The following is a 115343-nucleotide window of genomic DNA, read 5'->3' as shown; positions in this document are numbered from 1 at the left end:
AGCTCTAATTAGGAAACCTTGCCGCTCTCGAACAACTGCTTGATCGCTGGCATGATCGCGTCATAGACTTCTTTAACACTTTTCTTACCTGCCAACGCCTGATCAATAGATTTCTCATATTCAGTATTCATCTTGAGGTAGGCAGGAACGTAATATGCAGGCCATTGTGCGATAGAGTCTTTCGTTGTGGAATAACTAAGGATAGTTTCTTTTGCGCTTTCAGGAAGATCGGAGGTCCACTTTTCAACCAAGGTAGGATCGGTATACCAATCTGCCTGGTTCGGCAACCACGCACCACTCTTCAGCAGCTCCAGACTGTTCTCAGGGTTGACCATGTAAGCATAGAATTTCTTGGCTTCCTCAATGTGCTTCGATGTATTGTACACAACAAGCGGAGCACCACAGTTCATCGTTACTGCCTTTTCCATCTTAGGCAGAACGCCAACGCCGATATCTTCATTACCTTTGATATTAGCTAGATCCCAAGAGCCGCTGATTGCCATGGCATAACCACCACTCAAAGCGTCTACCGCAGAACCAATTCCAGAATTCCAAGTGTAATTGAAAGCGGATGCAACCTTGTCTTTGTTAACGAGATCAGCTAGCTTCTGGATGGCATCAACCGTTTTGGGAGAATCCCATTGAAACTCCTTTCCATCCGGGGAAACAATCCCACTACCGTTGGCATAAGCTGCCCAGAAGTGGTGGAACTCCCGTCCCGCTGTCATACCAAGCCCGTAGTTCTCGGTCAGAGCAGCATCAAAGCCTTCATCTGCCGCTGTTTTTCCTTTAGTATCTGTCGTTAGCTTTTTCGCGTTTGTCACGAATGTATCCCAATCCCACGCATTTTCAACTTTGGAGGGTGGATATTCAAGACCTGCTGCATCAAATTTGGACTTGCTATAGTAAAGCAGCTCCAACTGGTTGGATAGGCCGACTCCAATCACTTTTTGCTCAGGTGAATGGATTGTAATCGCTGATAGTTTTTCAGGAATGCTTCCGTCCGCTAATAAATCGCTGATATCTTCGATAATTCCCATTTCATTGTACTTTTGGATATCGCCTTCACCCATATAACTGATATCTGGAAGTTCACCGGATTCGAGCCGGGTCTGAATAAATGTATCAAAGGAGCCATCTGCTGGAAGTACTTGTGCATTGATTTTCACTCCGGTGTCGGCTGTATATTTTTCTGCTGCCGCTTCTACCAGCTTTTTCTGTACATCATCACCCCAATACAATAATTCCAAGGTTACATCTTTATCAGGCGTAGTTTCTTTGTTGGCTGCTCCAGACCCTTCAGATGCCTTTGGAGCCGCGTTGTTGGAATTGCCCGAACAGCCAGCCAGTGCGGAAAAAACCATCATTGATGCTAAAGATAGAACTAGAGTACGTTTTCCAAACTTCATGTTTGTTGCCTCCCTTTTTTTCATATCTATTTATTTCAAGCCAAGCATTTAAAGCTTTAGCCTAAAATCATCATGGTTTGTCATTCTTAGCGATTACAGACAAGGGCTGAATACTCCTCCGCCTGCCAGTCTTACGCGAGGCTCTAGTATCCCCTCAGTTGTGCGATATTCGAGCTTATCCTCAAGCAGCACATATTTTGACGGATATGCAGCGTAACTTGTTACGATCCAGCCCTCCGAGTCTTCTTCAATATAACCGTTAATACAGCGCATCTTTCCGCGTGGATCCCTGTACAAATATGTGGTTGTCCCGAAGCCCATTAGATAGGCCACTAGCTCCTCCCCCATATCCCAATCATCTCCTGTCACACCCGAGAACAGCGAAGCAAACAAGGAATCACTTGCCCCCACAAATACGGATTGCCCAAAACGGTTTCGCGACAATTCTGGCATGTTCAGGTTAGGAGCTGCCACACTATATGTAGAGGCTGCCTCTCCAGGCAACAAACGGCGTGGAGTAGAGCGTACATTCCAATCGTAACAATTGAATACTGCCATCGTAGAACGGTAAGCGGCTTCCAAATATTCAGGGTCTCCAAGGAATTCATAGGCAACCCGGGATGCTCCTGCTACCAATCCACCCCAAAGGGAATGAATCATATACGACAAAGCTTCCCACCAGCGATCCGGATTCTGCACTCTGTAATCATTGCTGAATCCGATATTTGCCAAAATTAGTTGCCCATAACGCTGAGCCTCCTCTTTATTTCCAAGGTGACACAATGTTTCACAGGTAGGACCAAATCCTGCATTATCGTAAAAATGCTCCGTTATAGCTCCCTCATACTGCTGTATCCCTGTCTCCAGATTTCTGCCAAATTGCTCCCATAAGGTAAGTAGACGTTTATACTCTTCTGAAAGACCGCTCTGCTTCAGTGCCTCTAATAAATCAAGAATATAGAGCACAAATATACCATTTAGACGGCTCTCATCCTGCTCGCGCTGCCCACTATGCCGATCAGGGTCTAGGCGAAGGCACATGATTTCGGCAGCCCATTGTAGATATTCTCTAGGAGAATGAATTTTAAGTAATGAACCATCCATTCGTGACAATAGATAAAAGACATGCCCAATATAATCCAGATCATAAATGCGGTAGAATTCTCCATACAAGGGACGCGGATGATTGAAATCTCCGCCTTCAAACCAATGCTCCTTCACATCCAATACTGCGGCAATCTCGGCCTTAGCTACTTGTTCGGGGACAGCCTTGGCCATGCTATTCTTCATCAGAAGAAAAGCAACCTTACCCAGCGATTCTCCCTGATTCGATAGCGGACGGAAGGCATATGGCCTCTCAGCCTCACCTGTCCCTCCAAAGTTGTTATTTACCAACCACTCGGCTCTCTTTTCCAGAATCCGGTCAATCGACTCCAGTACATTCCAGACCAGGATATCGGTCCGTCCATCTTCTAGCCCCAGCTCCAGCTTATGTTCTCCCGGCTCCAAACGCTGTAAAGATATGTTATAGCTGCTGCCTGACTCCAACCGTACAGCTTCGTTCGTAATATTCTCCTGGCGGATCAGCTCCGTTGCCGGTGAAGTGCTATACAAACGCAGCTCACGTAGAGCCTGGCCCTGCGGCAGATCAACAACAGCTTCGAACCTTCCTCCCCGGGTTAATACAGGCGTATAGCTCCAGCGCGGATGTCCATAGGCCATACCCTGCCTATAGAAATCATCTCGATTCTGACAGGGATGGAATATGTATTCCCAGCTGGAGGTTTCTCCAGCGTCAAGATCCAGCGGACTGTAAGCGCCACCATATATCCAGTCGGCAGCTGCAGATTCGGTCATAGATGATCCGTCCTCCACCAACGATAGCCGATGATACAGCAGACCATCCAAAGAAGGGGAAACCTGCTCAAGAAAACGATTCTTATAACTACAATAAGTACCTAGGGTTACTGTTCTGCCCTGAACACCATAAACACCCAGATGTGGTGCTTCGTTGCTCCGTCGAATGGCAGCAATTTTAGCGAAATCTCCACCAAGATGGGGGAATACTGCACAGGACTGACTCATATTGCGCTGCACATTTTCATCTCTGTACATGATATAAGCGAACGAAAACCACACATGAAGTCCATTAATTCTTACAGACTGTGTTGAGCGGTTCGTAGCTTCAATAGTCCATCTTAGTCGCTCATCTTCCAAAGAATATGTAAGTCTGATTGCAATCGGCGCGCCTTCAAAATCCACAAATACACGGTTTTTTCCTTCTGGCGTGATTTTGGGCAACAGATCAGTGCTTTTTATGATATTGCCGTCTAGCTCTATTGTCCATTCTCCGAATAGCTTATCTGTATCCGCATAACCTGCCTCTTCCAAATAAGACGGATCAACTACCCAGTTCATTTCACTAGGGTCGCCCTGTAATATCAGAGACTGAAGTGCTCCGCGGTCGCTTAGCTCCATCCTGAAATTTTCGTTGCCTAGAATCGTCATTGCCTAGCACCTCTTCAATATTTTAAGTTAAACGTTTAGATTTATGAGGAAAAAGGAGCTGTGAAACTTATTTTTGTCTCACAGCATTTTTTAACGTAGCCACAGAATCACGTTCGATCAACCGGCACTCCGGCATGGTCAGTGAATCCATCTTCGTCCCCTTGATTAAATTGAACAAAACCTCAATAGCTTGATAGCCCATCTCATGTAGCGGAAGTCCCATTGTTGTTATACGCGGGCGTAAGTAATCACTGAATTCACGATTATCAAAACCGACAACCGACAGATCATCCGGTATTTTAAACCCTTTTTCCTCTGCCGCCTGCAAAATACCTACAACCATTACATCATTCATGGAAAGAATCGCGGTTGGAGGCTCCGGCAAAGCGAGCAACTCGGAGGTAAGACGATACCCTGATTCCCTCTCCCAGTCTCCCATCTTAATTAACAGTGGATCGAACGGTAATTGATATTCAGTAACGGCCTTGTAATAACCGTTCAGTCTTAATCTGGAAGGGATTGAATCCATCAAACCACTGATTACAGCAATTCTGCTATGTCCTTGGTTAACCAAGTAGGACATGGCTTGGTAAGCAGCTTGCTCATCATTATACTGGATAGAGATATCGTCCTGTGTGTAAGAGTAGGTATACACAATAGGCTTACCTTCCGTATCGATTAAACCCGTTAAATCACGGGGATGAACACCGATATAAATAATCCCATCCACTTGATTACTGAGCAGTTCGGCAACCGCATTAGCGGCATACTTTCGATAGTCTTCCGTATTCGAGAAGTTACGGCCGATACGCTTGTCCAAACGAAGATTCACCAGTAAAATATGCAAATCATTACGATCTCCAAAATCATTAATTCCATCGATAATATCGGGGGTGTTAAATACCGTCACATCTTCTGCAATAACACCTATTGTATTCGTACGGTTGAGTTTGAGACTCTTCGCAATAGCATTCGGCTTATAATTCAACTCCTCAATGGCTGCAACAACTCGTTCCCTTGTATCGGAACGTACATTGCGGGTACCATTAAGCACATAGGAGACTGTAGCAATCGAAACATTAGCCTTTGCGGCTATGTCTTTAATGCTGGTTTTCCTCATTACACCTTCTCCTATCTTATTATGGGAACTCTTTTAATCACGTTGTTAAACGTTTAGATTATTTTTACAGTTAAAATATACCACGCGTATTTATTGCTTTGCAACCCCTTTTTTGCTATTCTCAAAAAATCCTCCTGTTCGTCCCCCGTTTCGTTTAGAATTGATTTATCTGTTGTTCATTGGATAAAAATAAGATATAGGAGCTTGAGCTTGCTATGACACCATTTACTGAGAGAGTTATTCATATCATACAGTCTATACCAGAAGGTAAAGTGATGACTTACGGAGGAGTTGCCCGCGCGGCAGGCAGCCCAAGAGGAGCGAGGCAGGTCGTTCGCATCCTTCATTCCATGAGCAAAAAATATAAGCTGCCCTGGCATCGGGTCATTAATGCTAAGGGAATGATCGCACTAACTGAGGATGAGTCTAACTCCCTCCAGAGGCTCTATCTACAGGGAGAGGGAGTTAGTTTTAATGAAAAAGGTGTGGTAGATCTGAAGCAATTCCAGTTTGAGCCGGAGTGTGCCGATTAGTACCCTCTGGTAACTCTTCGTCTTTCTCCTGTGCCAAGGGCATTGAGTAGACAATACATCGTCGCGTAAATGACCAGCAGGACAAAGGCAATGAACAAGCTGAAAAATACGGACTGGAGATTCAGGCTATCCAGAACAAGTTGATACAACTGATGCCTGTCCGTCAGGACGTCCCAGCTATTGAGTCTGTAGACTCGGCCAAGCAGTACACCATATCCCCCGAGCATACATGCCGCAAGCACGAATACCCATGACCACAGCAGGTTGCTTTTACGATAAATGACCGTCTGGAACTGATACAATGAGAAAAAACCGGTCAACCATCCACTCCAGGTGAACAATAAAAGAGTGACCAAGTCATACCAGTAGCGATTCTGAATGGCTCCCTCCACGATATATCTACTTTTTCTTACCGTTAAATGCACCAGGTCAGTCATGAGATAAGGCGCGTTGGGAAAGAACAGCAGCCACGCGACACCCAAAGGAAGAAGTAATAGACCGCCTATCTTCCTTTTGTCTAGCTCATAAGCAGCCATGGAGAATAAAAATGGAATCCAAGCTAAGAACAAATTCCAAATTAAAAAACCGTAAAACGAATCCGTCTGAAGTGACACTACACGATATACCGCCAATGTAGCGACAGACAATCCCGCCAAGAGCATAAACACCTTCGGATAATTCAATTCCTTCATGAGCTTATATTCTCCTTATCGATATTGATTACATTAAACTTATACCTAATTGTACAAATTCAGAATTCCGAAGTCCAATTTTAATACAAAAGCCCAGACGCAAGAATAGCGCCCAGGCCGACCTTATTTATTAAGCTCAAGTACCGCTGATTAGTTCAGAGGCAATGCTGGCTTCTTGCGTCCTGTCAGACCTCGTAGTCCACCTGCATCCTCCTGACAGGATAATGCCGTACACTCCCTAAACGCCGCATGACTGCATCCGATACATTTATTGTGATTAATACTGCTAAGAGCTTCATTGATCGCTTCACCGGTATGATGATAGAACTGTGCCTCTCCTATTTTGTCATATAGCCCGGTTCTCTTAAGTAGCTCAAGCGGCTGCGGCTGAACACCTGAGATCATCAGTTTCCCTCCAACAGCATGGAGATGCCGCACCAGCTCCGCCAGATTGGATTCGCCCGTAGTATCCATGAATGGCACTTTTCCCATCCGCATTAATATAATTTTCGGCTGATCGGAGCCATAACCCGGCATGGTGTCATCAAATCTATACGCAGCGCCAAAAAACAGCGGCCCTTCCACGGTATAAATCCCGATCTGCGGACAATCATGACTCTCCGTTACCATATGTGCTCCTACCTTGACGGAATTAGGATCAGGCAATACTTTGGATACCAGATGAACCTCTCCCATCCGTTTCACAAACAAAATCACCGCAAGAATCAATCCCACCTCTACGGCCAGCGTTAAATCTGCAAATATCGTCAACAAGAAGGTGATGAATAACACCAAAGAATCACCTGTTTTGATTTTAAGCAAATGAAAAAATTGTTTACGCTCACTCATATTCCAAGCTACTACCATCAAGATAGGAGCCATCGCTGCCAACGGAATACTAGAAGCATAGGGTGCAAACAACAGAAGAATTAGGAATACCACTACCCCATGAACGATCCCTGAGATCGGAGAAACTGCGCCGCTTTTGATATTTGTGGCGGTTCTGGCAATGGCACCCGTGGCTGGAATTCCTCCAAACAATGGAGCTGCAATATTGGCGATTCCCTGACCAATCAGTTCACGGTTGCTGTTATGGCGGCTGCCCGTCATCCCATCAGCTACGACAGCTGACAATAAGGATTCAATAGCACCCAACATCGCGATGATAAAGGCCGGACGAATCAGCAGTATAATCCGCTCCCAGGTAATGGTCGGAAAACGGAAGCTTGGCAGTGTATTAGGGATATTCCCATAGGCCAAACCAATCGTAGTCACCTTACCGCTAAAAAATAACGCTGCTATGACAGTCGCACAAAGAAGACCGACCAATGAACCCGGCACCTTCGGAGCGAAGCGAATCGCTAGGATAACAACGGCCAGGCAAATCGCGGCGGTCAGGATACTATATCCATTGATCGTCGATAGATGAAGTCCAATTTCTTTCATGTTATCTACAAAGCTCTCGTGCCGTTCAATATCCCTTAACCCAAGGAAGTTAGCAATCTGTCCGGTGAAGATAATAACCGCTATTCCTGCTGTGAAACCAATCGTGACCGGCTTCGGAATAAATTTAATCAGTACACCCAGCCTTAACAATCCCATGAGGACTAAAATAACCCCCGCCATCATCCCCGCTAACAGCAGGTTCTCATAACCATACTGCATCCCAATGGCGAACAAGATAGGAATAAATGCACCTGTCGGTCCACCAATCTGAAATTTCGATCCCCCGAACAATGAAATACATATGCCGGCAACGATTGTCGTATAAATGCCATATTCCGGCTTTACACCAGAAGCAATAGCAAATGCCATCCCTAAAGGAATGGCAATAACCCCGACGATTGTCCCTGATATCAAATCCTTGCGAAAAGCGTTCATGTTGTAGCCTTTATAACGACCCCGCCCTGTCATGTTCAAACCTTCTTTTCTTTAAATATCTGATTATTTGAATATAAGAAGAACATTACTCTAGGACGCGACTGTTGTCAACGCCAAAATAACGTTAATCTATTCCATTTTCACTCGCCGCGCATGCCTTCCAGCAATGAAATGGTATTCACGAGATGGTTATCAAATATTTGTTTGGCCACGACCAGAAGGTCCTTGATCAGAGGATCACGTAAGGCATAAATGACTGTGGTGCCTTCTTTCACACTGGTTACTACATTTTTGGCGCGTAAAACAGCTAGCTGCTGGGATACAGCAGAACCTTCCGAGCCGAGAATAGCCTGCAGTTCATTCACATTCTTCTCACCTTCGCTAAGCAGCTCCAGAATACGAATACGCATCGGATGAGCCAGCGCCTTGAAGAATTCGGTCTTAAATTGCTGAATTTCGGTGTTCATAGCTTTCTACTCCTCATGCTTAACTTTCTGAATCTAATGTTATCTTAGTCCCTAAGAAGCGTCAAATACTGAAGGGATAGATTCGCACATCACGGACCTGCAATTCTACGAACACACCCAGTGCCATAGGTTCACCGAGACACTCGAACATCACTAACCCTTCACCTATTCGTAAAAATCCTGTGCCATCTTCTTCAATATTCTCCAACACGCCCGTAAAAATAACCCTATCCTGTTCGAGCCTGATGTTGAACTCACCTGCAGGCACAGGATGGATATCCACCCACCTCATAAGCAGCTCCGAAAGCTCCAATTCCACATCCATTTCTGCCCCTGGATTCACAGGAGCACCACACCAGATTCCCCGGCCCTCCCCAAATTCTGTGAGAAAAAATACCTCGTCCTTTTTCAAACCACTTTTTGTAATTTTGATTTGCATAGCCCATACTCCACCCTAATGATTTATAACGATCATTATATCATGAGAATTAGCCCAATTTATCAAGTATAATTCTGGGTTGCCTTATTCAGATAAGTACTAGGGTGTAACCAAGGATGCTTAAAGAACTCACTTTTACTGGTAATCTTCCGCGAGACACTCAGGTCATAATCGATCATAGACTTTATCTGCTCTGCAAAGGCCTCCCCTTTTACCAGCATTCCCAGCTCAAAATCGTGGCAGGCACTTCTTTCGTTGATATTATATGAACCATGAAAAACGGCTTGTGATCTATGATCATAGGTAATTTTCCAATGGGAAAATCGACCGGTGGCACTGTAGTCATAGAAGGAAACACCGTTAATAAACGGCATATACATATTGCCTCTTACCGCCGCGCGATTTGTAGGATGATCATTAACCTCCAGCGGGTTACAAATGTTCAAATTACACGAGCATTCCGGACCAAGCAGCCCGAGCCGATCCCAAAAATCCTGATCAATCAAATAAGGATTCACGATGATAGTCTCTTCAGCCGCGTAAGTAATTAAATCCAGATAATATTGTTGAATCAGGTTAACCGGGTTACCTGGAAAGCTTGCTAACAGCGTACATTCTTCCTCACCAAAATGATAATCCACATCCGGATAATAAAAGACATCATTCACATCAAAATGATCTCCGCCTAGAAGCAGCCAGCGAGAATAGAACATCGCATTCAAAGGCTGCGCTGCAGCGCCACGAATCCGGAAGCAGCCATCATGCCACTCAGCCTCTTTACTAGGAATCCCCTGTGGATGTCCATCTATACTCATTGCAGAGGATGCCTGCACTGGGGTCTCATACGTATATTGGTCACCAATATTTACACTGCCTATAATCGAGGTTACCCCATCTATGACCATAAACTTCCGATGATCGATGACATTCAGTCCTGTGACCTCAACATCCTCTTGCACTTTATCCTGCAGAAACAGGATACTTTCCGGCACTCCCTCTTGCTCCAGCGCCTTTCGTTTCACCCGCCATTCCATAGCTGAATAATACGAATTGAAGGTATTCAACAGCTTGGCGCCTGCATTCTCGAGCTGATCAGCAATCTTGGAGAACTGGCCGTACTCCAGATTATTTCCGTACCCCAATGCCGTCAATGTGTAATTGACCATAACCCTTACCTTAACGCCACGCTTAAGAGCATAAAACAGTTCATCTGCAACCAGATTGCCCGAGCGATCATTAAAAAAAAGCATGACAGACAGGTGGATATAATGCTGCGCTTTTCTGATCTCCTCTAATATCATTCCTAGACACTCCGGACCATTCACGTAAGGTGTTACTTGATTATTCCACGTAGTCTGCGGAGCCAGAACCTTTAGCTTGCCTGAGTCTAGTCTGCCCAATACTTCAGTAAGTTGTTCCAGTAAGCTTGGGCTAAATCCAGGAAGCTGGAATAGCTGCTGACTTGTCGTAATGACCCCGCCAAGCGTCTGACGATAGGCTCTGGCAGCCTCTAGGTCTATCCCCTCAAGCTTACGCTCCACCTCTTCTCCTGCTACACCCATAATACGGGCAAGCGATCCGCCGGATAGATAATAATTCAAGAAATCAATCATATTTCTCTGTGTCTTCATATGTAAAGTCCCCCATCGTTTATATTGCATGCCTTTGAATCAAGGTAAGGATAGATACCCTAGATCTCCTTTTTATAAACGGGGTGAAATGCAAAATAGGGATGCCCCACAGCCTTTATGGCTATGGATCATCCCTGTTTAGGTTTAAATAGAATTCGCTAAGAATGGAGACAGCTTATTTTACCTGTTCTGCGCTAAATACTTTAACATCTAGAGGAGCAGCCAAGAATTCGCCAGCTTTAGCTGAGAAAGCAGTGAAATGAGCGCTCGTATTGTGGCTGGATACTGCTTCAGCATCACGCCATTGCTCAATCATAATAAATGAGTTGGCTTCTCCAGCATTCTCATATAGCTCATAAGAAAGGTTACCCTCTTCAGCATGAGTAGCAGCCAGTAATGCTTTAGACTCCGTCAAAAACTGTTCACGACGCTCTGGATTAACTTTAAGTACAGCATGAATAATGATCATTGTATATTCCTCCTAAGATTAGTGTTTATGGTAGCGCGTTTTACTAACTTTAATAATTATTTCCACTCAGCAACTTTATCGATAGGCAGACGAACAGAGGGGTAACCTGCATCAACAGCTTTACCAATGGAGAGCAGCATTACAGGAACATAACGATCTTTTTCCATACCAAACGCTTCAGCGATTTGGTCTTTTTCAAATCCACCAATTGGGTTTGTATCGTAACCATGTGCACGAGCAACCAGCATCAGCTGCATAGCAACAAGTGCGCCATCGATAAGCACGGTGTCTCTGTTAATTTCCCGTGGCAGGTTAGCGAAATGAGCGGATAATCTGGTTAATTGATTTTCTTTTACTTCAGCAGGCATAAGTCCACGTTCAACAGCCGTACCGTAAATTTCTTCAGCGTAATCGAAGTTGTTCAAATCACCAAAGATGGCAATCATAGCCGCAGAAGTCTCTACTTGTACGTTATTAAAACGAGCGAGAGGCGCTAAGGTAGCTTTAGCTTCGTCACTTTCAATGACCAGAAAACGCCAAGGCTGCATGTTCACTGAAGATGGAGCAAGTGTAGCTTCGGCAAGGATCTGTGTCATTTCTTCTTTGCTGATTTTAACGGATGGATCATATTTGCGGATAGAGCGGCGTCCTGTAATAATTTCTTGAAAATCATTTGTTTGTGTAGCGTTCATATGATTAATTCTCCTTTGAGTGTGTTTTGTAAGTTACAACAGAATGATATTAGATTGCAGACGATTGAGCATATCAATGAGCACTGCTCGCTCCTGATCGTTAAAACCTGTTAGCAGAGTAGCGATAAACCGCCTTTTCTCTTCGCTATATTTAACCATTCTTTCCCGACCTTGATCGGTTAATGAGACCAATGTGACCCTGTTATCGGCTGGGTTATTGCGGCGAGCGATCATGCCACTCTCTTCCAATCCCTTCAGATGACGTGTGACGGCTGCCGCATCAATATCCATTTCCTTTTGCAGACTGATTTGGCTGACTTCATCTACCCGAAACAGTTCATGCAGGAGGCGAAGCCGTGTGGGACTGATCCCTGCACAACGTTCGAATTTTGGAGAGATTCCTTTGTTTAAGGCCTGCAGCAGTTCAAATATATGTTCTTCCTCAGGACAGTACTCCGTCAAAATATACCTCCTTTCTATATTCAATTGCATGCAATTGTTTTGTATGAAATTATACTAACGCATAATCATTGACCCGTCAACTAATATATCAAATCATTTTTAAAAAATCAACATTGCTTATCCTCATCCGGTGCTATACGCTTGAACAAAAGAGGAGGATACCTATGAGAATATCCCTGATTCAGCTGGATATAGCATTTGGCAATCCCGCTATGAATTATGCTGCTGTTGTCCAGAAAATAAAAGAAGCCGCTGTCGCTGCCCCCGATTGTCTGATTCTCCCTGAGCTATGGACCACTGGTTATGATCTAACTCGCTTAGAAGATATTGGCGATCCGGAAGGAGAAATTACCAAGGCATTTATCTCCAGCTTGGCTAAACAATACAGCATCAATATCATCGCTGGTTCTGTCGCTAGCCGAAATGATACTGGTGTAACCAATCGTATGTATGTATTTAATCGATCAGGTGAGCTCGTCGGACAATACAGCAAGCTGCATTTGTTCCAGCTGATGGATGAACATTTGTATCTGCAGCCGGGAGAAGCCAAAGGACTATTTACATTAGACAATACGTTATGTGCAGGCCTAATCTGTTATGATATCCGTTTTCCGGAGTGGGTTCGCGCCCATACCGCACAAGGGGCGGAAATCCTGTTCGTCTGCGCTGAATGGCCACTGCCCAGATTGTCCCACTGGCGGGCGCTGTTGATCAGCCGGGCCATCGAGAACCAATGTTTTGTTGTAGCCTGCAACCGTGCAGGCAGCGATCATGCCAATATCTTTGCTGGGCATTCAATGATTATTGATCCTTGGGGAGATATTGTGTGTGAGGCTTCTGAAGAGGAAGAAATTCTAACCGGAGAGATCGATTTACATCAGGTGCGTGAGATTAGGAAACAAATTCCGATTTTTTCGGACAGACGTCCTGAGTTGTATAATTAAAAGAGCGTCATTGTTGAATATTAAAAAAGACGTTACGTAGGCTGGCTCTATCCAGCTTTCCATTACGTCCTTTTTTAACAGACTCCAACCCATGCTCAGCCCTCAGGAATACCGCTCGCGCAGCACCCGCGTAGCATCGAGCACACGTGGATCATCATAGTCCAAGCTGTATCCTGTCTCTTGCTGCAAAATGCGGGATGCTCTAAGAGAGACTCCACGACGAATTAAAGCCTGAATAATCCCCTCCACAAACACTTTCGCCACTTCAGGTCCACCAAGTTCACCCAGTCCAGCAATCGTCTCTGGACGAACCCGTGGATATGATAGTGAGGAGTCTCCTCCGGAGGCTTGCGCATAGAAATTCCGAATTTGTTCACCGCGTTCTTGTCCCGAGCCAGAAACTACAACAAATGCATGTACAAAATAGGCATTGTTCTGCCTACGCTGAGCAATACCACAAAACTTCCGGCCACCAATGGCCAGATCGAAATCACCAGGGCAGTAAGAACCAACAATCTCACCAGCCTCAATTTGCGCCGCAGCCTGTGGATGACTTATAGCAACCGCTTCCGTGATCAAAGCAGCCAAGAGCTTAAAGTCATCATGAAAGTCCAGCTTTCCACGTCCTTTGGGCAGAACTAGAGAAACATTAATGATCCCTGCATCCAGAGGCACCGCAGCCCCGCCGGAATGCCTAACCGCCGTTCTAATCCCTTGCGCCTCAAGCGTAAGCATCGCCTGAGCTGCACACGGTAGCTTACTGTCCCGAAGTCCAAGTGCCACACCACCAGAATGACTCCACAGATGCAAGCTAGGAGGTATAATGCCCGCTCCAACATCCCGGCATAAGGTTTCCTCAAAAGCGAACGGGACCAGCATATCCTCTAAGCTATCTACTTCTATACCTTTGCTCTCATCCCTTGCACTCAGATGTTGAAAGAGCCCCATTTCTGAAGGAAGTTTATTAAATATTGAATCATACTCACGAGTATCCACCAAAGCCCCTCTTTCCCGAATATGAGCCACGAGACCTGCTATTCTCTACCAGCTAAGGATCCAAGCCTATCCGTATAAATAATGATAGTAATATTGTAACCGATCTGTCTCCATGCTGTGAGCAGAGAATTGAAATGAGGTTATGATAACGCTATTCTTATAGTAAATGGACTTACCCCAGAGCATAATAGGGGAAGCCCTAAATTCATGCTATCCCAAACGTTAAGGAGTGATGCTGCATGACAGGAGACAAGCTGACCAAAGAACGACAGCTAACCAAAACAAAGCAATGGGAACAAGCCCTTAACCACCTTTATATCAACTTTTGGGATTACAGCCATGACGCATTAAATAAATTCGCTGATGAAGATATCCACCAGGCAAGAGTGAACTGCCGTAAGCTGCTAAGTCTATTATCCATTCTTGATCCGCGGCACACTTCAGGCCTGTACCCTATTTTCAAAAAAGCGCAAAAGAGATTAGGTAAAGTGAGAGATGCAGATGTTCTAATAGAATCTTTCAAGAACAAGCGCAAGCAAGCGAAGGAGAACGGAGATTCCAAAACTGCAGACCTGTTAAAGGCAGTGATTGCTTACCAAAAGGATAAGCGCAAAACTTACCGCAAGAAGCTTGCTAAGGAGCTGCCTGAACTAATCAATGAAGACCTCGAGGAAAAGTGGAAGACCTTCCTAAGCGAGCAGCTTGAAGCCCTAGCCGCCAAAAAGAATGTTAACGTTGTTATGCGTGAGCTTGAGATCGCTTATGAGCAGAAGAAAAAAACCTGTAAAGCTATTTTCCATGAAGACAATGCCGAATCTAAAGAAGCCTTCGACGCTTTGCATCAGCTAAGAATTGCTGCTAAGGAACTGCGTTATACCGCGAGTGCAGCCGATTTTGCATTAAATCAGAAATTCCATGCGCATGAGGAGATCTATAAGGAGATTCAAGATCAACTTGGGCTGATTAACGACAAACGTCTATGGCTGGAAACACTGAATGCTATTGGACGTGAAGAGCTGGACATCGGTAAAAAAGCATGGAATTCCTTCACGTCGCAATTAAAGGATGAAGTGCTCGATGCACTGCATCATAATGATGTCATTCCTATCCAGACACAAACGAAGTAGCTCCATACAACATTGCAAATGGTCCCTTCTATTCAGCCGTTGTATCTGATGCACCATACTCTTCAATATTCAGTTTCACTTCATAGGTAATCGGAATCTCACTAAAGGTTTCATCCCAGTTATCCTCTACGCTCCGCCATACGGCTGGATGTTGAATACGCAAAGCGTTGCCGAAACCTGCAACCTCTGTATGCAGCTCCTTCTGCATTTTTTTCACAGTGACCTGAAGCATGTCTAAGACATGCTTCTCCAGCACTGCTTTATCCTCCTTTACAATGCCGTCATGTAACTTCTTTGCACTCTTGGCAAAAGCCTCACCATATCTCCCCGTAGATTCTATTTTCACATGAAAAGAGATCTTCCCATCCTTCACATTAGCTTTATACTTACTACCCAGAGATTTGATTTCATAGGTAATGAGCTTATTGTTAGACGGGTCGTATGCTTTGAGAGCACCCCCCTCTCCCTTTCCAGTCAGCCAGACCATACCTTCCAGCTCCGATGCATCTAAAAAACCAACGAGCTTTCCCGTTTTCCCTTTAATTACGCCTGCTCCATCCAGCTTTGTCTCCTTCTCTTTTTCTAAAGAAATCACATTCTGCAACATGAAACTTCTTTTACCATGCAAAGGACCCGCCACTTTAGCTATTGAAACCGGCTCCCATATCCTCGTGCTCCGACTTCTATTCACAAAAATCCCCTCTAATACAAATGACGGGGTTTGGCCCGGCAGCGCATTTTCCAATACATCTCTGGCTTTTCCCTTGCTGACATATAGTAGAACACTGGGACGGATATCGTTATCCCTGCTAAAGAAATCAATTAACTCAGAAAACTTGGTAGAGCGTGCAAGCTTCTCACCGATCACAATGACCTTAAGGTGATGTCCGATTGGAGTACGTCTAGTACGCAGTGAAAGTGCCCGTAATGCTTCAAACATAGAATCACTTACTTCACTCATGTTATAGTAATTTCTGGTTGAGGATGGGGAAGCCCCAGACTTCATACCTGACCCTCCTGAGCCTTGAGGAATCGTAAACTGATAGGTACTCATTATTTGGGCAGGCATGGGATTTCCCCCACCTCCTTGCTGTGTTGCCTCCTCATCCCCTGTCTCCTCCGCACTGTCCAGGGCAACGCCAATCTCCATACTTAACTCCTCAACTGGTGTACTGCTCCAGCAACCGGTCAACAGAATACATACTATAAGAAATGTAATCGACACTCTCCATTTTTTCATGAAGCCGCCCTCCGGAAATGTGCGATGATCAACAGCGGCAATGGAATTAATCCAAATAAAACGATCATCCAATTACCTACGACTGTTCCTAATGCAAATAGAGCATTCACATTTGGTGGCATTCTGGAAACTACATAGGCTACTGGAAGTATAGCCAATAAGCAGCTATTAAATCGTTTATGAAATATTTGAGAAACTCCCAAAGCAGCAGCATAAATAGTGATGCAGAAGGTGCAGAAAATTTGCATAATCCAAATTACCAGTAGCAGCGATTCAAACCTCTCAAAAATAAGATAATTCACCTCAAAGCTTCTCACTAGATCAAGAAATGGCCAAGTTCTTGTGACCACTCCATCTATAGAAAACGCACCAATAGTCATTACAACAGCTAAAAGATAAAAGAACGTTGATATACATGATCCAGCAATAATTACCTTTACTGCTTTTTGTGGCTTATCCATAAAAGCAACAACGAACAGCATCGCTTCACCAGCAGTAAAAGTCAGAATGGTTGGCCTGATGCCCTTCCATACCGGTCCTAAACCATCTCCAAGGAAAGGCCGCAAATTATCGATATCGAAAACTTCAATACTAAGCAAGCATACTCCCACAAAAACTGTCCAAGTAATCGGAACAATCAACCTACACATGCTAGTGATAGCATTAAGTCCTCCTCTGCATAAATAGAAGGCTATCCAAATAAACACAGCAACAATAGCCCAAGGAGGGGTTCCCTCCAGCAGAAAAAAAGAGGTCACTTCCTGTACGGAACGTGCTTCAAAACTGGCTATACACAGAAAATAAACAATCACTAATATAGAGAGCATCACTCCAAGTGGCTTGCCAATGATTTTCCCGCTAAATTGAAAAATAGTTTGACCTGGAAACCGTTGGCTAAGTTTCACTATAATTAAACCTGTTAAAAAGGTAATTACTCCCCCTAAAAAAACGGAGATCCACACGTCTGGAGTTTCACTAGCCTCTACAATCGTCCGAGGAAGTGTAAGTATCCCTGCCGCAATAGTATAATTGGCTAGTATGATCGTCGCTTGAACAGCAGTAATTCGGTCCTTCACCTCGGTACTCATATTCGCTTCCTCCTTTACTTCGATCTCTCACCCTTTGCGTCGGGGGTCCTTCGGCTTCAACAGCGTAGGGCGGCCTGTTAGAAATTGCAGTGGCATACGGAATATAAAATCTTTCCAATCCTTAATCTTATACGGTATAAACATGCCAAGATAAGGCATGCCGAAGCTTTTTAGCTTGATTAAATGGGCACTCAGGAAAAGGAAAAATAACACAACTCCATATAATCCAAAGACTGCTGCAGAAAACATCGCTATAAAACGGAGCATACGCAGCGTCATTCCCGCACTATACATAGGGATGGTGAAGGAGGAGATTGCTGTAACTGAAACAACGATGACTAGAATTGGACTCACAATTCCCGCTTCTACTGCGGCTTGGCCGATGATTAGACCGCCAACAATCCCCATCGCGGGACCGATAGGTTTAGGCAGCCGGAGTCCGGCCTCCCGTAATATTTCGATTGAGGTCTCCATGATCAAAGCTTCGATTAATACCGAAAAAGGTACACCTTGGCGGGAGCTGATGATTGAAATGGCCAACTTTGTCGGAATCAATCCCGGCTGAAAGGAGAGGAAGGAAATATATAGTGCCGGTGCAAACATTGATATCAATGCGGCGAGAAAACGCAGTAAGCGCACCAACGACCCCACCATCCACCGATCGTAATAATCCTCTGGGGATTGCAACAGCATCCCGAAGGACACGGGCATGATCAAGGCAAAAGGTGTGCCATCCAGCAGGATAGCTACTCTCCCTTCCAATAACGCTGCCATTACGCGGTCAGGTCTTTCCGTATTCTGAATCTGCTGGAATGGCGTGAAGCTATTATCTTCGATTAATTGCTCCACATAACCAGATTCTTGCACATCATCTATATCAATCGTCCTAATTCTTCGTTTAACTTCTTCGACAAGTTCATCATTCGCGATATCTTTGATATAAGTTAGAACCAGATCCTTCTTCATCCTCTTTCCTACAGTAAAAGAAATCATGGCTAGCTCTGTGCTCTGCCCATGTCGGCGCAGTAATGCCGTGTTATCACTTAACGTCTCATTAAATCCGCTTCGAGATCCCCGCAAGACAGCTTCTGATTCAGGCTCTTCTATCCCTCTTGTGTTCCCCTTCGGGGTGCTGAGCACAATAGCCTCCGGTATCCCTTCTACTAACAGCACTACAGAGCCGAACAATACCTTTTGAAGGGAGAGCTTCACATTATCCGTAAACTCAACTTCCGAAATAAGCACGATCTCATGAATGAGAATATCTTTTAGATCCTTGGCTTCCGGTATCGTATGGGGATCCTTAAAAACCTTATAGGCATCCATTAAAGGCTTCAGAATATTGCGATCCATTTTATCTTTATCTGTCAGTCCATCTACAAATATAAGGGCCGCTTGCAGCTTTATACCTCCGATACGCAACTCCCGAAAACTCACATCATGCATATCTGTGCTCATCTCTTTAAATCTTTGCAAATCCTCCCGAAATTGACCGCTATAGCTTGCTCCTGTAGGAGATTCTTCACTGATTCCAACGGAATCGTCCGCCTTAGTAACCTTTTTCGTATTGCTAGAACCTAGAGATGCTTCTCCGTAAGGAACCCCACCACCTATGCTGCCGGCAGCTTTTTTTGCTCTAGTACTTATCGTATCTTCCTTTACATTAGCCCAACTCATCATCCGGATTAGAATAAACGGAACGAAAAAGATCATAATAGCTTGGAAAATCACACTCCATTTAGGAATTATCTCTAGAATAATATTCCACACCTTCATCACCTCCTTTATAACTGTGTTCGTATTTTTTACCGAAGATGGGTAAATCATGCACGCAAAAAAGACCCCACAATATGGAGTCTCCCTAATTTCATCTTTTAAATTATCGCCTTATGCTTGAAGAACCTTGTTCAGTATGCCTTGGTAGGCTGCTTTCGGACGCAGACCGACCAGCTTTTCCACGGGCTGCCCCTCTTTATATACAATGACTGTAGGCATCCCCATAACACCCGCTTCTCCAGCCAAATCCGGCAGTTCATCACAATTCACCTTAACAATAGAAACATCGTCTCCATATTCCTGGTGAAGATCTTCCAGAACAGGCAGCAGCACCTTACAAGGGGGGCACCATGGCGCACCATAATCCACCAGTACCGTTCCTCCACCACGTATTTCTGACCGCACCCAATCCGCACTATCGGCATTTATAATAGACATTTGCCATTCCTCCTCATATTTTTCAACACCAGCAGTACTATTCCAAGTTCTCCAGTGGACACGTTCCCAACTTGCTCTCATCCTGCTCCTGCAGAATAGATGCCATTCGTTCTTCCAAATTTCTCTTGATCTGATTCAGCTCTACAAGCTGACGTTCAATATCTTCCAATTTACTGCGGTATAGTGGCATCACTTCTGCGCAGAAAGCTTCTTTGTTCTTCAAGACACAATGTAGAAAGCCCGCGATCTGCTCTGTCGACAGACCCAGGTTCAAATATAGTTTAATCGTTTCTACCGTCTCTACAGCAAGTGAAGAATACTCCCGATATCCGTTGGCCTGACGGATCGGCGAGATTAATCCTTGACTCTCATAGTAACGAAGTGAACGGACGCTTACGCCCGTCAGTTTAGCAAGCTCACCTATTTTCATAGCATTCTCCCCGGGGTTCATGAGAATTGTTCTACACCAGTATAAACCCTGACACCAATGTTAGAGTCAACAAAAAAAATCCAACCGCGGCTAACCCGCAGTTGGACTCGTGTTTTATTTTACAACAGGTATATCCGCTTATATCCTATAATAATCCTGCCGCCCAAAGTCCACCTCTAAGAATCATCTGGCGAAAGGGCTCTACGGAAAATGACGGCAAATGATGACCAGGCATTAAATAAACAACCCGGCCTAGACCAAATTCATGGCACCAAGCCGCCTGCCTCATTGCCCCATCATGAGGATATTCCATAAGCACAGTTGTTTCGAAATAGGGATGCTGCTCAAAATAATAAGGCTCATCATCGATCACAAATTCTTCGATCCCCTGCATAATGGGATGCTCCCGTGCCGGTATGGACATCTGGAGCGAAGTGAATTCTGGATGATGAGTGAAATGCGCTCCCAGCATAGCGCCTAGCTCCTGATTACGCTGTAAGGAGATTCCGTTATGTACCACTAGTAATCCGCCACCGTTAGCCACATAGGAGAGCAATGCGCTGCTTTGTTCCGCCGGTATTTTATAATCGGAGAATTCGGTATAAGAGATCACCAGCTTGTAGTCAGATAATGTTTCTTTATTAAGCAGCCCATAATCCTCCGAGGAGAATACCTGCAGATCATTGGCAAGGATCTGCTCAATCTCCCGGTCTACTCCCGCAAATGGGTGATATTTAACCTCCGAATAACTTCCGAGTGCCAGTGCTTTTAGTGTAGACATCCTATCATCGCCTTTCTTCGTGTAGTTTTTTTGATTACGGGAAGCCCATCTACCAAGGCCATGTATTTCCATCCACGTCAAGATAGGCCGGCTCATCCCCTAGATGCTTTTTATACTCCATAACCTGACTTATAATCTGGTCTGCAGACACATCGGGTGAAATATCCGCTTGCTCATTTTTTTCGCCATGCATATAAGTCTTCATCCAGCCGGGGTGAAACACCATCACTTGACCCCCAAGCGTCTTTAGATGATTGTGCATCAGGGAGGATTGCATATTGAGAGCCGCCTTAGACATGCAGTAGCCGTACATATTAATACGTTTATTTCTGCCAATGCTGCCCGCTTCCGAAGAAATATTAACAATCAATTTATCCTTACTTTGCAATAAAAGTCCCATAAGTGCATTGCTGACTCTCAACGCGCCTAGTGTATTCACATTATAAATCTCCGCCATGCCCTCATCATCCATATCCACCAGCATCGTAGCATCATCTGCGGAATGAATAATTCCGGCATTATTAATAAGAATATCAACATGCCCAGTTCTGCTGGCGATAGCCCTTGCTGCCTGCTTTACACTGTCCTTACTACCAATATCGAGTGGAATAAGTTCCAGCTGTTCCGGATACTCATCTTTAAGCGCTTTCAATTCATCTGTATCTCTCATGTATTGTCCAGCAAATACTGAGAACTGTTTCTCTAAAAGAGAGTGCACAAGAGACAATCCGAGACCCCGATCAGCTCCAGTCACACATGCAACTCTGTTCATTCTTATCAACACTCCTACCTAGTAAGGATTATTGAAGCAAGTTGTCTTCCTTTCACCTTAGCATGCCGTCCTCTTTTTTTCAACGCACTAAAATGAGGGTTTAGTCATCCTTGGATTAGCTGCTCCAGAATCCTTTTTGTTTTAAATTTAATATATGTTACAATCATGATTACAGGTTGTTAACAACACAATGGTTAGTAAAATAACGATCCCAGGAGGGTGATATCTATGTCTATTCAACAACTTCATACATTGGAAGATCTTGAGCAGTATGTGGCTAAACCTGGCAAGAAGCTGCTGTTCAAACACAGCACTACCTGCCCGATTAGCGCCAAAGCTAATGAAGAATTCCAGGCTTATCTAAAGGATGCGGATACTGCAGCAGCAGTAGTTCTAGTCATCGAGGATCGTCCAGTTTCCAATCAAATTGCCGAGGATTTCGGGATTAAGCATGAATCTCCACAGCTCTTCCTGCTTGAGGATAATGAGGTCCGCTGGAACACTTCCCACTGGAAGATCACAAGAGATGCTATCAAAGAGGCTGTGAACCAATGAGCCAGCAAGTGATTGTTTATTCAACAGCAGGCTGCAGCGACTGTAATCTGGTCAAACAATATCTTACGGAGCAAGGTATCCCTTTTGAAGTAAGAGATGTTATGACTAGCACCGTCTATCAAGAGGAAGTCGAAAAGCTTGGTTTCATGGGTGTTCCTGTTACTGTAGCAGGGGATCACGCCACCAAAGGATTTAATCTTCCCGAGCTGAAAGCACTTCTCGAAGCTGCTCAGTAATTCATCCGTTTAATTATTTAGCACTTGATATATGCTTACAAAAAAGGGGATTCCAGCAGCCACTCGGCAAGGAATCCCTTTTTTTCATTGTTCTAAAGCTTAGGGTTCCTCACGCATAAGATTTGCCACGACCAGTACATCTACATTTCTGGCCGAACGCAAAATCTGTTTAGTGACATCCCCGCGTAGCCATTTGCGCACCCATGAGCGTTGGGACTGGCCGATAATAATCTGTGTGCTCTGTAAGGCTTGAGACCTTTCAAGCAGCAAGGAAGACACTCGTGCCGGGAGCACGTTAGGAATCATCTTAAACGTTCCACCCAGTCGTTCCGTCAATTCTTTCAAATCATTAATTCGTTTATCGTAAGAAGGCCCGCTCTGCTTATATTCCTGTACGTACGTAACATACCAGCAAGCTTTTAGACGATAGGCAATCCTAAAACCGCGCCGAATCAGACGTTCCGCATGATCTCCTAAGGTGATGCACACATAGATCACTTCCTGCCGCCGCCAAGGTCCCCGCAGCGACCCGACACGTTCCCAGGCCTCCAGACGTTCATCCACATCATCAGCAATTTCCCGCAGCGCCAGTTCACGGAGGGCGATTAGATTGCCGATTTTGAAAAAAGCCCCCAGCGCCTGATCCACTTTGGTCATCGCATATATTTTTCCATCCTTCATCCGCTCTTGCAGTGTTTTGGGGGATACATCGATAAGTTCAACTTCGTCGGCCCGTTGCAGAATGCTGTCCGGGAAAGTCTCTCTAACTCTAACTCCGGTAATTTGTTCTACTGCATCATTCAAGCTTTCTAAATGCTGAACATTCACAGTGGAGATTACAGAGATCCCCGCATCCAATAACTCCATAACATCCATATACCGCTTCTTATGCTTGCTGCCCGGCATATTGGTATGTGCCAGTTCATCTACCAGTACGACCTCCGGATTACGCTTAATAATAGCTGCCGTATCCATTTCCTCAAGGACAGCCCCCCGATAGTCAATGCTCAGTCGCGGAAGGATCTCCAGCTCACCGATCTGTTCAAGCGTTTCTTTACGTCCATGCGTTTCTAGTAGTCCAATAACAACATCGATCCCTCTCTTTAAGAGATCATTTCCTTCTCGCAGCATCTTATAAGTCTTGCCCACCCCGGGAGCAGCACCAATGTACACTTTAAATGTGCCCCCACGAATCGCATCGATTTTATCCTTTACTTCCTGAGTGCTTAATCTGTGATAAGCATCAGCTTTCCGCTCATTTCGGCTCTGCCGGGTAGGAAGAACACGTTCTCCCTCACGCTCAGCACGATCAGCCACGAAAAACACATCTACTCCGCGGATTTGCTTTAACAATGAGTTAGCAATCGAACCCTTCCACAGCTCCTGCCACGCCGTTTGCTTAGAGTGACCCATAACGATACGGGTAATATTATGCTGGATAGCGTATTTCACTAGAAGTCCCGGAATCTCCCTCTTCGAGCGAAAAGAAATCTCCTCCATCGAGGCCCCAATCTTCTCAGTCAGCTTCCATAGGGATCGCTTGAAGGTTGCTGCTTCCTTAGAGGGCGTCAGGCCCTGCTTCCAGAAGGATACCACCGCCAGATCTCCGTTTAACCGTTTAGCGATTTGCTGCCCACGGCGGATATGAATCGAGCCATTCCAATAATACTGTGCGGACACCAACACTTTTTCGGCAATCCCCGAAGCCCCCAGCAATCCTTGCTCCTCCCGATGCTTCTCCAGCGAACCATTAACATCCTCCGCAACCATTCTCAGCGCCAGCTCCCGCAGCTTGCTTAGATTCCCTTTGTTAAAAAGCGAAGTCCGCTGCTTCTTGCCCAAATGTCCTTCGGACAAACGTTGAAGTATCTTTTCCGGAGTCACATCAATTAGAACGATATCATCTGCAAGGGTGAGCACTTCCGCAGGCAAGGAATATTCCACCTCAATCCCCGTCCACTTCCGCGCAAGATCTGCTGCGCCCTCCAGCTCGTATACGTTTACAGTTGTGATGACACTAATTCCACAGCCCAATAAATATTTGATATCCTCCAGCCTAGTTGATCTCTCCGCACCCTCGCGATTATGATGAGCCAATCCATCGGTCAGTACAACCTCTGGATTACGTGCCACAATGGCCTCCACGTCCAGATCCTTCTTCTCGATCTCCTTCTGAAACCAATGAATACTTGGAATCCGTTCCAAGTCACCCAGCTGATCCCTTGTTTCTGGACTCTGGTTGGTTGAAACCGCACAGATTACAACATCGATGCCCTGTGCTTTCAGCGCCTGACCCTCACGCAGCATCTGATAGGTCTTGCCTGATCCACTGACCGGACCTATATAGATCTTCAGGCGTCCACGATGCAGCTCATAAATAGAGAGCAGCAGTTCCTCCGGCGTCTTCCTCCGATATGTTCCCATCAAGACCACTCCTTAATAACCCGTTCATCCATTCACTCTTCTATGCCAGAAAGCAAGATATCCCTGACCCAGTTTGAACAATCGGGCAGGGATATTAGCTATATTTATTTGTTCGTTAATTTCTGCAGCTCCATGTTCAGCTTCAGAACATTTATCCGCTTTTCACCAAACAGTCCTAGATCGCGACCTTCGGTCTGCTTATTCACTAGCTCTTCCAGCTGCGTAGCTGGAATCCCGGTCAAATTACTGATCCGGGGAATCTGCACGATTGCTGACGCAGGAGTGATATGCGGATCAAGACCTGAACCTGAGTTGGTTACTAAATCAACCGGCAGCTTGTTTACAGGCACATCCGGATTATCCAGCTGCCACTGTGTAATGGAATCCTTCGTCCGCTGCAGCATATCCAGGTTGGATGGGCCGTAGTTATTGGAGCCTGAAGCTTCCGCTTTATAATCAATGCTGGATACACGGCCATGGAATAATGCCGGGTCCGTAAAGCTTTGCCCGATGAGTTCTGAGCCCACAACTACTCCAGCGTCATTCTTCAGCTGACTGCCGTTTGCTTGCGATGGCATCAGAACTTGAGCAATCGCTGTAGTAGTCAGAGGATAAATCACTCCGCAAAGAACAACAAACACTAGACATAGCCGTAATATAATAAAGAAATTAGCACCCTTCGATGATGACAACTGTTCTTCAGCGTCCGCAATCGATTTTCTGTTATTCACGATGCTTTCACCCTTTCAATGATTAGTCAATCCGTTGTTATATCCATACACTTACGAGCAAATCAATAAGTTTGATGCCCGCAAAAGGAACGACTACTCCACCTAAACCATAGATAAAAATATTACGTCCCAGCAGCTTCGTAGAACTCATCGCTTTATACGAGACACCTTTCATAGCCAATGGGATCAGCAGCGGAATAATAATCGCATTAAATATTAATGCAGATATAATTGCCGAGCTAGGTGAACCCAATCCCATGACATTCAGGGCTTCCATTTCAGGAATAGCGAGCATGAACATTGCCGGAATAATTGCGAAGTATTTAGCGATATCATTCGCAATACTGAACGTTGTCAACGCGCCCCGCGTCATCAGTAGCTGTTTACCAATAGCTACAACCTCAATGATCTTCGAGGGATCGGAGTCCAGATCAACCATGTTTGCTGCTTCCTTAGCGGCTGTAGTCCCACTGTTCATCGCTAAGCCCACATCAGCTTGGGCAAGGGCAGGTGCGTCATTCGTACCATCACCAGTCATTGCCACCAGCTTGCCTTCGTTCTGCTCACGGCGGATAACCGCTATTTTATCCTCAGGTGTACTCTCTGCAATAAAATCATCTACCCCTGCTTCACGGGCAATAGTAGCTGCGGTCAGCGGATTGTCCCCTGTACACATGATAGTCTTGATTCCCATTTTTCGCAGCTCATCAAACCGCTCTTTCATCCCTGGCTTAACCGTATCCTTTAAGTAAATAAGTCCATAAATCCGGTTGTCTACCGCAACAGCAAGCGGGGTCCCCCCCATCCGAGCGATAGCATCGGAATTACTGTCGAGGTTCGCGGGAATGACTCCGCCCTTCGACTGTACCCATTTCTTCACGGAATCGACTGCCCCTTTACGAACAGATCGTCCATCAAGTAGATCTATACCACTCATCCGGGTCTCAGCCTTAAACTCTACGAACTCTCCGCCTTCAGCAAGTTTGCTGTCATAGCTGCGCTCCAGCTTCTTAGCCAGCTCAATAACCGAACGTCCTTCCGGAGTCTCATCCTTTAGCGAACTAATAGCTGCCCAAGCCGTAAGCTCAGCTTCCGTTTCATCTCCAACAGGCACAAAATCACTCGCCATCCGGTTTCCGAAAGTAATCGTACCTGTCTTATCTAGAATCATTGTATTAATGTCGCCGGCAGCTTCAACGGCCTTCCCTGACATAGCAAGGACATTAAACTGTGTGACGCGGTCCATCCCTGCTATCCCGATAGCGGAGAGCAGTCCCCCGATTGTGGTCGGGATCAGACAGACCAGCAAGGCGATCATAACAGGAATATCTAGATCAACGCCCAGATAAGTCGCAATTGGCCGCAAGGTCACTACTACAATCAGGAAAATCAACGTCAGACTGATCAAGAGTGTATTTAGTGCAATTTCATTGGGTGTCTTTTGACGTTTCGCCCCTTCAACGAGGGAGATCATCCGATCCAGGAATGACTCACCGGGATCACTGGTAATTTTGACTTTAATCTCATCACTGACTACCCGGGTGCCGCCTGTGACTGAGCCAAAATCTCCGCCGGCTTCCTTAATAACAGGTGCAGATTCACCTGTAATTGCAGATTCATCTACGGAGGCCAGCCCTTCAATTACTTCACCATCGCCAGGGATAAGTTCTCCCTGACTGACGATGACAATATCTCCTTTACGAAGCTCGGAAGAAGAAACGGTCTTCACAGACCCTCCAACGAGTTTGTTAGCTGTGATATCCTGTTTCGTTTTCTTGAGTGAATCCGCCTGGGCTTTCCCGCGGCCTTCAGCCAGCGCTTCAGCGAAGTTGGCAAACAGCACTGTGAATAGCAGAATGAACAACACTGTGATATTGAAGCCTACCGATTTCTCTGCATTAAAATATCCGGGGGCCAGTACCATAAGCAATACAATAATCGTACCGATTTCGACTACGAACATGACCGGATTTTTAATTAACGTCACCGGGTTAAGCTTAATAAAGCTATCCTTTACAGCGCTTAGGAGTATGGGTCCCGTCAGCAGCTTTTTTCTTTTTACAGTACTCATCTTGTTCTCCCTCTTCCTACCGTAAGGTCAAATATTCTGCAATCGGGCCGAGCACAATGACTGGCAGAAACGTCAGAGCCCCGATAATTACAACGGTACCAATCAGAATTCCGGTGAACAGACCATTGTCTGTGCGGAATGTGCCAATCGTCTCAGGAACTGGCTTCTTCTGGATCAGTGAGCCTGCAACTGCCAGCATCGCGATTATAGAGACATAACGGCCAAGCAGCATTACGATCCCGGTTGTAACATTCCAAAAGGTGGTGTTGTCCGCAAGCCCTTCAAATCCTGAACCATTGTTCGCGGCAGAAGAGACATATTCATATAACACTTGGCTAAGTCCATGGAATCCGGGATTCGTGATGGCACCGTTGCCCAAGTCCGTTAAGAACGCACCTGCTGTTGGTACAAGGATAATGAACGGATGCACAAGGATAGCAATCGCAATTAGCTTCATCTCCTTGGCTTCTATCTTTCGCCCGAGAAACTCTGGTGTTCTGCCAACCATTAGTCCACATAAGAAGACACCCATGATGGCATACATCAGCATATTGATTAGTCCGACACCTTTTCCCCCGAAGACGTTGTTGAGCATCATTAGGGCCAGAGGGGTAATGCCACCCAGCGGTGTCAGCGTATCATGCATATTGTTAACACTACCTGTCGTAGCTGCCGTTGTTACCGAAGTGAACAGCGAAGATTGCGGGATACCAAAACGTACCTCTTTACCTTCCATGCTGCCTTGCGAAGACTCGATCCCCAGCGCATTGATAGCTGGATTGCCTTTGGTTTCCGCATAATAATTCAATCCCAGCAGTAGTACGAACAAGGTCATCATTGCTGTGAAAATCACCCAGCCCTGACGTTTGTTCTTAGCGAACAATCCGTACATATATGGCAGAGAGGCTGGCAGCATCCACATAGAGAGAATCTCCAGAACGTTCGTAAGTGGATTAGGGTTCTCAAAAGGATGCGCTGAATTGGCTCCGAAGAAGCCGCCACCATTCGTACCTAAGTGTTTAATTGATTCCAAAGAAGCGACTGGACCGATAGCGATTTGTTGCGTCTGCCCTTCGAGTGTAGTGACCTCAAGCGATGGCTTGAGCGTTTGTGGCACATGCAATCCTACCAGCACCAATGAAACTAGCAGAGCTAATGGAATGAATACACGAATATGTGCTTTTACGAAGTCCTCGAAAAAGTTCCCGACTGATTTCTGTCCTGTAATCCCTCTGACAAAAGCAACCGCAACAGAAAATCCGCTCGCTGCAGACGTGAACATCATCATCGTGATGACTGCCATTTGTGAAAAATACGATAGTCCCGTCTCCCCGCTATAATGCTGCAGGTTCGTATTGGTCATAAAGCTGATCACCGTATTGAATGAAAGCGTCTGTTCCATATCGGCAATTCCATTCGGGTTCAGCGGCAATCCCCGCTGTAATCTTAGAAAAATATAACTGAAAGCAACCAGTACGATATTAGTTAAAACAAAGCTGAGTGCATACTTCTTCCAGGACATTCCGTCCCGTTTTTTCAGGCCGATCAGCTTATAAATACCTTTCTCTGTGCCTGCAAACCAGCGATCCGTACGATTCGGTTCGTTAGAAAATACATGATATAAATACGTTCCCATCGGCTTGACCAGCAAGATGAGAATTACAATTACGACGACTATTTGCAAAATGCCCATGAATGCCCCTCCTTAAAATTTCTCAGGATGAATCAACGCGTAAACCAGATATATAAACAACAGTAGGGTAACAGCGATTACTAGAATCACAGCTTATCCCTCCCCGTATCCTCAACTACACCTGCGCACCAGCGCATAAAGCCATAAAATAACCCGTAAATTACAGCTAACGAAGCCACCATATACAGATCCATCATATCTTCCGCACTCCTTCCATTATCCTTGATGAGGTGATCTATCGATTAGAAAATCAGCATCACCACTATGGGAATAGATTACATAGCTCGCACCAAGTCTTTTATAGACCAATCTAGGATTTATTGAACTTGTAATCACAAAAATCGGCTGTGTCGTCCAGGTACGGCACATCTGAATATAGCGGCAGCAAAGCGGAAAGCTGCTCTCAAACAGATATACCCTGCCTACCGGGAACGATGGGCGAAACCAAGTGCTCTGATGGCGGGTATCCACTAGAATAACCTGCTCAATCCCGAGCTCCTCAAGTAAAGCTTTCTCAGCCACATTGTTGGTTAATCCCGCCATCTTAATACCCCTGAACTTCAGAAGTTTAATGAAATGTTCTCCCGCCTTTGTAGGCGCACATACAAGCACATATTCATTCTGATCCGTCATCTTTTTTTCTCCTCCTGCTCATTTACAACAAGGAGGCAACGAAAATCTCCGAAAGGATGTTGACCTATCGTCATTTTCGGGCACAACCTAAAGCTCGGTTGTGTCACGTCATTAGACGCTGCCTTACAAATACCGCTAATGATGAATTTAGCGACCTCTTAGGGGAGGCCTCCATAAATGCTTTGCTTCTAAGAGCACAGCAAAAAGCCACAAAGGATCTCCTCTGTGGCTCGCTAGCGGTCACATTGCACTCATCCTCTCTCCATACGCTTACGAGGTTAGCTGTCGGATTCGGGCGGTGAGAGTCGCCCTACCTGTATAGATGCGAGCTCACTCACACCCTCTACAGGATTCACCCCATAATCGGCTTCCGACTCTCACATCGGCTGCCGATTGTTGGTTCCCCCGCTTTCCTTACCGGAAATTAAGCGGATCAAATATTCGATTGTCGTTGAAACAGGAGTAATCATACTCTTATGCACGAAGACTTGTAAAACCTGAATGATGCCAAAATAATGCAAATTAAAAACTATTTTCCCATTAGATAGCGCTTACTTGATATCTAATCTCTCTATATCTCTTGTTTACTCGAGTTTGGAGCGTTTAATCGCTATCTATAACCCATGTGATTTTATTCACCTTTTTAGAGCGAAAATACTGCAAATTCCCATTATAGGTAGAAACGCAAGAAGCTGAGGCTGAGCGAGAAAGAGGCGCGATAACACGCCATAAATACCTATTTACCTCGTTTTTCAGTCGTAGTCGGCAGGATATGGTTAAAATTGCTCTAAAAGAACATTTTCCGTTTTTTACAGAAAATCTTGAAAAGAGTATGATTCGGGTTGAATCTAATTCATGAAAAACAATCAACGCTGAGTTCCTGCATTCGCAGGGAACGGGGGAACCATCAGGCCACCTGGCCTACTTGGGGTGAATCCAAAGGAGACTGCATAAGTCTCAATAGGTAGGGCGACTCTCACCGTCCGAATCCGACAGCTAACCTCGTAAGCGTAAAGAGAGAGACCCTTGATCCGCCACGCTTTGGCCCAGGTATATCTGCCTGTAATCCAAAACCGCAGCAGAGGTCCTCCTCTTGCTGCGGTTTTTGCGTTACCTGAGCTTATTAGGTGATAGCACGCTGGATGGGGTGAATGTTTTGAAGCACTATTATTTAGGGATACATCAAGGGCTGCTTGAGCCGATAAGTCTAAATTACGTTTGTTTCGGGGCCTTGTGGTTCGAAGAACATAATCACAGGTACATTGTAGGCTATGCATTTGGCCAGAACCAGATCCAAGCCCTTCGCCAGTTCAGCACACCTTCTTCTTGTAAAGACTGTTTAGACTCTAAGATTGTATATGAGATATATAAAAAAATTCGAGAACAACAGCAGCAGCAGGATTGGTCATCACACCAAAAACTCCCGTGGTTTACAGCCTTCAAGGAGCCTTGGAAAGATGTAAGCGCCGGTTGGTATGTCTTGAGATCCCGCAGCACCTTTCCCTTACATCTATCTGTTATACGGAAAGAGAAGTTCCGACTATGGCTAGAGCATACCGCAGTCTGTGAGAATAAAATGGAAATGCTCGCTTGTGTAGAAAAGGCTAGTGTCACTCATCATGTAGACTTAAAGCTTTTGGAAATCTAAGGAGGAACCCTACTATGGACCAGCGCAGACTATCCCGCATTGAAGTATTTGTATTGGATGAACCCGAGCCTATCCACTATGGAATGGAAGGGGCTGAAGGCTGCCGTTATGGTATTCTAAAACTCACCTGTAAGGGAGGTTGCAGCTGGGGGGCTTGTCTGATCTCTGCCAACACCAAAAATTTCGATCTCATTAAATGGAGTTCTTTTTTACGGGCTATCTGTCATTGCCGTCTTGAGGAAGCGCTGGATAAGGTCCGCCGCGAAGGTTCAGATTGGGAGCAGGTTAAGCTTGAGCTAGTTCAGGGTGCTTTGCAGGATTTAAAGGCCAAGCTCCAGGGTAAATCCTTGGCAGGGCATATTCAGCAAGGGCGTCTGTACAGTGTTGCAGCAGGGGGGAGCAATTCCAGAAGTGAACGGCTCTACTACAAACCTTCCAAAGCTTTATCCAGTACCTCCCAGCAGAAACACAGTTGCCCGGAACCAGACACCGCTGATCTCATCAATAAATCAATCTCTTACTTTTCTATATTATAGATTCAAGCAAATCTCTCATTCTGAAAGGATCGTGTTTCACCATGCCTGACCCCTTACCTCCCGAGTCCACCTACAGTACTAAATTTGCAGAGTGTGTCCAAAAGTATACTAATGAAGTCTACGTACTTAGTTCCATGTTGTTAGAACAATCTAATGAGGCGGACAAGGTTACTATACGCACCTTCACAGAGCTTCATAAAATATATCGTCAGGATGAATTCGATCCTCAGTTATTCTCTATCCACGCTTACCGCACTTGTATTCGCCAGTGTGCTGATTCTTTTGCCCGGCGCTCGCTTCTATCGGCTAAGGCATTACCTTGGGAGGAACAGCTTGTGAAGGTATTGTGGTACGGCTTAAAGCTGCCTCTTTCTCAAATAAGCATTATTCTGCAAAAAAGTGTTCCTGCATTGAAAGCACAGCTTAGAGCTGTACGGGAGCAGATGACCGCCCAAGCGGATGTACTAACGAGCGCAAATCTTTCTATAATTTAGTCTCTGACTAGAATTCAAACGATCTTTGAGCGCATGAAGCATCTAACGGACTCAGGAGCCTTTAATTGAAGCTTTTCCACAAATATGGCCGGCGTTCGGACTCCAGTAAAAATCTCGAGCGATGAGCGTCTTGGATCGTCTTAAAGCAAGCCCTAATCATCTTCCACCAAGACAAGGCTTACGGACCCAGATGACGTTACTTGCACGTTTATCGCCTTTTGAGCATAGTATCGGACTCCAGTGCAACTATTTGGTTAAAAGAGCTACTAATTCACCATTTTTCATGCCAATAGCGACTATAGTGTCCGATATCTTGCTAAATCTCGATGATTGTTGCATTTAAGTGCTGCTGGGTCCGTTAGCTATATCAGCTCGTATACAAAGAGATTGCCAACTCAAAAACGGGGATATCCCAACAACCATAAATGGCTGTTAGGATACCCCCGAAAATTCAGTTCCTACTATTACACTTTACTCTTACGCGCCTTACCGTACATCCACAATCCTGCCAACATCCCCACTATAGCAACACCAGTCAATACGCCTTGAACGAAATCCATAAAAGTGGAGCCATCCGGAAGCATTCTACTAACCGTAGCCAGCGATACAGAACTCATTAAAAGCATAATGTTATATTGTTCGCTTGTAGACATCATTAGCACTCCTTAAAAGTTATATGAGGTCTTCTTAGATCTTGTAAGCTTTCATTGCTTTTCTGATTTCTTTAATACTTGGGCGTTTGCCGTACATCAGTACGCCGGTACGATAGATCTTGGCTGCCAGCCATCCGAAGATGAAGGTAGTCACAAGCAGGATCAGCAGCGATACAATGACTTGCCAGATCGCCACCTCGCCGACACCAATTCGGAGCAGCATCGTTAATGGTGAGGTGAAAGGCACATAACTCGCTATCTTAACCACTAGAGTATCTGCATTGGAGATACTGAACAGTGGAACATAGAACGCTACGAAGCCTAACATCATGATTGGCATTACCGCCTGACCGAGATCCTCCGTACGGCTGACAATCGAACCTACAGCCGCATACATCAAGGCATAGAGGAAGTAACCTAATACGTACAAGACAAATCCATAGAGCAGCAAGTTAATATTGAGCTGGCCTAAATCGAGATCAAAATCAGCCAATACAGTCGCATTATGCGGGAGCGTCAAATTGACGACGATCGCTGCGACAAAGATCCCAATTTGCAATATTCCTACTAGGAAAACACCGATAACTTTACCGAACATTTGCGCTAAAGGTGAGGCACTTGTAATCAGAATCTCCATAATCCGCGAGCTTTTCTCAGAAGTTATCTCAGCGGCAATCATGTTGCCTGTCATCATAATGGACATAAAGAACAACATAAGCATGGCATATACGATAATGTAGTTAATGGCCGGAGTGTCCTCCTGAGAGCTTTCACTGCCACCGCCTGCGTTAAGCTGTTGTGTAGTAATCTGCACTGGTGTTGACATTGCAGCAATCTGTTCAGAGGTCAGCTTGTCACCAACGATATATTGTGTGTTTGCTTGCTGAAGTGCATTTTGAAGATAAACTTGCACATCTCCGTTTAGTTCTCCATCATTACTATGATAAGTAACGGGTGGAAGCCCTTCACCAATAGGTTCCGCAAAAGTAACATAACCTTCTACTGTCTCTTCATCTAATGCTTTCTTTAACTCGGCATCATCCGCAGAAGCATATTGTACTATCTTAGCCTGTGGCATGCCTTCTGGCGCAGTATAAGCCTTCAACAATTCTGCAACCTGATTTCCCTCTTCAGCAATCACAGCAATTTGAGTAACTTCACTTTTGGCCGAATCACCCTTAAACTGATCGATGATATAGGGAAGATTCATCCCTATGCTGAGCAATAATACTAGAATCAAAGTAGTAATCATAAATGATTTCGTTCTAACTTTATTTTTAAAGGTAAAGCCGATAATTGTCCCCATCTTATTCATTAGATTCACCCACCGCTCTGATAAAGATTTGGTTTAACGTAGGTTCCTTGATTTCAAAATGCTCCACTTCACCCTGTGCTATCGCCTGCTGTAAAATACGCTGTGCTGCACCGATCTCACTGATCGATAACAGATACCCACGCTCCAGCCGTTTCACTGCTGTAACACCTGCGATGGACTCCAAACCTTTTACCTCATTAGCTGTACGCAGCAATACTTCTTCCCGCGGGTAGCCATTCTTGATCGTGCGGATATCCCCTTGAACGACCGTATTGGATCGATCGAGAATCGTAATGTTACGGCATAGCTCTTCCACATGCTCCATCCGGTGCGTAGAGAAGAGGATACTTGTTCCCGAATCACGTAATTCTTTGACCGTATCTTTCAGCAGCTCCACGTTTACTGGATCCAGCCCGCTGAAAGCTTCATCTAGAATCAGAATCTGCGGCTTATGAACGACAGCGGCGATAAAGCCCATTTTTTGCTGATTTCCTTTGGAGAGCTCTTCTATTTTTTTATTGTAATAATCCGGAACCTCGAATCGATCCAGCCAATAGCGCAAGCTCTTATCTGCATCACTAGCTGACATCCCACGCAGGCGGGCCAAGTAAACGATTTGATCACTGATCTTCACCTTAGGATATAGTCCACGTTCTTCGGGCAGATAACCCATAAGTTGCTGCAGTTCACTGTTGAAAGGTTTCCCGTTATACAAAATCTTGCCCTCATCAGGGTAGATTAGGCCGAGTACCATACGCATCGTGGTTGTTTTCCCCGCGCCGTTCGCCCCCAGTAATCCGTAAATTTCCCCTTTACCTACGGTTAGGTTAATTCCGTTTACTGCGGTTTTTTCTCCATATTGCTTAACTACACTTTCCAGCTTTAAGGCTTCCATTTCTCTAGTCCCCTCTCTTGTGGTCAATTAGAATAGGACGATGACCCTGTGTCCATAAACTTAATATTTCGTCCAGCTCCAAACTGCGCCTCTTGATAACCTTTACGCCCAAGTCATGAATGCGTTTCTCGTTTTCAGAAAATTGTTCTATGATAAAAGAAGCTACACCCGGTGTATCCATGGTGAAGTACAAGCCTCCTGGCAACTCAGCCGATAACTCCGCAAGCTCCTCTTCATCCGCAGCATTCACCCAAACCTCGGTCCAAGCACCGAACAGACTGTCTTTTTCAGCCATGCCCAGCAGTTCACCCCGATGCATAAGGACGATATAATCTGCCAGCCGTCGCACCTCATCCACAATGTGTGTGGAGATGATAATCGTTGCGTTGTGCTCATCCATATATTTACGAAGTGTCTCGATCATAATCTTCCAGGCAAAAGGATCAAGACCCGATGAAGGTTCATCCAATAGCAGCAGACTTGGCCGTGCCGCAAGTGCTGCAGCAATTTCGAATTTCCGGCGCTCCCCTTTAGACATCTTCGAAAGTCTCGTATGATACGGAACCTCAAAGCGATCCATCAGCTCGTGAAAATACTGATCGTCCCAATTTGGATACCAATACTTCCGAAATCGCGCTGCCTCCTCTGCATTCCAGTGGTTCTCCTCAGTAATTGACGTTTCAGGAACATAGGCAATGGTCTGGCGAAGCTCCAGAGACAACCCGCTATCATACCTGTTCTCGAACCAATAAATCTCGCCTTCCTCTGGATTAGTCAGCTGCATCAGCAGATTCAGCAGCGTGCTTTTGCCGGATCCATTCTGACCTACCAAAGCTGTAATATATCCTTTAGGCAGATTCAGGGTCAGTGGCCCTATCGTCTTGTTTCGCCGCCGTTTAAGTACATTCCGCAATTCTATAGCCATCTGTACCATATGAGTAAGCGCCCCCTCTCAATCCTTTTCTCTATACTTGCGTTCTACAATCTCCATAAAAATCTGTTCAAGTTCATCCTTGCTGCAATGTACCGATCGGGCGATATCCACTGCACTTTCAAGTGCTTTGCCAACCGTTTCACGTTTATATTCTTCCATGGCTCCGTCACCTACATGGGATACAAAGGTACCCGTTCCTTGTCGCGTTCGCAGCAAACCTTCGTTCTCCAGATCCTGATATACCCGCCGCACGGTAATTACACTGCATTTCAGATCTCCTGCGAACTCACGAATCGAGGGCAGCAGCGTACCTTCTGTAATGACTCCGCTAATGATTAATGATCTAAGCTGAGTCTCTATTTGATGATAGAGGGGCTCTGCACTATTTTCGTTGATTTGTACCGGTATCCACATTATTTACACCTCGCCTTCCACTCTAGCGTGCTAGAGCGCAGTCCTTGCCATTTCCGATTTTTTATATGAGATTGCGACTTTTCAGCCGATGTATAGTCCATTTAGAGAATAACTGCACAGATATTGTTCCCAGCAGAAGTGACCCCCACATGATCGGAGATAACAGCCCCCACTCCTTAGAATAGGAGATACTGTATAAGAACAAACTGCCTCCGCCCAGTGTAACTAGGAACGATGTTGCCCACGATAAAACTACGATAAGCAATGTTAGCCATAGATAAGCTTTGCCGCTAAAAAGATATTCAATAAAAATATATAGACCTGAGACCATGAATCCGAAGCCGAGCCAAGTAATCGCAAAAGCTATATACGATGGAACCGCCAGCTCTGCCCGAAAATTCTCTCCTAACAAGTAAATAATACCGAAGAATAACGTGCCATTTAGAGTAAAGGAGATCACACCCTGAAGTTTTCTCCGCAATAATATTACTGAAGCTGGAATCGGTAAAGTTCGTAAGTAAACCAACATTTTTGTGTATGAGTCTTCACTCCAATATTTCATGGAACGGCGAGAGAATGTTAATCCCAATAAGGGGATAAAGGAAAGAAATAAGAAATCCGCTAGCATCGTCCGATCCTGCTCACCTAGTACATCATTTGCTATCAGGCTAGTCAGTCCACCAAGATAACTCATAAAAACAACTGTTATCACGAGGGTCCCTAATATTTTTAATTTGTCTCCGCGAAAATCAGAGCGCAACATAAACCATGAATCTTTTAATGTTCTCATTAATGCTAACCTCGCTTTACAATGTCTTCAGCGTCTAGCAGAAGCAGGTGTTCATATCCCTGTGCTTACTGTATATATCTATATACACAGTATATGACCTTGGTTTTTCATTGTCAATCCTGTAACTGGAAATTATTCTAAAGAAATAGGAGGTTTGGGCAACCTCATACTTCAAGCTTATGAAGACACTCTCAGACGTTAGGTAACGCTTATTAATTGAGATTAACTACAATGAGGGGGAATTGAGGGGGAATTGAGGCAGAATGCTACGGGGCGAATGTAACTGGGATAATTGAGTTTATTAGATAATTCATTCTGGAAATGAAGTAGTAGGAGCTCACTCTCTGCTTCTATGCAACGTGTTGGTGTGATGTGTGTTGAGGGAGGCGGGTATGGCGGATGGTGCGGTATCGGGGGCGGGGTGCTGATTCGGCTGCTGACTGGTTCAGGTTTCGGGTGTGGGATACCGTTTCGGCTGCTAGTGCAGTTTCAGGTATGGGATATGGGCGACTGCCGGGCGGATTAACATTAGGGAAAAACTCCCTAAAATCTGCCCAACCGAGCTTAGATTATTAGTTTTTAGGGAAATCCTCCCCAAAAATTCAGCTATTACTCCGTTATTGAGCTAAATCCATTCACTTTTAGGGAGTATTTCCCTAATTATGGCCTTTTTGAGCTATTTCCGTTCATTTTCAGGGAGGTTTTCCCCAATTACATCTTTTTCGTGCTAACTTCGTTCAATTTCAGGACAGATCCCGAAGCTCTACAAACCAAAATAAGCCCATCACCCGCAATCCCTACTCAGGAACATGCAGATATATAGGCTTATTTCATAACTATTTACGGTTCTGCTACTTTAGTGCTGTTCATTCGCTCAACGCACTAAACTCTGTGCTCTATTCAAGCACTTATTTTACGCACCCAAAATAACTTCCCACACCGGCTTGGTGTGTCCACCTGGATACAAAACATACAACAGCACGTACACCATAACGCCTGTAATCGCTGTGATAAACCAGATTATAGATGTCACTCTGCCCCACTTACGGTGCTTGGAATACTTCGCCTTGAAACCAAGTGTTAACGTAGTAAGTCCGAATACCGCAGCTACGGTTGCCAGAACGATATGGAAGATCAAAAACACTTGATAAATTGTCTTCAGTTCATCCGGTCCACCCCATGAGGTATTTCCCACAAACAACGTTCTCGATACGTAAACAATAAAAAACAGCAGCGCAGCGATAGCGGCAGCAATCATCGTTTTCTTATGCGCCTCGCGTTTGCCCTTGATAATGAGCCACCAACCTATAGCCACCAGCACCGCGCTGATCACGATGAATGACGTACTAATAGTCGGAAACACTGTGAAAATATCCATGATTCTCCCCCTCGGCAGTCTACCAGTTATGCACGGTTCAAGTTGCTCTCCTGAAGTGTTGAGGATGGCGTCGACAATTCATCGTCGTCTTGTCCGTTCTCTTTTTTATACCAATGATAGAACACATAAGCAAGCATAGAGGCAAAAATAAATTCCTGAATGAACTTCATCGCGATGCCTCCCACCTGTTGATCCACCTTCGGCGACATCACTTCAAAGAATGCAGGACCTCCAAAATTCTGAAGTAAAACAGAGGGGTCTCCCGAGATACAATAGCCCATAGCACGCGCCCAAGTCTCTGGATCACTGTAAGTGGCGTAGAGCGGATGATCGGCAAATATAATCAGCCCGCAAGCCGGCGTCAGCAATACCATGTTAAGAAAAATAAATCCAATCTTCCCAAGCCCACTCGCCATACGATGTTCCGGCAGCGGATTAATCAGTGTCCACCACATTAAAGCAGAGGTCAGGAACAAAACAATGTAATAAATACGATGAACAGTAAAATGCAGCATCACATAATCATGAATAACAGGAATATGGTACAAGGAAAAAAGTCCGTTAAACAATAGAGCAGCTACTACCGGATGAGCTAAAAAAGATAACCGCCGAAGCGGATTCACCTTTAGTATCCTGCGCCAGATAAAATCTGGAATTCCAAGCATAATCAGCGGCACCGCTACCAGATAAGACAAGGCCATACTGACCATGTGGAAGGAAAACATCATATGCCCTAAAAGGCTAATGGGTCCTCCTTGTGCCAGATAAAGGGCAAGCATCCCGCAGACAAATAACGCTCTACGCCAAAATGGCACCGGTAATGAATCGGCATAACGCCCAGCAATCGGACCAATCCACACAAAATAACCTGCTGTCAGCAGCAGCATTACCGCTAGAAAAAGCGGACTCCATAGTTCAGCAAAACTAAAGTATTCTAATCCCAGCATAATCCCAACCTCCTAGCGCAGGAATTCATATATCTAAACATCAAAAAGAGGGGGCATCGCAGCCCACCTCTTTCATTATCGTCCGTTAATTCCACCAAACCCAATACAGCGACATAACAATACAGGTCCCAGCGATAAAGAAGCCGCCCAGCATGAAGAGAATCGGCAGAAGATGCCCTTTATCTTTTAGATGCATCCAGAAGCCCATCTGTACAATGACCTGAAGAACAGCCATTACCAGCAGCAAAATAATCGCAAAGGTTGCATTTACGCCCCCAGCCGCAACAGCAGCGAAAGCAATCAATGTTAAGACAATGGAGAAAATAAAGACAACAATATGTTTCTGTGGTCCTTCATGCCGATGACGTTGCTTATACCCGCCGCTATCTGGCATATGCTGATCCGTCGTCATAGTGCCTAGCCCACCTTTCCGAGTAGGTATACAACCGTAAAGATGAAGACCCATACTACATCGATAAAATGCCAGTACATGGCTGACACATACACTTTTGGTGCAGTAACAACCGTTAACCCCTTGCGGGCGAGCTGCCCGATCAAGATGGAGATCCAAGCGATCCCGAAGGCTACGTGCGCACCATGAAATCCTACCAGTGTGTAGAATGCCGAGCTGAATGCACTTGTGGTCATTCCGAATTCTTCGTGTCTTACATATTGAGTAAACTCATAGATCTCCAAAACCAGGAAACCTAAACCTAAACCTACAGTAACTAAAAGCCAATTCCGTAGCAGTGCCGGCCGATTTCTGTGCATTGCTTGAATAGCGAATACACTCGTCAGACTGCTTACCAGCAGGATGAATGTTGCAGCGGCTACAAGCGGCAGGTGAAACAGTTCATTCGCCGAAGGCCCCTCATTCGTCTGATTACGCAGTGCGAGGAAAGTAGCGAACAACGTGCCGAACAATACCGCTTCGCCGCCTAGAAACAACCAAAAGGCAAGAACCTTGTTGCGTCCTTCGAGCGTAGCTTTTTCCGGCTCGTGCGGAAAGGTATCCTTAGAAGCTTCTGCATGTGCCGTTGTCATGTCCGCTCACTTCCTTCCAGCTCTTCAGGTTCAATATGCCATCCGTGATCATCATACAGCGAACGCATCAGCATGGATCCAAATGTAATAATAAGACCGATGGCTGTAACGATATAATTATTAAACAGGAAGCTCATAAAAGCATTGCCGAATTCATCACGGCTAAACATAAAGCCAAGCCCAGCGATAAAAATTCCGATAGACATCGTAAACGGTAAAATCGTTGCTGACGGCATATGAATTGAGCCCACCGGCTCTGCTGGTGTCATGCCTTTATTCCCTGCTACTTTTTCTTTCCAGAAGGCATCAATCCCCCGAATAAGAGGTGTTTGCTTGAAGTTATATTCTGGCGGCGGTGAAGGAATGGTCCATTCCAATGTACGTCCATCCTCCCACGGATCATTGCCTGCATCCGCTGGTTTTCTGGAAGTCAGGAAGATGTTCACCAAGAAAATAATCATACCAACACCCATAAGACCTGCACCAATGGTACTGACTAGATTTAGCAAATCAAATTGCTGATTTGGTAAATAAGTGAACACGCGGCGCTGCATCCCCATAAGCCCAAGGAAATGCTGTACAAAGAAGGTCAGATGGAATCCGATGATAAACGTCCAGAAAGTCCACTTGCCCAGCGTCTCACTCAGCATCCTTCCGAACATTTTGGGCCACCAGTAGTGCAGACCTGCGAACAGGCCAAGCACCAAGCCACCTACAATAACATAGTGGAAATGCGCTACAACAAAATACGTATCATGGAACTGAAAGTCAGCAGGTGCGGACGCCAGCATCACTCCAGTTACTCCCCCCATAGTAAATGTAGGAATAAATCCTACAGCGAACAGGTTAGGGGTTGTGAAACGTACTTGCCCGCCCCACATCGTGAACAACCAGTTAAAAATTTTAATCCCGGTCGGAACCGCAATTAACATCGTTGATACGGAAAACAACGCGTTAGCTACAGGTCCAAGTCCAGTTGTGAACATGTGGTGAGCCCAAACCATAAAACCTAAGAAGGCGATCAAGATAGTTGCAAACACCATGGAGCTATATCCGAACAGTCTTTTACGCGAAAAGGTTGGGATGACCTCGGAAATAATCCCGAAGGCAGGCAGAATGAGAATATACACTTCCGGGTGACCAAATATCCAGAAGATATGCTGCCATAGCACTGGACTTCCTCCGGCTCCAACTTCGAAGAAATTGGCTCCTAGAATCCGGTCGAATGTCAGCAGTACTAAACCTACTGTTATTGCTGGAAAAGCAAACAAAATAATGGCGGAAGTAATAAATGTGGTCCAGGCGAACATCGGCATCCGCATATAGGTCATTCCCGGCGCACGCATCGTAATGATCGTGGCTAGAAAGTTAATCCCCCCGATGAGGGTCCCTAATCCGGCAATTTGCAAGCCGATCGTATAGAAGTCTACACCGTGTGTAGTGCTGTATGTACTCGTAGATAGTGGGGTGTAGGCGGTCCACCCGGCATCAGGAGCACCACCCATAACCCAGCTAAGATTCAGTAGAATCCCGCCGAACAGGAAGGTCCAGAAACCAAGTGCATTTAGAAAAGGAAAGGCTACGTCACGTGCACCGATCTGTAGCGGAATGACGGCATTCATGAGTGCGAAGATGACTGGCATGACGCCGAGGAAGATCATCGTCGTACCATGCATAGTTATGAGTTCATTAAACGTTTGTGCATCCAAAAAGTTATTCATCGGCTTGATGAGCTGCCAACGAATCAGAAGCGCTTCAATTCCCCCGATGCCAAAAAATAATCCTCCGGCCCATAGGTACAAAATCGCGATTTTTTTGTGATCGACGGTTGTTAGCCAATCCATAAGTCCTGTATGGCGCTTCACACTGTGGCCGTGCCCCAGAGGCTTGGATGAATTCAAGGTATGCGCAGCTTGAGCCAAAGTTCGTCCCCCCTTTTCGAAAGTTCCGCCCGCCTTTAGGCTAAGGCATTAGTCCAGCTTATAGTTGGCCAGATACTCTGCAATGCCATCAATCTCAGCATCACTCAGGCCCAGATCTTTGGGGTTAGGCATCAGATTGCCTGGTTTTACGGATTGCGGGTCGTGCAGCCAGGTTTTGAGATTCTCTTCAATCGGCGCACCATCTTCCCTCGTGTCGTCGTTGAGCAGAATTCCAGCAATCGATTCCCGAGAACCAATTCCGGTCAAGTTCGGCGCATTATTAATCCCTTGATCGCCTACAGCGTGGCAAGTCAGACATGCCGCTTTGAACTTCTCAGCTAAAGCAGGATCCTCTGGCAGCACAGCTACAGGTGCTTTCATCGAATCAATCCACTTTTGAAACTCTTGTTCACTAACTGATTTCACCTTAAATTCCATCAATCCATGAGAAGGTCCACATAGCTCCGCACATTTCCCACGGTAAACGCCTTCATTAGGCGCACTAAAGCTAAAGCGGTTAATCGTTCCAGCTGGGTTGGTATCGATTTTACCGGAAAGAGAAGGGACCCAGAAGGAGTGCAGCACATCTTTAGTTTCCAGTTCAAAGGCGATATCTTTGCCCACCGGAATAATCAAGTCCTGCGCTGTAGTTACCTTATAGTCGGTATACTCAAACTCCCACCAGTATTGGTGGCCGGTTACTTTAACCTTGATCGCATTCTTGTCATTGGAATGATCATCTCCAGCGGCAAACACAGCTTTAACCGTTGGCACGGCCAGTACTACAACAAGGATGAGCGGAATGACTGTCCAGAGAATCTCAAGTTTCATACTGCCCTCAACCTGCTCAGGGATTTCATTCTGACCCGGTCTTCTGCGGAAGCGGATCAGTACATAAGCTGCAATCGTAAAGACAATCAGCAACACCACGATCATAATGCTGATCGACAGCTCCATTAATCCGTAAGATCTGTCTGCTGCAGGTCCCTGTGGTCTGAGTACTGACAAGTCCTCACGACCGCACCCGGCAAGAAAGAGTCCAAACATAGCGGTCATGGGAAGGAGTCGCTTTACAGCCTGCCACGTTTTCATCATTGATCTACCCCGCTTTTCCCGATTTCGTAGATTCCTGTTTTTTTCTGTCAATTATAACAATCACTATTAATATAAGTTTAAGGGAAAGTTTTGTCAATCGTTCACAACTAGTTCACATTGTAATTTTCGACACAATAAACCCTTGTCCCATCTGGATTTTATAGCATTTTATGAAAACGCAAACAAATAAAAAATAATAAAGAAAGCGCATTCAATTTAAAATGTGTCTATTAATTCATTTGACTATTCTATGAGGAAGACTTTTCCTTATTCGAAAATGGACATACAAAAAAAACCGATTCCAGCAACAAAAGTCGCTCGGGCACGGTTTATAAGAATCCTCGTGGATGTTATTACTCAAAATGATGTCTAAAGTTAAGCAAGTGACAAACGTATCTGTTAGCTAGGAGACGGATGAATTCATCCGTACCAACTCGTGTTCCACGACCATGGTCAGTTCTTCTTCATAGCCTCCTGTAATCCGATACTTTCGGACGTACTCCTTTACGAATTTCTTGGGATCTTTGGGCCGGAAAATGCGTGTCATTTCCCGTAGACTTTCCTTGACTTCGTTATGACCTTTACTTGCCATGATCAGTTCCCTCCCAAAACATTGAAAATGAATGCTCCGTTGTAGAGAATGCATGATGAAAAGTACGCCGTAACCTCGAATGCAAGTGAAGTATCCATTACACATACGTGGCTTGCACTATCCGTCAAAACGTGGAATCTAAAGCTAAATCTAGCCTTTGAAACACCGCCTTGCCGGTGAAGCAGGTTCGTCGTGATTTGGGCTGAGAGTAAGGACGCCTGATGAACGATAGCTCCTTGACACTTTTATTACCCGAAGAGCCACTTACTGAATCACTCCTTTCGGGCCTTATCGTTATATTGTATCATATTCCGGATTAACTTCCACCTTTCCTTGTAAAATGTACTATTTGGAAAATATTATTTTTTACAGCTGTCTTCGTAAGTCAGATGTCTCCAAACTGGTTAAAATACAATAACCTATACAGCAAGCGAAATTGTATTTATCAACAAATGAGAAGGAGATCTTTATGGCCCAGCCTGTAATTCCCCTAATGACTACCGCAACGCCAGAAGACACCGATACACGCCGGGAGGGTCTTGAACAAGCCCATCAAGCTATCCTAAAAGAATACCCCAAGATGCATAGCATGCTTATTGTGCGTCATGGAAAACTTATCTTCGAACGTTATTATAACGACCATCATGCTGGAGCATTAAATGATCTCCGTTCTGCCACCAAAAGTTTTGTCAGTGTCCTTACGGGAATCGCTATCGGCCGTGGAGAGATGCCTGATCTCCATATTTCTGTGTCCGAGGTCCTTCGCAAGCATATTCCATACCTTCACTCCCCACATCTCTCAAAGATCACACTCCGTCATCTTCTTACCATGACTTCCGGTTTTAGCTGGATCACAGGGAAGAAACTTGGTGAACCGCTCGTTCGGAACCTCCATCGCAGCCGCCGCTGGGGTTCCTTTGGCCTTAGCTTGAACATTATTCCAGAACAAATCGGCCAGTTCCAATATCGAAGCATCGACTCACATCTAATCTCGATAATGATTAGTGAATCTACAGGTCTTGATGCATTTTCCTATGCAGCACAGCATTTATTCACTCCACTCCGAATGGCTAATACCGCTTGGTTACCTAGCCCCGAAGGACATAGCATGGGTCATATCGGTTTGCACCTAACGTCTCGGGATATGGCTAAATTCGGAATCTGCCTGCTGAATAATGGAGTGTTTGCAGAGCAGCAAATCATCCCAGAACATTGGTTGCAGGATGCACTTACCGCTCAAGCTAAGGGATATCCAGCGTTTGGTGATTACGGATATCAGTTTTGGATCGGTACGATGAGCGGGCAGCCCTACAAGCTCGCCCACGGGCATGGCGGGCAGCAGATTCTGCTCTTTCCCAATCTGGATGCTGTAGTGGTCTTTACAGCAGAGAGCAAGACAAACAACTGGAAGAACCCTCGCAGGCTGCTTGAAAAGTATGTTCTCCCTTCAATGAGCTAAACATACTTTTTCCTGACAAGTCATAGGCTTGTAAGGAAGAAGGATTCGAACAATCAAGCCCCTTCTTCTCCAAGCAGAAGGAGAGTGAGCCCATTGTCCCCTTTTAAATCATCCACCGGATTGCCCGATAATATAGCGGGCGCGTTATGTTACTTTTTCCCTTTTCTCGGCGGCGTCGTCTTTCTCGCATTGGAGAAACGCAGCCGCTTTGTGCTGTTCCATTCGCTGCAATCACTGATTACCTTCGGGGTGCTGATGATCCTCCACGTTCTAACCGGATTGGTCCCATTCCTCGGTCCCTTGATGAGTGCCCTCGTCTCTCTTTGCAGCTTTGGGGTGTGGCTGTTAATGATCTACCATGCCTTAAGTGGCAGGTGGTATAAACTCCCTTGGGCAGGTGATATCGCAGAAAGTCAGATTCGCCATCTGTAATCCCCCAAAAAGCAGCCCCTCTGATCGCTGAAAAGTATTCCCTTTTGCCCATCCACTCCTTACAATGTAGAAAGGGCATCAATGGAATTCTACAGGCTGGAGGAAATCATATGTATCTATTTATCATAAACCCGCGTTCCGGCGGGGGAGCAGGCGGCCGGACCTGGCATACTGTAGAGGCGCTCATGAAGGAGCGTTCGCTGCCTTTCATGTCCTTGTTTACGCACAGCGTAGAGGGTGCAGAAGCCCTTGTTTTAAATACACTAAAGCATCGCGAGGATTGGAAAGCCGTGATTGTAATCGGCGGTGACGGCACGCTCCATAGCATTTTGGGTGCACTTTGCGGCAAAGATATCCCCATGGGCGTGATTCCTGCCGGCTCCGGCAACGACACCGCCCGGGGGTTTGGCATTCCACTTTCCATAGAAGCCGCGCTGGAGGCCGCCCTTAGCGAGCGGTATATCGAAGCAGACCTGCTTTCAGGAGCAAACGGACTGACCGTAACAGCCGTTGCCAATGGCTTTGATGCTCAAGTGGCCGAGAATGTGAATGCCAGCCGATACAAAAGGCTGTGCAATGCCATTGGAGCAGGCCAGCTCGCGTATATCATCGGCATATTGCATACGCTGATGACGTTCAAGCCCTGCCGGGTAAGCGTAGTCTGCGACGGTACGGAGCACGCCTTCGAGAAGGCATGGCTGGTCTCGATCTGCAACCTGCCCAGCTACGGCGGCGGGCTTTTGATCTGCCCGCAGGCAAAGGCCGATGACGGCCAGCTTGACGTCTGCGTCGTGCATGGGTGCAGCCGCGGGCAGTTGCTGCGGTTGTTCCCCACGGTACTGAAGGGCAAGCATGTGGCGTTGCCCTTCGTGTCTATGCTGCGCGGACGTAGCGTAGCTGTGGGCTTTGCCGAGGCCCGGCCTGCGATCGGCGACGGCGAGAGCCTCGGCAAAGGGCCGCTGGCCGTTCGCTGCGAGCCGGGGGCGCTGCGGGTGCTATCGCCGCTGGCGGCGGACAGCGTACAGCTGCCCGTCGACACTGCAGCGGCATGCGGCAGCAACGGGTAACCTGACCCGTGCATACCATACACACAAAAAACAGCAAGCGACTGGTTCATTACCAAGTCGCTTGCTGTTTTGTATATCCTATAGCTTTTGTGTGAGAATGCATTCCAAAAGCCTCAAACAAGAGGCTCTTCCTCGTCTTCCACGAAAGTGACTCTTCCGTCCTCCAGTGAAGCAATACGCACAAGTGACTCTACGCGATATCCCGCTTCCTGCAGCAGCCGATTCCCTGGCTGGAACGCTTTTTCGATCACAATACCAATTCCAACCACACTTCCCCCCGCCTGCTCAACAATACGGGCAAGTCCGAAGGCGGCTTCACCATTCGCCAAGAAATCATCAACAATCAGCACCCGTTCTCCGGGAGCAATGAATTTCTTCGAAACGGTAATTTCATTCGTTTCTTTCTTCGTGAAGGAGTAGACCTTCTCCACGTAAATGTCTTCTGTCAGCGTCAGCGATTTCTGCTTACGGGCAAAAATCAGCGGAACCTCCAGCTCTAATGCTGTCATAATCCCCGGAGCAATCCCCGAGGATTCTATAGTCAGCACCTTCGTAATTTCTTCGCCAGCGAACCGGCGGATAAACTCACGGCCAACCTCACGCATCAGGAAGGGGTCCATCTGATGATTCAGAAAAGAATCCACCTTGAGCACTCCTTGCCCGAGTACAATACCTTCTTTCAACACTTTTTGTCTCAACAGCTCCATAGTGCTCCTCCTTCTCCCATCATTGAATCCATTCTCCCCACATTACAGACCTGTCGGCTTCTGAGGCAATAAATTTCCAACGATCGATTTTAAATTATGATCATCCTTGCTCTTTTCCTGACCGTTATCATAACCCGTAATTCGAATCTCCAAGAAATCCCCCGGATTTACCGGTTTAAAAATCAATTTTTCGCGGTCTTCCAGTCTCACGTTAAAATTCATATCCTTAAACATTTCGACTAATTCTGCTTCTCCAGGAGATGCTCCCTTATCCAGAAACAACAGTCCACGCAATTTTTTAGGACCATCATTGTGCACCACTTCAAAATGAACGATACATTCCATGCTTCTCACCTCCCTATGATAATAACTACTGCGCCTGTTCTTCCCCATCATCGCCTTGATCATACATAACATATTTGCTATGAATTTTGCTGTAACGTTCTCCATAACGCTCTACTAATTCTGCGCCCATATCCTGCTCCAGCTCGAACAAGACCATTTCCTGTGTAAAATGATTCAACAGCAGCTCCACTAACACCGGGTGCTCTGTTACCACTGCTTGCGCGGATCCATCATCATAACGCATCCCCAACATACACCAGCTCCGGTCAATCACAAATGAGAACTTCCGTCCATCCGCCCGCTGCGAATTTTTTCCGAATGACGGCCATACTGGGTAAGAGGCAGCAGCAGCATTGCCACCGTCAAAAGCCCATAAAAGCCTAACGCCACGCAGTTCGGCCTGTTCAAGTTCGCTCCGCAGAAGCGACGCTTCCTCGCGCCACATATCCACTACAATCTCCTGCTCTGCCATGTTAAGCTGGCGAATCAGCGCCCCCATTACATTGCGGTCGCCCTCTACATTATAAAAAGAAGGACTAACAGGTCCCCCGCGAGGCATCTCACTTTCCATATAAGCCAGCGAAGCTTGAACTCTTCCCGAGATCATCGTCGCCAGCTCCTCCGGATTAAGAACACTATACCGCGCAGGCTCTCCTTCACCACATCGTACATATCCCTGCTGTGTTAGGCGCTGAAGCGCCGCATACACATTTGATCTTGAAACTCCGAGCTGTTTGGCAACCTCATAGCCAGAAGCCTGACCTTTAGTCGCAAGCTCGACCATGATTTTGGACTCCATCTCCGTGAAGCCCAGATTGCGCAGATGCAGCAGCAGCTGTTCCATCTTGTTGTCCCCCTAAGCCCTAAGCTGACTGATATCTGTACTATATTTGCTCCGATCCACAACGTGGACACCATAAGGAGCCCTTTGGCAATTCATTCCGACAGATTTGACACTTAATCATATCACGAACACCACTGTCCTGGGTGACTGCGGTCTCCTCCTGATGTTCATTCGCGTTCCAATCGCGGATGCGACGATCCAGCTCAAGCTGTCTTTGTCTTTCCCGTTCCAGCTGATCAGCATGTCTGCGATCCCGTTCAATGTCATGTTCGTTCGCCGCATATTCCTCCAATGGCAGCTCATCATCCTCTGAAGGCAGGATCTCAGAATACACCACACTTTGCGGATGGAGCTTCATTGCAATCTCCTTCTCTTCATCCGTTAGCTCATCCGCACCATAGTATTGATCCTCATCCTCTTCGTCCTCATCCACAGTTTTGACGAATACCGGCGGTGACGGAATCTTTCTTGATGTGGTTAGCTCCTCCAGCTTACTTCCACACTTTGGACAAAAATTTGCATCGAGCGCCACAACATTGCCACAAGAACATAACCGTTCATTTTTCAGTTCAGCAATTCTTGCGCGTTGGACTTCAATTTTTTCCTGAAGCTTGGAACAGGTCCGTGCCAGTTCTACCATTTTGCCTTCAGCTACAGACATATCCTTAGAGCGATACCCTTCATAAAAAAGCCTGCCCATTTTCGTGAATTCCACTTCCATCTCACGTTCAATATCGGAAATAAGCCCGTTCAGCTTGCCGATCTCAACAGAGCTTTGTGCTTTTTCGGTAACCCGGCTCGCACTATCTTTGATTCGTTTCATAAAACTCATTACAGTTCCTCCCTCTCCAGCGATACGTGTTTCTATCATACCAAATGTATCGAACAGATTCATTAATGTGCTTTAATACGCGATTTAGCGGAGAATGTTCCTATAAATTCTTATTTTCCCTGATTTCAGACGTTATTTTGCGTCAGGGGTTCTACATCGGTTAAAATAGAATTAATCACAAATAACGAAATTGGGAGAGTTTCAGTGGAAGAACATGACAGCACACAGCTTACGCTAAAACAGATGCAGGTACACGTTAAGGATCTGCAACATTGGCAAGATAACGAGGATTTCACAAATCTTATCAATGAGTTCAAGTCTCTGCCAGCACTCTATCGCCATGCACTAAACGATCTTGAGAATAAAATCGATGTGATCAAAACGGAATGGCAGGTCCGTGACGGCTTCAGTCCCATCGAGCATGTTAAATGCCGAATTAAAGAACCCAAGAGCATCCTTCAAAAGATGGAGCGCAAAGGTTTCGAGTTCAACTTGGAAAATATGGAGCAGCACATTCACGATATTGCAGGTATGCGGATTGTATGTGCTTTTGTTAAAGATATTTACCGTCTGGTTGATCACCTCAGCACACGCGAAGACATTCGCGTATTGGAGATCAAAGATTATATAGCCCATCCCAAGCCGAATGGGTATCAAAGCCTGCATCTTATCGTCGCAATTCCGCTCGTCCTGCTGGAAGGAACACGCTGGGTCAAAGCCGAAATACAGCTGCGAACCCTAGCCATGGACTTCTGGGCAAGTATGGAACATATTCTGTATTATAAATTCGATAAGCAGCTTCCTTCGCATGTTGCGGAAGAATTGAAGGATGCCGCACGCGCCGCCGATGAACTGGATCAAAAAATGCTGCGCCTACGCCGCGAGATTCTGGAACTTGCAGAAGGGGAATCCCCTGCCGGCGGGCAGGTTTAAGCTTTCATATTTCTACATTTCTCAAAAATTAAGGGGATGTCTCATAAGCCATGACAATGGCTGCTGGGACACCCCCTTCTTTTTAATCGATTAGGCCGTTTGATCGTTACCCTTCGCCGCCGAAGCAAGGTGCTATCGGACACAGCCTATCTTATTCGCAAAATAATCCTCCATTTTGCATACTAACGGACCCCAAAGTCGCTAACGGCATAAAAAACTCCGGATCTGCGCCCTCCTATATAGGATAGCTGCACTGGAGTCCGAAAACATACTGGATAGGCGATAAATGTGTGAATAACGCCTCCTGAGTCCCTAAACCTCAACCAACGGCTAATCATGACCCGGCGTTCCGCTGTATTCAGCCTCAAGGCTTACTAACCAAAGGCTTCCATGTAACGCCGCCATCTGTAGTGGTCTTTAGAAATCCTGGACCCGCCAACCAACCGTTTTTCGGCGTAACGAACTGAATGTTTTCTGCCTTCGCGAATAGCTGTGATGTCGCAATCAACCTCCAGCTTACACCCCCGTTGACAGTCGCCACCAGTTTGCCGCCCTCCTGCAAAGCCCAACCTTCACGAGCGTTCAGCCATGTTGTTCTCGCTGCCTCAGTACCGAGCAATTGAGGGCCAAGCTTCCATGTCCTGCCTCCGTTATCACTTGTGTAAAACACCATACTTCGAATCCCATCGTCAACGATCTCCAGCGGCAGGATGCCTTTCATATTGTCTTTGCCTGAGAATTTAGGCGGATAACTATTACTGTAAGTAAAGGCTGCCAGAGCAGCTGGCTTCTTTAATTGCTCCGGCTTCCAGCTCTTCCCGCCATCCGTAGTTCTGAATGTTAAAATGTATTCTTGCCCATGGTTGCTGGAGGTGATCCAGCCATTCTGGGAATCCTGAAAGGTTATCCCTGTTGGATAGGCTTTAATACTCTCCGTTAGATTTCCGATTCGCTTCCAGCTGTTCCCGCCATCAGCCGTGCGATACAAGGATTTCTCCATCATCCCGAGACCAGGTTCTGAATCCAGCAGCACATACCCGTTATTCACATCGATAAAATGAATAAAACCGCCACTGTATCCTTGCTCCCAATCCTCCGTGACGGGAAGTTTTGTCTCCTTCCAGGTCTGGCCCTGATCAGAGGTATGATAGATCAGGACAGGTTGCCCTATACCATGACTACTTATAATCCAGCCATTTGTGGCATTCAGGAAAAAGCTTGCTGCGGCAAAGATGCCTGTTTCTTGTGGAATAGGAACAATATTGCTGTCCGGATGGTACCAACTACTTCCTCCATCGTTCGTAGTCCATAATCCAGTCTTATCTATTCCCCACCCATGCTTTATGTCATTCATGCTAAATTTAGCAGGATACCCCTGCAAAGAATTCATATCCGTCTTCAGCTCAGCGGTATTTATCCCCATACTCGAATCTAAACCAAGATTATCATTTACCATGTAGGATTGCAGAAATAACCCAGCAATGATTATCGGGGCAAAAACGGCATATAGTCTCAAATGAAACCCTCCTTTTTCCATTTCCTTCTATTCTATAATCATAGACAGAGTTTAATAGTAAAAGGTTACAGAAGCTTTACACAAAGAAGAAGCCGCCTCCTCAGATAGGAAGCGGCTTCTCTAAACTCCACTGCTGTTTGACTACGCCTTACTTGCACGACGGGCAGCAGCTTCTGCTACTCGATTCATAATCAAAGTTAGGCCTTCTAGAGCCTTAGGTGTCTGAGGCAGCAAAGCTCCCCAGTCTTCCGTTACCGCTGCTACTACCGGCGATGAGGGAAATGGCCTAGCCGTAATCTCATGGAACTGCGGTCCCGGCTGGTGAAGCGAACCTTCAGCAGCCGCTTCTGCAAGCCATTCCCCAGAAGAAATTGCGGGGCCCTTGCGCTCTAGCCGTGCTAATTCTGTTGCAAGCTCACTAGCTGGGGCTGCCTCTGTCTCAGAATCATCGGCAGCTATATCACTTTCAGCCCAAAGGGCAAATATTCCATCCAGGAGTTCTCCCTTAGTAAATCCTCTCAGAGAAAGCGCCAGCAGCGGCTCTTCAGCAAGTCGTTCTTTTATAAGCTGCAGAGTCTCCGCCTGGTTCTCTAACCCTTCCCCCTCAAAGAGGGCTTGCTCCAGCTCTGTATCTGTAGGCAGAAGCTCCAGTTCCGCCAGCCCACCCGTCAATCTCCCTTGCAGCAAAGCAAATACCTCATCCGGACTTAGCGCCAGACGCCGCAATATTTCTTTTCTACGGGCAGCATGCCATACTGGAACCTTCAGAGAGAGAGGTTGCTCCGTTCTTTGTCCCTGAGGAACAGCAGAAGTACCGACATTCCATTCACCTTTTGCCCGCGACCCTCCCGTCACTTTCCCGGGCGAAGCCGTCCATGCTGCTTTTACTAATCCAGGCACAACTTCCAGCCGCATCTCTAACAGTTCACTCATTGTTCGATCCCTCCGTATTGCTCATGTCTTTCCTTACATCCAATCCTGATCCTGCAGTTCAATAAGCTCCTTCAGTTCATGATTAGACATCTCGGTCAACCATGTTTCACCAGAACCAACAACCTGCTCCGAAAGGCTTTTCTTCCGCTCAATTAATTCGTCAATACGTTCCTCCAGCGTTCCTTGGCAAATCAGCTTATGAACTTGTACGTTCTTATCCTGCCCAATTCGGAAAGCCCGGTCTGTCGCCTGATTCTCCACTGCCGGATTCCACCAGCGATCGTAATGAATAACATGATTGGCCCGGGTTAGGTTCAAACCTACTCCGCCCGCTTTAAGAGATAACACGAAGAAGGCTGGCCCCTTGCCCTCTTGAAAATCATGCACCATCTCGTCCCGCTCCCGTTTTGGAATCCCCCCATGAAGGAACAGCGGCGATGTACCATAACGCTTAGTAAGCTTGCTCACCAGCAGCTCACCCATCGCTACGTATTGCGTAAAGATCAACACAGATTCGCCAACTTCAGCGACACTGTCCAGCACCTCGAACATAACCTCCATTTTACCGGAATGTTCATTGCGTGGACTCCGTCCTTCTTCTTTCCGGAATAGCTGAGGATGATCGCAAATCTGCTTCAGCTTCGTCAGAGAGGATAACACCAGTCCACGGCGAGCCATACCACTGCTCTCCCCGATCACACCGAGCATTTCATCCACGACACCCTGATACAGGGCAGCTTGGGTCTCGGTCAGCGGGCAATAAGACTTCAGCTCCAGCTTCTCCGGTAAATCCTTAGAAATATCCGGGTCACTCTTCAGACGCCGCAACAGGAAGGGGGATACCAAGCGATGTAGCTCCCGCAGGCGTTCCCCACCTTCACCAGACACATAACGCTGCCGGAAGGAATGATAGGTTCCTAAATAGCCCGGGTTTAAAAAGTGGAAAATAGACCATAACTCGCCAAGTCTGTTCTCTACCGGAGTACCTGTCATAGCTATGCGATGCGGTGCCGATAATTTCATCACACTCTGTGCCTGCTTCGTCCGGTGATTTTTAATATATTGAGCTTCATCCAGCACTACTGTTGACCACTGGACATTGGCTAAATCCTCGCTGTCACGCCCTGCCAAGTGATAGGTCGTCAGTACGATATCATGACTGGTTGCCAGTTCTAAGAAGCTATCTCCCCGAACACGGCGTCCACCATGATGTATGTGTACATTAAGCGAAGGAGCAAAGCGCTGCAGCTCCCGCTGCCAGTTGCCAAGAAGCGAAGTTGGGCAGAGAATCAGCACCGGCTCCTGCTTCTCTTCAGGGGGAGCACTTAACGCCCGGTCCAGCAGGCAGGTGATAACCTGCACCGTTTTACCTAGACCCATATCATCGGCGAGACATACCCCAAAACCCAGACCACTGAGCTCGGCCAGCCATTGATAACCCCGCTCCTGATAAGGTCTTAAAGTTCCATGCAGACCTTCAGGTACGGGACGCACCGGAAGATTACGTAATACATCTCCGCGCATAAGTGATGCCAACAGCCCGGATGTCTCCATCCCAGTGACGGACATTCCTTTCCAGAGCCGATCCTCACCATCCTCGGCTTCTAGGCGCATCCAATCCGCGGCAGTCATTTCTCCGTTTTCATGGCGTTTCATATATCTAAGAACCTGGCGGATTTCTTTAGGATCTATCTCGATCCATTCCCCGCGGAAACGTACAAAAGGTACACCGGCCTCTACTAATGCATTTAATTCTTCCTCACTAATCGTACTATCTCCAAGCGAGGCCTCAATACGGAACGAGATCAGCTCTTCCATACCCAGAGCTGCGGGCGCCGGACTATCGCCCCCGTTCACGCCCGGCTGCATTTTCATCTTCATGCCAATGCGGCGGCGTCCCTCACGGCTCCAGCGCGAAGGCATCTGCACCGTTATTCCCCGATCGCGCAGCTGCTGCACCGTCTCCTTCAAAAAGAAATAAAGACGCTCCGGTTCCAAATCCGCCCCCGTAGGCGCAGGCTTAGCAAGAGCGCGCTGAATATCCGGCGATATCTTCGCAGCCCGGCCCAGCGCTATAAGCAGCTGCTGCTGGATATTGCGATAGCGTTTACCCCATAACGTAAACTCTCGTTCCTTACTGCTCCAGATCGATTTGGCGGGAAACCAGAATTCCCCTTCTTCCTTGTTCTCCGCCCAGAAGGTTAACCGCCACACTTCATTATTGTCTTCTGGCGGCTCCAGCCGTAACCCAAGACCCAGCTGCCCGCTCCGTGCTTCCTCTGGTTCTGAATGTGGCACATCGCTGCCAGCGGTCTCGTTCACAGTGACCAAAAGGTCTGTCACCTCTGCCGGAGTTCCTTGCACGGGTATATCTCGGCTTCCCGTGAGAAGGCTATTCCACCACAGTTCAGTTAAAGGGGAATAACCCCGGCGATAATTCGCTTTATAAGGGGTTAACTCACTTTCAATGCCCGCAATTACTTTTTTTATTTCAGCAGTCATTACAGCCTGCATAAAGGAGTAAAGCACATATGCTCCAGCCTCATCACGAGAGGATAAATCCCCTGCCTCTGCGATATGCGTTCCTAGTGCAAGAACAGGCATGGATGCTGCCAGCTGCAGAAAGATCTCTTTGTCCTCCTGCTTTCGGAAAGCTGGCGACCAGCAGACCGTCGCCGCCTGTTCGCCGCCACGGCGACGTGAGCCCACAGGGCGTGGTGGCAAGGCACCCGGCGTAATCCCGCCAGTACCCATCAGCTCCAGCGCAAAACGTGCCGCTGCTGCCCAGTAACGCAGTTCGCCGCCTGGCTCCACTCCCTGTTCTCGGCATAACGTCTCATCCCATGCCAGAAGCAGTTGAAATGCATCGCTAGGAACCAAGGCGAGCCCTTCGAACGTTCGTCCGGGCAATCCGCGCCGGGCTGGCTTCCCCTCTACAGGGGGAGCCGGATATTTCACTTCTGCCAGACGCAGAGCAGCAGTTGCAAAAGGACGCACTCCTCCCTGTAGCTCCATCCGCTTCACTACGCGAGTCCAAGCGTCAACCTTCGGCTCCGAAGTTTCGCCAGAGAAGCAAAATAAAACGTCCCCTAACCATATTGCATACAGATGCTTAGTCATCGGTGATCTCCTGTCTTTTAAGCAAGCAAAAAAAGAACCAGCCCCATACCATCAGGAAGGGTAACTGCAACCTTTTCCGCGAGAAATAAATTTTGAAGCTATACAAGTAGAAGTCGCTTCTTCCTCTTCTAGAGAGGGAATGCGGTCCTGCGGTAAATATAAGGATAAAGAACTAGGACAAAACTTATATTTTCTTGAATCTTCATCTCTTCATCTTATACGAAAAAGCGCTGATTTAAAAACATTTCTGCATATTTTCTGTAGATTTTTATGAAATAAAGTTGAAGGATATAGAAACACCCCGTAATTTGATTCAATTAAAATACCCCGCACCACTGCCTTGCTATCCAAGAATGTTATGACTCATTAGTCACTTCTTTTCTTTTTATAGTCTTAATTAGGCCAAAAAGGGGTATATTCTAAATAAGCAACACCCTATTAAAAAAGCTAGGGAGTGAATTATTTGAGACGTTATAATCCTTATAAATGGTGGAACCTCGTATTCTTTGTGGGTGTAATTATCGTAAATGTGCTGGCGGTAACCTTGCCTTTGGGCGGAAACAGTACAGGAGAAATCTCTGACAAATATAAGACTTACATGACTCCTGCTGGCTACGCCTTCTCCATTTGGTCACTGATTTATCTCTTGTTAGCCGGTTTCGTTATTTATCAATTCCGTTCCTATACAAGCTCTAGGGATTCTGTACGAGCTATTTCGTTCTGGTTTATCCTGAGCTGTGTTTTTAATATGAGCTGGCTTTTCCTCTGGCAGTATCTATACATCGAGCTTTCTTTGATTGCCATGGTGTTAATGTTAATTTCCATCATTGTTATCTATCGCCGAACGCGCCAGATCGCAAATCCTACTTCAGGTGAGAAATGGCTGATCAAGCTACCCTTTAGTATATACCTTGGCTGGATCTCTGTGGCGACTATCGTGAATGTTAGCGTTGTTCTGGAGAAAAATCATTGGGATGGGTTTGGACTTAGCGGGATAACCTGGGCCGTGATCATGCTCTGCGTGGGGACACTGCTTGCGGTGTTAGTCAGCTATCCTAACCGAGACAGCATCTATCCTCTGGTCTTCGTATGGGCTTTCATCGCGATCGCCTTGGAACATAGAGAAGCTAATGCAGTCTTTGTAACGGGCACAGTAACGGCAGGTCTTCTGCTGCTCTACAGCATTTGGCTATTGCTCACACCACGCCGCAGAAGATACAGCAGATACTGATTGTCCTCTTGATAATATAAAAAGGCAGGCTAAGAAGGTGATCCTCCTTAACCCGCCTTTTTTTGTAGAATAATCTAGAAGTGCGAAATCATATTTATTTCTTACGTGCTACCGCTTCGATCTCAACAAGTCCGTCTTTGGGAAGTCGAGCAACCTCAATGGCACTGCGGGCAGGATAAGGTTCTTTAAAGAAAGTGCTGTAAACCTCGTTAACTGCTGCAAAATCATTCATATCTTTTAGGAATACGGTGGTCTTCACTACATGATCCAGTGATGCACCAGCTTCCTCAAGAATAGCTTGTACATTGCTAAGTGCTTGACGAGCTTGTTCCTGAACGCCTTCAGCCAAATTCCCTGTCTCGGGATTAAGGCCCAGTTGTCCTGAAGTGTATACCCAACTACCGGTGGTAATGGCTTGACTATAAGGACCAATGGCTCCTGGTGCTTTTGTAGTAGCTACTTGTTTTTTACTCATCTTGTTACCCCTCTCCATTAAACGCTGATCATTTATTGTCCATTGTAAGTCCTGTTCTCACCGTAATGCAAATTTATTAGCAGCCCGAAAAACTTAACGTTTTCCAATCACATGTATTACTTCATTCGTGTAGATATGCAAACCATGCGTGTCAGCAGAGGCAATGTTAACCATAGCTCTCGCCACAGTTACACCAGGTATGGCACGATATTTAGCCGCTTTGCCAACCATCACAAACTCCAGTGCTTTCATCAATCTAGCCGCGACGCGTTCTCCCAGTCTGAATTCCTCACGATGACCCAGCAGCAAGGATGGCCGAAACAAATGCAGCCCTTGAAAACCGATTTTGCTTAACGCTTCCTCTGCTCTCCCCTTAGTCCGACTGTAGAAATTGCGCGATTTGGCATCTGCCCCCATGGATGAAACAACCAAGAACTGTTTAACACCGTGATCTCTCGCAATAGCAGCAGCTGCAAGCGGATAATCCAGATCGACACGTTCGAACTGCTCTTGTGAACCTGCCTTCTTGATCGTAGTCCCGAGGCAACAGAAGATGGAATGAACGCCTTCGAACGAATCGCTATACTCCGCCAGGCTCTCCCAATCCACAACGATTTGCTTAAGCTTAGGATGTTCTAAAGCTAATGGAGTCCGTACAAGCACTCTCACCTCACCCCATCCTTCACGATTCAGCAATTCCTCCGTAACCGCTTTCCCTACTAATCCAGTAGCCCCTAATACCAACGCAATCCTTAACATGGAATAGTCCCCTTTACTTCTATTCGTCCTTTAGAATACGACGGCCCAGCAGGAAGGCAAGAGCGATCATAAGCGTTCCCACTACCAACTGCATACCGTATACTTGGGTCCATTGCGGCCAGTGGGCAATTTTTTCATACAGCTGTCCCCCAATAAGCGGACCAAAAAAGGATGATAAACCCGTAAGCGCCGCATAGGTCGCCATATACATAGGCCGTTCTTTTTTCGGCGTGTCTCCAATAATAAAATTAAAGGCCAGCTGGTTGAAACCGCCTACACCTACACCAAAAACAATATGAGCGGCAAACAACACCAACAGCATCGGCAACACAGACAAGAGTCCCCACATCAACGAGGACAAGGCAATAATCGGCAACGTAAAGAACAACAGACGTTTATTGCTATATTTTGCATTTAGATTACCCCAAACGTAGAAACTAGCCATCATAAAAAGAGTCTGGGACACATTAAGCAGTGATAACGTTTCATAATTTATATGAAGTAACTGCAACATGACATACGAGTATAGCGGAACAGTTAAATTCTGCAGCAGCAACCAGGCGGCCAGAAACAAAGTAGACTTCATAAATAAAGTATCTTTAAGCGGTTTCTTAAACATCGGTAAAAATTTATGTTCTTCCGATTTCTCGAAAGGCACGTCGGGATAAAAAAAGAATACAACGACGTTAGAGATCGCGAAGATCCACACAACAATATAAAGAATCAAAAAGCCATGGCTCCCGGGATAACGATCCAAAACGATACCCCCACCATACATTACCAGACTACCGAGTGCATTCAGGAACGTATTACGAATCCCAAAATAGCGTCCACGCACACGTGCCGGAACAAGATCGCTGATCACAGAGCTCCACAGCACACCACCCGCCGTATTGGCAATAAAAGCAGTAGTATATAAGGCTATAAAAGCCATGACCCAATACTCTTTAGGAAAAATAAACGGAATTAGCCCCGTAGAACTCCAAAGTATCCTATGCAGGCCGATAAAAGTAACCATAGCCCATTTGCGGCTTGGCAGCTTCTGAATCAAAAAAGCTACCCCGATCTGCATCACGTTAACCAAAGTGGTAAGCGCTAGCACAAATCCAATTTGACTTGAAGTGGCTCCTAAATATAGCAGGAATCCTGTTAGAAACTGCCCTTGCAGCAGGACCTGGAAAATGGTCGATGGCACACCTTCCCAGGTAGCAATGCGCAAATTCCTGCGATGTACTGAGGTTTTACGGACACGCTTTGAACTAGTAACTGTGTGCTTAGTTTCCATGTTGTTCATAGAAAGGGGTAACACTCCTTTGATGCGGCATTTGCTTCATTCTACTCCGCATCAATCTACTGTCAATACGCCAAATTAACAAATAATATTGGAGCTTACTCTTCTATGAATTCGAGGGGTAAATAAAGCGAAAAACGACTCCCTTTACCCTCCTCACTTTCTAAAGTAATGAACCCTCCGAGCAGTCTGGCCAAATCATTACTAATAGAAAGTCCTAATCCTGTTCCGCCATATTTTCGACTAATTGTTCTATCCGCCTGTTGGAAGGCTTCAAAGATCATGGCATGCTTCTCTGGTGCAATACCTATCCCACTATCTTCTACCTCAAATACAATCCAATGCTTCACAATAGCTCTTTCCCCACGTTCCTCTTGACGAATACGGAGTGCGACATGGCCAGACTTTGTAAATTTAAAAGCATTAGAGAGCAAATTACGCAGGATCTGCTGAATCCGCTGTGGATCGGAATGAATCATTTGCGGGATGTTTTCTTCCATAGCAATAGTAAATTCTAATTCCTTTTGTTTAGCCGTGACAGCGAATTGCATAGCCAGGATCTCTGGGATCTCAATAACACTTAAATCTTCATTTATAATATCCAATCGACCTGCTTCCACTTTGGAGAGATCTAATATATCGCCAATTATCATCAATAATTCTTCACCAGAACGGCGGATAATGGCTGCATACTCACTCATTTCTGCTTCCGTAAGAGAATTATCATTGTCTTCAATTAATTGCGATAAATTAATGATGCTATTCAGTGGTGTTCGAAGCTCATGAGACATATTGGCCAGAAATTCGGATTTAAATTGCGAAGCCATCATTAACTGATCGGCACGTTCTTCAAGCGCTATCTTATTCTTATGCAGCTCCTCCGTCTGGGCGGACAGTTGTTCATTAGCACGCTGAATCTGCACATTCCGTAAGAGTCCTAATTGAAAATCACGAATAATTAAGGAGAATAGAACACTTAGAATCAACCCCGCAGGGAAAGTAATCGGCATAATCTCTCTTATGTACTCTGGGGCGGGAATCACACCAAACACCATAATGTTGATTGCATTCATTACATTTACGACTAGAATCACGATCAAACCTTTGTTCACTATACATAAGCTAGATCGTCTGACCCAGTAGCTAAGCGCAGCACAAACAAATCCTAGAATGGACAAATTAATTGTACCAGCCATTGCTGCCTCATTTACTCCAAAAGTTAACCGTGTAAGACCTGTTCCTATACCAATCAAAACAAGAATGAAAGGATGCGGATAAGCCAGCGTTGAAATAATAAGTGGCACAAAACGCAAATCAAAAATCACATGCTCATCCAGCCTATATCCAAAAAGAGTACTAATCCACCCGGCAAAGATGGCTAGTAATACCCAGCTTACTTTCTTTATTCTTACACTTGCATTTGAAATGGTGCTTTTATATATAAGATTAGCCAAATAGGCTACAGCTATTAGCATCGCGGTGTTTCCAAAAAATATTTTAAGATAACCCATAGATTCACTCCCACCTTGGCAAAATAAATTACAACTTTCATCTCATAATACTACCATACTAAAGCCCTATTCGATAACTAACCGCCCACGGACGCAGAAGAAGAGCGCAAATCAGATGCGATTTGCGCTCTTCTTCTGGAATTTTATTATAGACGTCATTAGTAACGAATTAATCGCGGTAGGATCGTCCCCAAGTTTGGTACTCTTTTTCCGCGTCTTCTTTCGTGTGTCCATAACGTTCTTGTAGTTTACCTACTAATTTATCCTTTTCACCATCAATTACGTCAAGATCATCATCTGTAAGCTTGCCCCATTGCTTCTTGGCCTCGCCTTTGAGCTGTTTCCATTTCCCTTTAAATACATTGTTGTCCATTATAAGCTCATCTCCTTAGCTGAATTAATTAGGGTAGGATCGTTATCCCGTGTTACCTTTACTTACCCTTCCCCATTCGCTATGAATCTTTCCGCCATTCATGGCATTAGCAAATTAAGTCGTATTCTGTCACATATATTTTTTAATTTATGTATTCAAATCTTTTAAAATTTGATATAATCCAGATATAAATTAAATATTTAATTTTTTAAGTGATTTATTTCACAAATGTTTTCCTAGTCCATGTGCTAGAATGCCATCGGAGATAAAACAACATCATTAAATTTTTTCCTAATGTATGCCGATATAAGTCATGATACTGTTACAAACGGGTAATAAGGTATGAGATTAAAGTGACAAATATCATTTATAAAGTGATTTTTATCACTTCGCTCGACTATTAAAATGTTTTACATTTTAATATATATATTTTAAACTATATTTTTGGAGGTCATTTGAAATGAAAAAAGCTTCTGTTATCTTGTCGAGCGCACTTATCCTTGGATTGCTCGCAGGTTGTGGTAACAACACAGACAACGCCGCAGCCCCTACTAACGCACCAGCTGAAACAACTGCTCCTGCAACAAATTCCGGTAACGCTGGAACTGAAGCTGGACAGTACAAAGACGGAGTTTACTACGGTACTGCTGACGTTGATGCTAAAACTGGCTGGCAATATTTCGCACTCTTAACTGTAGAAGGTGGAAAGATCACTAAAGCTGACTGGGATGCCTTTAACGTTAACACTGCAGGCGACCTGAAGAAAAAGGTTTCTGAAGATGGTAAATATGGCATGAAAGCTGGCGGTGCTTCTTCTGAATGGCATGAGCAAGCAGCTAAAGCTGAAGAATTCCTGATCGAAAAACAAGATCCAGCAGCTATAACTTTTGATGCTGAGGGGAAAACTGATGCCATCTCTGGTGTATCCGTACACGTATCTGACTTTGTAAAAGCTGCTCAAGCTGCTCTTGCTGCTGGTCCAGTAGAAGCTGGTCAATATAAAGACGGAGGCTACCATGCTGAAGGCGAAATGGACGCTGAATCCGGTTGGAAATCCACTGTTGACCTGACTGTTGCTAACGGTAATGTTGTAGCTGTTAAATTCAGTGGTTTGAATGCTGCTGGCGATGACAAGAAGCAATTCTCCGTTGATGGTAAATATGGTATGAAAGCTGGCGGCGCTTCTGCTGAATGGCATGAAGAAATCGCTTTGGCTGAAAAATACTTCCTTGAAAACAAAGGTACTGCTCCAACGCTTGATGCTGAAGGCAAAACTGATGCAATTTCCGGCGTGAGTATTCATGTTGGTGAATATTTTACACTTGCAGAAAAAGCACTCGAAGGCGCGAAATAATTTCGCAGGACCTTCTGCAGCTAATCAGACGAATGAGGTGAATTTCTCTTGAAGAAAATAGTCATTTTGGGCGGCGGCTACGGCGGCGTACTCACGGCTAAGAAACTGGCAAAGAAATTTAAGAAAAACAAAGATGTTGAAATTACACTGATCGACCGGAATCCATATCACACTCTATTGACTGAGCTGCATGAGGTTGCCGCGAACCGTGCTCCAGAGGATTCAATCAAGATCGATCTTAAGAAAATTTTTGCGGGCCTTAAAGTAGATGTTGTTCTTGATGAGATCAGCAATATCGATTTCAAAAGCAGAAAACTTAAGTCCGATAAAGCTACCTACGCTTACGATTACCTTGTAATCGGCACAGGTAGCAAACCAACCTTCTTCGGTATTCCAGGAGCAGAAGAAAACACCTTCTCCTTCTGGTCTTACGATGATGCGGTAGCATTGAAACGCCAAATCCGCGATATGTATACCAAAGCGGCTATGGAGAAAAATCCAGCTGTACGCCGTGCTATGCTGACCTTCGTTATTATCGGTGCCGGCTTTACTGGTGTCGAGCTGGTTGGTGAAATGGCTGAACAACGCGAGGAATTATGCAAGGAGTTCTTTATCGACCCATCCGAAGTAAGACTAATTGTGGCTGATATGGCTCCGAAGATTCTGCCTATCCTTCCAGATAAGCTGATTCAAAAAGCTGAAGCTCGCCTTCGTAAGCTGAACGTGGAAATCGTTACTGGCGCTAAAATCACCGAAGTAGGCAATGGTAGTGTTGCCCTTGGTGAGAAAAACGTCGTCGATTCCCAAACAATTGTTTGGACTGCTGGTGTTGAAGGCTCCGAAATCGTTGGTGGACTTGAAGTTCAACAACAAGGCCGCAAACGGATTGTTACGAATGAGAACCTGGAAAGTGTAGATCATAAGAACGTCTACGTAGTAGGGGACAACATTTTCTACATTCCTGAAGGTGAAACTCGTCCTGTACCACAAATGGTTGAGAACGCTGAACAAGCCGCTCCGATTGTTGCTGGCAACATTGCCGCCGACATTCAGAACACTGCTAAAAAAGCTTACAAACCAGGTTTCCACGGTACAATGGTCTCCATTGGTAGCCGCTACGGCGTAGCTAACGTTGGTCTGCCAGGTAAGTTCTTTATGCTTACTGGATTCATGGCAATGCTATCCAAACACTTTATTAATATGTTCTACCTGTCTCAGGTTGTCGGATTCAATAAAGTATGGACATATATGATGCATGAATTCTTCCATGTTGAGAACCGCAAGAGCTTCTTGGGTGGTCACTTCTCCAAACGTTCACCTAATTTCTGGCTCGTTCCACTTCGTGTTCTACTTGGGGGTATGTGGTTATACGAAGGTATTGAGAAGATCCAAAAGATTTGGAAAGATCCAGATAAGATTTTCTTGATTCCAGCTGCTCCTTTTGCAACGGATGCTTCATCAGCAGCCAGTGTTGCAGTAGATGCAGTTAAAGACACCGTAGATGCACAATCTGCAGCTTCAGCAGTATCCACTGCAAAAGAAGCAGTTGAAGCGTTGCCTGTACCTAACTTCGTATACAACATTACAAACTGGTTCATGGATTTGATGTTCTACAACAACGACGGAAGTTATACTTTCCTCGCGAAATGGTTCCAAATCGGTATGGTATGTGCAGAAATCGTCTTCGGTATTATGCTCATCGTTGGTCTCTTCACAGCACTTGCTTCTATAGCGACCGTAGGCATGTCGGTCATGATTTGGTCAACCAAAATGGCCTCGACAGAAATGTTATGGTACGTTGCTGCTGGTATTGCCTGCATCGGCGGATCGGGAAGCACACTTGGTCTAGACTACTATGTACTTCCTTGGCTTAAGAAACAGTGGAAGAGAATTCCGCTCGTCAGACGATGGTATCTATACACCGACTGATAATAAAACCCTGAATTTGTGTAATTTATCATATAGAACATATGTGCAAATTGTATTTTATTAGGGTTAAATATGGATATACTTCAGAGTAATGTGTCCCTAGGACACATTACTCTCCTTATTTACAAGAAGAAAATAACCTTCCTAATCCTAGGAAATGGTGGTTTTTTCTTGAATGAATGGTTTTGTAGGGATGATCGGGGTATGGTTTCTTCCGGCAAAACCGACAAGAAGGAGAGAATCTTGTGAACAAACAACTCATAGAAGATACCCTCCGGTTGTTGCATACTGAAATGTCACCTATTGCCGGAATTGAGCTTCAGCCCTCTCCGGCTGCATGTGAACAGCTAATCTCGGTACTGGAACGCCATGATCTGGAATACAGCCGCAAAGTCAATTTGCTGGGTATTTACACTATTCTCACTTTGGCAGCAGAGCGCCATATGGAATGTATCCCACATCATCCCGACCTTACACGCAACATTTTGGATGGAGATTATTTGTATAGCTTTTACCTGCAGTTTGCGGTGAAATGCCGTGAGCTCGACTTAGTTGCTTATCTAGCTCCTTCGATCAAAAAAATGCAGATTAGACGGTCAAATGGAGACTTCGCGGAACATGATCCAGCTACTGGAATCGAAGAGTTCTTGATTCAAGAGTGCAGACAGCGTAGTCGCACAAGTAAAGCCATTTGACAGGTGGGATCCATAAATGAAGCTGCATGAGGCCTTAAATATAGACATAAATGAAATCAACCGCGAAATCGTAAACCTTGTAGCGCGTGATAAAGATGTACCTAAGAAATCTCAGCTCGCGCAAAGTGTTCTAGAGCTTATAAATTCCGGTGGTAAACGCCTTCGTCCCCTCATGGTCATTGTTGGCAGTCGGTTTGGCCGTAAGGATACCGGTCGCAGAGCGCTTCAATTAGCTGCTGCTGCTGAATTTATTCATGCCGCCTCATTAATTCATGATGATATCATTGACCGTTCTGAGTTACGGCGGGGCGTACCCGCCTTACATATTAAGACGGGTACATTGTCAGCAGTACATGTTGGTAATTACATGTCCGCTAGGGTCATCGAGCTGCTGAGCAAATATACCGGCGATAAAAACAGATACGTTCATGACTTATCCTCTGTAGCCACCGCTCAGCTGTGTCTGGGTGAATATCAGCAAATGGAACATGCTTTTGATTATGAAATTACAATGGATCAGTATTTGGAGAAATCCTTAAACAAAACCGCTCTTCTTATGGCAACCTGCTTACGGGTTGGTGCATTGTCCACTGAAAGCACCGAAGAAGTTGCCAATCTCCTTTATAATTTTGGAGAAGCCTTAGGGATGTCTTTTCAGATACAAGATGACCTGCTAGATTTCACACAGTCCGCCGATGTCCTAGGCAAACCTGCCGGTAGCGACCTGCGACATGGTCAGGTCACCCTGCCAGTGCTGTACGCCTTGCAGGACCCTAAGCTCTCGCCTGTGATCCGTGCAATCGGCCCGGATTCTTCCGACGCTGAAGTAGCACATGTGCTCACCCTAATTAACAATAGCGATGCCCTCGCTCGCGCTGAACGGGTCAGCCAGAACTATCTGGATAAAGCTGCAGCTATTGTGCAGCAGCTCTCCTCCTACCCTGCGCATGCTGATCTGGAAACGTTGCTGCAATATTTTGCGGACCGTGATCGCTAAAGCGTACGATCTAATACAAATAAAAACGGATACCTCCCATTCACTTGGGGGTATCCGTTTTTTTGATTTAGACACATCATTTTATTGATCTTGTCGCAATTCAACTGCTATTTTCCCGCTTCAACAGGACAAGCTAAACACGCAAACGCAGCGTAGCGCACATGAGCTAGACTAGTCATTCTACTCCATCGGATATAATTAGGGAAAACCTCCCTAAAATTAGCTAATAATCGTTCGAAAACCATGATATTAGGGAATTCCTCCCTAATAAAGTCCACTTTAGCATGCTTTTAGGAGTAACCAGCTGTATTTCAGGGACAAATTCCCTAAAACAAAGTCAAAGGATAAAAAAACTCAATAAGCTTAGGGAGGTTTTCCCTAATCTTTGCATTCAACTCGTAGCTTCCCCCTTGCAGAGCGGGGAACCGAGTCAACACAAAAAAGGAAAGCTAGCGTAGCCAGCTTTCCGATCCACTTGCCTACCCCTTTTGGGTAGGCTATTGTCTTTTGTTGTTAGTTTGAGGGCAATGCGCCAATGCTCAGCCAGCCGGCTCACCAAAGCCAGCTCCCTAACTAACATAGAAAAAATCAATCAGCGTACACAATAATATCACTATGCTAATTACCTGATTTAGATTATAAGAAGCCACCTTCATCAGCTTACGATTCGAAGGTTTTATAATCTTATGCTCGGTCATCAGGAGCAATGTAGCGATGCCAATCCCAACCAGATACACCCAGCCGAGATCCTGCCATACGTATAGAAATAATAGCAGCATAATCATAATGAAATGTAGACCTTTGGCGATACGCAGCGCATTCTCTAATCCAAAGAAGCTCGGAATAGACCATAACCCATGCCGCCGGTCAAATTCAATGTCCTGAGTGCCGTAGATAATATCAAATCCGGCAATCCAGAGCATAACTACCGTCCCGATCACAAACGGGGTAAATGCGATATTTCCGGTTACGGCAAACCATGCACCAATCGGTGCGGAAGCAATAACAAAGCCTAAATATAAATGGCTTAGAAAGGTAAAACGTTTTGTATAAGAATAAGTCGATATTAACACGATTGCTACCGGCGATAAGAGCAGGCAGAGCAAGTTCAGCATGCCTGAAGCCACAATAAAGATGGCATAATTGACAATAACAAAGACAACCACTTCTTTTTCTGCCAATAACCGTTGTGGCAAATGCCGATGTGCCGTACGAGGATTCTGTTCATCAAACGTACGGTCTGCCAGCCGATTGAATGCATTAGCGCCATTACGGGCACCGATCAATGCAATCAGACCCCAGATCATCACATGCCCTGATGGCCAGCCCCCAGCAGCCCACACCATCGAGATAATGGCAAACGGCAGCGAAAAAAGCGTATGAGAGAACATCACCAGTTCACTGAACATTTTAAGCTTTAGGCCTGCAGTTTTAAAAATGTTTAGAATAGCCATTCGTTTTCCTCTTTCTTCGCTACTTGAAATTCATTATATTAGTCATTAAGCTCCGCAAGGACTTCATTCAGGTTGTAAAGCAGCCCGTCGATATCCTCTTTCGTAATAATCATCGGCGGTTGAAAGGCTAGTACGTTGCGTCCTATGCCATTTTTGCCGATCAGGTATCCTCTGTCTTTCATCGCTTCCAGTACTTGATCTGTAAGCGCCGCAGAGCCTTCTGCATCCTCACCAGCAAGCTCCGCTCCCAACATAAGCCCAATTCCCCGTACATCCACAATAAGCGAAGGATAACGGTCTTGAAGGGTCTTTAGCCCTGCTTTCAATCGTTCTCCGAGCAGCACTGAGCGTTCAGGAAGCCGTTCATCGCGAATATAATCAAGCACAGCCAGCGCCGTTGCAGCAGATACCGGATTGCCTCCAAAGGTTGAAGCCGACGGACGGTTCAGCGCGAGTGCAATCTCATCCGTTGTCGCAAAGGCTGCCACCGGAATTCCATTCCCCAGTGCCTTGGCCATACTTATAATATCGGGCACTACGTCAAAATGCTCCATAGCAAATATTTTGCCTGTACGACCAAATCCAGTTTGAATTTCATCAGCGATCAGAAGCACGCCGTATCTCTCCAGCAACATTTTGACCTCACTGAAATAGGTTGGCGTTGGCATAATCATACCACCATTGCCTTGGATTGGCTCTACGATCATTGCGGCGATAGTATTCCCCTTCTCCTCAAGCACTCGCTCCAGAGATTCCAGGGATAGTGCAGCGGCTTCCTCTAGAGATAGTTCTGGATGATATGGGCGAGGAATAAACTCAACGTCATGATCCAAGTATTTATCGGTACGCCACATCGGCAGACCTGTCACGCTCATAGTTAGATTGGTACGGCCGTGTAGACCACTTTCCAGTGCAATGAACCCCTTGCGTCCTGTATACATCCGAGCGAGCAGCAGTGCGCCTTCATTAGCCTCTGAGCCGCTGTTCACGAAAAAGGTTCGGCGTAGACCGCCTGGCATAACCTCTTCCAGACGTTCAGCCAAATCCACATTTGGCTGAGTTAAATAGATCGTAGACGTATGCTGCAGCTGCTGCAGTTGCTCAATCGTACGTTCAGTTATGGCTGGATTGCAGTGCCCACAGGCAACTACAGATACACCTGCGAAGAAATCTGTATATTGTTTGCCATTTTCATCATACACAAACTGCATCGAACCTCGCACAAGCTGAGGCGCATCGCGGTAAAAATGCTGTGTACACGGATAGAAATATTGCTTACGCTTTGCCGCTACGGCTTCTCTTCCGATGAATTCTTGTTGTTCCATGATTGATTCCCTCTCTTCTTGTGAAAATAGTAACTTATTCATAGAGTACTGTGCATTCTTCTTACTAGCAGACGGTATTTTGCCCCAAAAAATAGAATTAGTTAAATTGCAGCGAACCTAGAGTATAACCCGCATAAATGGGCTCAAGACCACCTAGCATATCATCTTTTACTTCAGTACGATTCATAGCTTGTTGATAAGAAATTATAATTTCACGCAACTGCTGAGCGCTATATGTCGCTCCTTCAATACGGAAACTAGATATGCCTAGATCAATCATCTCACCAAGCAACGGTAAATAGCAGAGCTCTTTCGCGAACAAAAGATGGCAACGGCCGTGCTGATCACGATATACCGGATTTTCACCTTTGTCTGTTTTTAGAACCAATACATTATTGTGCACATATTGATTATCCTCTTCAGCGATAGGCTCCATTACTTCAGTATTCTCATAAAGGTCATGTTCCATATACATTAGTGCAGGTGTACCATGTACAACAACTTCCAAAGGCGTGTCACAACGCGAGGCAAAGGTAGCAAAGTGCTCCAGCGTCATTTCCGGTGAAACCGAAAGCTGAGTTAAACCTAATTTTGCATATAATTGGGCTGAAAGATGATTGTAGACATTTAAACTACCATCTCCAATTAACGGATAACCTGTAGAACTGTATCTGCGAATCGCTCCCAAATTAGTAACGATTATACCGTCGATCGGCAAGCGTTCTCCACCAAGCAATTGATCATATTGATCAAAATGCAGCTCGGTCATCATGCGTGGCAACCCTAAATAGATTTTGCTATCGCCTTTTAGCTCACCAAGTTCCTTAATATCACGTTTTGTAAAAGGTCTGTCCGGTTCAAATACATCCCCCGGCAAGTATAAACTATCCACACCCAGCTCCAATACTACGCGCGCCTGTTCCATATTATTCACACGTACAGCCAGCTTAGCTTTTGTTGCCATTGGTTTCTTTTCTTGCGCCAAACGTTCCCGCAATTCCTCTACACGTTTTTCAGATAGCTCACGTTCTGCGGTTGGTGTGCTAAATACTTTTCCAGTGCTATAGAATTTGCCCGTACCTTCATAACGACGGTTAATGTTAGCTAACCCTGGTTTACCAAAAGCATAAGCTGTCGAAAAGTCACGCTTGCGGTTGTTGTACAGCTCTTTAGTATCAACCGTACGATCAAAGCCAATCGGATCATCGATATATCGGTCAATGGCTTCGCCGTAGCTATTCGCCAGCATCACCATAAAATCCTTATCACGCATACGGCCTTCTATTTTGAAGGAAGTAATGCCTGATTCAATCAATTCCGGAAGATGCTCATACATAAACATATCTTTGACAGCCAGTGGATATTCAGCAGGATATACATATCCGTCTTTTTTAACCCGATAATCCCAGCGGCAAGGCTTCATACATTTTCCCCGGTTGCTGCTCATGCCAAAAACATGGGAACTGAAGTAACAATTTGCACCATGCACAGAGCACATATCCCCGTGAATAAAATATTCCAGCTCCATACCACTCCGCTGACCAAGCAGCTTAGCTGTCTGCAGGTCCATTTCCCGCGAGGTAACTACACGAGTTACACCCAGATCACGCAGCGCATAGATCATCTCCAGGTTGTGAACATTCATCATTACGGAAGAGTGAATAGGAAGGTTAAGCTCCATCTCCCGAATAAGCTCCAACACTGCCATATCCTGAACAATCAAGGCATCTGGCCGAGCACCATCAAGGAAACGCAAGTATTCTCTAGCTTCCTCCACATCTTCCTCACTAAAAAGATTATTCACAGTGATATACACTTTTTTGTCTAGACGGTGTGCGATATCAAGTGCCTCTACGATCTCTTCATGAGTAAGGTTATAACCTTTACGCATCATTCTCATATTCAATACAGGTCCACCAAAATAAACTGCATCACACCGTGATTGGATCACTTCCTTGAAAATCTCAAACGTTCCTGCGGGTGCGAGTAATTCGACTTCTCTACCGTTAAAATAACGTGCCATTCAAGTTCCCTCCCAAGTTGATACTACTAATAGGGAATGAGTATTATAACAAAGCTACTGCAATTCCCATGACCACAAACATCCCAATAAAAACAGTATCGAATTTGCCCCACCTTAGGCGGTGATACCGACTGCGGGGAGCATCCATGCGAAAACCGCGGGCCTCCATGGAATACACCAGATCCTGAGCACGCCTAAAAGCACTGGCGATAATCGGGACCAGCAGGGAGACTAACATCCGTCCCTTTTCCTTCAAAGGCAGCTCTTTCAGATCGGCTCCCCTTGAGGCCTGCGCTTTCATTATGATCTGCGATTCATCTAGAATCGTAGGAATGAAACGAAGTGAAATGCTGATCATCAGCGTGATACGGTCAGGGGATAAGCCAAGCTTTTTGAAGGGTGTCAAGATCCCCTCCAGCCCTTGATTCAGCTTCCCCGGCGTTGTTGTGAAGGTCAGAAGCGCTGTAAAGGTGATAAGAAAGAACATGCGGATGACCGAAAATGCCCCTAATCTTAGCCCTCCCTCATAGATAGACCAGGAACCAAGAGTCAGCATTACCTCCCCTGTCTTTACAGACACCACCTGCACAATAAAGATAAACAACATTAAATAACGTAAAGGCTTAGCTGCTTTCAGGAAGTATTTAAGCGGAATCTTCGTTGAAGCCATAACGGCTATCGAAAAAATAGCCAGCACAGCCATGGCCATCCACGAACGTGAGAGCAGGATAACAGCTACGTATAATAGCATGCCAGTGATTTTGGCACGAGCATCCAGCTTGTGCACCCACGAACCGGTCTCAATACTCCGACCTAAGATCAGTTTCTCATTCATGGTCATCCCTCTTTCCATCGGGCTTACCAGTGCTTATTGATTCCGCTGGCAGCGAAGCTATAAGCTCTGCCAGACTCTCAGCCGTCAAGCGGGGTGCTTCATCCACAAGACCTAAATGATCAGCAACTGCACGCCAGTAACGAAGGGACTGCGGAACCGTCAAACCACACTGTTCCAGAATTGAAGGATCATCTGCAAGCGCCTTTACACTGCCCTGAAACGCCGTGCTGCCCTCTTTAAGTACAACCCAGCTGTCCGCATAGGGCAATAACTCATCCATCCGATGCGTAACGATAATGATCGTTCTGCCCTGCTCACGACATAATCTCTCCAGCAAGCTGATTAGCTCTGCACGGCTAATGGGATCAAGCGTTGCCGTGGGCTCATCCAGAACGATGACCTCAGGGTCCATAGCTAGCACGGAAGCGATAGCCGCCTTACGCATTTGTCCACCGCTCAATTGGAAAGGATTCCGCTCTAGCAGTGCGAGATCCAGCCCCATATCTGACATGGCCTGACGTGCACGTGACTTTGCCTCTTCGAGACTCATGCCGAAATTAAGGGGACCGAAAATGAGATCCTTCTCGACCGTATCTTCGAACATCTGCTGCTCCGGAAATTGAAATACCAATCCGACTCGGCGGCGCAGTGGCATTAGCTTAGGTGACTTCTCACCAGCCTGAATAGTTACATCAAGCACTTTTACCGTACCCTCGGTTGGTTTCAGTATCCCGTTAAACAATTGCAGCAGCGTCGATTTACCTGAGCCCGTCGCCCCCGCAATACCAACCATCGAGCCAATGGGTACACTGAGGTTAATGTCCCGGAGCGCCGTCAGCTTCCAGAGGCTTCGGTCAGCGTAGGTGTAACTTACTTGCTGTAATTCTATGGCCATAACGTGTCTATAAGCTCCTTTTCACTGGTCGGAACATCCACATGAATACCCTGGTTCTGCAGCTCGCGTGCAAGGCGCCAAGGATAAGGTTCACGCAGATGGCATTTTTCCAGAAGCTCCTCGTTCCGGAACAACTCCGCCGGTGTAACATCTGCAGCCAAACCACCTCCATGCAGCGCAAGCACCCGATCCGATGCCAAAATCTCATCTGCATCATGCGTAATCATGAGGATCGTGTACTTCCCTTCTGCCCGCATATCCTGCAGAATACCGAGAAGGTCATTTCTGCTTCCTTCATCCAACATAGAAGAGGCCTCGTCAAAAATGACGATGCCTGGTTCCATAGCAAGAATGGAAGCGATAGCAACACGCTGCTTTTGACCTCCCGACAGCTCACCCGGATGCTTGGACAACAGATGATTTATTCCTAGTCTCGTCGTATAGGAGTGCAAACGTTCAGCCATCTCTTCGTACGGCAAACAAAGCCCTTCCAGGCCGAATAGGATATCTTCCTCTACAGTGGCTCCAATAAACTGATTATCCGGATTTTGGAACACCATTCCGATACATTGCCGAATGCTTCCGATCGTTTCCTCACTAAGCAGCATGCCACTAACCACAATCTCACCAGCCCCCTTAGGCAGGAGAGCATTGAGCAGCTTGACCAACGTAGACTTCCCGCAGCCATTAGGACCAACCAAGCTGACCCATTGTCCTCGAGAGATAGATAACGTTATATTTTGAAGAATCGGATGCTCGGGATCATAGCCAAACGATACCCCATCCAGAGAGATGACTGCTTGTCCTTCTCCCTCTAAGTCTTGACCTTCGTATGATTCATTCATGTTAGTCATCCTTCCGCTGATGTGACTAATCAGTCCAAAAATTCTTCAAACAGCGATATTTTTGACAATGACGCCACCAAATAACGGACTGCATAGCCCACGGCAATTCCTGTTACTACCCCAGTGATCAGCAGCATGGGAAGATAATAAAAAATACTAAGTGATGCAAATACCATAGAAGCTGCCAGCAGCTGACCGATATTATGCGCAATCCCACCGGCTATACTAATTCCGATCAAGCTTATACTCTTACCTTTGCCACTAATCAGCATCAGCACAAACATAACAACAAAGCTAAAAAGTGAACCAAATAAACTAAACAGCAAGCTTGAGAAGGTACCTAGCAGAAATGCAGTAAGCAGTGTTTTGAGGATGACAAGCAGCAAAGCATCCCGTCCACGTAAAAAGTAAATACAAGTCAAAATCATAATGTTGGCCAGTCCGAGCTTAGCACCCGGCACCAGTCCCATCCCGGATAACGGAATCTGTGCCTCTATTAAACTTAACACTACTGCCACTGCGGCGAAAATCGCAATAATCACTGTTCTTTTTAAAGCTGTTGCAGATTCACTACTGGACATAGGCATCTATATCATCCTCCCCCGACGCACTGGTGATTTCGACTAATACTCTATGCGGTAGACAGACAATCGTCTGTTTGGGCAGGGTAATAAAACCAAAACCTAGGCAAACTTTATCAGCGCAATCGGCATCGTACATTTCAATCCCGTAATCATGCACCTTCAAAATGTTATAGCCGCGTTCCGTGCGGACCTCAATGGTTTGTTCTTCTTTTGTAAGCTTTACCGTTTTAAATAACTCACCGTCCACCGTTACATTGGCTATGAGATTTTTACCGGCCCCACCTTTGTCATCATTGTCCGAAAACCATCTCGGTACGAGAAAAGCGAGCGCAGCAATCAATACGATGGAAATCAGCCACACATCTGCGCGTTTCATAAAAATCTCCCTTATTTTTTAATTAAAATCCAGACTTATTAATTATAACGGTCTACCCTCAATCCTTCAATCAATGTTGGAGTTTATTGTCAGTTTTAGAGAGCTGTTCACAAAATAGGCACGCAAAATAACCCCAGCAGACACAACCCATTCGTCTCTGGCATTTTCAGTTGAAGTTTGTAGCGTTTGCAAAAATATCCAACTTACATTTTAGCCCATTTGCACCGAGATCGCCCATCTCCTCTGGTTTACTAGCTTTTCCGGAATAATTCACAATTAACCCAATTTAAGTTACTTTCAAAATCTAAGCGCCCCTTATCGAGGTTTGTTCCTCTCTAGAATCAAATAAACCTTATCTTGGAATTCATTATTATATTTGCCTTTTAAACAATAGTGTGTTATATTTATATGGTATTTGTTTTTCGATATATTGAATATCCCCACCAAGAAGATGTCAGGCCGACTATTATACACATCGGCATTTTGGACAAAGAGGCTTTATGTTTTCTTGCAGTACTCTTCCTTTTTATGAGATTAAATTCGAAATATAGCATTCCGATTCACACTGGCGCGGTCAATGGAGCCGCAAGGGCAAAAGAGAGGTAGGGCTTTTGTCGTATTGGAAGGATTATTCTCGCCACACGGCTGCTGGAAATAACAAGGAATCAAGACACCCGTTACTCACGAACGGCGGGGGATGAATATAACGAGAAAGCATGACGGTACGTTCCTTATTCAAGGACTACGTCATGTGTGGAAAAATATAGGCGCCCGATAACCGCTACCTAGCGGATATCGGGCGCTGTCTACGTTCAGGACTTATTTTACATATCGACTTACAAAAGCTGTTACTACATCTATATACCCCGCCTTATCCGTATCATAAGACAATCCATGCCCCGCTTGCGGCACTATGAGTCTCTCTTTTGGACTCTGGCATGCCTCATACAATTCATTCATCATAGCAAAAGGTACAAAGTTATCCGCATCCCCATGAATAAAAAGAATCGGGACCTTCGCTTTCCGCACTTGTTTTAATGCAGAGGCTTCACCAAAACCATACCCCGCCTTCAAGCGGGTGATTAGACTTGCACTTTGAACGAAAGGGAAACTTGGCAAGCGATACATGCGTCGTAGTTGGTAAGATAATTGTGCTTTTACTGAGGTATAAGCGCAGTCCGCAACAATAGCTTTTACCTGCGGCGGAAGATCTTCCCCTGAGGTCATTAGCACTGTAGCACCGCCCATAGAGACGCCGTGAAGCACAATTTGAGCACTGGGCCCAGTCTTTTTAATCATGTATTCAATCCATTGCAAATAATCTTTTCGTTCCGGCCAACCAAAACCAATGTAATCCCCTGCGCTATCTCCATGCCCTCTTGCATCGGGAATTAGGATGTTAAAGCCTAAGTTCTCGTAGTAGATTTTGGCGTACGCCCCCATATCCTTTGCTTTACCTGAATAACCGTGGGCTAGAATGGCTGTGCGTCCCGCAGCACGATTAGATTGGAGTAAGTAACCCCTTAGTTTAAGTCCATCTGCAGATACGATCTCAATATTCTCGAAGCTCTGGCGAGAGACCCAATCCTTCCCCTCCCCCCAAGAAGCTCCGGCAACCGGAGGATCAGCCTTCAGATTAGGATTATTACTTAGAAATACCTTTGGCGCTCGTTTAATAGCAATACCATAGAAGAAAAATCCCACATAGATTAGAATCCCTATGATGATTACAGCGCTAATAATGAACCATATCAATTCGCCTTCGCCATCCCCTCTACATTTCTTTTCCAACAAGAGTATACCATCTACTTAGAATGCACCAAACTATCGCAATCATGACATACAAATAGAGCCGCCATCGGAACACTCCCGAAAGCGACTCTATGTTGATCTACCCTTTATTATTTATTCTTTTTGGAGAACTTGGTTCTCATTAATAATCCGATAAGTGCAAAACCTAAACCTGCTACATAGTAAGGTGCAGGACTTGATTCACCCGTTTTTGGCAATTCCTTCACAGGTGGCTTACCTAATGGGATCGTATCGTCCACTACGATGATTTCATCAGGTGTTGGTGTTGGCGTTGGTGTCACTGCCGGTACCGGACCTAATGGGATCTCATCATCATCAACAAGTACTTCTGTGCTATTCGACGGTGTTGGTGTTGGTACTGGCGATGGTGTCGGCGAAGCTACAGGCCCAAGCGGCACAGGATCTTCTGCAAGAACTATAGTGCCAATTACGGATGATGGCGTTGGTGTCGGGAACACCGAAGTCTCTGGTGTCGACGTTGGTGTTACCTCTGGTGTTACCGTTGGTGTTGGTGTTACCTCTGGCGTTACCGTCGGTGTTGGTGTTGCTTCAGGCGTCGGCGTTGGTGTCGGCGTCACTGTCGGTGTTGGTGTCGGTGTCGGTGTTGGCGTCACTGTCGGCGTTGGTGTCACTGTTGGCGTTGGCGTCGGTGTCACTGTCGGCGTTGGCGTCGGCGTTGGCGTCGGTGTTGGTGTCACTGTCGGCGTTGGCGTCGGTGTCACTGTCGGCGTTGGTGTCGGTGTTGGCGTCACTGTCGGCGTTGGTGTCGGTGTTGGTGTCACTGTCGGCGTTGGTGTCACTGTCGGCGTCGGCGTTGGTGTCACTGTCGGCGTCGGCGTTGGTGTCACTGTCGGCGTCGGCGTTGGTGTCACTGTCGGCGTCGGCGTTGGCGTCACTGTCGGCGTTGGTGTCGGTGTTGGTGTCGGTGTTGGTGTCGGTGTTGGTGTCACTGTCGGCGTTGGTGTCGGTGTTGGCGTCACTGTCGGCGTTGGTGTCACTGTTGGCGTTGGCGTCGGCGTTGGCGTCGGTGTCACTGTCGGCGTTGGTGTTGGTGTCACTGTTGGTGTCGGCGTCACTGTCGGCGTTGGCGTCACTGTCGGCGTTGGTGTCGGCGTCGGCGTTGGTGTCACTGTCGGCGTTGGCGTTGGTGTTGGTGTTGGTGTTGGTGTTGGTGTTGGTGTTGGTGTTGGCGTCACTGTCGGCGTTGGTGTCGGTGTTGGCGTCACTGTCGGCGTTGGTGTCACTGTTGGCGTTGGCGTCGGTGTCACTGTCGGCGTTGGCGTCGGTGTCACTGTCGGCGTTGGCGTCACTGTCGGCGTTGGTGTCGGCGTCGGCGTTGGTGTCACTGTCGGCGTCGGACATGGTGTTGGCGTCGGTGTCGGCGTTGGTGTCACTGTCGGCGTCGGCGTTGGTGTCACTGTAGGCGTTGGCGTCGGTGTCGGTGTCGGCGTTGGCGTTGGTGTTGGTGTCGGTGTCGGTGTCACTATCGGCGTTGGCGTTGGCGTTGGTGTCACTGTTGGTGTCAGCGTCACTGTCGGCGTTGGCGTTGGTGTCACTGTTGGTGTCGGCGTCACTGTCGGCGTTGGTGTCGGCGTTGGTCCAGGTTCATCACCATCGTATGGATAGTGGTGAAATTCACCACCACCAGTACCTTTGAGTGAAGCCGCCACTAAAGTACCGTTAATCTGACCATTAATAAAATCAACATGAGCATAGGGGGCAAGTATGCTTCCCATTACACCTATGCCTGCCATATCAAGATACGCAGCTTGGCTAAAGTTAAGCAAAATTTTCTTGCTGTTCAACACGTTATTAGGTAGAAATCCGAAGTTTTTCATTTTTACGTTAGAACCATCAATATTAATAATTGCAGTAGATCCTGAAGGAACATTTATTGTAATTCCGTAGGTATTAGAGACGTTATCTCCTGAAACATTAAAAACATTGACCGCAGGATCTGTACCTGTCAGGGTAAGGCTGCCATATTGGTACACTGTTGTTCCATTCGCCGGCAATGCTGCAAGTTCTGCTGATTTGTCCTTCAAAGACTGACCTACTGCTGAAAAGTCAATCGTACTCCCCTGTCTTTTTGTACCACCCTTGAGGAGCGTTACATTCCCTGAAAAATCTCCCCCGTGCACGATATTCCCATAAACAGTACCTCCGTTGAAAGTAAGATTCCCTCCAACAACAAGTGTGTCAGTCAGGGAAACCTCTGCTGCGGTCAACCTATCTCCAACACTATAGTTGGTTAAGTTAACGTTACCTCCAGCAGCAAACCTTCCTTCCGTATCCGAAACTGTCGTTATATCCCCTAGAATAAACACGTTGTAGACCGCTGCAATTCCCAATGTAGAAGAACTACTAGCTCCAGCAACTCCAGCTCCCAATGAGGAAAGCCCACTACCTACCGTCAAAATCCCAGCTAATACAAGCGAGAGTAACGGTTTTATTCTTCTTTTCAAATGGCACACCTCCTAAAACTATGATTTATATTAATCAGAATAATTACCAGAAACTCTAAAGGACCTAACAACAAAAAAGACCGCCAAAAAGAAGTGAAATTCCCTTCTCATGGCAGTCGGACGGTCATTGTGCCTTTAAGACACTTTAGACTCCTGGACTTTGCGTCCCGCCCTTTCAGACGGTTTGCTATTATCATGACTATATATATGTATTACACTGCAAGTCCAGAACTGGTAGCTGAAGCATTCTATCCAATAACAGTCTATGACTTTTAATACTTTTGAATTAATAACAGTTTAGCTCCCGACACCCACAATTGTCAATCAATTCCTTTCGATAATTCCCCGCATTAGTACCACACAAAAAAAGCGCCTAAAGGCGCTTCGCATAAGGTTTTTCATTAAATTTTAAAGTAACTGTATATAGCCCAATATGGATATCCATAAGGGAACACTCATAATTAAACCAAAAAACAATCCACGCTGGAGGCTGCCCTCTTTTTCCATCATAATTCTCCTTTATGTGTGTCCGATACATTAATTTTTATTATTACAATTTTTAATATAATTTATTCTTCGTTATTTAGTTGTGAATTTAATCACATTGGATAAGCTGTTTAGAAATACCATTGATTATTTTTGGAATATCGGGGTAGAATACGAATATACGTTCCTATTAGAGGTGATGAGATTCATGCATAGAGCAGAAAGCAGGGACAACATGCTGGTGAAATCTTATTTATTGCTTCCGATGATTTTATCAGCTTTCGAACGGGACTCCGCCATTTTATCTACACACTTACGAACACCCGCCCCTTATCTGGAGGTTCTTGGAACAGCTGCTGCAGTAGCTACAACAGATCTAAGGGATGTCCGTGCAGAAATGAGAAGACGGGGAATCAAGGTGTATGAGCAAAACAGACTTAATACGGGAATTGAAGCCAAGTATATATGTCGTGGCTATCATGAACGAATGCTGCTGTTGAATGACATTGTTGCGGCTCAGGCTGCCATCCATATGCGCAGATACCTAGGGCTGGATATTTCATCTTTTAAGAGTTACGAAGAACAGTACCAGATTAAGTAAAGCTGTATAGAAGCCGCTGCGCTCTCTCCCCCCAATCAATTAGTGAACAAAAAAATAGGCCTTACCATGGGAGTTGGCAAGACCTGAGAGAGATATACCACAAAACACTGGGGGGTGTTTGGTGTCTCTAATATATACCTCGAACCTGAAAAAAAGCTGATAGGCACATAAAAATTACATTAAAAATATTGTTCGCCGTTCAGAAGTGATTGGAGTGCTCCCACAAGCTTAGCCGACCTTTAGCTGGAATTGGATGACTTAATGGATGAACCCCTTCAAGCTTCCAGGCAAACCGTCCTTCGCTATAGTCGCCAAAATCATATTCGTTCCCATTGATCCATTCCCTTAAATCCACCTCTGGAGTAACCACATAACATCCCGCGAGCTGACCTGTAGCAATAATAGCTCCTGTCGGCAAATTATTCGCTGTATAGCCATGTTTCGCCAATACTGATTTGTACGGTTCCTGTTCACAAATCTTTTTGTCGATCCGCATCCCGGCATGAATGCCTAACTCGCCGCGGTAGGCTGTTCTCCATGAACGAGTTTCAAACTCTTTTTCACCAAGAGCAATTAAGGTCGCCCAAGGCTGCCGTATTGTTATACACCGCATGATATTTATCCCCTTCGTTTATGTTGGACGTTTGTCACGGATGCACGGATCTCGATCTCGCGTTGTGTAATCTTGCTCACCTTGACCTGATAAATTAAATAATCCCAACCGTTTGGTCGATACTCATTTCCATCATTGATCGCCTCTAAAATAAGAACATTTATTTTTATTATATACAAACAAAAGTTCTTATGAAAATATCAATACTACAGACATTCACCTGTAACTCCCCAGAATCAATAAAGGTCGTCATAATGGAAAGGCTGCTGTTTATTCTTATATTGGTAATGTACTAACTGCTATGCCTGTGCAACCGATTTTAAACTAATGTCGTAACCACTGGAGGGGAAGGTCCATGATTCAAAAACCACGTACTACTATTAAATGGACTCTTATTTTTGTTTTTTTGTTATTAGTCACCGCCTGTAGTAAGAATGATGAAGTTTTGAAAGGAATTGTACACACAATAGATGTAGAAAATAAAAGAATTTTAGTAATTTCTGAATTAAAAGAAGAAGACTTGAACAAGGAATACAAGGAAATTCTCGAATCTAATGAGTACTCTCAAGCCATTTGGGTAAATAAAGTTGCACCTTCTAAATATAAAAAAGGCGATGAGATTAAAGTGTTTTTTGAAGTAAGTGATGATTCATTCCCTGCACAAGTTACCGCCAAAAAGATCACCAAAATCAAGAATTGAGCAAAAAGAATAGAATCTACTATAAAGAAGCGGCGTCTCCAAAAGGGATGGCGCTTCTTTGTGTAGATTTAAGGAGAAATCAGAGTATATAATATGGAACATTATATACTCTCAACATCTCTGTTACGGGAATTCCTGAAGCAGAAATACCCTTCCGAACATATACTATGAATAATCTCTTCCGGACGAAACATTTACATAATCTGAATATAATAATTCTGGAACATTCTGTAAACAAAAAAAGCTCACCTACCGAAGCCAGTGGGCATAATCCCAAGCATTTGGGAATTTACTCTTTGTTGGAATTACTGAAACCTTACCATGTAACAACTATAGGAGCTTATAAAGTCCCTACAGTTGTTGGCAATGTACCTAATAACACGAAGGATCTACTTGAAGATACAGGATCAGCACAAACCCGCGAGACATGCATCGGCGGGTTTCGTATTTTTAAAATTCATCACAATTAATTAGTCCTAGGTCATCTACACCAATAAAACTCTCTTATTATAATATTCGACGTTTATTTATAAAAACTTACAAAACATCTCATTTTTCAAATCGATCTTATAGCTCATATACATCATTAACCATTAAATTTACTATTATCCATGTAAGTAAACACTTCATATGTGAGGATTATCAAAGTATGAAAAAACTAATCGTAGTTTTATCAATCGCTTTATTGACTACCGCAATTGCTCCTTTCGCATCAGCAAATCAATCAAATTCAAGTGTACTATCTCCACAACAAGTAAGCCTTCAACAAGATGCAACAGACAACTATACTCATAATGGTTTCCCAATTAATTCTCCCTGTTCAAAAAGCATCTCAATCTGGTGAAATACTAATAACATTCAGTAGATTGGAGGTTTACCATGACAGAAATTGATGAGAGAAAATGGGGGCAGCAGGATCCTATCAAAGAACCACAAGATCGTTATGAACAGTTTTTAAAAGTTGTATCACTAACCTTTGTGAGTGTCACATTCACTATTATTTTCACTGAGATAAAAATGGGCAACTTTCCCCTTAAGCTCATTTTCTTTGTTATTGGACAATTCCTCATTTATGGATATGTGATGAAGAATCTGTCCAAGACCTCAGAAAAATTCAAAAATTCCTGCAAGAAATTAAAAATAAAGCTACCCATTCTCTACATTTTATATTTCTTGTTTCTCTTCTATATTGGGCAACCATATTTATAAAATTACTCTGTGCAAAAAAGTGACCCCACCAACTTCCGGCAGGGTCTAGATCTATATTATAAGGGGGTTATGTAATTACTATAATCCTCTTAGCTTAAATAAGTATGAAGCCCGTCTAAAGATTTGCTGAATTTTTATTATTTTTATCGAAACCGATCAAACAAGGTAACGTATCAATCTTAATTTCCAAATTACTATATATACAAAATGAAGGTGTGTATAAAGATGAAAATATTCAGTCTATTGCTTGTAGCATTGTCTTCCATTGGAGTAGTTGCCACATTCGGATTTTCAACATTCAGCTTAATCACAGGAATTATAGGAGGGCTTATTGCAGCATTTGCAATTTCAGGCTACTTGCAGTCTGTCAGACGTGATTACCCAAATGAGAGCTATGAGAACAAACATGTTAAGTATCAGTCGAACTATAATACTTGGTAAGCAAAATCCCCACCTTAAACTGGTGGGGATTTTCATATTCCCAAACACTTGTATAATCACTTTGTGATATTAATGGTAGAAGAAACAAACGAGGGATAATGGCTAGCTGTAGAAGTGCTTACACCGAAAATTCATTCCTTAGTTCATAGACTACTTGAGCTTTGTCTTGTTTGGTGATTTCCCCTTGTTTTAACCTCTAGTTAAATCTGTGCAGGATATGATGTATAGCCTTTTTAAAAGCTTCTTTCCCATGATGTTCATATTGACTAATCCAATTACTGTATGACAATTAAATAGAAGAGAGCTGCTAAAACAAACCGGTATAGAGCAAACCACTCCAATCGAAGTCTCTTAATCAGTTTGATGAACGTCACTACTGCAATCATTGCCACAAGAAAGGATGTCGCAAAGCCAATTAACATTAGAAGCAAATCGTCAGAACTCAGCAAATCACGACTATCGTACAAATCCAACAAGCTTGCACCAAACATAACAGGCACAGAAATAAGGAATGTAAAATCTGCAGCGGCTTTTTGGCTAGTGCCAAGCAACAGGCCACCTGAAATCGTCGAACCTGATCTCGAAAATCCCGGCCATAACGCCAAGCATTGAAACAGACCAATTCCGAAAGCCTGTTTATAATTAATCCCATCGATAGTATCAGCGGTTTCAGTCCGCCTATTCCGCGCTGCAATGATCATCAACACGCCACCAACAACTAGACCTATCAAAACAGGGGTTGGGCCAAATAATTGGCTTTTTATTGTGTCCTTGAAGAGAAGATATAGGGTTAATGCTGGTAACATAGCCAAAATCATATGAATGACATTTAATCCTTTGCTTTTGGAAAAATCCATTCTAATCATATTAACCCCAATCTCCAAATACCTTTTCCAATAAAGAATTAAAACTGCCATCACTGCACCCAACTGAATAACAATTTTAAAAGTTATTGCAGCATCTCCCTCAAAGCTAAGCAAATCGCCTGCTAGAATAAGATGTCCAGTAGATGATACTGGTAAAAATTCAGTTAAGCCCTCTATTATGCCAAGTATTATTGCTTTAATTACATCAGTCATCAGTGCATTGTCCCCTTTCGGAAATAAAATCATTTAATTTCCAGTATAAGGGAGACAAGTAAACTTCCCCATCGATTAACCTAACAATATTCAATTCAGAATGACATAATTGTCACATTGCTCATTATTCCAGTCTTAAGTAACTCCTTTATTAAACTATCCTTTCCCGTTAGCATAACAACAGTATCAAACATTAAATTCAACCTGTATCAATAAAAAATCCGTTAACCTTCTGAACTTGCTGCCCGTTATTTGGATAATCAATTTCAGAGCATGCAGCAGATATGAACACCGAAACGTAACTTCCATTTGATCATTCTGCAGCCGCGTGCGTGGAGCCTCAATGACCATCATGATTCCAAAGCGCTGAGAAACCACACAGAACCGCCACCCCGACCAAGAATTGGGGGTCCTTTTTTTGGCAAAACACAAAATATTAAGTATAATGTTATTGTCGAAACGCTAAGGCGTCTGTACAGGATGGCTACCTGGCACTGATGATGGCAGGCCAAGCGCTTTATAAAGTTTTCTTTATGTGTATTTATACTTTAGGAGCGTGGTTATCTATGAAAATTAATATTACCGCACATTTTAACATTGATATTACTTTATCTCTTCATCTGTTAGCCGTAGCCAGTCTTGCTTATGAACTCAGTTCACTGACGAGCTCGTGAAATTCGAGCGAAAAGTATCTGTACTAAGACACCTTGTGGTGTCTTTTTTATTTTTATAGTAATTACCATCTAACCGATCTGCCCCCGCAAGAGAAAAGCAGCTTATGCTGCACCTCCGCCACATCCTTCATTCTGATTGCTGTCAGCTTGCGACACGCCTTCCATCTGCTCGACAGTGACCACTAGTCATACCGTTTTCATTACCGATTTCGCGCCATGTCTTATCTTCCTTGATACGTTTCTCCAGAAGAACAGGGAACAGCAGGGGCTGTCCATCATATTCGACTTCAGGAAAGATTAGGCCATTCATCAATAAATATCACTCTGGATACTTATTCACATGTTCTCCCCAATCTGCAGGAAGCGGTGCCCCGATGTATCGGAGATTCTATTCTAGGAACCCGAAAAGAAGTGGAGAAAATTGACGAGACACCCACTTTAATCGACTAAAGGTTAGAAGAATGTTAGAAGTTGATGCTTGTACAAAAAAAAGGCGCAGTTCCAAAAACCCGGGAACACGCGCCACTATCGACTTTGTAAGGATGCTGGTGAAGGGAATTGAACCCCCGGCCTACGCATTACGAGTGCGTTGCTCTACCCCTGAGCTACACCAGCTTAACGCTGTTTTTCTGTCAAACAAAAAATATTATACAACTTTCAGCCAGAAACGCAAGCCTATTTCTCCCTGTTTTCCGCCCTCCTAAACTGCTAATCCACCTGTAGCTTACGCTCCACAGACTCTAACTTTCCACGGCTAGTAGAGGGTTTATCGCGGCGGTCGTCTATTTTAAGTGAAGTAGAGACACGTTCTGCACCTGCGGCAAAAGGAGACTCATGCAAAGCTTCTACCGCGGCAAAAATGCGTTGCAGAGGCCCTTCGATGATCGTACCCATAGACGTAAGTTCATAAGTAATCCCTTCTACTGTCTTCAGCACCCGCTGCATATCCGCAACATAGCTGCTAAGACTGGTACTGCCTGTTCCAATTGGAATAACTGTAACTTCAGCGATAGGCATGAGAATACCTCCTCGAAATTTTATAGTAGCTGTCTCCTTCCATTGTAACAATTCCACCGCTCTGTCACAAACTAAGCAAGATTATCCTCCCTTATCTCTTCTATTTCTTCTGATTACTCCAAAATATGACTTTGGGCTAAGAGTATTTTCTCATGAGCAAATTCTAGGGTCATCTGCACTATATTTATGGACTCTTTGTGGCATCTTTTCGGACAATTTATGAATCATTTCGCATCTCCCTGTGGATCAATTGTGGATTACTTATGGACAGCCTGTGGATCATTTGTGGAGTACTTTTGAAGAACCCGCTCCCCGCGCGGGTTTTCTAAAAAACTGTTTACAAACACAACATCTTGGGTTATTTTTATCTAACGACAACAAAATATAGTGGAGACAGGCGCTTTGATCCTTAACCGGATTTAGAGCTTAATAGGGAAGCGCGGTGAGAATCCGCTGCGGTCCCGCCACTGTAACCGGATGGCCTTCTTAAGCTTCTGGGAAGCTTGAGAATCCACATCTCCCGGCAAATGCCACTGAGGGTTAGGAACACCCTTGGGAAGGCGCCGAGAGATCCCACGGAAGCCAGGAGACCTACCTGTTTCGACGACACCAACTATTGATGCCTGCGAGGAACAGGGATGGTGTCCGCATGCGGTCATCTACGTAGAGACCTCTGCAAATATCCGTGTGGATATTTACATAACGCATCGGGCATTTTCTGCCATCCTCGGGTAGGGGATGCTTTTTTTATGTAATCTGAACAAATATACGACTGCTTATAGCAGTCCAACTTCTTATGGATATATGGATTTGATGATAGATGTTTTTCTTTTATACTGAGAGGAGAGCTGTACAATGACGTTGTTGGAGAGACAATTTAATGGAGTAGAAAATGCACGGGAAGTTCTTTTAGAAGAGCTCATTGATTTAGGCCGGGATATTATCGACAGTCGGGATATGGACCTATTGCGCGAGAATGCCAATTTGAATGGAGAGAGTTTCTCCGGTAAAATGAGCAAGTTCGGCAGTGAATATTCAAAATGGTACGCCCGCAATTTTACGATGCCGCCGCAGCTAGTGCAGGCTATTGATGACAATGTCGTCTATGTGCATGATCTGGATCAATACGCGATTGGAACGACGAACTGTATTTTCATCCCGTTTGATAAACTTCTCCGTGAAGGTTTCAATACCGGCAACGGCAGCGTTCGTCCTCCGAACTCAATAATGACAGCTATGTCTCTGGTAGCGATTATTTTCCAATCCCAGCAAAATGCTCAATATGGTGGTGTATCCGCCAATAAACTCGACTATGATCTGGCACCTTATGTAACCAAATCCTTCGCCAAGCTGTTCCGCAAGGGTCTGGATTATTTTGAAGAAGGACAAGCTGATGAATCTTTGGGCGAGATTACGATGAGCCGGACCGATCTGGCGGAGTTATATCCAAGGGCGTTCCGTTTTGCACTAAAGGAAACCGAAATCGAAACTCTGCAAGCGGCTGAAAGTATGGTACATAATCTGAATACCATGTCCAGCCGATCCGGTGGACAAATACCGTTTACCAGCATCAACTACGGTACTTGTACTTCACCAGAAGGTCAGCTTGTGATCAGTTCTCTGCTAACCGCAACTATGAACGGACTTGGCAGCGGAGAAACACCAGTGTTCCCGATTCAAATCTTCAAATGCAAGCAAGGAATCAATCAACAGCAAGGCGATCCTAACTATGAACTGTTCCTAAAAGCAGCTGAATGTTCTGCGCGCAGACTATATCCAAACTTCGCTAATCTGGACGCTCCGCTCAACTTGCAGTATTATGATTCAAGTGATCCTGATACGGAGTTCGCTACAATGGGCTGCCGAACCCGAGTGCTCGGTGACCGTTTTGGGCGTAATCATTGCTCTGGGAAGGGCAACCTTTCCTTTAATACACTAAATCTGGTTCGGCTAGGTCTTGCACACGGCACAGTAACAGGCAGACGTACCGTCGCAGACGAAGCTGGCTTCTATGAAGATCTAAATCATTATATGGATATTGCGCTGGAAGGACTTCTCCATCGCTTCCACATCCAAACCGCACAAAAAGCTAAAGCTTCCGATTTCATGATGCGAGAAGGCGTTTGGGAAGGCGGCGAACATCTTGCACCCGATGACACTGTAGGCGATCTGCTGAAGCATGGCAGTCTGTCTCTTGGCTTCATCGGTATGGCGGAATGTATGAAAGCTATGTACGGCAAACACCATGGCGAGGATATGGAAGTTCATGCCAAGGCGCTGGCTATCGTGCGTCATATGCGGGACTATTGCGATCGGAAAAGTGAGGAACTGGATCTTAACATCACCCTGTTCGCTACTCCAGCAGAAGGTTTGTCCGGTAAATTCACCAAAGTTGACCGCAAGGTACTGGGTTCCATTCCGGGCGTAACCGACCGTGAATATTATACGAACTCTTTTCACATCCCTGTATACTTCGATCTGGGTGCTGCTCAGAAGATCAGCTTGGAAGCTCCTTTCCATGAATACTGCAATGCCGGGGCTATTTCTTATGTCGAATTAAACGGCAATGCCCGCAACAACCCATCGGCTTTTATCAAAATCATTAAATATGCGCTCGAACAACAGGTCAGTTATTTCAGCATTAACCATCCGATTGACCGCTGCTCCAGCTGTGGATACGAAGGCGTAATTGGGACAAACTGTCCTTCCTGCAACGCAAATGAGAATGACGTGCACATCCGCCGTTTGCGCAGAGTTACAGGTTATTTAACCGGCGACTATCAGACCCGCTTTAATGCCGCCAAACAAGCTGAAGTTCGGGATCGCGTTAAGCATCTATGAATATTTGCGGTTACTATCCGGAGTCGATTAACGAGGGAGAGGGCATGCGGGCCGTCCTCTTTCTCAGCGGCTGCCGCCATCGTTGCCCGGGATGTTTTAATCCCGAGACATGGAACTTTAAATATGGAGAAGTCTTCACCTTAGAACGACAACATGAAATCATCGCAGAAATCGCCGCTAACCCTTTGCTGGATGGTCTGACACTGGCAGGCGGCGATCCTTTTTTCTCAGCAGAAGAGTTGCTGGGGTTCATTCATGAGCTTCGCACTGTACTGCCAGGGTTCTCAATCTGGATTTACAGTGGTTATACGTACGAAGAACTTACAGCCCTTCCCGGTACGCCGGAGTGGAATCTACTTAAACAGTGTCAGGTGTTAATAGATGGAAGATTTGTAGAAGAACTGAAAGATACTACGCTTCTCTACCGGGGAAGCTCCAACCAACGCATTATCGACATTCCGGCCAGCATGAACGGCTCGGAGGTCTTTCTGTGGCAGCCTGCTGCGCTATAATATATCAATTTTTGATATTGAAAATTAATTTGAAATAAGAAGGGATGAACTAACCATGCCGCAATTCGTAGTAAAACCGGATAATCGCCAACTGGCTTTTGATGAGAACCGTCTTTCCGTCTACGCTGACCGTATTCTGGAAGGTCTCGATCAACTAAATAAAGAAACTTTGCTGCGTGGAGTGAATTCCAAACTGCGTCGTGACTCGGTAAGCGGAGAAGAAATCAGCAACGCCTTCACCATGAGCGCTCTAGAGCTTGTAACAAAAGAAGAGCCTAACTGGAAGTTCGCAGCTGCCCGCGCCCTTCTGACTACCCTTTATAAAAAAGCTGCCGTCCATCGCCGCTACAAAGCTTATCCAGAAGAGCCTTACGGTGAATTGTATCCACTAATTACGGATCTCGTGAAAAAAGGAATCTATCGCGAAGAACTTCTAAGTCATTACACCAAAGAACAAATTATCGAACTAGGCGGGTGTATCGATTATACACGCGACCTTTTGTTTGACTATATCGGTCTGCTTACGCTATCCGACCGTTATTTGGCGCATGATTTTGACGGCCGTGTAATGGAGCTTCCACAAGAACGTTATATGATTATTGCTATGTACCTGATGCACCGTGAGCCAGCTGAGAAACGTCTTGAGCTTGTAAAAGAAGCTTATTGGGCTATGAGCAACATCTATATGACTGCTGCTACACCTACAATGTCCAATGCCGGCAAAAAGGTCGCTGGACAACTATCCAGCTGCTTTATTGATACTGTAGACGATTCCCTAGAGGGTATCTTTGACTCCAATACAGACGTAGCACGTCTAAGCAAAATGGGTGGCGGCATCGGCGTTTACCTCGGAAAAGTACGAGCACGTGGTTCGGATATCCGTGGCCACAAGAACACAAGCTCCGGCGTAATCCCTTGGATTCGCCAGTTGAACAATACAGCAGTCAGTGTAGACCAGTTGGGCACACGTAAAGGTGCTGTAGCTGTTTATCTTGATGTATTCCATAAAGATATTCTCGCTTTCCTCGATCTTAAGCTGAACAACGGTGACGAGCGCATGCGTGCACATGACGTGTTCCATGGCGTCTCCCTACCTGACCTGTTCATGGAAGCTGTAGAATCGCGCAGCCATTGGAACCTCTTCTGCCCTCATGAGGTGAAAAAGGTCATGGGCTGGACAGATAAAAATGGCCGTCCACTAGGATTGGAAGATTTCTACGATGAAGAGCTTGGCAAAGGTACTTTCCGTGAAAAATATGCTGAGGCTACAGCGAACCTGGAATTATCCCGGATCACTGTTCCTGCGATCGACATCATGAAACGGATTATGAAATCACAGCTAGAGACGGGTACACCGTACATGTTCTACCGCGATACCGTGAACCGGACCAACCCAAACCGTCATCAAGGTATGGTTTTCTCCTCCAACCTGTGTACAGAAATTATGCAGAATCAGTCTGCAACAGTTATTGAGCAAGAAGAATTAGTAACTAAAGATGGCCAGACCCGGATCGTTATTTCCAAAATCCCTGGCGACTTCGTAGTCTGCAATCTGAATTCGATTCACTTAGCACGGGCGATTCCAGCTGGCGTATTAGAAAGACTTGTTCCGATCCAAGTTCGTATGCTTGATAACGTAATCGACATTAATAATATTGAAGTTCTGCAGGCACAATACACGAACAGCCAGTACCGCGCAGTAGGTCTCGGCACATTCGGCCTGCATCACCTATTGGCACTCAAGGGCATTCGTTGGGAATCCGATGAAGCCGTAGAATATAACAATCATTTATATGAACATATCAACTACCTGTTGGTTCGTTCGAGCATGGAGCTTGCCCGTGAAAAAGGCCGTTATCCGAAATTTGCTGGATCCGATTGGGAGACTGGCGCATACTTCACTTCCCGCGGTTATGTTAGCGGTGAGCAAGAAGGTAAATATGTAACGACTGAGCAATGGCGCGAGCTGCAAGAAGAAGTAGCTAAGGACGGCGTACGTAACGCTTGGATGTTCGCCATTGCGCCGAATGGATCTACATCGATTATTGCCGGCTCCACCGCCAGCATTGATCCACTGTATGAACTGCTTTCCTATGAAGAAAAAACAACTTATAAGATTGCTAACCCAGCACCGGATCTGTCCGACAAAACGATCTGGTACTATAAGACAGCATTTACGATTGACCAAAACTGGTCGATCCGCATGGCTTCTGCTCGCCAGCGTCACGTCGATCAAGGCCAAAGCTTCAACCTGTATGTCCGTCCTGACATCAAGGCTACCGAGTTCCTGGAACTGCATCTGAATGCCTGGAAGGGCGGCTTGAAATCAACTTATTATGTGCGTAGCCGTGCTTTGACTATAGAAGAGTGTGAATCTTGCGCTAGCTAATTATCTTAGTGCCCTAAATAGAAAAACGATGATGAATTTCGTAACTGCGAGGAATGTTTGGGCTTCCGGCCGCTGTTGTCATCAGAGGTCTTGATCTTTACCGCTATTAGCGGATGACATCCGATGACAGCATATGCTTTCGATGCGAGCTTTCCTACGGAAAGCTTTCGGGCGAACGCTGACGCTCCTACAGCTCCAAACTTCCTCTCCGTTACTCCATCACCATCTTTCTATGAACAAGACACCAAGAAAGATTACCCGCGCAAAAAATGGAGGGATAAGAAATGCAATTACAAAAGATTTTTAATACTGAAGCACCTAACCAATCCACACGCATTATCGACGGTGAATGCTCAGGTATTCTGAACTGGAATGATATTCGCATGCCTCATATGTACAAGCTGTATAAGGTACTGCTGCTTAATCACTGGATCGCGGATGAAATTCCAATGTCCAAGGATGCGCAACAATTCCCGATGCTGGATGCCGAGGAACAACGCGTATTTAAGATTAATATCTCCCTACTCGCTGTGCTGGATTCGATGCAGACGATGTTCGTGAGCGACGTGAAGCGTTATTTCACCGATTCCTCTTTGGAAGCTATCTCCGCTATTATCGGGCAGCAAGAAGTGGTGCATAACCAATCCTATTCCTATGTTCTTTCCTCTATCGTGTCGGAGAGTGAGCAGAAGGAAATTTTTGAATATTGGAAAAAAGACCCTGTCCTGCTGGAACGTAATCAGTTTATCTCTGATATTTATCAAGAGTTCCGTGATAACCCTACGAGACAGACCTTTTTCCATGCGCTGGTAGCAGATCTCATCTTGGAAGGGATTTTCTTCTACAGTACTTTCGCCTTCTTCTACAATCTGGCCCGTGACCAGAAGATGATGGCAACTAGCCAAATGATCTCTTATATTCAACGTGACGAGAATCAGCACTGCTACTTCTTCGCAGAAGTATTTAAGCAGCTGCTTGTAGACTTCCCTGAGCTGAACACCAAAGAAAACATGGATTACGTATACCGTACCATCGACCGCGCGGTAGAGCTCGAAACCAACTGGGCTTATTACACACTTACTAACGTGCGTGGTATTGATCTTAACGAGCTTAGCGACTACATCAAATATACAGCGAACAAGCGTCTGACTTTGATGGGTATGGAAAAAGCTTATCAAGGTGTTGACGTTAACTGTATGCCTTGGATCAAACCCTTCTCCGATGATGCGCTTAATGCTACCAAAACTGACTTCTTCGAAGCCAAATCCCGCAACTATGGTAAGGTTGGCGACGATAACGGATTCGACGATTTGTAAGACCGGATATATAACAATCCCTATATAAAAAAGAGGCCATTCTCTACTTTCTTAGTGAGATGGCCTTTTTGCTATAGCTTATATAATGCAAAAAGCGCCCCTCTCCCCTGGTATCAGGGATGAAAGAGACGCTTATACGTTTGTTATTAGCACTAAGCACAGAAGGCTTACTACTTAGTCTTATGCCTTGCGTTCCACACGATGTGTAGTTTCTTCTGCAAGCTCATCTAATGCATCGTTCAGGCGCAGCTTCAGCTCCTCAGCAAGCTCTACCACTCCGTGATCATTACGAACCACTTGAGAATCCACGGCATAGACGCCGCCAAGAATGTAACGCGCGCCCAGTACAGACAACACAGGTTTCAATGCGTAATCAATTGTGAGCAGATGTGCAAGACTGCCGCCCATGAACAGCGGGAGTACAACTTTTCCGGCCAATCCCTTTTGTGGAACCAGATCTAAAAAGGTCTTCAACACGCCTGTATAAGAAGCTTTATAAACCGGGCTAACCACAATTACCGCATCAGCTTCCGCTACAAGACCATTGGCTTTGACGATAGACTCACTTTCAAACTTAGTGTGAATCAAATCCTCCGCTGGTAGCTCTGCTACGTTAATACGCTCAACCTCGAAGCCCTGATTGGTTAAGCTGGCCTCCGCATATTCTATAGCTGCATTGATACGCGATACCAGGGAAGGCGTTCCATTAATCACAACAATTTTAGCCACTTCTCCACCTCTTCCATCCCACTTAAGCAGCTCACACTGCTTTATTTTTTATCCCGACAAAATTACTTTAAATTAATACTAATCCTAACGTAGAATTGATATTTTTGTCAAACCATAACCACTTGCGCTCCCTCCGCTCTTACGTTATACTAAGCAACAATATTAAATCCAACAATCAGGCCAATGATCGGCATCCAACCGTGAGGCGTCTGCGACCGGAGTCTACAACAACTCCCTAAGTTCACCGGGTTTCGCCCGTTACCGCGAAGACCAAAGAGGGTCGGATTGTTCCTGCAGTTAAGGAGATTCGATCAACCTGGGTGGCACCGCGAGCTGACGCTCCTCGTCCCATGGATGAGGGCGTTTTTTGCGTTTTTTTAACCAAAAAGGAGCGAAACGGTATGCTGGATATGAACTGGATCAAAGACAATCAGGAACTTGTAAGAAACATTACGGCTTGGAAAAGAGTCGACTTCCCACTGGATGAACTGCTGGAATGGGATGAGAAACGGCGCGAATTGCGCCAAGATACGGAACAGTTGAGAGCCCAGCGTAACGGGCTGACCAAAGAGGTTGAACGACTTTTACGACTGGGTGACAGCGTGGCAGGAGAAGCAGTTAAAGAACAAGTAAGAGAACTGAACAACCGCCTGAATCTCTATGAGGCAGAACTAACTGAGGCAGACCGGCGCTGTGGAGAACTCATGCTGCTCGCACCAAACCCTGTATCTCAGGATACACCGATTGGCCATGATGATAAAGATAATGTAGAACTGCGACGAACCGGAACGTTGCCGGAATTCGGCTTTAAACCGCGTGATCATGTAGAGCTAGGCGAGCTCCACAATATCATCGATATCCCCCGTGGCGTCAAAGCAGGCGGCCCACGCAGCTATGTGCTGAAGGGTGCAGGGTTGTTGTTACATCTCGCTGTACAGCGGCTGGCCATTGATGTACTAACTGCCCGCGGGTTCACGGTGATGGATGTTCCCGTGATTGTCCGTCCGGAAGCGCTGGAACGTACGGGCTTCTTCCCCGGCGGGATGGATCAGACCTATGAGCTAAACGGAGACAATCGCTGGCTGGTAGGCACATCGGAGGTGTCGCTTGTCTCGCTGTATAGCGATGAGATTGTCGAACTGGATTCGCCAATGCGACTCGCCGGAATGTCGGCCTGCTTCCGCCGTGAGGTAGGATCGGCGGGACGAGACGTGCGTGGCCTGTACCGTGTTCATCAATTCTCAAAAATTGAACAAGTTATCTTATGTCGGAATGATGAGGGCGTCTCAGAGGGCATGCTGCAGGAGATTCTTGCGAATGCAGAGCATATTCTACAGCTCTTGGAACTTCCCTATCGGATCATGTCTGTCTGCACAGGAGATATGTCCCTGAAGACATATAAGCAGTATGACATCGAGACTTGGATGCCAAGCAGAGAGGCATACGGAGAGACACACTCGGCTTCCAACCTGCTCGATTTCCAAGCTCGTCGTTCGGGCATTCGTTACCGGGATGCCGACGGTAAGCTGCAATACTGCCACACCCTAAACAACACCGCAGTGGCTACACCAAGGATCCTAATTCCGCTGCTGGAGAATCATCAACTGGAGGATGGATCCATTTACATTCCGCAGGCACTGCGTAAATATATGGATGGAATTGAACGGCTTGAGCTTCCGCACCAGCAGTGATGTGTTGTCCAAGTAGATTTAAAATTAAAAATGCCCTTCCACTTCTCGATAAGAAGCTGGAGGGGCATTATTTTTGTTCCGATACATTCTATATAATTCTAATCACTATTGTTTTCCCTATGTAAAAATTAACAAAACTCTAGAATAAATTTGTCGCAATCCATAATAAATTCAACAATATATATAACATAAAATTAAAATATCGGTGATCTATTAACCATAAAAATACTAAATTTATAATTAATATTGTATTTATGCACTGTTTTTATACTAAAATCACAACATTTCAATTTTTAGATTTAAATGATGCAAACTTTAATTTATATTCATGAAAGACAACCTTTCATTTTACATTTGAATGCTAAGATTTAATAGGTTGTAAATAAAAGATTCGAGGGGAGAATGACTTATCCAAATGATTATTTCTTCAAGAGTAAGGAAATGGTTCGCTACTGGACTGGCAATGTTAATGGTTGCCGGCAGTGTGTTACCAGCTGTCCAGACTGCCGAGGCAGCACCGGATAATAGCAATATTGTTATCTCGCAGGTCTATGGTGGTGGTGGAAACGGCGGAGCGGAACTTAAAAATGATTTTATTGAATTATACAATCCTACAAATCATCCAGTAGATTTGACTGGATGGAAAGTTCGCTATACCTCAGCTGCCGGAACCTTTAGTAGCGGAACAGACTTAAATGGAACCATCCCGGCAAATGGATACTTCCTTATTGAGGAGGCCGCTGGAACGGGAGGAACTACCGACTTGCCTACTCCTGATGTTAGCAAGGGAATCCTTGCTATGAGTGGTACAAACGGCAAAGTCGACCTCGTTGATAAATCAGGTACAACAATTGATTTAGTTGGCTACGGAACAGCTACAAATGTCGAGGGAAGTGCGACCGCTGCTCTCTCCAATACGACAGCCGCTATCCGTAAAGCTGCGGCTGGTGCACCGGCTGATAGCCGCGGTCTAGATACGGATAACAACTCTACGGATTTTGTTGTCCAAGCACCAAGTCCACGGAACAGCACCTACGGTACGTTACCTGAATTACCGGAAACTGCTAGTTCCGCAGTAGCTTTACCAGCCCCTAATGCCTGGCCGGCTGGTACAGAAATATCTTTGAATTCTCCAACGGTTGGAGCATCCGTCTATGCAGCTGTTTATGGATCAGGTGGTTCAACTAATTTCCAACCTTACACAGGGCCTATTACCTTAACTGAGGACACTACGATTAAAGCGTATGCTTCAGAACCAAATATGCCAGACAGCCCTATATCGACTTTTGATTACACTATTCTGGCCAAAACAGATGTTGCAACAGCACGCCTTGCTAGTAAAGGTCAGAATATTTTAACAGAAGGTATCGTAACTCACATTAATGCAGCAAAAATGTATATTCAGGATGAATCCGGCGGGATCGTACTTTATGGTTTCCCAGAGTTCGCAAACGTTGGAGATCGTGTTGAAGTAAGCGGCACAATGGATATCTACAGCAACCTGCAAGAAATCAAATTCCAAAGTGGACTTCAATACAATGTAGCTGCACAAAATGTTGGGGTGCCTGCACCAAAATTGATTACAGCAACCGACTTGTCTGCCGCGAACGGCGAAAGCCACGAAGCTCAGCTGGTAACTATGAATAATGTGACCATAGACAATGTAAATGGCAGCACGGTGACTGCTAGCCAAGGTGGACAACAATTCACAATTTTTTCAACCCTGCCTAAACTAGTTAAGGGTAAAACCTTTGACAATATCACTGGGGTTATCGAGCAATATAGTACGACTTATCAATTCATTCCACTTAATGAAAATGCTTTGGTGGAAGAAACTTTTTCCGTTATGGCCAGCCCTGGCGCAGGTCGCATCATCAAAGGAAGTTCTGTGACCCTATCCAGCCCTACTCTTGGAGCACAGATTTACTACACGACCAACGGAACTGAACCAACAACAGCAAGTAAGCTTTATTCAGATCCGATTACAGTTAATCAAGATCTTACCATCCATGCAATTGTCGTAGCTGATGGCAAGACAAGTAAGGTGTATACCTTTGCATATAAAGCATCTGAACTCCCTCGTATACATGATATTCAAGGAGAATCTCATACTTCTGAGTATGCAGGTCAGAACGTTTCCGATGTAGAAGGCATCGTTACCCAATATGGGTACACCTTCGCCACTGGCGCTTATAGAGGTTTCTTTATGCAAGACCCTCAGCCAGACGATAATGTAAACACTTCGGAAGGTATTTTTGTATACAGCACTAATTCATCCCTTAAGCCTCAAATTGGAGATTTAGTCCAAGTTAGTGGAGCTGTTTCCGAATACAACGAAGGTAACGCAAGTAATTTAACCTCTACTCAAATTACTATGACTTCAATAAAAGTAGACTCCTCTTCAAGTTATACTGTGCCGGAGCCTGTCGTACTTGGTAAAGGCGGGAGAGCCATTCCGTCTTCCATAATTGACAATGACAGCATGGCTGATTTTGAGCCTAATGAAGATGCAATTGATTTCTACGAATCGTTAGAAGGTATGCTCGTCAAGCTCCCTACCCCTACGATTATCAGTCCTTACTGGACAAGTGGTAGCGGAAATTCCATGCTGTATAACATCCCTACAAGAGTAGAAAATGAAACACCTGATGTCATCACACCAGCTGGTGGATTAGTTCTCAAAGAATACAACCAATACAATCCTCAGCGCCTCATCATTGCTTACGGAAATCCGGGTCAAGAAGTCATCACCGGAGATAAGTTCGCGGGAGATGTAACTGGCGTCATCGGATACAACAACGGTAACTTCAAAGTGATTCCGGAAAACGGTAAGCTTCCAGCCATCACTCCAAGTACCTTTAAGCAAGAAACAACTACTCTTGAAGTCAATGATAGTAAGTTGTTGATCGCATCGTACAACATTGAAAACTTCTACCCGGGTGTCGGAGCAACAAAAATCCAGAAACTAGCCGACTCCATCACAAACAATATGAAAAAACCTGACATTATCGGCGTTGTCGAAATGCAGGACAGCAATGGTGAAGCCAATAATGGTATCACTGAAGCAAGTGCAGCCGAATTGATTAAGGCTATTGAAACCGCTGGCGGTCCTGTATATAAATACACAGATATCGCTCCGGAGAACAATATGGATGGCGGTGCCCCAGGCGGAAACATTCGCGTAGGATTCCTGTACAATCCAGCAAGAGTACAGCTTGCGGACAGTGTGAGCGGACAAAAAGGTACAGCTACACAATCCGTTGGATATAACGCAGCGGCAGATCAATTGACCTACAATCCAGGACGAATTGATCCAACAAACTCTGCCTTTGCAAGTTCACGTAAACCCCTTGCTGCACAGTTCGTATTCGGTGGCGAAACAGTAATTGTGATCGCTAACCATTTCAATTCAAAAGGCGGCGATACCGGTCCTTTCGGAAACGTTCAGCCCCCTGTATTGTCCAGTGAAACACAACGCCATAAAATCGCGGCGGTCGTAAACGGATTTGTCAAAGAGGTTCTGACTGCAAATCCTAAAGCCAACATCGTAGCTCTTGGCGATTTGAATGATTTCCAATTTACTAAAACTGCAACCCTCTTAAAAGGTACAGAACTAGATAATTTGATCGATACATTGCCTTTAAATGAGCAGTATACGTACACCTATGACGGAAACTCTCAAGTGCTAGATCATATTCTTGTCAGTAAAAATCTAACGGCTTCTTCTAAAGTAGATGTCGTTCATCTAAATGCCGACTTCTCACCATCGAACGGTCGGGTATCCGATCATGATGCGGTTTTGGCACAGATTGATTTTAATACTGCTGAAGACTTCCCACTAACCATTCTGCACACCAATGATACACATGCAGGATTAGATACTGTCAGCTCACCAAACAACATCTTGCGCCGTGTAACAGCAATCAAAGATGCCAAGGCGACTACAGAGAATCCTATTCTTGTAGACGCAGGTGATGTGTTCTCCGGAACGCTTTACTTCAATAAGTATCTGGGTCAAGCAGATCTGGCCTTTATGAATCTGGTTAAATATGATGCTATGACTTTCGGTAATCATGAGTTTGATAAAGATTCAGATGTACTGTCCAAATTCATCGGCAACGCAAAGTTCCCATTTGTCTCCTCCAATGTGAACTTCTCAGCGGATGATATTCTTAGTAAAATGTTCACCAATGAAATCGGCCGGTCAGGTAATGCTGGAACCATCTACCCTGCGCTGATCAAAGAAGTAGACGGCCAACAGGTCGGTATCATGGGTCTGACGACAGAAGATACGGCGAACATTGCTTCACCAGGTAAAGTGACCTTTGAGAATGCCTTCGCTAAAGCGGAAGCAACGGTCGCTATGCTTGAAAAAGAGAAAGTTAACAAGATCATTGTTCTCTCTCACCTTGGCTATGAAGAAGATCTCAAGCTAGCCAAAGCCGTTAACGGCATTGATATTATCGTTGGGGGTCACAGCCACACGCAACTGAATCAAGCCGTTGTTGATAACACCGATCCAAAAGCACCGAAGCTAATTGTACAAACTGGTGAAAAAGGTCTTTTCCTTGGCCAACTTGAAGTTAAATTTAACAAAGATGGCGTACTGACCGATTGGAAAGACCAATTAATCTCCATCGATGCTAAAAACGGTACTAACTACGTTATCGCAGAGGATCCTGAAGCTAAAAAGATCCTGGATACCGAGTATAAGCCGGGTATTCAAGAACTAACCAATGAGGTAGTAGGAAATTCAGAGGTTGTTCTAAACGGAGTTCGTGATAATGTGCGCACAAAGGAAACTAATCTTGGTAACCTGATTGCCGATGGCATGCTTTATGCAGCTCAAAAAGCGGGCACTAATGCCGTAATCGCCTTGCAAAACGGCGGCGGTATTCGCGAATCCATCAACGAAGGACCGATCACACAAGGCGAAGTACTCGGCGTACTTCCATTCAACAACGATCTGGTTACGATCACTTTGACTGGACAAGAAATTAAGGATGCTATGGAGAACGGGGTTTCCAAAACGCCGGCAGCAGACGGACGTTTCCCACACGTTGCAGGGTTGAAATTCTATTACGACTCTACGAAACCTGTGAACGAACGTGTATTGCGTATTGAAGTGAAAAACGGGGAGAAATACGTTCCTCTAGATCTAAAAGCATCTTATGAAGTAGCTACTAATGCTTTCACAGCTAAGGGTGGAGATTTCTATACTTCACTTGAAAAGGCTTATAAAGAAGGCCGCGTGAATCTGCTGTACCTACCGGACTTTGATGTATTTACGAAGTATCTGCAGAAGGTTGGAACGGTCACTGCGAACACTTCCGCCGTTGAAGGCCGGATTGTTGATCTGAAAGGTGCACCACTGCCGGAGACAAATCCAACTCCGACACCAGACCCAACACCAGTACCAACACCAGATCCAACTTCAGTACCAACTTCAGTACCAACATCAGTACCAACATCGGCTCCAACAGTACCAACAGCTACACCATCACCAACTGTTGCTCCAACTGTGGCTCCAATTGCTTCAGCACAAGTAACAACAATTGATGCTGCTGATCTAACCAAACAACTTGCTGAACTGCCAACGGGTAGCCAAGAGCTGGTTATTCCGGTTAAAGCCACTACAGGCGGCGCTCAAGTAGTGCTTCCAGGCAGTGTGCTTGTAAAACAAGCAGCAGCACAACCTAACACAGTTCTTACCTTTACTACGGATGGTGCTTCTTATTCCTTGCCACTCCGTGTTGTAAACAGCGCAGCACTTGCCGCTCAATTAAGCACCAGCGACTTTACAATTACGGTATCCATTCAAGTAGCGAATTCGGGAACACTAAGCAGCACAAACCAAGCTATAGCCTCACAGCTAGGTAATGCTACTTTAGCTGCTCCAGTAATCGAATTCAGCGTTTCAGCGCAAGCCGGAACTAAGAGTGTGCCGCTGAACAATTTCGGCAGCACTTACGTGAAGCGCACGATCAATGTACCTGCCGTCTTAAATTCAAATAACGCAACGGCAGTAGTCTTCGATCCTGCTTCAGGTAAGATCTCCTTCGTGCCTGCTATCTTTGTTCCTAAAACAGATGGAACAACGGACGTTACGATTAAACGGAACAGCAACAGCTACTACACCGTTGTTAAGTCTTCCAAAACGTTCGCAGATATTAACGGACACTGGGCTAAATCATCCATTGATCTATTAGCTACCAAACTAATTGTCAGCGGAACAAGCAACGATACGTTCTCTCCTTCACAGTCGATCACACGTGCTGAGTTCGCCGCATTAATTACGCGTTCTCTGGGACTTGCGACAGCTAATGGTGAGACCACATTTAAAGATGTAAACTCAAGTGCTTGGTATGCTGATGCTATACGCACCGCAGCAGAAGCCGGATTGATTTCCGGTTATACCGATGGCAGCTTTAAGCCGGGTAGCCCAATCACTCGTCAGGAAATGGCCTCGGTATTAGCGAAAGCCATCAAGTACACAGGTAAAACCTTAAATGCCGATCCTGCGGCACTGGCTAAATTCAGTGACGCAGCAAGCATTCCTGCTTGGTCTCAAGCAGCAGTAGCAGAAATCGCTGCTGAGGGAATTATCCAAGGAGCAACAGACGGTTCCTTTGCTCCACAGAAGCTAGCAACTCGTGCCGAAGCGGTTACGATGCTGGAGAAGACATTGAAATCTCTCCAATTTATCAACTAGCAAAAGCTGATCTCCAGCTCTGAAGACAAAAAGGCGGTTTCCCGAGTGCGTAATGCACCCGAGGAACCGCCTTTTTTTATAAACCCAATCTGATCTGTAGGAAGTGTTATGATTCCATCCCAGCTTCACTCTCTTCGTAATGGCTCGTATCCCCATGCAGCAGGATTTCCGGCACACCATCCGTAAAATCAACCCTGCATAAGCAGGTCGGATAAATGTAAGGCAGATCCCAGAGCTTAGGCAGCGCTCTGCCCTCAAAATAGGCCATTAACAGCTTAATCACTACTGTATGTGTGACAATAAGAATGGTCTCACCTTGATGGTCAACGAGAATTTCCTGAAGCTTACCCAGCGCCCGTGCCTGCACCTCTGCGAAGGTCTCACTACCCTCCACTTTAAACTGCTCAGGGTCTTGCCAGAAATTGCGATGCTGCTCCGAATACTCGCTCTCCAGCTCAGTAGAATCACGGCCTTCCCACACACCCATGCCAATCTCTTTGAACGCCTCAGAGGTCTTAAGCGGAGTACTCCGCTCTCCACGAATAATCTCAGCTGTGCGCAGCGCCCTTGGGCTGGGGCTTGCATAGATGACATCCAGCTGTTCAGTGCGCATTCCCCGGCTCAGCCATTCTGCCTGTTGCACACCAAGAGCCGTCAGTTCAGAATCCATATGTCCCTGCATCCGATGCTGCACGTTCCATTCCGTCTGACCATGCCGGGTTAAAAATATCGTTGTTGTACTCATGCCAGCTTCTCCTTCCGTTTCCCCTATCCAATGAGGTTTTACTTCCTGTTCTGTTCCATCCAGTTCACTGCATAATCTACGATTTCCCGTTGCGGAATCAATTGAGCGGTTGCGGAAGCAACCTGTCCATATGTAATAAGTCCCGTCTCTTGTCCAAACTGATCTGCCAGCTGAACGAAATCGTCAGAATCCCAATCCAGCTCCTTAAATTCCACCCACTGCCTAACTCCATCCACCATAATGGGCGCCCCGCCAAGGGTTTCCTTCTTGCCAGCATAAGATGCGCGGCATTCGGCAAGATGCAGGGAAGTATTATTAAGATTGCCAACACCCAGCAACAGTACATGTCCGCCCAAATCGTAAATCCGAGCCAGCGGAGAATCTTCCCCCAAACCCATTTCAAGCGAATGACCATACATAATTTCGTCTCTATGCTTGCCCCAAGCGGCAAACGAATGAATCGGATGGTCACTGCGTTTTACTCCTTTTTGTTTACGGAAGCAGTCCGGAATAACCCCCATTCCTCTAAGCTGGGTCAGGTCTGGATCATAAGCCGGCATCTGCTCGCGGATACTCTGCCACCACGCCTCCGGCACCGGTGGGTTGCTCCAGCCTGCGGGATCAGTTAGGTCACTTGAATGAGTAGGCATTACCAGCGTGCCAGATTCTCCGAGGACCTCCTCCAATGCCAAAATAACAGCGACCGGGCCCCCGGCTACCCATTGGCCTAACGATTTAAAAGAAGAATGCAATAAAATCGTCATGCCCGCCTTAACGCCCAGTCGACGAAAATCCGCTGCTAATGTCTGAACCGTAATCAAATTGCCTTGTATTTCTTCCACCCTTCATTCCTCCAATGAATCTTCTCAAATCCATTATATAGGAGGGCCGCTTCTAAATGCATCTTCAATAGCCTCAACACTCTTCGGATACTATTTTCGCTCTATAATCACCTGGGGAAATCCCCTCCAGCTCTTTAAAAACACGGGCAAATTGTTTACTGTTCTCGAAGCCTACCTCTTCTGAGACTGTTGCGAGCTTACTGCAGCCTTTTGCCAATAGCTCTTTAGCATGACGGATGCGGACCTTTTTTAAATAAATAACAAAATTCTCACCGGTATATGCCTTAAAGGCTTCGCTAAAATAAGAATAATTCAAGGATACATGATTGCTGACCATAGCCATATTCAGTGGACGGGCGTAGTTGGCTTCAATATAGCTCAGTGCCTCTTCCATATCCGCATGCTCGGTATGCGCGGACCTTACGCCTACAATGTATTCATTCACACTCAAGAGTAAGTTCTCCAGCGCACGATAATATTCGTGGAAATGACGATAGTTGTACATATTGCCTACCGTACGATACAGCTTCAATACCTCTACCGAGGCTTCGCCATGTACCCGAAACACTTCATCCAACACCAGTTCGTTTACATTCTGTCCCACGGACTCCAGATAAGCTAGGTCCAGTTCCTTCAAATGCTCAATTTGAAAAATCACAGATAGAAGATGCTTCATCTCCTTCTCGCGTTCTGTTCCCAGCATATTGAGCATCTTGCGAAGCTCTTCCTTAGGTAACGGAAAGTTAGACCGTCCCTGACCAACATCCCCATAATCCAACAAACTCACTTGCGGATATAAAAAAGTATATTGCAGTGCCCGGCATGCTTCCTTATAACAGGAACGGAGGTCCTCAAGACTTCCTCCTTCGCTGCTAATTCCAATCGATAATCCCTTTATTTCCTTAGCTTCAGCTTGTCTGAATAGCTCTATAAAATCCTGTTTTCTGCTCCCGATCAAGACTAATTTGCCATCCCAATCCGTTGTGATTTCCGAGAAAAACTTTTCAAGCGGTCCGATCAATCGTTCCGCCAGTCCTTGAACATCCCCCGACTTCATTCTTGTTCCGTCATTGTAATAGTAATTCAACACACCAACTGTAAAAGGTGCTTGCAGATCACTTAGCCACTCTTGCTGCTCACGCTCCAGCGGAACCTCCTGCTGCATTAGCAGTCCCCGTAAACGACTGGACCGCAGTTCCCTGCGGAAGTGTTCCGTTTCCTGTTCCAGCTGCCTTGCGCTGAGATCCTGTTCTTCCTGTTCCTTATCGATATTCTTCAAAATTTCGAACAACTCATCTCGGCGAATCGGCTTCAGCAAGTAATCCTTCACGCGATAACGAATCGCGCTTTTGGCATATTCGAAATCATCATAACCGCTTAAGATGAGCACTGCTGGGCTTTTCTCACCACTTGTTACCTTAGATATCTGCTCCAACAGTGTAATTCCATCCATCACTGGCATACGTATATCTGTAATAATAATATCTGCACCTTCGGTCTTAAATATCTCGAAACCCTCTGCGCCATTACTCGCCATTGTGATGGTATACACGGACGGAAATTCTCTTTCTATCATAGTCTTGAGACCGTAACGGATATTCTTTTCATCATCAATGATCAGTAGCTTCTTCATAGTTGTTTTTCTCCTGTCAAAAGAACTTTCGGCAAGGTCAGACGTACCATCGTCCAACTCCCTGCTTCACTCTGTACTACAAGCCCATATTCATCACCATAAAAGATTTGCAGTCGCTGATGTACATTTCTCAGTCCAATACCACCTGTTCGGCGGTCAACATCCCTCTGTTCTGAAGCACTCTCACGGCGCTCATCTTTCGCATAAATCGCCTCGTTCAAAGCAACCAAACGCTCTGGAGTTAAGCCGATGCCATTATCACGAAGCTCTATGCAAATATCACCTTCCGTTTCCGAAATATGAATATGAATGTTCGGGTCCTGTAAATTCTCTTTCTCGTCGCACCAAGCATGCTTAACACTGTTCTCTACAATAGGCTGCAGTGACATTTTCAGCACCTCCAGCTCCAAATATCGAGGTTCAATATGAAGCACTAACTTAACCGGATATTCAAAACGAATATTCATCACTTCAATGTAATTTTCAATGTGGCGGACTTCATCCCGCAGCTTCACATACTCTCCGGACCATTTAAAATTATAGCGCATCATCCCACCCAGCGAGGTCAGTGCGTCCGAGATCGTTCGCTGGTTCTCAATTTCAGCCAGCATTTTTATATTTTCCAGCGTATTATATAAAAAATGTGCGTCAATCTGGTTATGCAGCGTACGCAGCTCAGCCTCTTTAGACAACGCCTGCTTGCTCACTGCCTGAGCCACCAACGTATTGATGGTGTTCATCAGCTTGGAGAAATGATGGGCAAGCTCACCGACTTCCCCTCCACCACGGATCATTATTCCAGTGTACGCTTCACCTCTACGCACTTTTTTCATCGTTTCGGTCAATCTACGCAGATTTTTTAGAATAAAGGCATTTGTCACATAAGCGATCAGCGTTAGTAAAGTAATAAAACCAACATTGGCTCCAATGATTAAGTTGCGCGTGCGGGAGATATCCTTCATCACTCCCTCCATTGACACTACATTTAACAAATAAGCATCAATTCGTTCTAGCGGAGTGTTAATTAACAAAAACGATTTACCATTCTCCGAGTAATTACTGTCCCATTCGCCAGTTTCCCGGAACTGCTTATACCGTTCTGCAATCATATCAGCCATCTCTAGATTATCCTGCAAAAAAGAATTGTCCGGCCTTGTGAAAAGCTGCAGCTCACTATCCACAAGGAACATCTGGGTCTGATTATCCCGTACATCTGTATACGTCTTGGGTGTAAACCGACTAAGCAGCATATCCACCTGCACCATGCCGATATGATTGTCTGCTGGCCGACTCTTCTCACGCAGCAAAGAAACCTTTGGCAGACTCTCCGTCGGTGCTCCCGAGTATCTCTGCATCAAATCCGGATCATTTTTCTGAAAAGACCAGTATTCCTGCCCCTTCAATTGAAGCGCTTTCTGAAACCATGGGGTGGAAGAAACCCGCTCTTCGCGAAAGATAATCGGCCAAATTTCATGCACCTTATTACTTCTCGAATACAGCCTTAAATGCTCAATATTCGGATTATTAAATTGAATACGAGTCATATTCACATAAGCATTTGTATTAAAATCAACCAAATCTACTAGCTGCGGTTCGGTTTCATTCGCTAAGAATTTTTCTACTTCGGCATCAGAATAAGCCATTTGCGCCGCCCGTTCCATCGCTTCGATCTGATTATGAATATGCAGCTTCTCCATTTGCGACAAATAATCATTTTTCTCGACGGCATCGCGGAGATAGGTATTATTAATGGCTTTATAGGAGTAGACAGAAACCAGCATACACGGGCCTAAAACAATAAAAACATAAGCTGCAATTAAACGGCTCTGAAGTGATCTTCGCCCCCACCAATAACTAAAAGAATGCCATAATGCTCTGGTTCGATCTCGCCTATTCACTTTATACACTTCTGTCCTGTCCACCTCGCTAAAATAGTGAATATTCAAATACTTAATATCTATTCCTTATTATAATTCGAAAATAACCCAAAAGCCCGCAGTTAGCGGGCATTTTGGGTCATACTTTTTATTTTATGGACAGCTTCACTTTATTCTCTTCATATTTCTTTTGTTGGTAGGCATCAAATACATCTTCGCCTTCCTTCTTTCTCTTCTCTAAATACTCATTCCAAATCTTATCGAATTCCGCATCGGAGGAAGCCATGAGCAATTTCGGCATAGTTTTACCGCGCAGCTGTTTCAGCTTCGAAGCGATGATACCTTCAGGAGAGTTTCCTGTTGGTTCGATTTGTTGGAACTCCGAGGAGCCTATGGATTTACCTCTAGTCCAATCTTCCAATTGCTTAAATGGTTCTACCGATTTAGGAGCCCATTGGTCTGTGATATTCGTATTTTGCAGCATCCAGAATGTAAAGGAAGATCCGATTTGCTTATCAAACGTCGAACGGTCTTTATTCATCAAATCAAACACTTCTGGTTTAAATTGATCTTTTCCATCAATCGTATCGTAGCTGACACCTTTTTCGCCTAAGAACAAGTCTTTGTTGCCTTCTTCACTGTTCAAGTAGCTGAGGAAGCGAATAGCACGTGCTTTATCCTTAACATCTTTGGAGATCAGTGTTACCGTCCAACCGGAGATACCAGGGCCATCAAGGGTTGGTTTATCCAAGTTCGTATTGGAAGGTCCGTCAACAGCGATATACGTTTTAGTTGGATCCTGTTGGTAAATTGTTCCTAGTTGTGCTGCAAAGTCTGTACGTTGATACAGCATTGCGAAATAACGGCCTTGGGCAATTTTTTCTTCCATTTGTGGGCGTTTGTCGATAAAGATATCTTTAGCCAGCAGACCGTCTTGATTCGCTTGACGAAGTGCCTTCATCCAGCGGATATATTCAGGATCGGTTTCACGAGCATATACCTTGCCATCTTTTTCTCTTGGGATTGCCAAGAAGTTCTGCAGGTAACCTTCCAAAGAATCGTTACCGTTCTCGGTAAATTCATGCAAACCAAGTGGAATAAGCGGCTGTCCATTTACGTCAGGGAATTTCTCTTTCGCTAATTTAAGCGCATTCAAGAAACCTTCTGGTGTGCGCATATCTGGACTTCCAATAGCTTCATACATATCCTTGCGGACAGCGAATACTTGGTTGGATACGTAATTTTCTCCATATTTCTCATAGTCGGCAGGAGAGGAAGAAGAGTTAGGATAGCCATACACATTGCCGTCTTCTTGTGTATACCAGCCCAGCTTATCAGCATCGGATACTTTAAAGAAGTACGGATCATATTCATCAGCAAGTTTGTTCAATGGAAGAACAAGTTCACCTTCGACCATTTTCTTAATCGCATCTTCCCAGAAGCCCAAAGTGATGAAATCAGGCAATTTACCGGATGCAATCAGCGTGTTAAGCTTCTCATTCTCGTTACCAGCCGGAACGATGAAATTAATATCAACTCCGGTCTTCTTAGTTACATATTGGGAGGTTGGGTCCACGCCCCATTTATTAGGGAACCATGAGAAGTTCAGGTACCAGTCAAATGTAATGGGTGAAGTATCAATCTTCCATCCCGGTTCATCTGCTGATAATGCAGCAGCAGTCGGTTCAGCACTTGCCTCCGTATTAGTAGCTTTAGCGCTGTTAGCATTACCTTCGGCATTCTTGCCAGCATTATTCCCGCTGGAGCAGCCTGCGGCTGACAATGACATCATTATTGCGAGAAGCAGAACTCCCATTGCTTTTGGCTTACGTTTCATGCCCATGCTTGTTTACCCCTTTTCTATGAATGTTAATTATAAGCTCAACCCCAGTGCCTACAGCTGTAGGCAACCGGAGGAGTTATCACTGCTAGACATCAGCCCTTAATGGAGCCGATCATCATCCCTTTAACGAAATAACGCTGCAGGAACGGATACACGAATACTATCGGCAGTGTGGTCACTACCATCGTCGCCAGCTTAATGGACTGTGACGTTACGCTTCTCGTAACGCTGCTGCCTTGTACAGCGACCATCATTTGACTAGAGCTCGATTGTGCGACGACCCGGAACAAATACGTCTGAATCGGCTGCAGATCAGTATTATTGATATAGATCATACCCGTGAAGTAATCATTCCACTGATACACGCCATGGAACAGCGCAATGGTAGCAATTACAGGCATGGATACTGGAAGTACGATTCTTAGAAAGATGGACCAATCATTAGCACCGTCAATCCGTGCCGCTTCTTCCAGCCCATCGGGAATCTCCCGGAAGAAGGTCATGAAGATAATAAGATCAAAGAAGCTAAACATAACCGGAATAATATAGACTAGGAAATTCTCCAATAGGTGAAGGTCCTTCATCAGCAGGAAAGTAGGAATGAGTCCCCCGCCAAAAAAGAGAGTCACTGTACCCATCAGCATGTAGAACTTACCGCCAATGAGGTTTTTTCTGGAGAATGCATAAGCTACCATCGCTGTGAAAAATACATGCAGTACAGTACCCAAAAGTGTTTTGGCGACAGTAACCCACATCGCCTGCATGATGCCGGGGCTGGCAAACACGGCCTCGAAATTCTCAAAGCTGAACATCCGCGGCCACCAGTAGATTCCTCCCCGCATGGCGTCATTACCGTTATTGAAGGCGTTAACCAATACGTACCAGATCGGGTAAAGCGTTATGAAGCAGATACATAACATGATGAGGTTATTGATGATATCGAACAGGGCCTCGCCCTTGGTTTTACGCTTAAGTGCAAACATATATGGTCCTCCTTATCCTAGAACAACGATGTATCGTTGATTTTTTTAGATACTTGGTTGGCAATCAGCAGCAATATTAGAGCGATAACCGATTTTAACAATCCAACTGCAGTTGAGTAAGAGAAGCGGCCTGAGAGAATCCCTGTATAGTACACATAGTAATCAATTACATTACTTGCACTATCATTCAGTGAGTTGCGCAGGACCAGAATCTGATCAAAGTTGGAGTTCAGCACTCCGCTGACCGCGAGAATGAAGAGAATGCTGATTGTCGATTTAATCGCCGGCAAGGTAACATACCACATCTTCTGAAATCTGCCCGCGCCGTCGATTGTCGCCGCCTCGTACATTTCAGGAGATACACCGGAAATTGCTGCTAAATAGATAATCGCTGACCATCCAAGTTCTTTCCAGATATCAGAGGAGATAATAATTGTCCAGAAGTAACCAGGCTCAGCCAAGTATGTAATTGGCTGATCAATCAGATGAAGCGCTAGCAAAATGTTATTGATAATTCCTACATCAGCAAGCCATGTAGCCAAAATCCCTCCGAGTACCACCCATGAGAGAAAGTGGGGCAAATACGAAATCGTCTGTATGGTCTTCTTGAATTTCATTGAACGAACTTCATTCAGAAATAGAGCAAATATTATTGGCAATGGAAATCCGATAATTAGCTTAAACAAGCTGATGCCGAGCGTATTTTTAATTACATTCGAGAGATTGTCATCATCCATGAACTCTTTGAAATGTGTAAGTCCCACCCATGGGGCTTCTGCAATCGTTTTAACGATGTTGTAATCTTTAAAAGCAATGATAATTCCATACATGGGAATGTAGTTAAAGATTATCATCCACGCAATGCCGAGTAGAGCCATTGTCTGCAAATGACGCTGGGCAATGAACCTCTTCCAAAGCGGGCTCCGATTTACTTTACCGGTTTCGAAATTGCCAGGAATTAACGGCTTCATCGCTGAGCTTACTTCCATGCTTTTTTTGTTCTCCATCCTTTGGACCTCCAGGCTCTATATCTGTATTTAATCTAAAGCGCTTACAATGGTTATGTATCCATTGTATTTGCTTTTGCCTGTCTCCGTAAGGCTTTGAATTTCGGATTATAGGTACCATTTTTCGGATTGAGTGAAAATTTAAGGGCGAGCCGCAGCTCGCCCCTCTATTTTTATGCTAATACTGCTTGAATTTGCACGATTTCTCCACGCCGCAGAGCCTCTGCCTCTGCACCGCGCACGAACGCTCCAGATATTTTAGTCACAGTTCCATTGCGGTATACAAGCATCAAAGATTGAATGCTAACCTTCTTCTCGCCAAAGGTATTTTCACGTTTTGGATTAGAATAGATTACCTCCGTATTCCCTAGGAAAGTGAAAGACAGTTTGCCCTCTTCATCAAACAGCCATCCTGGCAATACCGGATCGAGAGACAGCGTAAGCGCTCCATCCTCCATTCTGAAAACATGGCTTCCAGCCATCATTGTTCTCCACATGCTTAAGAATTCCGCGGTCGATCCACTAAGTCTCGCTACGAACCCCCTACCATGGTTATTTGGATCAGGATTGCCTCCAGTTGCGATAAATGATGAATTCTCCAGTGTACTGCGTCCATAAACAGCAGGATCAAGGAATGGCACCAGCGACGTCTTCAGCTCGCCGTAGAATTCCTCATACAGCCCGCCCTTCAGCAGCTCAAGCAAATACTTATAGGACATGTGCAGGAAGTTAGACTCCCGTTCTAGCCAGCCTGGTGTGAAGGCTCTCATCCGTCCGATTTCATGCGATTCACCATCTAGACTAACAGAGGTCTGATACATAGATGTTGCCTGATCATACAGCTCTGTTTGCTTAATCAGATTATAGATTTCTTTTGCCTGCACCGGATTCTTCATCGTCTTCAACCAGCGGGTAGGTCCTTCAAGGAAATAAGGCAAGGCATAAGCCTTAAACTCCTCTACCACAGCCTTTGACAATCCGTATCCGCTAATGACTGGCTGACCCTCAGCATCTGTTACCTGATGGAATTTCTCCGCTTCAAAACGGAAATAGGTTGGGGTAAGTCCATTGCCCATTTCTACCGCCTTGTTGATCCCCTCATCAATTTTAACCTGGAACTTGGAAAGGGCTTCGCGGATGTGTTCCAAGGTTACTTCAGTTTCAGCACCAGTAATGCCAAACCGGATACTTGCTCTATAAGCTTCACGGGCTGAAGCTACTGTATCCCAATAGTTGAATTGTTCCACTTCTCCTGCTAGGACAGCAGTTACCGCGTGATATACCGCTTCAAGCAGCTCCGCGATTTCTTCTGGCAGCTTTACAGCTCCCTGTACATTCTCAGCACCGTTCAGCACATCCAGCAAAAAGACTACAGTACGCTTCAGCTCAAATGTCTCACTCATTCCGGAGCCAAACAATCCCGGCAGACCGTTCATAGCATCGTTCCAGCCCGGCTTGTTGCCTTCCATCTCCACACCCATGCCGTAAGGGTCAAGCGTAGCAAATTTATTCAAAGCAAGAGACAACATCTTCACGAACAGATTGGTGTGGTAAATAGCACCTTGCCCACCTTTGGTACGCAGCCAATGGGTATCTCCAGCTTTCCATTTCAGCTTATGCAGCTTCTCCTCATCCTCAAGGAGGGCGCCATATTGCCGGGCTTTTCCGTCACTAATTACATACTTCTCACTACGGGGCAGCACATATGCTGGGCTGTCATAGAACGCATAAGTACTATCCCCAAATAAAAGCTCCTGCTTCTTGTCAGGGAAAATGTCCAAATAACCTACTACGAGATCCAAATTATATGTCCAGTGATCAGACCAGAAGCCTTCGCCAAAAGCAGCCTCAATGTTTTGCTGTGAAAGAGCCAGCAGACCCGACAGAAACTCCTGCTCACTAACCTTCAGCGTAACGTTTTGATCCGCAATGTAATTGATCAGGCTGCCTGGGGTGAACCGGCTGTTGCATAGCTTAACAAGCTCAGCTTGATGATCCGCAGCCGCTTCTCCGATCCATTCCGCAGCCTTCGCTTTGCTGTCTGGCTTCACTTCAAAGGTTGTTCCTTGAACACTTAGTGGATTGTAGCCATCTGCTTGAATCAAGCTATAGAACATTTTGATGTTGAAGCTGCCCACCTTCGGATTAAAAAACACATCATTCCGGCGGTTCTGATTCATGTCGCGGAAGTTACCATTCCCCTGTGAATAGTATTCTGGGGCAAGTGAGAAGAAGTTATAGTCGCGCTCCAAATCGCCATGCTTGCGGGAATATAAATGAACTACAAAGCCATCTCCGCCATTGTCAAAAATAAAAGGATAGCCTCCGCGCAGGAAGTTATCGAGATAGGACTGACGGCAATAAGCATCAAACACAGCCGATGAAGTGTGCGTGGCAATGTCTTCTGTTAATTGCTCTGTCAGACCTGCGGCTTCCTTGGATTTGGACAGGATATATTCATCCCGGCATAACTGCTCCGCCTTTTTATTGATTTTGTCGATGTCATTTACATGCCCAACCAAAGTATTCAGGGTCAAGCTGCTGCCGGGTGCCAAACGTCTAGCCACACCACTGAAGCCGCAAGGAACCTTATTGACTGGATATTGTGGAAGCTCACTCAGCTCCGAAAGCGTTAATCCCGCAAAGCGGTCTGGGTAAGTAAGAGAGGTATTGCCGCCGAAAATAAGTTCGAAATCAACGATTGGCGCGACTTTTTCTCCATCTCCAGTAAACGACAGATAGAAATGTCCATTTGTGATTTCGCTAACCTGTGCACTATCATTGGTGCTGGAACGCAGCTTATAGAACGGAATACCGTTCTCCAGATTGTATACGTCCATCCAGCTGCGCAGCAGGTTACCAATCTCCTTGTAGCCGCTGTTTTCTACTCCGTAAGGCAAAATCTCAGGCAGACCATCCATCAGCTCCAGCTCAATCTCTTTGCCACCGATATTCTCAATCTCCACCCGACGTACCAACGCGGCATAATCATCATTAGGCAGATTGAAATAGTGTACAGTCGTCTTCAGCCCATGCCCGGCATGGCTTTCTTCAAGGGTCAGTCCGTTAGGCAAAATGGTCATGATCCGCT

At 45.4% G+C, this 115343-nt stretch carries 101 protein-coding genes, 1 tRNA gene and 4 riboswitches (1 of these 106 only partly in view); of the genes, 28 read left to right on the top strand and 74 right to left on the bottom strand.

Annotated features, from left to right (window positions below; genetic code table 11):
* Positions 1-8: 8 nt before the first annotated feature.
* The 3 genes from MHB37_RS02810 to MHB37_RS02800 form a co-directional block, all read right to left on the bottom strand.
* Positions 9-1409: an extracellular solute-binding protein gene (locus tag MHB37_RS02810; protein WP_076220201.1), complete on the bottom strand. Its 1401-nt coding sequence runs from the start codon at positions 1407-1409 to the stop codon at positions 9-11.
* A 93-nt stretch (positions 1410-1502) separates the two neighbouring features.
* Positions 1503-3917, bottom strand: coding sequence for a hypothetical protein (locus MHB37_RS02805; RefSeq protein ID WP_405168905.1), 2415 nt, complete (start codon positions 3915-3917; stop codon positions 1503-1505).
* Positions 3918-3984: 67 nt separating this feature from the next.
* Complete coding sequence (locus tag MHB37_RS02800) at positions 3985-5037, bottom strand: LacI family DNA-binding transcriptional regulator (RefSeq protein ID WP_076193723.1); 1053 nt, start codon at positions 5035-5037, stop codon at positions 3985-3987.
* A gap of 215 nt (positions 5038-5252) precedes the next feature.
* Here MHB37_RS02800 and MHB37_RS02795 point away from each other — a divergent pair, with 215 nt between their 5' ends.
* The gene (locus MHB37_RS02795; protein WP_076124439.1) at positions 5253-5570 is read left to right on the top strand and encodes an MGMT family protein; all 318 of its coding nucleotides are present in this window, start codon (positions 5253-5255) and stop codon (positions 5568-5570) included.
* On the opposite strand, the gene MHB37_RS02790 is transcribed toward MHB37_RS02795, so the two are convergent.
* The 8 genes from MHB37_RS02790 to MHB37_RS02755 all read right to left on the bottom strand — a co-directional run bounded on the left by MHB37_RS02790 (position 5567) and on the right by MHB37_RS02755 (position 12303).
* Positions 5567-6262 carry a DUF1361 domain-containing protein gene (locus tag MHB37_RS02790; RefSeq protein ID WP_038568569.1) on the bottom strand — a complete coding sequence of 232 codons (696 nt, stop codon included), beginning with the start codon at positions 6260-6262 and terminating at the stop codon, positions 5567-5569. The two genes, MHB37_RS02795 and MHB37_RS02790, sit on opposite strands and share 4 nt — an antisense overlap.
* A gap of 150 nt (positions 6263-6412) precedes the next feature.
* Positions 6413-8176, bottom strand: coding sequence for a SulP family inorganic anion transporter (locus tag MHB37_RS02785; RefSeq protein WP_340011867.1), 1764 nt, complete (start codon positions 8174-8176; stop codon positions 6413-6415).
* A 107-nt stretch (positions 8177-8283) separates the two neighbouring features.
* Positions 8284-8610 (bottom strand): metalloregulator ArsR/SmtB family transcription factor, encoded by a 327-nt coding sequence (locus tag MHB37_RS02780; protein ID WP_036676741.1) that lies wholly within the window; start codon positions 8608-8610, stop codon positions 8284-8286.
* 61 nt (positions 8611-8671) lie between these two features.
* Positions 8672-9049 carry a hypothetical protein gene (locus tag MHB37_RS02775; RefSeq protein WP_076279647.1) on the bottom strand — a complete coding sequence of 126 codons (378 nt, stop codon included), beginning with the start codon at positions 9047-9049 and terminating at the stop codon, positions 8672-8674.
* Between the two features lie 62 nt (positions 9050-9111).
* Positions 9112-10680, bottom strand: a complete 1569-nt coding sequence (locus tag MHB37_RS02770; protein WP_341001050.1) for a phospholipase D-like domain-containing protein — start codon at positions 10678-10680, stop codon at positions 9112-9114.
* 175 nt (positions 10681-10855) lie between these two features.
* A complete protein-coding gene (locus MHB37_RS02765; protein WP_036676736.1) occupies positions 10856-11149 on the bottom strand; it encodes a putative quinol monooxygenase in 294 nt (97 codons plus the stop codon).
* Between the two features lie 56 nt (positions 11150-11205).
* Complete coding sequence (locus MHB37_RS02760; protein ID WP_076223389.1) at positions 11206-11841, bottom strand: nitroreductase family protein; 636 nt, start codon at positions 11839-11841, stop codon at positions 11206-11208.
* A gap of 33 nt (positions 11842-11874) precedes the next feature.
* Positions 11875-12303, bottom strand: coding sequence for a MarR family winged helix-turn-helix transcriptional regulator (locus MHB37_RS02755; protein ID WP_076304354.1), 429 nt, complete (start codon positions 12301-12303; stop codon positions 11875-11877).
* 158 nt (positions 12304-12461) lie between these two features.
* Between MHB37_RS02755 and MHB37_RS02750 the strand changes: the two genes are divergently transcribed.
* The gene (locus tag MHB37_RS02750) at positions 12462-13247 is read left to right on the top strand and encodes a carbon-nitrogen family hydrolase (RefSeq protein ID WP_076276062.1); all 786 of its coding nucleotides are present in this window, start codon (positions 12462-12464) and stop codon (positions 13245-13247) included.
* Between the two features lie 102 nt (positions 13248-13349).
* On the opposite strand, the gene MHB37_RS02745 is transcribed toward MHB37_RS02750, so the two are convergent.
* Positions 13350-14243 (bottom strand): biotin/lipoate A/B protein ligase family protein, encoded by an 894-nt coding sequence (locus tag MHB37_RS02745; protein ID WP_405168904.1) that lies wholly within the window; start codon positions 14241-14243, stop codon positions 13350-13352.
* Between the two features lie 239 nt (positions 14244-14482).
* Between MHB37_RS02745 and MHB37_RS02740 the strand changes: the two genes are divergently transcribed.
* Positions 14483-15370 (top strand): CHAD domain-containing protein, encoded by an 888-nt coding sequence (locus MHB37_RS02740; protein ID WP_339171045.1) that lies wholly within the window; start codon positions 14483-14485, stop codon positions 15368-15370.
* Positions 15371-15398: 28 nt separating this feature from the next.
* On the opposite strand, the gene MHB37_RS02735 is transcribed toward MHB37_RS02740, so the two are convergent.
* The 7 genes from MHB37_RS02735 to MHB37_RS02705 all read right to left on the bottom strand — a co-directional run bounded on the left by MHB37_RS02735 (position 15399) and on the right by MHB37_RS02705 (position 21895).
* Entirely contained in the window at positions 15399-16610 is a 1212-nt protein-coding gene (locus MHB37_RS02735; protein WP_339171042.1) for a Ger(x)C family spore germination protein, read from the bottom strand.
* Complete coding sequence (locus MHB37_RS02730; protein WP_076179795.1) at positions 16607-17698, bottom strand: GerAB/ArcD/ProY family transporter; 1092 nt, start codon at positions 17696-17698, stop codon at positions 16607-16609. The genes MHB37_RS02735 and MHB37_RS02730 overlap by 4 nt, the downstream gene beginning before the upstream one ends.
* A 27-nt stretch (positions 17699-17725) precedes the next feature.
* Positions 17726-19474: a spore germination protein gene (locus MHB37_RS02725; RefSeq protein WP_139330149.1), complete on the bottom strand. Its 1749-nt coding sequence runs from the start codon at positions 19472-19474 to the stop codon at positions 17726-17728.
* 111 nt (positions 19475-19585) lie between these two features.
* Complete coding sequence (locus tag MHB37_RS02720; RefSeq protein WP_076124458.1) at positions 19586-19912, bottom strand: co-chaperone YbbN; 327 nt, start codon at positions 19910-19912, stop codon at positions 19586-19588.
* Between the two features lie 37 nt (positions 19913-19949).
* A complete protein-coding gene (locus MHB37_RS02715; protein WP_076185170.1) occupies positions 19950-20342 on the bottom strand; it encodes a MerR family transcriptional regulator in 393 nt (130 codons plus the stop codon).
* Between the two features lie 145 nt (positions 20343-20487).
* Complete coding sequence (locus MHB37_RS02710; protein ID WP_076124462.1) at positions 20488-21123, bottom strand: ThuA domain-containing protein; 636 nt, start codon at positions 21121-21123, stop codon at positions 20488-20490.
* A 49-nt stretch (positions 21124-21172) separates the two neighbouring features.
* Positions 21173-21895 carry an SDR family NAD(P)-dependent oxidoreductase gene (locus tag MHB37_RS02705; protein WP_405168903.1) on the bottom strand — a complete coding sequence of 241 codons (723 nt, stop codon included), beginning with the start codon at positions 21893-21895 and terminating at the stop codon, positions 21173-21175.
* Positions 21896-22123: 228 nt separating this feature from the next.
* Here MHB37_RS02705 and ytxJ point away from each other — a divergent pair, with 228 nt between their 5' ends.
* Positions 22124-22450 (top strand): bacillithiol system redox-active protein YtxJ, encoded by a 327-nt coding sequence (ytxJ, locus tag MHB37_RS02700; protein ID WP_042123836.1) that lies wholly within the window; start codon positions 22124-22126, stop codon positions 22448-22450.
* Entirely contained in the window at positions 22447-22686 is a 240-nt protein-coding gene (locus MHB37_RS02695; protein ID WP_076124465.1) for a glutaredoxin family protein, read from the top strand. The genes ytxJ and MHB37_RS02695 overlap by 4 nt, the downstream gene beginning before the upstream one ends.
* A 99-nt stretch (positions 22687-22785) precedes the next feature.
* On the opposite strand, the gene MHB37_RS02690 is transcribed toward MHB37_RS02695, so the two are convergent.
* The 6 genes from MHB37_RS02690 to MHB37_RS02665 all read right to left on the bottom strand — a co-directional run bounded on the left by MHB37_RS02690 (position 22786) and on the right by MHB37_RS02665 (position 30238).
* Positions 22786-25110: a histidine kinase gene (locus tag MHB37_RS02690; RefSeq protein WP_076124467.1), complete on the bottom strand. Its 2325-nt coding sequence runs from the start codon at positions 25108-25110 to the stop codon at positions 22786-22788.
* A 104-nt stretch (positions 25111-25214) separates the two neighbouring features.
* Entirely contained in the window at positions 25215-25802 is a 588-nt protein-coding gene (gene kdpC / locus MHB37_RS02685) for a potassium-transporting ATPase subunit KdpC (RefSeq protein ID WP_405169576.1), read from the bottom strand.
* Positions 25803-25878: 76 nt separating this feature from the next.
* Complete coding sequence (gene kdpB / locus MHB37_RS02680) at positions 25879-27912, bottom strand: potassium-transporting ATPase subunit KdpB (RefSeq protein WP_076124469.1); 2034 nt, start codon at positions 27910-27912, stop codon at positions 25879-25881.
* Between the two features lie 16 nt (positions 27913-27928).
* Complete coding sequence (kdpA, locus tag MHB37_RS02675; protein ID WP_076302353.1) at positions 27929-29605, bottom strand: potassium-transporting ATPase subunit KdpA; 1677 nt, start codon at positions 29603-29605, stop codon at positions 27929-27931.
* A gap of 12 nt (positions 29606-29617) precedes the next feature.
* Positions 29618-29695, bottom strand: a complete 78-nt coding sequence (gene kdpF / locus MHB37_RS02670) for a K(+)-transporting ATPase subunit F (RefSeq protein WP_076101420.1) — start codon at positions 29693-29695, stop codon at positions 29618-29620.
* Between the two features lie 126 nt (positions 29696-29821).
* A complete protein-coding gene (locus MHB37_RS02665; protein ID WP_076124472.1) occupies positions 29822-30238 on the bottom strand; it encodes a hypothetical protein in 417 nt (138 codons plus the stop codon).
* Between the two features lie 251 nt (positions 30239-30489).
* A riboswitch (cyclic di-AMP (ydaO/yuaA leader) is annotated at positions 30490-30679 on the bottom strand.
* 419 nt (positions 30680-31098) lie between these two features.
* A riboswitch (cyclic di-AMP (ydaO/yuaA leader) is annotated at positions 31099-31263 on the top strand.
* Positions 31264-31331: 68 nt separating this feature from the next.
* Here MHB37_RS02665 and MHB37_RS02660 point away from each other — a divergent pair.
* Genes MHB37_RS02660 through MHB37_RS02650 form a run of 3 tightly spaced genes read left to right on the top strand, consistent with a single transcriptional unit; the run spans position 31332 to position 32916 of the window.
* Positions 31332-31886 carry a hypothetical protein gene (locus MHB37_RS02660; RefSeq protein ID WP_076124474.1) on the top strand — a complete coding sequence of 185 codons (555 nt, stop codon included), beginning with the start codon at positions 31332-31334 and terminating at the stop codon, positions 31884-31886.
* Positions 31887-31900: 14 nt separating this feature from the next.
* On the top strand, positions 31901-32422 hold the full coding sequence (locus tag MHB37_RS02655) for a hypothetical protein (protein WP_076302352.1): 522 nt from the start codon (positions 31901-31903) through the stop codon (positions 32420-32422).
* A 41-nt stretch (positions 32423-32463) separates the two neighbouring features.
* Positions 32464-32916, top strand: a complete 453-nt coding sequence (locus MHB37_RS02650) for a hypothetical protein (RefSeq protein WP_076302351.1) — start codon at positions 32464-32466, stop codon at positions 32914-32916.
* A gap of 464 nt (positions 32917-33380) precedes the next feature.
* Here the strand turns inward: MHB37_RS02650 and MHB37_RS02645 are convergent, their stop codons facing one another.
* The 6 genes from MHB37_RS02645 to MHB37_RS02620 all read right to left on the bottom strand — a co-directional run bounded on the left by MHB37_RS02645 (position 33381) and on the right by MHB37_RS02620 (position 37917).
* A complete protein-coding gene (locus MHB37_RS02645) occupies positions 33381-33572 on the bottom strand; it encodes a hypothetical protein (protein WP_339246181.1) in 192 nt (63 codons plus the stop codon).
* A 31-nt stretch (positions 33573-33603) separates the two neighbouring features.
* The gene (locus tag MHB37_RS02640) at positions 33604-34884 is read right to left on the bottom strand and encodes an ABC transporter permease (RefSeq protein WP_076302349.1); all 1281 of its coding nucleotides are present in this window, start codon (positions 34882-34884) and stop codon (positions 33604-33606) included.
* Positions 34877-35779: an ABC transporter ATP-binding protein gene (locus MHB37_RS02635; protein ID WP_036676693.1), complete on the bottom strand. Its 903-nt coding sequence runs from the start codon at positions 35777-35779 to the stop codon at positions 34877-34879. Before MHB37_RS02635 ends, MHB37_RS02640 begins: the two co-directional genes overlap by 8 nt.
* 4 nt (positions 35780-35783) lie before the next feature.
* The gene (locus MHB37_RS02630; RefSeq protein WP_076302348.1) at positions 35784-36713 is read right to left on the bottom strand and encodes an ATP-binding cassette domain-containing protein; all 930 of its coding nucleotides are present in this window, start codon (positions 36711-36713) and stop codon (positions 35784-35786) included.
* A gap of 18 nt (positions 36714-36731) precedes the next feature.
* On the bottom strand, positions 36732-37127 hold the full coding sequence (locus MHB37_RS02625; RefSeq protein WP_076124482.1) for a GntR family transcriptional regulator: 396 nt from the start codon (positions 37125-37127) through the stop codon (positions 36732-36734).
* A gap of 61 nt (positions 37128-37188) precedes the next feature.
* A complete protein-coding gene (locus MHB37_RS02620) occupies positions 37189-37917 on the bottom strand; it encodes a hypothetical protein (protein ID WP_076185183.1) in 729 nt (242 codons plus the stop codon).
* Between the two features lie 370 nt (positions 37918-38287).
* On the opposite strand from MHB37_RS02620, the gene MHB37_RS02615 reads away from it, so the two are divergent.
* Positions 38288-38443 carry a hypothetical protein gene (locus MHB37_RS02615; RefSeq protein WP_339246172.1) on the top strand — a complete coding sequence of 52 codons (156 nt, stop codon included), beginning with the start codon at positions 38288-38290 and terminating at the stop codon, positions 38441-38443.
* Between the two features lie 387 nt (positions 38444-38830).
* Here the strand turns inward: MHB37_RS02615 and MHB37_RS02610 are convergent, their stop codons facing one another.
* From MHB37_RS02610 to MHB37_RS02580, 7 genes are all read right to left on the bottom strand, one after another.
* Entirely contained in the window at positions 38831-39295 is a 465-nt protein-coding gene (locus MHB37_RS02610) for a DUF420 domain-containing protein (RefSeq protein ID WP_076124485.1), read from the bottom strand.
* Positions 39296-39321: 26 nt separating this feature from the next.
* Positions 39322-40242, bottom strand: a complete 921-nt coding sequence (gene ctaG, locus MHB37_RS02605; RefSeq protein ID WP_076124487.1) for a cytochrome c oxidase assembly factor CtaG — start codon at positions 40240-40242, stop codon at positions 39322-39324.
* 85 nt (positions 40243-40327) lie between these two features.
* The gene (locus MHB37_RS02600; protein ID WP_036682505.1) at positions 40328-40654 is read right to left on the bottom strand and encodes a cytochrome C oxidase subunit IV family protein; all 327 of its coding nucleotides are present in this window, start codon (positions 40652-40654) and stop codon (positions 40328-40330) included.
* Between the two features lie 5 nt (positions 40655-40659).
* Entirely contained in the window at positions 40660-41286 is a 627-nt protein-coding gene (locus MHB37_RS02595; protein ID WP_038568531.1) for a cytochrome (ubi)quinol oxidase subunit III, read from the bottom strand.
* Complete coding sequence (gene ctaD / locus MHB37_RS02590; protein WP_076124740.1) at positions 41283-43130, bottom strand: cytochrome c oxidase subunit I; 1848 nt, start codon at positions 43128-43130, stop codon at positions 41283-41285. The genes MHB37_RS02595 and ctaD overlap by 4 nt, the downstream gene beginning before the upstream one ends.
* Before the next feature lie 126 nt (positions 43131-43256).
* Positions 43257-44303, bottom strand: a complete 1047-nt coding sequence (coxB, locus tag MHB37_RS02585) for a cytochrome c oxidase subunit II (protein ID WP_076124488.1) — start codon at positions 44301-44303, stop codon at positions 43257-43259.
* 403 nt (positions 44304-44706) lie between these two features.
* Complete coding sequence (locus MHB37_RS02580) at positions 44707-44895, bottom strand: hypothetical protein (protein ID WP_019913840.1); 189 nt, start codon at positions 44893-44895, stop codon at positions 44707-44709.
* Positions 44896-45364: 469 nt separating this feature from the next.
* Between MHB37_RS02580 and MHB37_RS02575 the strand changes: the two genes are divergently transcribed.
* From MHB37_RS02575 to MHB37_RS02565, 3 genes are all read left to right on the top strand, one after another.
* Positions 45365-46354, top strand: coding sequence for a serine hydrolase (locus MHB37_RS02575; RefSeq protein ID WP_076276043.1), 990 nt, complete (start codon positions 45365-45367; stop codon positions 46352-46354).
* A 93-nt stretch (positions 46355-46447) separates the two neighbouring features.
* Positions 46448-46786, top strand: coding sequence for a DUF4870 domain-containing protein (locus tag MHB37_RS02570; RefSeq protein WP_036682511.1), 339 nt, complete (start codon positions 46448-46450; stop codon positions 46784-46786).
* A gap of 110 nt (positions 46787-46896) precedes the next feature.
* The gene (locus tag MHB37_RS02565) at positions 46897-47853 is read left to right on the top strand and encodes a diacylglycerol kinase family protein (RefSeq protein ID WP_052096739.1); all 957 of its coding nucleotides are present in this window, start codon (positions 46897-46899) and stop codon (positions 47851-47853) included.
* Positions 47854-47966: 113 nt separating this feature from the next.
* Here the strand turns inward: MHB37_RS02565 and MHB37_RS02560 are convergent, their stop codons facing one another.
* Genes MHB37_RS02560 through MHB37_RS02545 form a run of 4 tightly spaced genes read right to left on the bottom strand, consistent with a single transcriptional unit; the run spans position 47967 to position 50581 of the window.
* On the bottom strand, positions 47967-48560 hold the full coding sequence (locus MHB37_RS02560; protein WP_076101352.1) for a xanthine phosphoribosyltransferase: 594 nt from the start codon (positions 48558-48560) through the stop codon (positions 47967-47969).
* Between the two features lie 42 nt (positions 48561-48602).
* A complete protein-coding gene (locus tag MHB37_RS02555; protein WP_038568522.1) occupies positions 48603-48905 on the bottom strand; it encodes a hypothetical protein in 303 nt (100 codons plus the stop codon).
* A 25-nt stretch (positions 48906-48930) separates the two neighbouring features.
* Positions 48931-49749: a TrmB family transcriptional regulator gene (locus tag MHB37_RS02550; RefSeq protein WP_076124492.1), complete on the bottom strand. Its 819-nt coding sequence runs from the start codon at positions 49747-49749 to the stop codon at positions 48931-48933.
* Between the two features lie 40 nt (positions 49750-49789).
* Complete coding sequence (locus MHB37_RS02545; RefSeq protein ID WP_076124493.1) at positions 49790-50581, bottom strand: zinc ribbon domain-containing protein; 792 nt, start codon at positions 50579-50581, stop codon at positions 49790-49792.
* A 243-nt stretch (positions 50582-50824) separates the two neighbouring features.
* On the opposite strand from MHB37_RS02545, the gene MHB37_RS02540 reads away from it, so the two are divergent.
* On the top strand, positions 50825-51514 hold the full coding sequence (locus MHB37_RS02540; protein ID WP_051491247.1) for a GTP pyrophosphokinase family protein: 690 nt from the start codon (positions 50825-50827) through the stop codon (positions 51512-51514).
* Between the two features lie 364 nt (positions 51515-51878).
* Here the strand turns inward: MHB37_RS02540 and MHB37_RS02535 are convergent, their stop codons facing one another.
* The 3 genes from MHB37_RS02535 to MHB37_RS02525 all read right to left on the bottom strand — a co-directional run bounded on the left by MHB37_RS02535 (position 51879) and on the right by MHB37_RS02525 (position 57083).
* On the bottom strand, positions 51879-53030 hold the full coding sequence (locus tag MHB37_RS02535) for a YCF48-related protein (RefSeq protein ID WP_076282514.1): 1152 nt from the start codon (positions 53028-53030) through the stop codon (positions 51879-51881).
* 141 nt (positions 53031-53171) lie between these two features.
* Entirely contained in the window at positions 53172-53963 is a 792-nt protein-coding gene (locus MHB37_RS02530; protein ID WP_076193698.1) for a hypothetical protein, read from the bottom strand.
* A gap of 33 nt (positions 53964-53996) precedes the next feature.
* The gene (locus MHB37_RS02525; protein WP_340916316.1) at positions 53997-57083 is read right to left on the bottom strand and encodes a DEAD/DEAH box helicase; all 3087 of its coding nucleotides are present in this window, start codon (positions 57081-57083) and stop codon (positions 53997-53999) included.
* Between the two features lie 463 nt (positions 57084-57546).
* Here MHB37_RS02525 and MHB37_RS02520 point away from each other — a divergent pair, with 463 nt between their 5' ends.
* Positions 57547-58314 carry a TspO/MBR family protein gene (locus tag MHB37_RS02520; protein ID WP_076124500.1) on the top strand — a complete coding sequence of 256 codons (768 nt, stop codon included), beginning with the start codon at positions 57547-57549 and terminating at the stop codon, positions 58312-58314.
* Between the two features lie 94 nt (positions 58315-58408).
* On the opposite strand, the gene MHB37_RS02515 is transcribed toward MHB37_RS02520, so the two are convergent.
* The 5 genes from MHB37_RS02515 to MHB37_RS02495 all read right to left on the bottom strand — a co-directional run bounded on the left by MHB37_RS02515 (position 58409) and on the right by MHB37_RS02495 (position 62723).
* Complete coding sequence (locus MHB37_RS02515; RefSeq protein WP_036682524.1) at positions 58409-58789, bottom strand: RidA family protein; 381 nt, start codon at positions 58787-58789, stop codon at positions 58409-58411.
* Positions 58790-58882: 93 nt separating this feature from the next.
* Positions 58883-59548, bottom strand: coding sequence for an oxidoreductase (locus MHB37_RS02510; RefSeq protein ID WP_076124502.1), 666 nt, complete (start codon positions 59546-59548; stop codon positions 58883-58885).
* Between the two features lie 19 nt (positions 59549-59567).
* On the bottom strand, positions 59568-60842 hold the full coding sequence (locus MHB37_RS02505) for an MFS transporter (protein ID WP_051491245.1): 1275 nt from the start codon (positions 60840-60842) through the stop codon (positions 59568-59570).
* Between the two features lie 95 nt (positions 60843-60937).
* Positions 60938-62350 carry an ATP-binding protein gene (locus MHB37_RS02500; protein WP_076179738.1) on the bottom strand — a complete coding sequence of 471 codons (1413 nt, stop codon included), beginning with the start codon at positions 62348-62350 and terminating at the stop codon, positions 60938-60940.
* A gap of 169 nt (positions 62351-62519) precedes the next feature.
* The gene (locus MHB37_RS02495; RefSeq protein WP_036682530.1) at positions 62520-62723 is read right to left on the bottom strand and encodes a CsbD family protein; all 204 of its coding nucleotides are present in this window, start codon (positions 62721-62723) and stop codon (positions 62520-62522) included.
* A 460-nt stretch (positions 62724-63183) separates the two neighbouring features.
* On the opposite strand from MHB37_RS02495, the gene MHB37_RS02490 reads away from it, so the two are divergent.
* From MHB37_RS02490 to MHB37_RS02475, 4 genes are all read left to right on the top strand, one after another.
* On the top strand, positions 63184-64077 hold the full coding sequence (locus tag MHB37_RS02490) for an FMN-binding protein (RefSeq protein ID WP_076124505.1): 894 nt from the start codon (positions 63184-63186) through the stop codon (positions 64075-64077).
* 48 nt (positions 64078-64125) lie between these two features.
* The gene (locus tag MHB37_RS02485) at positions 64126-66006 is read left to right on the top strand and encodes an FAD-dependent oxidoreductase (protein ID WP_076124507.1); all 1881 of its coding nucleotides are present in this window, start codon (positions 64126-64128) and stop codon (positions 66004-66006) included.
* 245 nt (positions 66007-66251) lie between these two features.
* Positions 66252-66701, top strand: a complete 450-nt coding sequence (locus MHB37_RS02480; protein WP_076124508.1) for a hypothetical protein — start codon at positions 66252-66254, stop codon at positions 66699-66701.
* A gap of 16 nt (positions 66702-66717) precedes the next feature.
* Positions 66718-67698, top strand: coding sequence for a polyprenyl synthetase family protein (locus MHB37_RS02475; protein ID WP_036682537.1), 981 nt, complete (start codon positions 66718-66720; stop codon positions 67696-67698).
* Positions 67699-68267: 569 nt separating this feature from the next.
* On the opposite strand, the gene MHB37_RS02470 is transcribed toward MHB37_RS02475, so the two are convergent.
* From MHB37_RS02470 to MHB37_RS02425, 10 genes are all read right to left on the bottom strand, one after another.
* On the bottom strand, positions 68268-69152 hold the full coding sequence (locus MHB37_RS02470; RefSeq protein ID WP_076179740.1) for a UbiA-like polyprenyltransferase: 885 nt from the start codon (positions 69150-69152) through the stop codon (positions 68268-68270).
* 38 nt (positions 69153-69190) lie between these two features.
* Complete coding sequence (locus tag MHB37_RS02465; RefSeq protein ID WP_405168902.1) at positions 69191-70477, bottom strand: aspartate aminotransferase family protein; 1287 nt, start codon at positions 70475-70477, stop codon at positions 69191-69193.
* A 97-nt stretch (positions 70478-70574) separates the two neighbouring features.
* On the bottom strand, positions 70575-72500 hold the full coding sequence (locus tag MHB37_RS02460; protein WP_076302343.1) for a peptidase U32 family protein: 1926 nt from the start codon (positions 72498-72500) through the stop codon (positions 70575-70577).
* 43 nt (positions 72501-72543) lie between these two features.
* Positions 72544-73335 (bottom strand): energy-coupling factor transporter transmembrane protein EcfT, encoded by a 792-nt coding sequence (locus MHB37_RS02455; protein ID WP_076138201.1) that lies wholly within the window; start codon positions 73333-73335, stop codon positions 72544-72546.
* Positions 73328-74230, bottom strand: a complete 903-nt coding sequence (locus tag MHB37_RS02450; protein ID WP_076124517.1) for an energy-coupling factor transporter ATPase — start codon at positions 74228-74230, stop codon at positions 73328-73330. Before MHB37_RS02450 ends, MHB37_RS02455 begins: the two co-directional genes overlap by 8 nt.
* The gene (locus tag MHB37_RS02445) at positions 74221-75075 is read right to left on the bottom strand and encodes an ATP-binding cassette domain-containing protein (protein WP_076179744.1); all 855 of its coding nucleotides are present in this window, start codon (positions 75073-75075) and stop codon (positions 74221-74223) included. Before MHB37_RS02445 ends, MHB37_RS02450 begins: the two co-directional genes overlap by 10 nt.
* Positions 75076-75104: 29 nt before the next feature.
* On the bottom strand, positions 75105-75662 hold the full coding sequence (locus tag MHB37_RS02440) for a Gx transporter family protein (RefSeq protein ID WP_076124520.1): 558 nt from the start codon (positions 75660-75662) through the stop codon (positions 75105-75107).
* A complete protein-coding gene (locus MHB37_RS02435) occupies positions 75646-76035 on the bottom strand; it encodes a NusG domain II-containing protein (protein WP_036681022.1) in 390 nt (129 codons plus the stop codon). Before MHB37_RS02435 ends, MHB37_RS02440 begins: the two co-directional genes overlap by 17 nt.
* A gap of 819 nt (positions 76036-76854) precedes the next feature.
* Complete coding sequence (locus MHB37_RS02430; protein WP_256717233.1) at positions 76855-77829, bottom strand: alpha/beta hydrolase; 975 nt, start codon at positions 77827-77829, stop codon at positions 76855-76857.
* Between the two features lie 107 nt (positions 77830-77936).
* Complete coding sequence (locus tag MHB37_RS02425; protein WP_405168901.1) at positions 77937-80312, bottom strand: choice-of-anchor A family protein; 2376 nt, start codon at positions 80310-80312, stop codon at positions 77937-77939.
* A gap of 108 nt (positions 80313-80420) precedes the next feature.
* Positions 80421-80511, bottom strand: a riboswitch (cyclic di-GMP riboswitch).
* 495 nt (positions 80512-81006) lie between these two features.
* Between MHB37_RS02425 and MHB37_RS02420 the strand changes: the two genes are divergently transcribed.
* Positions 81007-81399 carry a hypothetical protein gene (locus tag MHB37_RS02420; RefSeq protein WP_051491249.1) on the top strand — a complete coding sequence of 131 codons (393 nt, stop codon included), beginning with the start codon at positions 81007-81009 and terminating at the stop codon, positions 81397-81399.
* A gap of 199 nt (positions 81400-81598) precedes the next feature.
* On the opposite strand, the gene MHB37_RS02415 is transcribed toward MHB37_RS02420, so the two are convergent.
* Positions 81599-82012 (bottom strand): ASCH domain-containing protein, encoded by a 414-nt coding sequence (locus MHB37_RS02415; RefSeq protein ID WP_076179467.1) that lies wholly within the window; start codon positions 82010-82012, stop codon positions 81599-81601.
* A 355-nt stretch (positions 82013-82367) separates the two neighbouring features.
* On the opposite strand from MHB37_RS02415, the gene MHB37_RS02410 reads away from it, so the two are divergent.
* From MHB37_RS02410 to MHB37_RS02400, 3 genes are all read left to right on the top strand, one after another.
* Positions 82368-82712 (top strand): DUF3221 domain-containing protein, encoded by a 345-nt coding sequence (locus tag MHB37_RS02410; protein WP_076124523.1) that lies wholly within the window; start codon positions 82368-82370, stop codon positions 82710-82712.
* An 879-nt stretch (positions 82713-83591) separates the two neighbouring features.
* Positions 83592-83921, top strand: coding sequence for a hypothetical protein (locus MHB37_RS02405; RefSeq protein ID WP_076124526.1), 330 nt, complete (start codon positions 83592-83594; stop codon positions 83919-83921).
* Positions 83922-84146: 225 nt separating this feature from the next.
* The gene (locus MHB37_RS02400) at positions 84147-84362 is read left to right on the top strand and encodes a hypothetical protein (protein ID WP_076124528.1); all 216 of its coding nucleotides are present in this window, start codon (positions 84147-84149) and stop codon (positions 84360-84362) included.
* Positions 84363-84637: 275 nt separating this feature from the next.
* On the opposite strand, the gene MHB37_RS02395 is transcribed toward MHB37_RS02400, so the two are convergent.
* The 4 genes from MHB37_RS02395 to MHB37_RS02380 all read right to left on the bottom strand — a co-directional run bounded on the left by MHB37_RS02395 (position 84638) and on the right by MHB37_RS02380 (position 87132).
* Positions 84638-85441 carry an undecaprenyl-diphosphate phosphatase gene (locus MHB37_RS02395; protein ID WP_076220559.1) on the bottom strand — a complete coding sequence of 268 codons (804 nt, stop codon included), beginning with the start codon at positions 85439-85441 and terminating at the stop codon, positions 84638-84640.
* A gap of 816 nt (positions 85442-86257) precedes the next feature.
* Positions 86258-86425, bottom strand: a complete 168-nt coding sequence (locus MHB37_RS02390; RefSeq protein ID WP_175618960.1) for a hypothetical protein — start codon at positions 86423-86425, stop codon at positions 86258-86260.
* 233 nt (positions 86426-86658) lie between these two features.
* Positions 86659-86730: transfer RNA gene (locus tag MHB37_RS02385), tRNA-Thr, on the bottom strand.
* Between the two features lie 93 nt (positions 86731-86823).
* On the bottom strand, positions 86824-87132 hold the full coding sequence (locus tag MHB37_RS02380) for an MTH1187 family thiamine-binding protein (protein WP_036682575.1): 309 nt from the start codon (positions 87130-87132) through the stop codon (positions 86824-86826).
* A gap of 378 nt (positions 87133-87510) precedes the next feature.
* A riboswitch (cobalamin riboswitch) is annotated at positions 87511-87746 on the top strand.
* Positions 87747-87987: 241 nt separating this feature from the next.
* On the opposite strand from MHB37_RS02380, the gene MHB37_RS02375 reads away from it, so the two are divergent.
* The 4 genes from MHB37_RS02375 (at position 87988) to MHB37_RS02360 (ending at position 94190) form a co-directional block, all read left to right on the top strand.
* On the top strand, positions 87988-89973 hold the full coding sequence (locus tag MHB37_RS02375; RefSeq protein WP_076192782.1) for an anaerobic ribonucleoside triphosphate reductase: 1986 nt from the start codon (positions 87988-87990) through the stop codon (positions 89971-89973).
* Positions 89970-90485, top strand: coding sequence for an anaerobic ribonucleoside-triphosphate reductase activating protein (gene nrdG / locus MHB37_RS02370; RefSeq protein WP_076124537.1), 516 nt, complete (start codon positions 89970-89972; stop codon positions 90483-90485). Before MHB37_RS02375 ends, nrdG begins: the two co-directional genes overlap by 4 nt.
* Positions 90486-90540: 55 nt before the next feature.
* On the top strand, positions 90541-92874 hold the full coding sequence (locus MHB37_RS02365) for a ribonucleoside-diphosphate reductase subunit alpha (RefSeq protein WP_076142084.1): 2334 nt from the start codon (positions 90541-90543) through the stop codon (positions 92872-92874).
* Between the two features lie 284 nt (positions 92875-93158).
* Positions 93159-94190, top strand: coding sequence for a ribonucleotide-diphosphate reductase subunit beta (locus MHB37_RS02360; RefSeq protein ID WP_036682584.1), 1032 nt, complete (start codon positions 93159-93161; stop codon positions 94188-94190).
* A 180-nt stretch (positions 94191-94370) separates the two neighbouring features.
* On the opposite strand, the gene ssuE is transcribed toward MHB37_RS02360, so the two are convergent.
* Entirely contained in the window at positions 94371-94919 is a 549-nt protein-coding gene (ssuE, locus tag MHB37_RS02355) for an NADPH-dependent FMN reductase (RefSeq protein WP_036682586.1), read from the bottom strand.
* Positions 94920-95320: 401 nt separating this feature from the next.
* Here ssuE and serS point away from each other — a divergent pair, with 401 nt between their 5' ends.
* Both serS and MHB37_RS02345 read left to right on the top strand, forming a co-directional pair.
* Positions 95321-96610, top strand: a complete 1290-nt coding sequence (gene serS / locus MHB37_RS02350; protein ID WP_405168900.1) for a serine--tRNA ligase — start codon at positions 95321-95323, stop codon at positions 96608-96610.
* A gap of 415 nt (positions 96611-97025) precedes the next feature.
* Positions 97026-103322: a 5'-nucleotidase C-terminal domain-containing protein gene (locus MHB37_RS02345; protein ID WP_405168899.1), complete on the top strand. Its 6297-nt coding sequence runs from the start codon at positions 97026-97028 to the stop codon at positions 103320-103322.
* A 106-nt stretch (positions 103323-103428) separates the two neighbouring features.
* Here MHB37_RS02345 and MHB37_RS02340 read toward each other — a convergent pair whose 3' ends face one another.
* The 8 genes from MHB37_RS02340 to MHB37_RS02305 all read right to left on the bottom strand — a co-directional run.
* Positions 103429-104067, bottom strand: coding sequence for a histidine phosphatase family protein (locus MHB37_RS02340; RefSeq protein WP_036682592.1), 639 nt, complete (start codon positions 104065-104067; stop codon positions 103429-103431).
* A 38-nt stretch (positions 104068-104105) separates the two neighbouring features.
* A complete protein-coding gene (locus MHB37_RS02335) occupies positions 104106-104909 on the bottom strand; it encodes an aminoglycoside N(3)-acetyltransferase (protein ID WP_036682594.1) in 804 nt (267 codons plus the stop codon).
* Between the two features lie 73 nt (positions 104910-104982).
* The gene (locus tag MHB37_RS02330) at positions 104983-106542 is read right to left on the bottom strand and encodes a response regulator (protein ID WP_405168898.1); all 1560 of its coding nucleotides are present in this window, start codon (positions 106540-106542) and stop codon (positions 104983-104985) included.
* A complete protein-coding gene (locus MHB37_RS02325) occupies positions 106539-108449 on the bottom strand; it encodes a histidine kinase (RefSeq protein WP_340011852.1) in 1911 nt (636 codons plus the stop codon). Before MHB37_RS02325 ends, MHB37_RS02330 begins: the two co-directional genes overlap by 4 nt.
* Before the next feature lie 118 nt (positions 108450-108567).
* Complete coding sequence (locus MHB37_RS02320) at positions 108568-110262, bottom strand: extracellular solute-binding protein (protein WP_036682600.1); 1695 nt, start codon at positions 110260-110262, stop codon at positions 108568-108570.
* 92 nt (positions 110263-110354) lie between these two features.
* Entirely contained in the window at positions 110355-111245 is an 891-nt protein-coding gene (locus MHB37_RS02315; RefSeq protein WP_036682603.1) for a carbohydrate ABC transporter permease, read from the bottom strand.
* Between the two features lie 17 nt (positions 111246-111262).
* Positions 111263-112252: a sugar ABC transporter permease gene (locus MHB37_RS02310; RefSeq protein WP_036682605.1), complete on the bottom strand. Its 990-nt coding sequence runs from the start codon at positions 112250-112252 to the stop codon at positions 111263-111265.
* Between the two features lie 173 nt (positions 112253-112425).
* Positions 112426-115343 carry the 3' portion of a cellobiose phosphorylase gene (locus MHB37_RS02305; RefSeq protein WP_405168897.1) on the bottom strand. The gene runs 310 nt beyond the window's last position, so 2918 of the gene's 3228 nt are visible here — the last part of the coding sequence; its start codon lies beyond the right edge, outside the window — the gene reads right to left on this strand; the stop codon is at positions 112426-112428.

The sequence above is a fragment of the Paenibacillus sp. FSL H3-0286 genome (assembly GCF_045040705.1).
Taxonomy (GTDB): Bacteria; Bacillota; Bacilli; order Paenibacillales; family Paenibacillaceae; genus Paenibacillus_AQ; species Paenibacillus_AQ odorifer.
This window is presented reverse-complemented; position numbering and strand designations above follow the sequence as displayed.

Coding starts and splice junctions, on each gene's coding strand:
- MHB37_RS02560 (WP_076101352.1), bottom strand. CDS start 48,560: ATGGAGCTGTTGAGACAAAAAGTGTTGAAAGAAGGTATTGTACTCGGG.
- MHB37_RS02445 (WP_076179744.1), bottom strand. CDS start 75,075: ATGAATGAATCATACGAAGGTCAAGACTTAGAGGGAGAAGGACAAGCA.
- MHB37_RS02320 (WP_036682600.1), bottom strand. CDS start 110,262: ATGGGCATGAAACGTAAGCCAAAAGCAATGGGAGTTCTGCTTCTCGCA.
- MHB37_RS02640 (WP_076302349.1), bottom strand. CDS start 34,884: ATGAATAAGATGGGGACAATTATCGGCTTTACCTTTAAAAATAAAGTT.
- MHB37_RS02795 (WP_076124439.1), top strand. CDS start 5,253: ATGACACCATTTACTGAGAGAGTTATTCATATCATACAGTCTATACCA.
- MHB37_RS02765 (WP_036676736.1), bottom strand. CDS start 11,149: ATGATCATTATTCATGCTGTACTTAAAGTTAATCCAGAGCGTCGTGAA.
- MHB37_RS02650 (WP_076302351.1), top strand. CDS start 32,464: ATGCCTGACCCCTTACCTCCCGAGTCCACCTACAGTACTAAATTTGCA.
- MHB37_RS02530 (WP_076193698.1), bottom strand. CDS start 53,963: ATGAGTGAACTGTTAGAGATGCGGCTGGAAGTTGTGCCTGGATTAGTA.
- MHB37_RS02450 (WP_076124517.1), bottom strand. CDS start 74,230: ATGGCCATAGAATTACAGCAAGTAAGTTACACCTACGCTGACCGAAGC.
- MHB37_RS02510 (WP_076124502.1), bottom strand. CDS start 59,548: ATGTTAAGGATTGCGTTGGTATTAGGGGCTACTGGATTAGTAGGGAAA.
- MHB37_RS02625 (WP_076124482.1), bottom strand. CDS start 37,127: ATGTGGATACCGGTACAAATCAACGAAAATAGTGCAGAGCCCCTCTAT.
- MHB37_RS02720 (WP_076124458.1), bottom strand. CDS start 19,912: ATGTCTATTATAAATGCCGATAGTGCGGATTGGGTGCGGTCAGAAATA.
- MHB37_RS02730 (WP_076179795.1), bottom strand. CDS start 17,698: ATGAGTACCGAGGTGAAGGACCGAATTACTGCTGTTCAAGCGACGATC.
- MHB37_RS02655 (WP_076302352.1), top strand. CDS start 31,901: ATGGACCAGCGCAGACTATCCCGCATTGAAGTATTTGTATTGGATGAA.
- MHB37_RS02790 (WP_038568569.1), bottom strand. CDS start 6,262: ATGAAGGAATTGAATTATCCGAAGGTGTTTATGCTCTTGGCGGGATTG.
- MHB37_RS02340 (WP_036682592.1), bottom strand. CDS start 104,067: ATGAGTACAACAACGATATTTTTAACCCGGCATGGTCAGACGGAATGG.
- nrdG (WP_076124537.1), top strand. CDS start 89,970: ATGAATATTTGCGGTTACTATCCGGAGTCGATTAACGAGGGAGAGGGC.
- MHB37_RS02775 (WP_076279647.1), bottom strand. CDS start 9,049: ATGCAAATCAAAATTACAAAAAGTGGTTTGAAAAAGGACGAGGTATTT.
- MHB37_RS02780 (WP_036676741.1), bottom strand. CDS start 8,610: ATGAACACCGAAATTCAGCAATTTAAGACCGAATTCTTCAAGGCGCTG.
- MHB37_RS02705 (WP_405168903.1), bottom strand. CDS start 21,895: ATGAACAGAGTTGCATGTGTGACTGGAGCTGATCGGGGTCTCGGATTG.
- MHB37_RS02395 (WP_076220559.1), bottom strand. CDS start 85,441: ATGACTGATGTAATTAAAGCAATAATACTTGGCATAATAGAGGGCTTA.
- MHB37_RS02555 (WP_038568522.1), bottom strand. CDS start 48,905: ATGGAATGTATCGTTCATTTTGAAGTGGTGCACAATGATGGTCCTAAA.
- MHB37_RS02805 (WP_405168905.1), bottom strand. CDS start 3,917: ATGACGATTCTAGGCAACGAAAATTTCAGGATGGAGCTAAGCGACCGC.
- MHB37_RS02360 (WP_036682584.1), top strand. CDS start 93,159: ATGCAATTACAAAAGATTTTTAATACTGAAGCACCTAACCAATCCACA.
- MHB37_RS02550 (WP_076124492.1), bottom strand. CDS start 49,749: ATGGAACAGCTGCTGCTGCATCTGCGCAATCTGGGCTTCACGGAGATG.
- MHB37_RS02420 (WP_051491249.1), top strand. CDS start 81,007: ATGCATAGAGCAGAAAGCAGGGACAACATGCTGGTGAAATCTTATTTA.
- MHB37_RS02645 (WP_339246181.1), bottom strand. CDS start 33,572: ATGATGTCTACAAGCGAACAATATAACATTATGCTTTTAATGAGTTCT.
- MHB37_RS02500 (WP_076179738.1), bottom strand. CDS start 62,350: ATGGGTTATCTTAAAATATTTTTTGGAAACACCGCGATGCTAATAGCT.
- ytxJ (WP_042123836.1), top strand. CDS start 22,124: ATGTCTATTCAACAACTTCATACATTGGAAGATCTTGAGCAGTATGTG.
- MHB37_RS02610 (WP_076124485.1), bottom strand. CDS start 39,295: ATGGATATTTTCACAGTGTTTCCGACTATTAGTACGTCATTCATCGTG.
- MHB37_RS02785 (WP_340011867.1), bottom strand. CDS start 8,176: ATGACAGGGCGGGGTCGTTATAAAGGCTACAACATGAACGCTTTTCGC.
- MHB37_RS02505 (WP_051491245.1), bottom strand. CDS start 60,842: ATGAACAACATGGAAACTAAGCACACAGTTACTAGTTCAAAGCGTGTC.
- MHB37_RS02635 (WP_036676693.1), bottom strand. CDS start 35,779: ATGGAAGCCTTAAAGCTGGAAAGTGTAGTTAAGCAATATGGAGAAAAA.
- MHB37_RS02375 (WP_076192782.1), top strand. CDS start 87,988: ATGACGTTGTTGGAGAGACAATTTAATGGAGTAGAAAATGCACGGGAA.
- MHB37_RS02495 (WP_036682530.1), bottom strand. CDS start 62,723: ATGGACAACAATGTATTTAAAGGGAAATGGAAACAGCTCAAAGGCGAG.
- MHB37_RS02770 (WP_341001050.1), bottom strand. CDS start 10,680: ATGAAGACACAGAGAAATATGATTGATTTCTTGAATTATTATCTATCC.
- MHB37_RS02410 (WP_076124523.1), top strand. CDS start 82,368: ATGATTCAAAAACCACGTACTACTATTAAATGGACTCTTATTTTTGTT.
- MHB37_RS02345 (WP_405168899.1), top strand. CDS start 97,026: ATGATTATTTCTTCAAGAGTAAGGAAATGGTTCGCTACTGGACTGGCA.
- MHB37_RS02470 (WP_076179740.1), bottom strand. CDS start 69,152: ATGGCTATTCTAAACATTTTTAAAACTGCAGGCCTAAAGCTTAAAATG.
- MHB37_RS02690 (WP_076124467.1), bottom strand. CDS start 25,110: ATGGGAACATATCGGAGGAAGACGCCGGAGGAACTGCTGCTCTCTATT.
- kdpB (WP_076124469.1), bottom strand. CDS start 27,912: ATGAGTACTGTAAAAAGAAAAAAGCTGCTGACGGGACCCATACTCCTA.
- MHB37_RS02465 (WP_405168902.1), bottom strand. CDS start 70,477: ATGGAACAACAAGAATTCATCGGAAGAGAAGCCGTAGCGGCAAAGCGT.
- MHB37_RS02460 (WP_076302343.1), bottom strand. CDS start 72,500: ATGGCACGTTATTTTAACGGTAGAGAAGTCGAATTACTCGCACCCGCA.
- MHB37_RS02595 (WP_038568531.1), bottom strand. CDS start 41,286: ATGACAACGGCACATGCAGAAGCTTCTAAGGATACCTTTCCGCACGAG.
- MHB37_RS02620 (WP_076185183.1), bottom strand. CDS start 37,917: ATGAGAACATTAAAAGATTCATGGTTTATGTTGCGCTCTGATTTTCGC.
- MHB37_RS02615 (WP_339246172.1), top strand. CDS start 38,288: ATGTGTGTTGAGGGAGGCGGGTATGGCGGATGGTGCGGTATCGGGGGC.
- MHB37_RS02475 (WP_036682537.1), top strand. CDS start 66,718: ATGAAGCTGCATGAGGCCTTAAATATAGACATAAATGAAATCAACCGC.
- MHB37_RS02310 (WP_036682605.1), bottom strand. CDS start 112,252: ATGGAGAACAAAAAAAGCATGGAAGTAAGCTCAGCGATGAAGCCGTTA.
- MHB37_RS02490 (WP_076124505.1), top strand. CDS start 63,184: ATGAAAAAAGCTTCTGTTATCTTGTCGAGCGCACTTATCCTTGGATTG.
- MHB37_RS02725 (WP_139330149.1), bottom strand. CDS start 19,474: ATGAAGGTGTGGAATATTATTCTAGAGATAATTCCTAAATGGAGTGTG.
- MHB37_RS02380 (WP_036682575.1), bottom strand. CDS start 87,132: ATGCCTATCGCTGAAGTTACAGTTATTCCAATTGGAACAGGCAGTACC.
- MHB37_RS02665 (WP_076124472.1), bottom strand. CDS start 30,238: ATGACGGATCAGAATGAATATGTGCTTGTATGTGCGCCTACAAAGGCG.
- MHB37_RS02440 (WP_076124520.1), bottom strand. CDS start 75,662: ATGCCTATGTCCAGTAGTGAATCTGCAACAGCTTTAAAAAGAACAGTG.
- MHB37_RS02695 (WP_076124465.1), top strand. CDS start 22,447: ATGAGCCAGCAAGTGATTGTTTATTCAACAGCAGGCTGCAGCGACTGT.
- kdpA (WP_076302353.1), bottom strand. CDS start 29,605: ATGGGCATTTTGCAAATAGTCGTCGTAATTGTAATTCTCATCTTGCTG.
- MHB37_RS02800 (WP_076193723.1), bottom strand. CDS start 5,037: ATGAGGAAAACCAGCATTAAAGACATAGCCGCAAAGGCTAATGTTTCG.
- MHB37_RS02540 (WP_051491247.1), top strand. CDS start 50,825: ATGCAGGTACACGTTAAGGATCTGCAACATTGGCAAGATAACGAGGAT.
- MHB37_RS02630 (WP_076302348.1), bottom strand. CDS start 36,713: ATGGTACAGATGGCTATAGAATTGCGGAATGTACTTAAACGGCGGCGA.
- MHB37_RS02575 (WP_076276043.1), top strand. CDS start 45,365: ATGGCCCAGCCTGTAATTCCCCTAATGACTACCGCAACGCCAGAAGAC.
- MHB37_RS02400 (WP_076124528.1), top strand. CDS start 84,147: ATGAAAATATTCAGTCTATTGCTTGTAGCATTGTCTTCCATTGGAGTA.
- MHB37_RS02760 (WP_076223389.1), bottom strand. CDS start 11,841: ATGAACGCTACACAAACAAATGATTTTCAAGAAATTATTACAGGACGC.
- MHB37_RS02600 (WP_036682505.1), bottom strand. CDS start 40,654: ATGACGACGGATCAGCATATGCCAGATAGCGGCGGGTATAAGCAACGT.
- MHB37_RS02405 (WP_076124526.1), top strand. CDS start 83,592: ATGACAGAAATTGATGAGAGAAAATGGGGGCAGCAGGATCCTATCAAA.
- MHB37_RS02715 (WP_076185170.1), bottom strand. CDS start 20,342: ATGAAAATAGGTGAGCTTGCTAAACTGACGGGCGTAAGCGTCCGTTCA.
- MHB37_RS02735 (WP_339171042.1), bottom strand. CDS start 16,610: ATGAAAAAATGGAGAGTGTCGATTACATTTCTTATAGTATGTATTCTG.
- MHB37_RS02415 (WP_076179467.1), bottom strand. CDS start 82,012: ATGCGGTGTATAACAATACGGCAGCCTTGGGCGACCTTAATTGCTCTT.
- serS (WP_405168900.1), top strand. CDS start 95,321: ATGCTGGATATGAACTGGATCAAAGACAATCAGGAACTTGTAAGAAAC.
- MHB37_RS02810 (WP_076220201.1), bottom strand. CDS start 1,409: ATGAAGTTTGGAAAACGTACTCTAGTTCTATCTTTAGCATCAATGATG.
- MHB37_RS02515 (WP_036682524.1), bottom strand. CDS start 58,789: ATGAGTAAAAAACAAGTAGCTACTACAAAAGCACCAGGAGCCATTGGT.
- MHB37_RS02545 (WP_076124493.1), bottom strand. CDS start 50,581: ATGAGTTTTATGAAACGAATCAAAGATAGTGCGAGCCGGGTTACCGAA.
- ctaG (WP_076124487.1), bottom strand. CDS start 40,242: ATGCTGGGATTAGAATACTTTAGTTTTGCTGAACTATGGAGTCCGCTT.
- MHB37_RS02525 (WP_340916316.1), bottom strand. CDS start 57,083: ATGACTAAGCATCTGTATGCAATATGGTTAGGGGACGTTTTATTTTGC.
- MHB37_RS02315 (WP_036682603.1), bottom strand. CDS start 111,245: ATGTTTGCACTTAAGCGTAAAACCAAGGGCGAGGCCCTGTTCGATATC.
- MHB37_RS02740 (WP_339171045.1), top strand. CDS start 14,483: ATGACAGGAGACAAGCTGACCAAAGAACGACAGCTAACCAAAACAAAG.
- MHB37_RS02365 (WP_076142084.1), top strand. CDS start 90,541: ATGCCGCAATTCGTAGTAAAACCGGATAATCGCCAACTGGCTTTTGAT.
- MHB37_RS02390 (WP_175618960.1), bottom strand. CDS start 86,425: ATGAATGGCCTAATCTTTCCTGAAGTCGAATATGATGGACAGCCCCTG.
- MHB37_RS02565 (WP_052096739.1), top strand. CDS start 46,897: ATGTATCTATTTATCATAAACCCGCGTTCCGGCGGGGGAGCAGGCGGC.
- ctaD (WP_076124740.1), bottom strand. CDS start 43,130: ATGGATTGGCTAACAACCGTCGATCACAAAAAAATCGCGATTTTGTAC.
- MHB37_RS02455 (WP_076138201.1), bottom strand. CDS start 73,335: ATGAATGAGAAACTGATCTTAGGTCGGAGTATTGAGACCGGTTCGTGG.
- MHB37_RS02580 (WP_019913840.1), bottom strand. CDS start 44,895: ATGGCAAGTAAAGGTCATAACGAAGTCAAGGAAAGTCTACGGGAAATG.
- MHB37_RS02710 (WP_076124462.1), bottom strand. CDS start 21,123: ATGTCTACACTAAAAGCACTGGCACTCGGAAGTTATTCGGAGGTTAAA.
- MHB37_RS02435 (WP_036681022.1), bottom strand. CDS start 76,035: ATGAAACGCGCAGATGTGTGGCTGATTTCCATCGTATTGATTGCTGCG.
- coxB (WP_076124488.1), bottom strand. CDS start 44,303: ATGATGAAAACGTGGCAGGCTGTAAAGCGACTCCTTCCCATGACCGCT.
- MHB37_RS02330 (WP_405168898.1), bottom strand. CDS start 106,542: ATGAAGAAGCTACTGATCATTGATGATGAAAAGAATATCCGTTACGGT.